This window comes from Nocardia sp. NPDC050630 (genome assembly GCF_044457245.1).
GTDB lineage: Bacteria > Actinomycetota > Actinomycetes > Mycobacteriales > Mycobacteriaceae > Nocardia.
On sequence record NZ_JBITGN010000003.1, the window covers coordinates 436,757 to 552,099 of the forward strand.

The following is a 115,343-nucleotide window of genomic DNA, read 5'->3' on the forward strand; positions in this document are numbered from 1 at the left end:
ACGCCTTGTGCGGCAGACGAAGGAGTCGTGGCGCGTCATCGGCGGGTTACCGACTGCTGGCACGCCTTGTGCGGCAGACGAAGGAGCTGTGGCGCGTCACCGGCGGGTTACCGACTGCTGGCACGCCTTGTGCGGCAGACGAAGGAGTCGTGGCGCGCCACCAGCGGGCTACCGACTGCCGACACCCTTGTATGGCAGACGAAGGAGCCGTGGCGTGCCACCAGCGGGCTACCGACTGCCGGGATCCCTTGTACGGCTGAAAGCTCGGGTGCGGTACTTACTCCGAAAGCCCGGGTGCGGTACTTACAGAGTCGGCGCCGCGGTGGCAGGAGGTCGGATAGTCACGCTCCATCTGTCCGGCAGACCACCCCTACTGAATTCGGATTGCGCCCCTTCAGCGTTGGCGGGTGCTAGCGAGGGGCTGTCCCAGGTATTTCAGTGGGGCGGTGGGTGGGAAGATGACCGGCAATTCGGTCAGTGCTCGATGGAAGGGCCCCGGTCGCCAGTTGGGTGTCTGATTCGGCAGGTCGAGTTCGATCTCCGGCAGTGCGTCGAGAAGTTGGTCGATGGCCTCCTGCGCGATCAGGTAGGCCAGCGGACGTGCCGGGCAGGCGTGTGGACCAAGGCCCCAGGCAAGGTGGGAGCGGTTGCCGGTCAGGTCACCGGTGCGGATCGCGGGGTCGTTGTTGCAGGCGGCCATGCTGATGACGACGGGCTGGTGTGCGGGCAGCCACACGTCGTCGATGAGGATCGGGTGGCGGGGGTAGGTGATCAGCAGGTTCGCCAGTGGCGGGTCGTTGAACAAGACCTCGTCGAGGGCATCGCGGGAGGACAGGTTGCCGCCGAGGAAGCTTTCGCCGAAGCGCTCGTCGGTGAGGATCAGCAGCAAGGTGTTCGCGATCAGGTTCAGCTCGAATTCGATCCCGGTGCCGTAGACCTGTGATACGTGGTGCGAGGCCTCGACGTCGTCCAGCTGGGCGGGGTGCTGGAGCAGCACCGAGGTGATGTCGCGTTGGGGCTCGGCGCGTTTGAGTGCCACGAGGCTCATCAGCGCCTCCCCGAGCATTTGATTGCCCTTCTCGGCGTCGACACCTTCGAGCAGTGCGGCCGTACCGGCGGCGACCTGTCCACCGATCTCGGACGGGCAGCCCAGCAGGTAGTTCACCACTTCGAACACCAGCGGGAACACGTACTGGCGGATCAGGTCGGCGGACCCGTCCTCGCAGAAGGAGTTGATCAGCGGGATTGCGAGCCGCTCCACGACAGCGTGCAGGGCGTACAGGTCGATCTCGTCGATGCTGGCGGTGATCGCCCCTCGGTAGCGGGTGAAGTCGGCCCCGGTGCTGCGACTGGCCATGGGTCGCCACTCCAGGAGCGGAAGAATCGGGCAGTCCGCGGGAATGTTCTGCTGCCAGGCCCGTGGGTCGGCAGGGAAGTGTTCGGGATCATTGAGGATCCGCACCGCGGTGCCGTAGCCGATCACCAAGGTGGCCGGTACGCCGGGTGCCAGCTCGACCGGCACCAAAGATCCGTAACGCCTGCGCATTTCGTGATAGGCGCGATGTGGATCCGCCGCGAACTCGGGGGAGTACATGGGCACCCCCGAGCCGTCGGAATCGGTCGGCGAGCCATGGACGACTGGGCACGACTGTGCCGGAGCCTGGGATTGCGGCGAACTCAAGGGCAAACTCCAAACGGATTCGTATGCACTACTTGACTACTGAACTACTGCTCCCGCGCCCAGACGCCGCACTGCGGCGAGTTACCGGGTCTGCGCTGGAGCCGGTCGATGGTATAGCGCCAGTGGACGGCAATCATCAACGCGCACGAAAATGGCCTCCGCAGCGAGCGTTTCGGTACGGTACGCGGCCGGTCCTGCGCCCGGCCGCGACGCCACGTGATCGGGTAGAGGCAACTCGGTGTCAGACGCCGAGAACGTGCAGCGAATCGTGATCGTCGATCGCGGTGGTGATGCGCTTCAAAAGCGTCGAACAGGTCTCCACAGGCTGCATCTGGGGTTGATAGGCCGCCCTGCCGATGGTGAATGCCCAGGCCGCGTAAGCGAACATGGACTGCTGCCGGTAGGCCAGCCATGCGTCATCGAAGGATGGTGCCTGGCCGCCGAGGGTTCCGAGTTCGTCCAGGTAGGCTGCCAACAGTTCCCGGTCCCAGGCACGCCGGTCCTCGGGCTCGCATCCCGAGTTGACGGTATAGGCGAAGTCGTGCGCCCAGCCTCCCCGCATCACGACCTGCCAGTCGACGAATCCCATTCGCCCGGTGTCGGTTCGGTATGTCTGTCCGATGTGCGGGTCGCCGTGCAACAGGGTCTGGGGCAGCTCGTTCGTCGCCTTGTCGATCGCCCGCTCGACACCGGCCCACAGTCGTTCGCTCTGGCCGTGCAGAACCTCGGGTACCGCCTCCGCGGCCCGGCGCAGACCGACCTCGCAACGCTTTTTCATGTCGATGGCGGCAAGGTATGCCCGGAGTGCCTCGGTAGTGGTCTTGAGGTCCGTGATCGACGGGTGGTTCCAGAAGGTGCGGTGGAGCCTGGCGAGATTGCGCACCAGGTCTTCGATCTGGTCACGGGCGATCGGGGTGGTCGGCTCGATGAACTGCGCACCACGGGTGGAGACGATGTCTTCCATCAGGGCGATCGATCGCCAGGACGCCGAATCGGCTGCGCCCCAGTAGCCGAACGGAGCCTCGATGTCGGCCCGGGGGCGAAAATCCCTGAAGAACCGGGTTTCGCCGTCGATCATCTGCCCGCCACCGAGCAGGATGCGTTGCGAGAAGGCCGTCGTGGTCTTCGCGAAGAGATCTGTCGGCAAGCTCGCCTGCTTGCCCGCCTCGTTGTACTCGATGCGAATCGCGACACGAGTGGATGTTCCGCGGCTGCCGTTCAAGGTTTCGAACGACAGCACCTCGGCATCGGGGACATCGCGGCACAGGACGGCGGTCAGCCACTGCGGGGTCAGCGTCTCACCGGACACCGGGACGTCCTCGAGGTCACGGGCTTTCGGCCGAAATAGCTTCTCACCGAGAATGTGAGCGCCGACCGTGACAGACCGTCCGAGCAACCAGAGCTTGTGGTTCATTCGCTTGCCTCGATTCCGGAGTACGACATGACCGCCCGAGCAGCTGGATCGCCAGCGCACGGGTCCGCAGGACAGTAACCCACATCCTCGAAATGGCTGTAGTGCAATGTTATTGCCGCATGGCGCTGAAGCCGGTACGAGCTGACAAGGGGGCGAACCGATGTCCCAGGTGTTCGGGCCGCACTCCCCGAAACCCGCTACCCGAACGGGCTCAACCGAATTGGATTCCCTGGGCCAGTGGCAGCTGATCGGAGTAGTTGACGGTGTTGGTCGCCCGCCGCATGTATGCCTTCCACGAGTCCGACCCGGATTCCCGTCCGCCGCCGGTGTGCTTCTCGCCGCCGAACGCGCCGCCGATTTCCGCACCGGAGGTGCCGATATTGACATTGGCGATACCGCAGTCGGAGCCGTCGGCGGCGAGGAAGCGTTCGGCTTCGCGCTGGTCAGCGGTGAAGACGGCAGAGGAAAGGCCTTGCGGCACACCGTTGTGCAGTTCGATGGCGGTGTCGAAGTTATGGTAGGTCAGCACGTAGAGAATCGGTGCGAAGGTTTCCTCGCGAACCACGGCGGTCTGGGCGGGCATGCGCACGATCGCCGGACGAACATAGAAGGCGTTGTCGCCGAACCCGTCGACTCGCTCACCGCCGCAGACCAATTCGCCGCCATCGCCGAGCGCGCGATCGATCGCCGCACGCATTCCTTCGTAGGCGCTGGCGTTGATCAGCGGGCCGACGAGCACACCCTCGTCGAGTGGATTACCGACGCGCAGTTGGCGATAGGCGCTGGCAACGCGATCCAGCAGCGGCCCGACGACGTCGGCGTGCACAATCAACCGACGCAAGGTGGTACAGCGCTGTCCGGCCGTACCCGCCGCCGCGAAGACGATTCCGCGCGCCGCCAGCTCCAAATCCGCTGTTGGCGTGACGATGGCGCCGTTATTTCCACCCAACTCCAGCAAGCAACGCCCGAACCGGGCGGCCACCCGCGGCGCCACCATCCTGCCCATCCGCACCGACCCGGTCGCGCTCACCAGCGCCACGCGCTCGTCGTCGACCAGCCGGGACCCGACCTCCGCACCACCTTGAATCAACTGGTGCACTTCGGGATCCGCGCCGACATCGGCCGCCGCGCGGCGCAGCAGCGTATGGCAAGCCAGCGCCGTCAGGGGTGTCGTCTCCGACGGCTTCCACACCACTGTGTCACCGCAGACCAGCGCGACCGCGGTATTCCACGCCCACACCGCGACCGGGAAGTTGAACGCCGAGATCACCCCGATCACGCCGAGCGGATGCCAGGTCTCCATCAGCCGATGTCCTGGCCGCTCCGAGGGCATGGTCTTGCCGTAGAGCTGGCGCGACAGCCCGATCGCGAACTCGCAGATATCGATCATTTCCTGTACCTCGCCGAGGGCCTCGGCGCCGATCTTTCCTGCCTCGAGGGTGACCAGTTCGCCGAGTTCGACCTTGTGCACGGTGAGCAGTTCGGCCAGTCGCCGCACCACCCCGGCCCGCACCGGCGCGGGAACGGTGCGCCAGCCGCGGAAGGCCGCCGCCGCCCTCCCGATTGCCGCATCCGCGTCGTCGAGGGAATCGGCGGGCAGCGTCATCAGCATGCCACCGGTGATCGGCGTCCGCGCCGACAGTTCGCCAGCGACCGGTGTCTGCGCACCGAGTGTGTGGAGTAGTCCCGCCGCCCGGGCAGCCAGGTCCTTGGTCAGATGATCTTCGAGCATGTCTGTCATCGGTTGCTCCGCTTTAGCTTTGGGTCGGGGAACAATATCGGATGGGTACGGTGAGTTAACGAGCAAAAGTTTTCGCCACGAGTCGCGTCCGCTGGGTTAGCCTTCGCTGATGGCGGATACACCGGCAAGACCCGTACTCGATGACATCGATCGCCTGCTGATTCGTGAACTGATGGCCGATGGTCGCGCCACCTTGTCGAATCTGGCCGAAAAGGCGAGCTTATCGGTCTCGGCTGTGCAATCGCGGGTCCGCAGACTAGAGGCGCGCGGGGTGATCCGTGGCTACACCGCACATGTCGATCCCGAGGCGCTCGGGCAACTGTTGTCGGCATTCGTCGCCATCACTCCTCTCGACCCTTCGCAACCCGATGACGCGCCTGCCGTGCTGCAACATATCCCGGGTATCGAGGCATGCCACTCGGTGGCCGGTGACGAGAGTTACGTGTTGCTGGTGCGGGTGGCCTCTCCTCGGCACCTCGAGCAGTTGCTGCAGGAGATCAGGGCGACCGCCAACGTGCGAACCCGAAGCACCATCATCTTGCAGACATTCTACGACAGGTAGCCTACGGCCGTAATTCGTCCGTTATTTCGTAGAATTTTCGTAAAGATTTTCGTACCCTACTGATGTGACCATCGAACTGGAGCGCACCCGCGCGGGGAGTGGCACTGCACCGGTCACCCCCGCCTCCCGGGTACACGAGATCCTGTCGGCGCACATCCTCGCCGACGGATTCGACCTGGTGCTGGATCTACGGAAATCCCGTGGCTGCCTGATCGTCGATGAACGCGACGGCAGCACCTACCTCGATATGTTCGGCTTCTTCGCCTCCAATGCCCTCGGCATGAACCATCCCGCCCTGGCCGAGGACGAGGAATTCCGGGCGGAACTGAGCGTCGCGGCGCTCAACAAGCCGAGCAACTCCGATATCTACACCGTCGAAATGGCCCGCTTCGTCGACACTTTCGTGCGGGTGCTGGGCGATCCCCGCCTGCCGCACCTGTTTTTCATCGACGGCGGCGGACTAGCGGTGGAGAACGCACTCAAGGTCGCGTTCGACTGGAAGAGCAGACATAACGAATCCCACGGGCGCGCAGCCGAACTCGGTACCAAGGTGCTACACCTGACCGGAGCCTTCCACGGCCGCACCGGCTATACCATGTCGCTGACCAACACCGATCCGGTGAAGACGGCACGCTTCCCCAAATTCGATTGGCCGCGCATCGACGCGCCGTTCCTGGCCAACGGCGTCGACATCGCCGCCGCCGAGGCACGCGCACTCGACCAGGCCCAGCGCGCCTTCGCCGAAAATCCGCACGACATAGCATGTTTCATTGCCGAACCGATCCAGGGCGAGGGCGGCGACCGGCATATGCGCCCGGAATTCCTGCAGGCCGTGCGGCGGCTCTGTCACGACAACGATGCACTGTTCATCCTCGACGAGGTACAGACCGGCGTCGGCATGACCGGAACCACTTGGGCCTACCAACAACTCGGGCTCGAACCCGATATCGTCGTGTTCGGCAAGAAGACCCAGGTCTGCGGCATCATGGCGGGCGGGCGCGTGGACGAGGTGCCCGATAACGTTTTCGTGGTCAGCTCTCGGCTCAATTCCACCTGGGGCGGCAATCTCACCGATATGGTGCGGACCCGGCGCATCCTCGAGGTGTTCGAGCGCGATGACCTGATCGAGCGGTCACGGCCGCTCGGCGCGCATCTGCTGCGGCGTCTCGAGCAGCTCGCGGCAGACCATCCGCGGGTCACCGAACCCCGCGGCCGCGGGCTGATGTGCGCCATCACGCTGGCCTCGGCCGAACTGCGGGACGAGGTGCTGACCGCGCTGCGCGAACGCGAGCATGTGCTGATCCTCGGCACCGGTGAGCGCGGCATTCGGTTCCGGCCGCCGCTCACCGTTACCGAGGCGGAACTCGATGCCGCGGTCGACGCACTCGAACGGGTACTCAGCGACGCCGGATAGTTATCCGCCCGCAATCGGAAATTCGGCTGTCCGAGTAGGTATCTCCGGATGGTTCGGGCAATCGGTGACGTCCGGGCGGGGATTGCGGTGGAATCTCGGCGCCAGCGCCTAGGCTTCGCATACATGTCATCTCGTCTTCACCACCTCCTGGCACGGTGCAGCGCGTGAACCGACAGCGCAATCGACGAAGCTGCGCACCCTTGCTCGCCTCCTTGACCGTTCTCGTAACGGTCGCGGGGTGCGCCCCGAGCGAGGCCGGATCGGTGGGGGTGACGACGGCGCCACCCACCACCGTCGCCGCCCCGACCAGCGCGGCACCGCCGCATCCGGAGAATCTGCTACCCGGTATGCCGCCGCCGTTGTCGCCGACCGACGTCTACGCCGCGAACCGGGAGTTGAGTCCGGCGGTGTCCGATCAGCGGCCCCTGGTCTACGTGCCGAACAGCGAATCGCATTCGGTTTCGGTGATAGACCCGGCAACCTTTCGGGTGATCGACAGTTTCCCGGCGGGTGGTCGGGAACCCCAGCATGTGGTCCCGTCCTATGACATGCAGACGCTCTATGTCACCAATGATCTGCCGATCGGTGGGGGCACATTGCTGCCGATCGATCCGCGCACCGGCAAACCCGGCGAGCCCTTCCCGGTGCGCGACCCCTACAACATGTACTTCACACCGGATGGTCGATACGCGCTCGTCGTCGCCGAGGCGGATAAGTCGCTGGACTTCTACGATCCGCGCACCTGGCAGAAGGTGCACGCGCTCCCGGTGCCCGATTGCGCGGGCGTCGACCATATGGACTTCACCGCCGACGGTCGCTTTGCCCTGGCCAGCTGCGAATTCATCGGCCGCATGCTGGTTTTCGATGTGGCCGAGCGCAAGGTGGTCAAGATGATCGACCTGCCGGGTGGGCGTGCCGGCAAGCCGCAGGACGTCAAACTCTCCCCGGACGGGCATACGTTCTTCATCGCCGATATGGTCGCCGACGGTATCTACTCTATCGACGCATCGACGTGGGAGAACACGGGTTTCGTGCCGACTGGTAAAGGTGCGCATGGTCTGTACGTCACCCGCGACTCCAAACAGATGCTCATCACCAACCGGCACGAGGGCAGCATCTCCGTCTGGGATTTCGCCGCGAACAAGTTGGTGCACAAGTGGTTCATCCCGGGCGGCGGCAGTCCGGACATGGGCAATCTGTCCGCGGACGGGCGGGTGTTCTGGGTATCGGGGCGACACCACGGTGAGGTGTACGCGATCGATATCGAGAACTGGAACCTGTTGGCGCGGATACCGGTTGGGCGTGGGGCGCACGGACTCACCATCTGGCCGCAGCCGGGCCGTTACTCCACGGGACACACGGGTGTGATGCGCTGAGTTGGCTTCCGGCTCAGGGGAGTCGGAGGCCGAGACCGCCTTCTACGAAGCGACGGACCGCGGTGGTGCCGGTTTCGAGGGCGGGCTCGTAACCGGGGCGAGCCCAGCCGGTGAGTTCGGCGGTGTTGTCAGGGCCGGGCGTCACGACGATCTCGGCGACCAGTTCAGCGGTGGTGGGTTCGCAGACGGCCCAGGAGAAGTGGGATTCGTCATCCCACTGCTCGGTGCGGCGGGTGATGTAGTTCGGATCCGTGATACCGCCGGCGGCGAGGGCGGGGCGGTCATCGATGCGGTCGTCGGCGCGCAGCGCGCGCAGATACCAGGTGCCCGCATTGATTTCGACGGGTTCCATCAGTCCTCGAGCTCCCTGCGGCGGCGACGACGGTCGCGTGGATGCCGACGTTGGTGCTCGTGCCGACCGCCGAACAGCAGTGCACCCGAGAGCGGAATGGCCAGGAACCAGAGCCAGCTGCCGGTGACGAAGAAGAGGATGACGGCAAGGATCGGGATCACCGCCATCACCCGCTCCGGCCATTCGTCGAGAAACCCGGAGTCGCGCTTGGCGGGCGCCGCGACGACGGGAGCGGATTCGGGCAGGTCGACGAAGACTTTGTCCAGGTCGGCGCGGGTCAGCGCCGCCGCGACCACGGCACTGCGCTCATCGAACTCCGCCACACTGAGCCGCCCGGCGGCGAAATGATCGGACAGGCGCTGCATCGCTTGCTCACGCTCCGCGGTGCCGATGCGAATCTCGGGCAGGTCACTCATAACAGCAAGGCTAGCGGCTTTCCCCGAATGTTCTCGTGCTGCCGCATCGACCCCGAGCTGATCGAATTCCGCGACGCTGAGCGGCCTGGTTGCGTCATGATCGCCCTGCCGCCGGATCTGATTCACGGATTCTGTGATGGCGGTGTGGATTTGGGGTAGCTAAAAGACGAACGGAAGGTAGTAGGAGGTTCGACATGGGTAAAACGTGGTTCGGCCACTACCGCCTCGATCGGTTGCTCGGCAGTGGTGGGACCGGGCAGGTCTGGCTGGCGCGGGACACCGTCGCCGACCGTACCGTCGCCCTGAAGGTGCTGGCCTGCTCGCACGCCGCCGATCCGACCTGCCGACTGCGGTTCACCAGGGAGGCCCGCCTGGCGGCCCAGGCCCCCGGACCGCACCGCGTTCCGATCCACGACTTCGGCGAACTCGACGGCCGCCTCTATATCGATATGGAGTTCATCGAAGGCACCGATGTCAGCGCTTTGCTGCGGGAATCCGGGCCGCTGGATCCAGCACGTGCCGTGGCGATCATCGCGCAGACCGCGATGGCGCTCGATGCCATGCACCGGGTCGGCCTGGTGCACCGTGACGTCAAACCGTCCAACATCATGGTGGGCCCGACCGGGTTCGTCCATCTGATCGACTTCGGCATCGCACATCGCATCGACCAACCCGCGATCACGGCCCACGGCAATGTGGTCGGCACCCTTGCGTATATGGCGCCGGAACGCTTCGACGGCATCGCCGACGCGCGCGCGGACCAATACTCGCTGGGCTGCGTCCTGTACGAATGCCTCACCGGCCAAAGACCTTTCGGCAATGTCGACTCCCCGCAGCAACTGCGCGCCCACCTACTGACCGCCCCACCGAGCGCCGCCACCCTGAACCCCGCCGTCCCCGCATCCCTCGACACCGTCATCACCCGCGCCATGGCCAAGGACCCCAACCAACGCTATTCCAGCGCAGGCGAATTCGCCGCCACCGCCTATACCGCAGTCACCGGCCGCGAGGCTTCGACCGTCGAGATCGCCGCGGCAACCGAGCCGACGAACTATGGCGCACTCGAGCCATCGCGCCCGGCAGAGTCGCTCGGTGTAGGTGCCGCGGGATTCGCCACCGAGTCTGCGGGCGGGCCGATGCGACCCAGCCCAGCGGAGCCGATGCAGGTGTCGGCGCGGGTCGGTGGGGCACTGGGTGCAGGGAAACAAGGCGCTGGGTTCGTGCCCGAGGTGACGTGGGTCGCCGGGGGTGTGGGCGGGGCGATGCAGGGCGGGGAGGCTGCTGGTGGGGGAATGCGTGACGGCGGTGCTGTGCGTGATTCGATGTGGGGCGGCGGGAACGGGGGCCGGTCGATGCAGGGTGATGCGGCTGAGCGGACGCGGGATGTCGGGACTTCGGGTGCGGCGACCTGGGTTGGCGGGGATCTGGGGGAGCCGGGGCGAGATGATGAGTTGTGGGGGGAGCGCGGAGTGGGGGCGGGGTATGCGGCTGTTGCTATTGCGGCGTTGGTGGGTGTGATCGGCTTGGGGTTGTGGTTGGGGCGGCCGGGGGGTGAAACGAGTTCTGCGGCACCGTCATCGGCCCGGAGTACGCCGACTCTTCCTGGATCGCTTGCGCCGACCGAATCGGCGCAGCAGGCGTCGCCGAATGTGGTGATTCCGAGGGTTGGGCAGCTGTGCAATCCGAATGTCGACGGTATTGCCACTGCTGTGGACGGCACACCGCTCGCATGTCGAACGGTGGATGCCGGTATCGCGAATTGGGTTCCCACAGAGCGCTTCGGCGGGATACCCGACGGGCAGCAGTCGGAACCTACGGTCGTCGGCAATGGAAACCCGCATGTGAACAACTCCGCCAACGGCGACTCGGGCAACGATAAGCCGAACAAGGACAAGCCCGGACATGGTGGCGGTCGCGCCAAGCCCGGCAAGTAAGCGTCGCCTCAGCATATGGGGCAGTCGGATGTCACTGGTTGAGTAGGAATACGTAGGGGAGCTCACACTGTTCGAGAGCGGGTGGCCGGGCTAGGGTCGGGATAGGTTCGGGCGATGCGGTTTCGATCGGGTTGCCGCCCCACACCGCAATGGCGCGGCCACCTGCCTCGTCCCAGCGATGGAGGTCAGTCATGGGGGAACAGTTCGGCAAGTACCGGCTCGACCGTTTGCTCGGGCGGGGCGGTATGGGGGCGGTATGGCTGGCGCATGACAGTGAAACCGCGCGCACGGTCGCGCTCAAGGTGTTGGCGGAGCATGTGGCCGCCGACGCGGATTATCGAAAGCGGTTCCAGCGGGAGGCTCGGCTCGGCTCGGCTCTGCGCCATCCGCACATCGTGCCGATTCACGGGTTCGGGGAGCTCGACGGCCGGCTGTACATCGATATGGACTACATCGATGGCATCGACCTGGCCGAAATGCTGACCAGGGTCGGTACTTTGACCCCCACCGCGGCCGTCGACTTCGTGACGCAGGCAGCATCGGGTCTGGACGCGGCGCATCGAGCCGGGCTGATCCACCGTGACGTCAAACCGTCGAACATCCTGGTCGGCACCGGTGGGCACGCGTATCTCATCGATTTCGGTATCGCACAGAGCCTGGGCCAGACGGCCGTCACCGCCACCGGCATGGCCATCGGCAGCTGGGCCTATATGGCGCCGGAACGCTTCAACGGCACCGTCGACGCCCGCTCCGACGTCTACTCCCTGGCCTGCGTCCTCTACGAATGCCTCACCGGTCGCCGCCCCTACGGCGACACCGACCCGGCCCGCCAGATGCACGGCCACCTGATGACCGACCCGCCACGCGTATCAACCATGAACCCCGCGGTCCCACAGGAACTGGACGCAGTAATCGCACGCGGCATGGCCAAAGACCAGACCCAGCGCTACCCCACCGCCCGCGAATTCGCCGCCGCCGCATACGCGGCCACCGCATTCGCGCGCCTCCCACACGCCGCACCGCAATCATCGCCGCCCTCGCCCACACCCTCTACCCCGAAGTCGCCCACTTCATCGGCTCAGCCGCCGCTCCAGGATGTATCGCACTCCCACACGTCGCAGTCGGCTTCGTCGAGGCCGCTGCTCCCGGATGCGCGGGAGCCGCACGCGCCGTTACCCCCGCCGCGACGGCCGGTAGCGGATGTGCCGCCGAAACCGACGCGAGTGGAGACGCTCCCGCCGCTGGCGCGGACGACTCCACCGCAGTCTTCGGTCTCGGACGTGCGGCAGTCGCACGCGGCTGCATCGCAGCCTTCGCTTCAGGATGCGCCGCAGTCGCACGCGCCGTTACCCCCGCCGCGACGGCCGGTAGCGGATGTGCCGCCGACACGAGTGGAACCACGCACCCCGATGCAGTCAGAGCCCCCCTCGGGAGAATCGCCAGCGCCACTGGTCAAGTCGTCGAAGCCGCTCGATCCCACCAAGGTTCTACCCGAGCCCGGCCCCACACCCACACTCGTGGCAACGCGATTAGCGCCTCCACCAGCGGGATATGCCGCACCGCAACAGCATTCACCCTGGTCGCCGAATCGACCTGCGGTCCAGCAGGCATCGCTCGTCCGCCCCGTGAAACGAGTTGCGCCACAACGCAAGCGGGCACCATGGCGCGCTCCGGTCGCCCCCCGCTGGACGGTCTCACAACGCCGCCCATGGATCGCATCGCCCCCGCGCGGAGTCCGACGTCGGCACCGTAAGTCCTTCCTGTCCAGGCTTATCGGCGCACTCGTCGTCATATTCCTGACCCCGTTCATGCTGGCGGCGGGCTGTGCAGCGCTGATCGCATTCGGCAATACCGGCAGTGGCGGCGGCACGCGCACGGCCGATCCGTCGGTCGCGGTGCGCGATGGCGATACCGCGCAATCGGCCGAGCCGCCGGCGCCGGTATCCGCTGGGCTGAACAGCCCGGTGCGCGATGGCAAATTCGAATTCGTGGTCACCTCGGTGGATTCCGGTGTCCCGCGGATCGGCTTGCAGAATGCGAGCGGTTCCTATTCCGTGGTCACAGTCGAGGTCCGCAATATTTCCGACGAGGCGAAGTGGTTCCTGCCCGTCGGCCAACGTCTTGTGGACACCCAGGGCCGCCAAGTCGACCACAATGCGATCGCGACCATGTGGCAGACCACCCAGCGACGCTACGGCTATTCGTTCGAACTCCAGCCCGGCCAATCGGCCACCACCCAACTGGTCTTCGATGTCGCGCGGGAGGCCAGCCCGAGTCGACTCGAACTACACGACTTCATGCTCTCCAACGGCGCCACCGTCGAGCTGAACTGAAGCCGCCAAGGACGCGTGCACGGCTTGCCGCCCGATCGTCAATGCCTCGGCGAGTAGGGCGGTATCGCGCGCGGCGCTGTCCACATCCGGCGCGCCGATGGGCGGGTGGATCTGTAGAGCCGCGTCTGCGAGGCCCGCGAGGAAGCGGTCCTCGATGGTCTGCTGATGCGGCCGCTGCAGCCAGGCGCGGTACGCCCCTGGTGCCCGGACGCGCAGATAGCTGCCCCCGACGAACTGGTGCAATCGTGGCGCGGGCGGGCGTTTTTCATCGGTGCGTCGTGTTCGCAGCACCAAGGCGTGGGTCGCACCGTCGCGCACCGCGGTGCGGATCGGCACCGTTTCGGACAACCCGCCGTCGAGATATTCGGCACCGCCCAGCGGCACCGGCGGACCCGCGAGAATAGGCAGCCCCGCTGAGGCCCGCAGCGCGGTCATCAGTGTGGGTTTGTCGACGATGTGGCGGCGCAGATCGACCGCGCGCCCGGTTCGGGTATCGGTACCGATCGGATGAAAGGTGGTGGTATTGGCCAGAATCGCCGGAAAATCCATCGGCTCGATGCCGTCGTACACCTGGTTCACCAGGTAGTCCAGATCGAAGGCTGGCCGTCCTCGCAGCAGCCGGGCCGGATCGACCGCGCGTCGCATGATCACCGGATCGGTCCAGGACCGCATGCCCGACAGCGCCCGCCCGCACAGGAACCACGCACCGTTGATCGCGCCTGCCGACGTGCCATACACGGCATCGAAGATCGAGGCGAGCCCGAGTTCCTCCAGCGCCTGCACCATCCCGCTGGAGTAGACACCGCGACTGCCGCCACCCTCGATGACCAGGGCGAGGCGATATCCGTCGGCGCGGCTGGCTGATTCACGGCGGCCGCGGATGACCTCCGCGACGGTGGGCACGACGGCAGAGCTGGTCATCGGACCACGATACGACAGAGCGGGCGCGGACGTCGGTGTCCAGCGCCCGCTCCGAAATGGTCTTCGCCAGCTGTTTACTTACTTGATTTCTGCCAGCACGGTGCCCTGGGTGATGGCCGCGCCCGCCTCCACGGACAGTCCGGTGACCACACCGGCCTTGTGCGCGTTGACCGGGTTCTCCATCTTCATGGCCTCGAGCACCACGATCAGATCGCCCGCCTCGACCGACTGGCCCTCTTCGACCGCGACCTTGACGACGGTGCCCTGCATCGGTGCGGTGACCGCGTCACCGGAGGCCGCACCGCCACCGGCGCCGCCACGCGTGCGCGGCTTGGGCTTCTTGCGGATCACCCCGGCGCCATTGCTGCCAGCACCGGCGGCACCGGCGCCGACGGTGAAGTTGCCCGGCAGCGACACCTCGACCCGACGCCCCCCGACCTCGACGACGACCTTCTGCCGTGGCTGATCCTCGTCCTCGTCAGCGGCGGCACCGGCCGGGTTGTACGGCTCGATGTTGTTGACCCAATCGGTCTCGATCCACTTTGTGTAGACGTCGAACTTCTCGCCGTCGCCGATGAACGCCGGATCCTCGACGATCGCGCGGTGGAACGGAATGACGGTCGCCAGCCCCTCGACATGGAATTCGGCCAGCGCGCGTCGGGCCCGCTCCAGGGCCTGGGTCCGGTTCTCGCCGGTGACGATCAGTTTGGCCAGCATCGAATCGAACTGACCGCCGATCACGCTGCCCTGCACCACACCGGAATCGACGCGCACACCGGGGCCGCTCGGCTCCTCGTACACCGAAACCGGACCCGGCGCTGGCAGGAAGCCGCGGCCGGCGTCCTCACCGTTGATCCGGAACTCGAAGGCGTGTCCGCGCGGCGTCGGATCCTCTTTGATCGCCAGCTCGTGGCCCTCGGCGATGCGGAACTGCTGGCGTACCAGGTCGATTCCGGCGGTCTCCTCGGTGACCGGGTGCTCAACCTGCAGGCGGGTGTTCACCTCGAGGAAGGACACGGTGTCGCCCTGCACCAGGTACTCCACGGTGCCCGCACCGTAGTAACCGGCCTCCTTGCAGATGGCCTTGGCCGAAGCGTGGATACGCGCGCGCTGATCATCGGTCAGGAACGGCGCGGGCGCCTCCTCGACCAGCTTCTGGAAGCGGCGCTGCAGCGAGCAGTCGCGGGTGCCCGCGACCACGACATTGCCGTGCTTGTCGGCGATGACCTGCGCCTCGACGTGGCGGGCCTTGTCCAGGTACTGCTCGACGAAGCATTCCCCGCGACCGAATGCGGCGGTGGCCTCGCGCACGGCGGAGTCGAACAGCTCCGGGATCTCCTCGATGGAGTGCGCGACCTTCATACCGCGACCGCCACCACCGAAGGCGGCCTTGATCGCGACGGGCACGCCGTACTCCTTGGCGAACTCGACCACCTCAGCCGCGTTCTTGACCGGATCCTTGGTGCCCGCCGCCATCGGCGCCTTCGCGCGCTCGGCGATGTGGCGCGCGGTGACCTTGTCACCGAGGTCTCGGATGGATTGCGGGGAGGGGCCGATCCAGATCAGCCCGGCGTCGATGACAGCCTGGGCGAAATCGGCATTCTCGGAGAGGAATCCGTAGCCGGGGTGGATGGCGTCGGCGCCGGACTTGGCCGCAGCGTCGAGGATCTTGTCGAAGACGAGGTACGACTCGGCCGAGGTCTGCCCGCCGAGGGCGAACGCCTCGTCGGCGAGTTTCACGAAGGGGGCGTCGGCATCCGGCTCCGCGTACACCGCGACACTGCCGATACCGGCATCCTTGGCCGCCCGGATCACGCGAACGGCGATCTCGCCTCGGTTAGCTACGAGTACCTTCGATATCCGCGCGCTGGCATGGCTGGGCACTGAGCCTCCTGTTAGCAATCTTCTTGGTCGCCCCGTGGTCGACATACTTCCGTCTCGGGGGAGTGTAGGCAGTCTGCCAACAACCGCCGCACTCGGATAGCCCTACTCCGCAGTAGGTCGCACATCACAATGGGTGTCGGCTGTGATGCGCCCCAGATCACGGCTATCGTGTCCGCGCCTTGCGGGTACCGGCCATCGGTGCGTCACCCGGTTCATACCCCTTGGCAATCGGCATGCGAACCGAATTGCCCCATTCGGTCCAGGACCCGTCGTAATTGCGCACGCTTTCGAAGCCGAGCAGATAGGTCAGCACGAACCAGGTGTGGCTGGACCGCTCGCCGACGCGGCTGTAGACGACCAGATCGTCCGCGACCGACAGCCCACCATAGATATCGTCCAATTCGGCGCGGGAACGGAAGCGGCCGTCGCTGTGGAAGGCGGCGGTCCACGGAATGTTCACCGCGGTCGGGATATGTCCGCCGCGCAACGCCGCATCCTCGCGATTGCCCGGCGATCCGATCAGCTCACCCGAGTACTCCTCGGGCGAGCGCACATCGATCAGCGGTTTGCCGAGATGGGCGAGCACATCCTCGCGGAAGGCCCGCACCGAACCGTCGTCGCGCCGGACCGTCGGATATTCGCTGCGCACCAGGTAGGGCAGGTCGAAGGTGGTGTCGCGCACCTCGGAGATCCACGCATCCCGTCCGCCGTCGAGTAGTCGCACATCCGGATGTCCGAACAGTGTGAAGACCCAGAATGTGTGCGCGGCCTGCGCGTTGCCGCGATCCCCGTAGATCACCACGGTATCGTCGCGCTCGATTCCCTTGGCCCGCATCAACTCCGTGAATCGGTCACCGCCGATATAGTCACGCGTAACCGGATCATCGAGGTCGCCCCGCCAATCGACCTTGGTGGCGCCGGGAACGTGACCGATGTCATAGAGCAGGATGTCCTCGTTGGACTCGATGATCTTCAGCCCGGGCGTGCCGATGTTTGCCGATAGCCACTCTGTGGTTACTAGTCGGTGAGGATGTGCGTACGAGCCGAAAGCAGGATGAGGATCCGGGGCAACGGGCACGGTTTGGGTCCTTCATGCGAGGTAGACGGGTGGTTATAGCGGTTCGGGTCTCACCCCGATGTCAGGTGTGAGGCGTTAGTGAAACTCGTTTCAGATCACAAATCGGCTGAATGGGCGAATAAATCGCACCCTCATCCGATAAAGTCTCCCGGGAGGAGGGGTGAGCTATGTCCGATTCTTGGCCGAGGCGTCGACTGCTCGCGATCCTACGTGGCGCCAGCGAACCTCTCGACGCCCAAGAACTTGCCAGAATCACCGGACAGCACGTCACCACTGTTCGGTTCCATCTGGATGTGCTTACCAGGGAATCGCTGGTGCGCCAGTTCCAACAACCGCCGCGCGGCCGTGGGCGCCCGCGCATCGGTTACAGCGCGGTTCAGCGATCGGTTGGCTATCAGGAACTGGCCCAGGTCCTAGCCGACCAACTCGGCCCCGATCCGCGTCGTCGCTCCGAGGCGGCCATCGCCGCCGGACGCGCCTGGGGTGCGAAACTCGACGCGGGCGACCATGCCGTCGAATCGCTGGAGGACGCCAAGGACGTCACGATGACGCTGATGTCCGAACTCGGTTTCGCACCCGAGCGCGATGCGGCCGCGGAAACCGATGAGCAGGTCCTGATCCGGCTCACCGCCTGCCCACTGCGCGAACTCGCGCGCACTCACTCCGAGGTGGTGTGCGGCGTGCACCTGGGCCTGATCAAAGAGGTGCTCGATCGCAACGGCGTGCGCGGTGAGGTGAATGTCCGGCTGCAACCGTTCGTCGAGCCGGAACTCTGCGTGGTCCGGTTGGAGATGATGGCGGCCCGGCGGGAGCCGGAGCGTGCGGCGACACCGGTGCCGATCGGCGCGGAGGCCGGGGTGGAGCCGCGGATCGCGCCGCCCTCAGCTGGGCGAGTGGCGCCACAGCTGCGCAATGCCGATCCCAACGTCGCCAAGCAGTCGGCGCAGCAGTGGTAGACCGATCCCGATAACGCTGGACGGATCGCCATCGATGCGATCGACGAACCAACCGCCCATGCCATCGAGGGTGAACGCGCCCGCGACCTGCAACGGCTCGCCGGTCGCGATATAGGCGTCCAGTTCCTCGCGCTCGGGCTTGGCGAAATGCACCGTGGTGCGACTGCAGTCGACGGCTTCGGCGACGATTTCGCCGTCTCGCATGCGCAAGACGCAATGGCCGGTAATGAGATCCGCACTGCGCCCAGCCATTTCGGCCCAGCGGGCGCGCGCCACCTCGGGCGTATGTGGCTTGCCCTGTAGTTCGCCGTCCACGAGCAGCATCGAATCGCAGCCGACCACAACGCAATCCGCGCCGAGATCCGGAATCGTGGCGGCCACCGACCGTGCCTTGGCCCGCGCGAGCTCGACCACGACAACCTCGGGCGCCGTGCCGGGCGGCAGTGCCGCGGCGACGGCGTCCTCGTCGACATCGGAGATCTGGACGACGGGTTCGATGCCCGCCGAGCGCAATACCGCGCGGCGGGCGGGCGAGGCGGAGGCGAGAACCAGTCTCGTCATCCGATCAGTCGCGCAGGTGTGACAGGTGCGGGAAAGCGTATGGAGAGAACGGCGAGGCGCCGCGGTGCATCAGGGTCGGGCGACCCCACGCGTCGGCCGGACCGACCGGTCCGCTACTCGGGGCGCTGTTCGCGGCCGCCGACAGCACGCATACCAGCGCCGCCAGTTCCTCGTCGGACGGCGAACCCTTGATGACTCGGATGAACGGCTGTTCGGCCGACGCGGGCGCCGGGGCTGCCGTCGGTGCGTCCGCCTCGACCGCATCCGCGATCGGGTCGACTGTGAGATCCAGTTCGACGGCGGTCAACACATCATCATCTGCCACGGTCGTCACAGTGCCAGATCCTCTCTCTTTTGCGATCGAGCCTATGCCCGACTCGAAGACATATGGACCAAGCGACCCTCATCCTCGAATCGACTCATTGCGTCTCTGCAACCAGTGTGCGCGGCCCATGGAGGTTATCGCTTGATCACAGCGGAATGTTGCCGTGTTTCTTGGGCGGCAGGGAGACCATCTTGCGCTCGAGCAGCCGCAGCGCCGACACGATCTGACCGCGGGTGTGCGAGGGCGGAATGACCGCGTCGACGTACCCGCGCTCGGCGGCCACGTAGGGGTTCACGAGGGTGTCCTCGTACTCGTTCTGCAGCTCCAAGCGCAGCGCGTCGACATCATTTCCGCTCTTCGCGGCCTCTTGCAGCTGTTTGCGGTAGACGAAGCCGACGGCGCCGGAAGCGCCCATCACCGCGATCTGGGCACTCGGCCACGCGAGGTTCACATCGGCGCCCATGTGCTTGGAACCCATGACGTCGTAGGCGCCGCCGTAGGCCTTGCGGGTGATGATCGTGATTTTGCCCACAGTGGCCTCACCGTAGGCGTAGAGCAGCTTCGCGCCGCGCCGGATGATGCCGTTGTATTCCTGGCCGGTGCCGGGCAGGAAGCCGGGAACATCGACCAAGGTGATGATCGGGATATTGAAGGCGTCGCAGGTGCGCACGAAGCGCGCGGCCTTCTCCGAGGCGTCGATATCCAGGCAGCCCGCGAACTGGGTCGGCTGGTTGGCGACGATGCCGACGCTGCGGCCGTCGATTCGACCGAAGCCGACGATGATGTTCATCGCGCGCTCGGCCTGCACCTCGAGGAATTCGTCGTCATCGAGCAGCCGACGGATGACCTCGTGCATGTCATAGGGCTGATTCGGCGAATCCGGGATGATCGTGTCCAGTTCGAGGTCCTCGTCGGTGAGTGAATCCTCGATGGCGCCGTTGATCGGGTCGGTGGCCGGGAAGCGCGGGGCCTCGGCGCGGTTGTTGCTCGGCAGGTAACTCAGCAGATCCTTGACGTAGTCCAGCGCGTCCTGCTCGCCGGAGGCGACGTAGTGCGCGACACCTGATTTCGTCATGTGGGTGTGCGCGCCGCCGAGGTCCTCCATGGTGACGTCCTCACCGGTGACCGTCTTGATGACATCCGGTCCGGTGACGAACATCTGGCTGCTGCCGTCGACCATGACGACGAAGTCGGTCAGCGCGGGCGAGTAGACGTGCCCACCGGCGGCCGGACCCATGATCAGCGAGATCTGCGGGATCACACCGGAGGCCTGGATATTGCGGTGGAAGATCTCGCCGTAGAGGCCGAGCGAGACGACGCCCTCCTGGATGCGCGCGCCCGCGCCCTCGTTGATGCCGATCAGTGGCCGACCGGTCTTGAGCGCCAGATCCATCACCTTGACGATCTTCTCGCCGTAGACCTCGCCGAGGCTGCCGCCGAAGACGGTGACGTCCTGGCTGAAGATGCAGACGTCGCGGCCGTCGATGGTGCCGTAGCCGGTCACCACGCCGTCGCCGAGCGGCCGATTGTTCTCCAGGCCGAAGTTCACGCTGCGGTGGCGGGCCAGCGCGTCGAGTTCCACGAAGGAGCCCTCGTCGAGCAGTGCGAGGATGCGCTCGCGGGCGGTCATCTTGCCCTTGGCGTGCACCTTGTCGACCGCGGCCTCACCCATCGGATGCTTGGCCTCTTCCAGCCGATTCCGCAGATCAGCCAGCTTCCCAGCGGTGGTGTGGATATCGGGGGTGCCCGCCGATTCCGATGCGGGCTGGTGCTGGACACTCGTCATGGCTTCGGAGTGTAACCAGTGCCAGTACCTCTCGGTAACCGAGTGTCGCTTACCGGTCAGTAGAAAACCCCAGCTAGATCATGTTCCAACATGCGAATGGCGACAAACTTCCTGGTTGATTGCCGAACCGAATGCGGTGCTTGGGACCGGAAAATCGGTGGAGTGGCGCGGCGGTGCCCAGATACCCTGAGGACGTTCGCATTTCAGCTCGAGATAAGGGGGCAGTGAGGTGCATGGGAGGACAACGCACACCTAGTTGAGGAGCAAATCATGTGGGAATGGAGCAGCAGAGTCGCCGAGCACGCCACGGCGACCTCGTGGACCAGTTGGCAGACGGTGGAAACCGAGCCGACCGTGCTGGACCCGCAGGAGTGGGGCGAGGTCGAAGCGGCATCCGATGACGGCATGTCCGTCGCGGTACCGATTCGCGAGTACGACCTCGTCGGATAGCCTGCCGGTGTGCACAGGCCACCGTTGGATGCAGAGCAGTTGCGGCGCAGTCTCACCGAGTCGCCCGAACTGTCGTTCTTCTCCCACATCGCTGTGGTGGAGTCGACCGGGTCCACCAATGCGGACCTGATCGCTCGAGCCGGGGAGCCCGATGCCGATCGCGCGGTACTGCTCGCCGAAACCCAAGAGCAGGGCCGCGGTCGGCACGCTCGGAGCTGGGTCAGCCAGCCGCGCGCACAGATAGCGATGTCGGTATTGGTGCGGCTGCCCGGCATCGAGCCTGCCGCCATGGGTTGGCTGCCGCTGCTCACCGGTGTCGCCGTGGTGGACGCACTGCGGGGGACCGCCGGTGTGGACGCGAATCTGAAGTGGCCCAACGATGTGCTGATCGATGGCCGCAAAGTGGCGGGCATCCTGGCCGAAGTCGCCTCCGGTGGTGGGGCGCCCGCCGTCGTCGTCGGGGTCGGCCTGAACGTCGGTCTCACCGATGCGGAATTACCGGTGCCGCATGCCACTTCGCTCGCGCTGGCGGGTGCGAAGGTCACCGACCGCACCGAGCTCGTGCGGTCGCTGCTGACCGAATTCGCGCGCCGCTTCACCGCGTGGCGCGACGCCGGTTGGGACACTGCCGACCTGATCGACGTCTACCGCGACCGCTGCGCCACCCTGGGCGCGCCTGTGCGCGCCGAGCTACCCGGCGGACAGACCCTCGAGGGCATCGCCACCGATGTCGATACCGCGGGCCGGCTGCGCATCGGTGGACATGTCGTGTCCGCCGCTGATGTAACCCACCTGCGCGCCGACTACTGAGGACTCAGCGCAACCTTTTGTGCGGCATCGACATTCGGATCCTCAGACCGGTTGCATGATGCCGCGCGCCGCCTCGCGGGCGAGCAGGCGGTCGCGCTGTTCCTCGAATTTGAGCACGTCCTTCTCCAGCTTCTCCAGGTATTCGCCGAGTTGCTGGCGCGCCTGTTCGCCGCGTGGTCCGAAGTCGTTGCGGTCGAAGATATTCCACTGCTTCAGTACGGGCTGCACCACCTCTTCGAAATGCTGGCGCAGATCGTAGATGCCGTGCTTGGCCATCAGTGCGCCGTTGCGTCGAAAATTGGGCATGCCGTAGCCGGGCATGACGAAGTTGGTGAGGATCTTGGTGATCGCCGCTATGGCCTGGTCGGGTACCAGATCCAGGCCCGCGCCGCAGAGGTTGCGGTAGAAAATCATGTGCAGGTTCTCGTCGGCGGCGACGCGCTGCAGCATGCGATCGGCGATGGGGTCGTTGCAGACCTTGCCGGTATTGCGGTGGCTGACCCGGGTGGCCAGCTCCTGGAAGGTCACATACGCGACATTCGGTAGGAACCCGCCCCAGTCCTCGGGCGAGGGCACGCCGCGGGTCATATGGATCATCCGGTCCTGTTCGAGCGCGACCGGATCGACGCCACGGGTCACCACGAGATAGTCACGCAGGACGATGCCGTGTCGGTTCTCCTCGGCCGTCCAACGCCCGACCCAGGTACCCCACGCGCCGTCCTGGGAGAAGTTCTCGGAGATCAGTCGATGGTAGGAGGGCAGATTGTCCTCGGTGAGCAGGTTGGTGATCATCGCCGCCTTGGCGACCTCGTTCAGCTTGGACTGTTCCGGCTCCCAGTCCTGACCACCCAGCGCGGCGAAGTTGCGACCCTCATCCCACGGGACGTAGTCGTGCGGGTGCCAGTCCTTGGTCATCGATAGGTGGCGCTCGAGATTCTGTTCGGCCACCGGTTCGAGTTCGGTCAGGATTTGCAGCTGGGTCAGATACTTGGTCATACACGCCTCCACAATTCGTTTTGGACGTCTTGTCAAGTCGGACTTGTCTTTTCACAGGCAGAGCGTTGAGCAGAACAAAACGAGAGCTGGTCGAACGAGAGCCGGGTCGTGCGGCTGTCGTCGGATCGAGGCTATGCAGCGATGCTGTGCGGAATCTCGAGGGTGCTCGAGAGGATCTCGAGGTCACGACGGTGCAAGGTGCCGATTGTGCAGCACGGCACGCGTCGCTGTCCACGCTTTCCGGCGTGTTCTCGCGGTAGGGTTCCGGCATGGGTTATCCGGAGGAGGTGCTCGCCCCGGACGAGCAGTTGATACTCCATCGTCATCCGCATTGGAAAATGCTGTTCTGGCCGATCGTGACGCTGATCATCGCGACCGCGCTGGCCGGATTCGCCGGGGGGCTGATCTGGCGCAGGACCGAGGGCACGACCCGTTCGGTATTGCTGATCGTGGTGCTGGCCGTCTGGCTCGGCATTATCGGATGGCGTTGTGTCGCACGGATTATCAGCTGGAAGTCGACGCATTTCATCGTGACCGACCGCAGGGTGCTCATCCGGCAGGGCGTGATCACCCACACCGGCATCGATATCCCGATGAGCCGGATTTCCAGTGTGCAGTTCCGGCACGGCCTGTTCGATCGGTTGCTCGGTACCGGCACCCTGATCATCGGATCCTCCTCGGAGGAACCGCTCGAATACGACGACATCCCGCAGGTACAGCAGGTGCACGCCCTGCTGTACCGGCAGGTGTTCGAGGAATCCAGAGCCGACGATCCGCGCTGGGACCACCGCATATGACCGCCGTACTGCTTGCCGAAGATGATGAGGCCATCGCCGCACCGCTCTCGCGCGCGCTCGGGCGGGAGGGCTATTCGGTCACCGTGGAACGCTTCGGGCCCGCGGTGCTCCAACGCGCTCTGGAGGGTGATCACGATCTGCTCATCCTCGATCTCGGCCTGCCCGGTATGGACGGGCTAGAGGTGTGCCGCCAGGTGCGCGCCCGCGGCGCCGATCTGGCCGTGCTGATGCTCACCGCGCGCACCGATGAGGTGGATTTCGTCGTCGGGTTGGACGCGGGCGCGGATGACTATGTCGGCAAACCGTTCCGGTTGGCCGAGTTGCTCGCCCGGGTGCGAGCGTTGTTGCGGCGCAGCGGAATCGGGGACGAGGCGGTCGAGGTCGGCGGCATCCGGCTGGAGCCCGCGGCGCGGCGGGTGCTGGTCAACGGCGTCGAAGTGGGTTTGGCCAATAAGGAATACGAGCTGCTCAAGGTGCTGATCGATCGCGCGGGCCAAGTGGTGCCGCGCGAGACGATCCTGCGCGAGGTGTGGGGCGATGCCGAGCTGCGCGGTTCGAAGACCCTGGATATGCACATGTCCTGGCTGCGCCGCAAGATCGGGGACGAAGGCCCGATGGCCGAGCGCCGCATTGTCACCGTGCGCGGTGTCGGCTTCCGGCTGAACACCGATTGACGGTGCGGCACAACTGATATGAGACGCAGAATCCTGCGATCGATCCTCACCGTGCTGACCATCACCACGGTGGTACTCGGCGTCCCGCTGATCTACACCGCATGGCTGTGGGTCGAGGACATCACCCGCAACGATCTGGGGAATCGGCTCGAGCACATCGCCACGGAGATCATCGCCCAGGAACACGGCGACGGGATGGTGCTCGGCGAACTCGACACCCGTCCGGTGCGGCCGCTGATCCCCAAGGACGGCAAGCTGACCATCATCTATCCGGCCCCGCAGGACAATGCGTCCCGGCTCGATATCGGCGCGGATCGGGTGCACGACCCGGTGGTGCAATCGCTGGCGATGGGCACTGAGGGGTCCTTGCGCCTGGAGGTGCCGTCGCGGCCGATGCATACTCGCCAGATCCAGGCCGTCGCGGTGGTGGCCTTCGCGGTGCTCGCCTCACTGGGCGCGGCGGTGTCGGTGGCGATGATCACCGCACGCCGGGTCGCCGATCCGCTGCGTGATGTGGCGGCCCGCGCCGCCCGACTGGCCATGGGCGATTTTCGCCCGGACCCGCGGCGGCATGGAATTTCCGAATTGGACCGGGTTTCCGATGTGCTCGATTCGGCGACCGTCGAGATCGCCGGGCGGCTGCAGCGCGAACACGCGCTGGTCGCGGACGTTTCCCATCAACTGCGCAGTCGCCTGACCGCGGTGCGATTGCGGTTGGACGAGTTGTCGGCGCACTCCGATCCGGCCGTGGTGCACGAGGCCGAGGAGGCGATGGCGCAGGTCGACCGACTCACCGACGCGATCGATGATCTGGTCCGGGCCTCCCGCGACGAGGATGCCGCCGATCGCGATCCGGTGCCGGTAATGGATGAGCTGCGCGGGGTCGTCGAGGAATGGTCGCATCCGTTCACCGAGGCAGGTCGGATCCTGCGGCTGATCGGCGACGAATCGCTGCGCGCCCCGATCACCGGTTCCCGGCTGCGCGAAGCCCTCGCGGTGCTGGTCGACAATGCGCTGATGCACGGCGGCGGCACCTGCACGGTATCGGTGCGCACGGTGCGCACCGTCAGCGATCGCGAACCCCTGGTGGTGGTCGAGGTCGCCGACGAGGGCGACGGCGTCCGTGACGAACTCGCACCGCACATCTTCGACCGCGGCTTTTCCGCCGGTGGTTCCACCGGCGTCGGACTCGCCTTGGCCCGTGCGCTCATCGAGGCCGACGGTGGACGGCTGGAATTGCAGCGCCGCCGTCCCGCGCTGTTCGCGATGTTCCTCGGATCGAGTGCGTCGCAACGCACGCCCAACGGCGCGCAGGTGCCCGAACCGCGCTAACTGTGGCCGAGCTGCTCTTCCTCGAGCATCTCCTCGATTTCCTCGACGAGCTCGCTGATTTCGTCCGGGAAAACCCAGCGGCGCATCGACCAGAAGCGGAACGCCATCTGCAGCAGGTTGCCGATGATGAAGGCGCTGATGAAGTCCGCGATGTTCTCGACGGTGAAGCTCACGTTGGGCTGGCGTAGGTCGAAGACGTAGCTGGAGATCCACAGCGGGATGAAGCTCAGCACGACGCCGACGCCGCTGACGCCGAAGAACAGCAGCGCCTCGTGGTGCCTCTCGCGCCCGCCGCGGTTCTTGAACGACCACTCACGGTTGAGGATGTAGGAGCAGATGACCGCGATCACGCCGGAAATGATCTTCGCGGTGACCGGTTTGGTCTCCAGCACGGTCCACTTGAGCACATAGAAGATGCCCGAGTCGATGATGAAGGTGGTCGCGCCGACGATGGCGAATTTGATCAGTTCGTGGTGGCGGTAGGCGATCTCCCGCAGGGGCTTGGGGAGGACGTTGACCACGTCGTCGACGAAAGGCACAAGGCCCGAGTGTACCGGTAGGGATCATGGCGCCCGGACATGACAAGATTGCACGACGTGAGCACCCGCCGTTCATTCGATCCTGCCGCCATGCCCACCGTCACCATGATCGGTGGTGGCCAGCTCGCACGCATGACGCACCAAGCCGCGATCGCGCTCGGCCAGCGGCTGCGGGTGTTGGCCGAGAATCCGGATGACCCCGCCGCACAGGTGAGTCCCGAGGTCGTACTCGGCAGCCACACCGATCTGACCGCACTGCGCAAGGCCGCCGTCGGCTCGCACGCGCTCACCTTCGACCATGAGCATGTGCCGACCGAACATCTGGAGGCGCTGGTCGCCGAGGGCGTGAATGTACAGCCGCCGCCGCACGCGCTGGTCTTCGCACAGGACAAGTTGGCCATGCGGACCAAGCTGTCCGAACTCGGGTTGCCGGTGCCCGCCTTCGTGCCCGTCGCCTCGGTGGCCGATGCGGTGCGATTCGGTGACGAACACGACTGGCGGATCGTGCTGAAGGCGGTGCGCGGCGGTTATGACGGGCGCGGTGTCTGGATGCCGGGGTCGGCGGCCGAGGCCGAGGTCATCGTGGCCGACCAACTCGCGCACGGTGTGCAGTTGCTCGCCGAGGCCAAGGTGGATCTGAAGCGTGAACTGTCGGCGATGGTGGCGCGTTCGCCGTTCGGCCAGGCCGCGACCTGGCCGGTGGTGGAGACGGTGCAGCGCAACGGCCAGTGCGCCGTGGTGATCGCGCCCGCACCTGACCTGAGCGACGAATTGGGCGCCCAGGCCGAGACGCTGGCGCTGAACCTCGCCAAGGAACTCGGTGTGGTCGGTGCGATGGCCGTCGAACTCTTCGAGACCAACGACGGCGCCATCCTGATCAACGAACTGGCCATGCGCCCGCACAACTCCGGTCACTGGGGCATGGACGGCGCGCGCACCGGTCAGTTCGAACAGCATCTGCGCGCGGTGCTCGACTATCCGCTCGGCGACACCAGTCCGCTGGCGCCGGTCACGGTGATGGCGAATATTCTCGGCGCGGCCGAGGCGCCGACCATGTCGATGGACGAGCGGCTGCACCATCTTTTCGCCAGATTGCCGCAGGCGAAGGTGCACCTGTACGGCAAGGGCGAACGCCCCGATCGCAAGATCGGGCATGTCAACGTGCTCGGCGACGATGTCGCCGTGGTGCGCGAGCAGGCCGAGCGCGCGGCGTACTGGATGTCGCACGCGATTTGGACCGACGGATGGGATCCCCACGGTGAGTAATGCGCAAGTTGGCCTGATCATGGGCAGTGACTCCGACTGGCCGACCATGGAGGCCGCCGCGATCGCCTTGGCGGAGTTCGATATCCGCTTCGAGGTCGGCGTGGTTTCGGCGCATCGCACGCCCCAGCGCATGCTCGACTACGCCCGCGAGGCGGCGGATCGCGGTCTGAAGGTCATCATCGCGGGCGCGGGCGGTGCCGCCCACCTGCCCGGCATGGTCGCCTCCGCCACGCCGCTCCCGGTCATCGGCGTTCCCGTCCCGCTCAAATATCTCGACGGCATGGACTCCCTGCTGTCCATCGTCCAGATGCCCGCTGGCGTCCCGGTGGCCACCGTCTCCATCGGCGGGGCCCGCAATGCCGGCCTGCTCGCGGCACGCATTCTCGGCACCGCCGACCCTGACCTGCGCGCCAGGATGGAGCGGTTCCAGGCCAGCCTGGAAGCCATGGTCTTGGAAAAAGACGACGCGCTCCGCAGCAAACTCCTCGGCTGATCAGCGCACCTCGGCCACGGCCGTTCCTTTGGTCGACCGATCTGCCTGTCTCGGAGCAAATGCCATGGTCGGATGCCGAGTTCAGGTCGTCGAACCCCAGCCATGCGGATCCCGTATCGGCCGGGCTCAGTACGGTGATGCGGTGGCGATTGAGGAAACCGTTCGGGGGCGTAGTGGAGATGATGCGGCGAGGTTTCGGCTGACCGTTGTGGATCAGGCGCTGCGATTGTTCGCCGAGCAGGGGTATGAGGCGACGACCGTGGATGAGATCGCGGAGGCGGCGGGGATTTCGCGGCGGACGTTCTTTCGGCAGTTCCGGTCGAAGGAGGATGTGATCTTCGCCGATCACGAGTCGCAGTTGGCGCAAGCCGCGCAGTTCTTGGCGGCGTCGCAGGCGGATCCGTGGGAGGCGGTATGTGCCGCGGTGGTGCAGGTATTCGAGCGGTTCACCCAGTGGCGCGAGATCGCCGAGCGGCGGTATCGGGTGGTTCGGAAGGTGCCCGCACTGCGCGAGCGCGAGATCGTGACCGTTTTCCGGTACGAGCGGTTGTTCACCGACTATCTGCGTGAGCGGCTGCCGGAGGAGCCGGATCTGGCGCGGGTGCAGTTCACGGCCGCGGTGACGGCCACCCACAACTACCTGCTGCGCCGCATGGTGCGCGGTGAATCGGACGCGGGCGCGGCGGATCTGCGCGAGGAGTTGGCGGCGATTCCGCGCGGGCGCGGTCCGGGTTCGGCGGAGATGGTGGTCGCGGTATTCCCGAGGGATATGCCGCCACGGCAGGTTGCGGATCTGGTGACCAGGCAGCTCGGTAGCCTGTGACGGGAGTCATAGTATGCAGTATCTGACACTCAGTGCCATGATGTAACCGCACTTAATCCGCATTCTTGGGCGTATACTCGATCGTAGTGTGGCACTGAGTGCCGACCGTTGGACCTCGATCCAGCATAATCACGACCGACGAACCCAGGAGTGTGTCCCATGGCGGGGAACCCGGACTTCAATCTGTTCCAGCTCGAGGACTTCCACGACGAACTGCGTGCGGCCATCCGCGGGCTGGCGGAGAAGGAAATCGCTCCGTTCGCCAAGGACGTCGACGGCAACTCTCGCTTCCCGGAGGAGGCGCTCACCGCGCTGAACGCCGCGGGCTTCAACGCGGTGCACGTGCCAGAGGCCTACGGCGGCCAGGGCGCGGATTCGGTCGCCACCTGCATCGTGATCGAAGAGGTCGCTCGCGTCTGCGGTTCGTCCTCGCTGATTCCGGCGGTCAACAAGCTCGGCACCATGGGCCTGATCCTCAATGGTTCCGAGGAGCTCAAGCAGAAGGTGCTGCCGGATATCGTCAATGGCGAGATGGCCTCCTACGCGCTGTCCGAGCGTGAGGCGGGCTCCGATGCCGCCAGCATGCGCACCCGCGCCAAGCGGGACGGCGACGACTGGGTCATCAACGGCTCCAAGTGCTGGATCACCAACGGCGGCAAGTCTTCCTGGTACACCGTCATGGCGGTAACCGATGCCGAGAAGGGCGCCAACGGCATCTCCGCCTTCCTGGTGCACAAGGATGACGAGGGCTTCGTGGTCGGCCCGCTCGAGCACAAGCTCGGCATCAAGGGATCGCCCACCGCCGAACTGTATTTCGAGAACTGCCGGGTGCCGGGTGATCGCATCGTCGGCGAGCCGGGCACCGGTTTCAAGACCGCGCTGCAGACCCTCGACCACACCCGCCCGACCATCGGCGCCCAGGCCGTCGGCATCGCGCAGGGTGCGCTGGACGCCGCGATCGCCTACACGAAGGACCGCAAGCAGTTCCGCACCGCGATCGCCGACTTCCAGAACACCCAGTTCATGCTCGCCGATATGGCGATGAAGATCGAGGCCGCCCGCCTCATGGTCTATACCTCCGCGGCCCGTGCCGAGCGCGGCGAGAAGAACCTCGGCTTCATTTCCGCCGCCGCCAAGTGCTTCGCCTCCGATGTGGCCATGGAGGTCACCACCAACGCCGTGCAGCTCTTCGGCGGCGCGGGCTACACCACCGACTTCCCGGTGGAGCGAATGATGCGTGATGCCAAGATCACCCAGATCTACGAGGGCACCAACCAGATCCAGCGCGTCGTCATGTCGCGCGCCCTGCTGCGGGGCTGATAACCCGTACCGGCCGGGGGTTTATGCCGCTGCGCCGAGCGGTGTGAACGCCCGGTCTTTTTTGTGCCCCGGATACCCCCATTATTTTGTGGCACTAATATCCGTCGAAATAACTTCGAGCCCGATCAGTTGTGGGTTCGTGTCCTCGATCGGAGCAATTCGAGACTGTGCTCAGCAAATTAATTACTCTGCAAAAAATTCGCTACTGATACGTCTGTTGGATGGCGCGAGCGTGCAGTGCGGCCAACCGTGGGACGAGCCATGCGTCGTCAGCATGTCGAAGTCGGAGGGCCGCGCGTGGCATGTTTCTACACCTAATTTTGCGCAGAAGTTGAACTAATGAATTAGGCGGCTCGTTACCTATTAATGACACCCGCAACGGGTGGATACTCGACTTCGTAGCGTGACGAGGTGGGGATATGAGCAAGATCGTAATTGGACCGCGGTCGGGGATGAATGGGGTCCCGCTGTCCATGACCGAGACGCCGTGTTCATTCACGAGATCGGTGATGGGCGTGGTCCGAACGTGGGCCGAGGAGCATTTGTCGGCGCAGGATCCTGACATGAGCCGCGACGGTCCCGTCTGTCCGTACGTCGCACCGTCGATGAGCCGCGATCTGATGTGGGTCGCGCGGACCAACGGTAAACCGGTGTCCGTTGGGCGGCATCGAGGTAACTGATTCGGGTGGTTGTTCATGTCGCACGGCCTGTCATCGGTACGGCCATCGGCTACCGCTGACACTCAGGTTTTCCCGCTCTCACCCGCGCAGCTGGGCATGTGGTACGCCCAGCAGCTGGATCCCGATGTGCCGCTCTACGAGGCGCAGTACATCGAGATGTCCGGACCGCTCGATATCGAGCTGCTGATCCGGGTGGGTCGCCAGGCCGCGCACGAATTCGAGTCGGGCGTACTGCGGCTGATCGTTAAGGAGGGTCTGCCATATCAAGTGGTCGACCATCGGATCGACACGGCAGCGCCGTATCTGGACTTCCGTGCCGCCGCGGATCCGGATGCCGCTGCGCTGGCTTGGATGCGCGCCGATCTGGCGGCGCCGATTGATCTGCTTCGGGATCGGCTCGCGATTTCGGCGCTGCTGCGGGTCGGCGCCGACCGGGTGCTGTTGTACTCGCGGGCGCATCACATCGTGCTCGACGGCTTCGGGTCGGTGAATCTGCTGTATCGGGTCGCCGAGCTGTACAACGCGGCACTGGCGGGTGACGAACCACCGCCCGCGACGGCGGCGAGCCTGCGGGATGTGCACGAATCCGAGATGAACTATCGCGCGTCGACGCGATTCGAGGCCGATGCGACGTATTGGTCCGAGCGGATGGCGGACATGCCGCAGCGGTGCAGTCTGGTGGATGCGGTGGCACCCGCACACGCGCTGGGACGTCAGCATCGGATCGAGCTCTCCGAGCAGACGATCGCGTGCATCGATACCGCGACCGAACGCTACGGGGTCGGTTCGGCCGCATTGGCGATGGCCGCGCTCGCGCTGTACTACGCACGGATGACCGGTGAGCGGGAGGTAGTGCTGAGCCTGCCCGTCTCCGGGCGGACCAATGCGATGCTGCGGCGTTCGGGCGGCATGCTGGCCAATGTGGTGCCGTTGCGGATCGCGGTCACCGATGACAGCACGGTCGCCGATATCGTCGGGGCGGTGCGGCTCGAGGTGTCGGGTGCGCTGCGGCATCAGCGGTACCGGCACGAGGAAATCCGGCACAGTACCGACGATTCCGATGATGTAGCGCCGGGACGAGGGTTTGTCGGGCCGGTATTCAACATCATGTTGTTCCCGACGGAAGTTGTCTTCAGTGGTGTCCGAACCGCATTGCACGTATTGACATCGGGGCCGATCGAGGACCTGTTCGTCAACCTGTATCAGCACGGTGCGAATAGTCCGATCCACCTCGACTTCACCGCCAACCCCGAGTTGTACGACGCGGATTCCCTTGCCCGGCACCATTATCGGTTCATCGGATTGTTCGAGTCGATGCTCGCCGCAGCGCCGGATACACCGGTGCGGGAGCTCGAGTACTTTCTCGGCGATGAGCGGCATCTGCTTCGTGGGGTGCATGGGCCGCGGGTTTCCGGGCTGCGGTTATTGCCCGAGGTGCTGGAGGCGGGGTTGCGCGCTGCGGAGGCAGACGCACCCGCCGTCGTATGTGGCGACCGGACGTTGTCCTATGCGGAACTGGATCGTTTATCGAATTTGCTGGCGCGCAAGCTGGTCGGGCTGGGGGCAGGACCGGATATTCCGGTGTTGAGCGCGCTGCCCAGATCGATCGAATCGGTGCTGGCGTTCTGGGGTGTGGCTCGATCCGGTGCGGCATTCGTGCCGATCGGGGCCGGGAATCCGAGCGAGCGGGTGGCGCGGATGGCTGCGGAATGTGATGCGCGGCTGGGGATGACCATGTCTGCTCTGGTCTCGGGTCTGCCCAGCGATGTGACCTGGATTGTGCTCGATGCCGATGCCGATGCCGATGCCGATGCCGATGCCGATGCCGATGCCGATGCCGATGCCGATGCCGATGCCGATGGGGCGGCGGTCTCGGCTCTGCGCGGGGGCGTGCGGGCGGAGCATGCGGCCTATGTCGTATTCACTTCTGGGTCGACCGGTGTGCCGAAAGGGGTTGTGGTTTCGCATGTCGGATTGGCTGGACTGGTCGCGGCGGCGCGTTATTCGTTCTATTCGGGCCCGTGGGCGCGGGTATTGCACTGTTTGAATCCGAGTTTCGATGCCTCGCTGCTGGAGTTGCTGCTGGCCTTTTCGGCGGGTGCGACCTTGGTGGTCGCGGACGGGGACCAGGCGGCCGGGACCGAGTTGGCGCGGGTGATCCAGGACTTCGGGGTGACGCAGTTGTTTTCGACGCCCGCGGTGTTGGCGACACTGCCCAGCGATGCGTTGGACGGGGTGCATACGGTGTCCACCGGTGGCGAGAGTTGTCCGCCGGAGTTGATCGCGCGGTTCGGGTTCGGGCGGACATTGCTGAATTCCTATGGGCCGACCGAGACTACGGTCGCGGCGACCTTCACTGACCAGTTGACGCCTGGTCGGCCAGCGGGGCTGGGGCGTCCGGTGCCAGGGTGCGGGATGCTGGTGCTCGACCGCTGGTTGCGGCCGGTGCCGATCGGGGTAGCCGGGGAGCTGTACATCGTCGGGTCCGGATTGGCCAGGGGCTATGCCGGGCGGATGGGCACAACCGCCGAACGTTTCGTGGCGAATCCATTCGGGCCGAGCGGAACTCGGATGTACCGCACCGGTGATCTGGTTCGCTGGGAGATGGCGCATCCGATCGATGCGCCCCATGATGGGGCATCGGACCCGGTGCTGGAATATCTGGGCCGTACGGACTTTCAGGTCAAGTTGCGTGGCATCCGGGTCGAGCCAGGTGAAGTCGACGCCGTGCTGGATATGCATCCCGATGTCGAGATCGCCGTAACGGTAGTGCAGCGCACTGTTGCGGGCGGATCGATGTTGGCGTCGTACGTAGTTCCGATAGGGCACCGGGAACCCTCTGCGCGCCTGGATGTTTCGGACATCCGCGATTTCTGTGCGCAGCGGCTGCCCGCACATCTGGTACCTGGATCGATCACCGTCCTCGAAGCGCTGCCGTTGACCGGTAACGGCAAGATCGATCGCCGCGCCCTGCCGGAACCCGAGCCCACGGCAACCGAACCGGTGCATGCGGTCGGTACCGAAACCGAACGTGCGCTGTGTGCGATTTTCGCCGACATCCTCGGCACGCGGACCGTCGACGCGGAGTCGTCCTTCTTCGCACTCGGCGGCGATTCGATCATGGCCATCCAGCTGGTATCGCGCGCGCGTGCCGAAGGGCTGATCTTCGCAGCCCGCGATGTATTCGAACATCCGACCCCCGCCGACCTGGCCCGATTCGTCGCTGCCCCCACCGCAGGCCCGATATTGCAGGAACTGCCGGGTGCGGGGATCGGCCGGATACCTCGCACTCCCATCGTTTCCTGGCTGCTCGAACAGCCGACCGATACGCGCCGCTTCGCGCAGTCGATGGTGCTCACGCTGCCCGTCGGTATCGAGCGAATCCCCTTGGTGCGCACCGTACAAGCCGTTCTCGATCGGCACGATATCTTGCGCGCGATCCTGGTGGATGGGGAACTCGAGGCGCGCCCGGTCGGGGCGGTCGAGGCGGACACACTGCTGGTCGTCGATTCACCTACTTCGGCGTCCGTGCGGGCGATCGCAGACGCTACGGACCGTCTCGATCCCGAACGGGGCCGAATGCTGGCCATGGTGTGGCTGGATGCCGGGCCGACGCGGCCCGGACGTCTCGTCATCGTGGCGCATCACCTGGTCATCGACGCGGTGTCCTGGCGGATCCTGCTCGGCGACCTGATCACCGCATGGACCCGGATCACGGCTGGTGATGAGCCGCTACTGCCGCCGGTCGGCACCTCAATGCGAACCTGGGCGCACGCCGTGGCCGTGGCCGCTGCCGATGAATCCGTGCTCGACGAGCTGGACTACTGGTCCGCGGTCCTCGCCACGCCGGATCCGCCATTGCGAGACCGGCGCGTGTCTGCCCTCTCGCCCGGGGATGGTGCCGGTCATCCTGATCGCAGCGCTCCGGGCGATGAGATCGAAGCGCCGACTGGGCGCGGTGATTCGGACCTTGCCATTGATGTGGCGCGGGCATGCGATGTCCTCCAGCAGCCGGAGACCCCGACGGATCGAACGCGGCGGACCCGTGAGCGGATCGAGGTGCGGTTGCCGGTCGAGGTGACGAAGACGCTGCTCGAGCGGTTGCCTGGGACATTGCGGTGTGGGGTCGAGGACGCGCTGTTGAGCGCCCTGGCGTGTGCGGTGCGGGGGCGTGGAGACCGAACGCCGGTGCTAGTGTGTGTCGAGCGGCATGGGCGGGACGAGGCCTCGGTGCCGGGGGCGGATCTTTCGCGGACAGTGGGGTGGTTCACCAGTCAGTTCCCGGTTCGGTTGGACGTCGGCGCGGCTGACCCGGTGACGGCGTTGAAGGCCGTGAAGGAGCAAATGCGCGCGGTGCCCAGGGGCGGCTTCGGGTTCGGGCTGTTGCGGTATCTGAATCCGGTTGGGCGTGAGCGGTTAGCGGCGGTCCGGCCACGGATCGGGTTCAACTACCTCGGCCAGGTTCCTGCCGTTGATGAGGGTGCGCCGTGGCTGCCGGATTCGATTGTGACGTCGTTGGGAGGCGGTCCGGACCTGCCTGCGGCCGGGGAGATCACGATCGACGCCATGACACTGGAAACCGCTGAAGGTCCCGCCCTGCAGGCGGTCTGGCAGTTCAAGCCCTCGGCGGCGGATCTGGAAGATATCGCACAGCAATGGATATCGGAACTCACCTCGCTGGCCGAACTGCTGCGTGCGCCGGGTGCGGGTGGGTTCACTCCGTCGGATCTGCCGCTGGTATCCGCCACGCAACAGCAGATCGACGAATGGGAGTCGCGGTACCCGGCATTCGAGGATGTCTGGCCACTCGCCCCGCTGCAGCAAGGACTGTTGTTCCACACCCAGTTGGCCGCCGGACGCACCGACGGCTACTCGGTGCAGGCGGTGATCCAATTCGACGGCCGAATGGACGTCGCGCGGCTGGAGCGGGCCGCTGGCGCGCTCGTCGAACGACACCAGGCGCTGCGCACGGCCTTCCTCGATGCGACCGTACAGCTGGTACTGGAGCACGTAACCCTTCCGTGGTCCTACGTCGAATCGGATGCGACGGAATGCGACCGCCTCGCCGACGCGGAACTCCTAACCCCCTTTGTCCCGGATCGACCGCCGCTGCTGCGTTTCCTCTGCGTGCGCTGCGGCGAGGACGATATCCGGTTGGTGATCACGAACCACCACCTGATTCTCGACGGCTGGTCCATGCCACTGCTCTTCGGTGAACTCCTCGCTTTGTACGAAACACGCGGTGACAGTGCTGGATTCGATCCGCCCATCTCGTATCGTCGCTACTTGGAGTGGCTGGCCGACCGCGACCACACTGCCGCGCGAGCCGCATGGGCGTCTGCATTGGCTGATCTATCGGGCCCGACGTTGGTGACCGCTGGACGGCCTCCGGTTATGCCCGACGGCGTGAGTCGGTCGGAGGACTCGGGGGCGAAACTACTCCGGACCATCGACATTGCTTTGGCGCGTTCGAATATCTCCGCGCTCCAGCGGATTTCCGCCGAACGAGGTACCACCCTCAATACAGCTGTGCAGGTCGGATGGGCAGTGCTGCTGGCGGAGCTGACCGGTGAGCACGACATCGTATTCGGCTCTACCGTGTCCGGACGTCCGCCCGAATTACCCGGAGCCGAGCGCATTGTCGGCATGATGGTCAACACCATTCCGGTGCGGATCACGCTCGAACCGACCGAGTCCGTGGCGGATCTGCTCGGGCGCGTACAACGTGCGCAGGCGGTCTTGCTCGAGCATCACACTCTGGGGCTCAACGATATTCAAGGCGTGACCGGTATGGGTCCGCTGTTCGACACCACGCTCGTATTCGAGTCGTACCCGGTGGATGCCGTGGCGCTCATGGCGGCGGCCGAACGGGCCGCACTGCGGGTCAACGGCTTCCGTGCCTACGATGGCACGCACTATCCACTCGCACTGGCCGCATACAGCCGCGGCGGTTTACGTCTGGTCATGAGCTACTCGGCCGAGTACTTCGATGAAACCGAGGCGTATGCGCTAGCGGATCGGCTCGCCCGCATTCTCACGCGGCTTGGCGCGGATCCGAACCAACTAGTCATGGCAGTTACCGGAGCCGACCCTGGCGAGGTACTGCGCGCGCGTCCGCAGCCATTGCGGTTGCTCCCCGAGATCCTCGCGGGCGGCATCCGACCCGACCGGATCGCGATCCGCTACGGCTCAACGGAATTGACTTATCGCCAACTCGACGAGCAGTCGAATCGACTGGCCAGGGTGTGGATCGAGGCCGGTGCGGAACCGGAAACGGCTGTGCTGATCGCAGTGCCGCGATCGCCGGAGTGGATGGTCGCGGTGTGGGCGATCGCGAAGACCGGGGCCGCATTCGTGCCGGTCGATCCGTCCCAGCCCGCGCAGCGGATCGTGGATATCGCCACGGATTGCGGTGCGGTATTCGGGGTGACCATCGCGACGGTGCGGGATCGACTGCCCGACGAGGTGCGGTGGCAGATGCTGGGCGATCCGAAGGCGAGCGCGGCACCGCTGACGCCCGCGGATCGACGCAGGCCATTGCGTGCCGCACACCCGGCCTACATCGTCTACACCTCCGGCTCGACCGGAACACCGAAGGGCGTAGTCGTCACTCATACCGGGCTGAGTGGGCTCGTCGGCGGTACCGCCGCGGCCATCGGAGCCGGAGCCGGCGATCGCGTATTGCACTGTCTGAATCCGAGTTTCGATGGCGCCATCCTGGTGTGGTTGTCCACCTTCGAAACCGGTGCGACCCTGGTGATCGCGCCGCCGGAGGCGAATGCCGGTGCCGAGCTGTGCGCGGTCATCGCCGAATCCCGTTCGACCCACGTAATCTCGACGCCCGCCGTATTGGCCATGGTGCCCGCGACCACACTTGCGGGCGTGCGAGTGTTGGTCTCCGGCGGCGAGGCGTGCCCGCCGGTGCTGATCGCGCGTTTCGCTGACGGCCGGACCGTGCTGAATTCATACGGCCCCGCCGAAGCCACCGTGGCGGCGACCTTCAGCGCCCCACTGCGTCCGGGAGAACCCGCGGATCTCGGCGCACCACTACCGGGAACAGGTCTGGTCGTGCTGGATTCGTGGTTGCGATCGGTGCCGCTCGGCGCGACCGGTGAGTTGTATGTCATGGGGACAGGACTTGCCCGCGGCTATGTCGGGCAGCCGGGACTGTCTGCGGCACGCTTCGTGGCGAACCCGTTCGGGGCGCCGGGCGAGCGGATGTATCGCACCGGCGATTTGGTCCGCCGTATGTCGCGGCGTCGACTGGAGTTCGTGGGGCGCAATGACTGCCAGGTGAAGTTACACGGCATCCGAGTCGAACCGGGTGAGGTCGATGCGGTGCTGCGCGAATGCGACGGTGTCGAGACGGCGATCACCGTGCCGCGCGAGGGTTCGGCCGGAACTCATGTACTGGCCAGCTACGTGGTGCCGAGCGAGGATGCGGTCCTGACAGCGAACGAGTTGCGGGACTATCTTTCCCAGCGCTTGCCGAGGCATCTTGTACCCGCGACGATCACCGTCTTGACCGAGTTGCCGCTGACCGGTAACGGCAAGGTCGATCCGCGCGCGCTGCCCGAACCCGAACTGGCGGTGGCCGAATACGTCGAACCGGTCGGGCGGGAGCGCCTGGTCGCCGATGTCTTCGGCACCGTGCTCGACCGTGAAAAGGTAGGTGCCGCCGACGACTTCTTCGCACTCGGCGGTGATTCACTCTCGGCGATCCGGGTCGCCGCTCGGCTCGGTTCAGTCCTCGCGATATCGGTGCCCGTTCGCCTCATCTTCGAAGCGCCGACCGTGCGCGCGCTCGCGGCGCGACTGAGCACCTCGGCCACTTCGGATATGACCGGTCCCGTGCAAGGTCCACGACCGGAACGGATTCCACTTTCGCCCGCGCAGCAGCGGATGTGGTTCGTCAACCAATACGATCCCGATTCCGGCGCTTACAACGTGCCGATCGTGCTGCGGCTCATCGGAAGGCTGGATCCAGCGGCACTCGAATCGGCCGTTCGCGACGTGCTCGAGCGGCACGAATCGCTGCGCACGGTATACCCCGCCCGCGATGGTGTCGGATATCAAGTCATTCTGCCAACGGATTCCGTTGTGCCGGAACTGGATCCGATCGCTATCGCGGATGCTGACCTGCCCGGCGCGATCATGGACTGTGTCGGTGCGGGCTTCGACGTGACCTCTGCGGTGCCGATGCGGCTACGCCTGTTCCGGCTCGCCGCGAACACTCACGTACTCGTGCTGGTAATCCACCACATCAGCGCCGATGGCTTCTCGATGGGTCCACTCGCGCGCGACGTGATGACGGCCTACGCGGCCCGGCTGGACGGCGCGGCACCTACCTGGACCCCGCTTCCGGTTCAGTACGCCGACTACACCGTGTGGCAGTACCAGCGCTCAGGGTCCGAACACGACCCGGAATCACCATTGGCACAGCAGATCCGGTACTGGACCGAAACACTCGCCGGACTTCCCGACCAACTTCCATTGCCCGCCGACCGGCCCCGCCCGCCGACGGCATCGCTGCGAGCGGGCACGGTCTACCGAGAATTCGATGCCGCGCTCACCGCCCGTCTCGACGCACTCGCAACCGCGAACCAATGCACACGATTCCAGGTGCTGCACAGCGCGCTCGCGGTGCTGTTCGCCCGACTGAGCGGCACCAGTGATATCGCCATCGGCACCCCCGTGGCGGGCCGTGGCGTCGCCGAACTCGACGACGTGGTCGGCATGTTCGTCAACACCCTGGTGCTGCGCACCGAAATTCGTGCCGGGGAACCATTCACCGAGCTGCTCGGCCGCGTTCGGCGCACCGACCTCGACGCACTCGCTCACGCCGATGTGCCTTTCGAGCGGCTCGTCGATCTGCTCGAACCCACCCGGTCAGGCTCTCGGCACCCCCTGATTCAGACAATGTTGGTGATGCAGAACCTGGCCCCGGTCGAACTCGCGCTGCCGGATCTGCGCGCCGAAGCGCTGGAACTCGACCAGCAGAGCATTCGGTTCGATCTGAGCGTCACGGTGGCAGAGACCGACTCCTGCGGCCTATCGGTCCGAATCGCATACGCCACCGACCTATTCGATCGCGCAACTGTCGCACACATGGCCGAACGGTGGCTGCGGGTGCTGCGCGCGGTAGCGGCAGAACCCGAGATATCCGTTGGTGATATCGAGTTGCTCGCGTCCGCCGATCGCCGAGATCTGCTGTCGCGGCGGGCACGGACCGAGCGGTCACCGCGCGTGCTGGCGGACCTGCTCGCCGACGCGGTCAGCGCGAACCCGGAGGGCATAGCCGTGGTCGACGGCACGGCGATGCTGACCTATGCCGAACTCGACGAGCGCGCGAATCGCCTGGCTCGCAGACTCATTGGCGCGGGCGCGCGCCCTGAAGCGCTGGTGGCGGTGGCCCTGCCCCGCTCGCTGGAGTCGGTGCTCGCGGTTTGGTCGGTGGCCAAGACCGGCGCGGCCTTCGTACCCGTCGATCCCGGCTACCCCGCCGAGCGGATCGAACAGATCATTGCGGACTCGGGGGCCGAGCTCGGCATCACGCGGAGTTCGGTCGAGGCGAGTATGCCGGATTCGGTGCGATGGTTCGCACTCGATGACCCGGACTTCATCGAAACACTTGATGCCACATCTGGTTCGCCGCTCGAGCCGCCGAACGTACGCCCTGAAAACCCGGCCTATGTCCTGTTCACCTCGGGATCGACCGGAAGACCCAAGGGCGTCGTCGTCACCCACACCGGACTCGCCAACCTCGCCGCGGTACAACAGAAACGCGACGGGACCACCGGCACCTCTCGCGTCCTGCACGTCGCCTCGCCGAGTTTCGATGCCGCGGTACTCGAACTCCTGCTAGCAGTCGGTCCAGCAGCGACTCTGGTCATCGCGGGTCCGACCGCATTCGGTGGCCCGGAGCTTGCGGAACTGTTGATACGCGAACAGGTTTCGCACATCGCCATGACGCCATCGGCTCTCGCTTCGGTCGACCCGACCGGATGCGATGCGGTGCGGGTAATCATCACCGGCGGCGAACCCTGCCCGGCCGAACTGGTCGCCCGCTGGGCCGCACCGGATCGCGTGCACTTCAACGATTACGGCCCCACCGAAACCACGATCTGGGCAACGGGCAGCAGCCCGCTGCGGGCGGGTGACGAGGTGACCATCGGCGGTCCCATCGCGGGTATGACCGCACTGGTGCTCGACGACCGCCTGCATCCGGTGCCCGAAGGCGTCGCCGGTGAGCTGTATCTGGCGGGCCTAGCCCTGGCCCGCGGCTATCACGGCCGCGGCGGCCGGACCGCATCCCGGTTCATCGCCGACCCGTACGGCCGACCGGGCGAACGTATGTACCGCACCGGCGACCTGGTGCGCTGGCGCGGCCGCGACCTCGAATACCTGGGTCGCTCGGACCTGCAGATCAAGCTGCGCGGCCTGCGCATCGAACTTGGGGAAATCGAATCGGCGCTGCTCGCAGATCCGGCGGTGGACCAGGCGGCGGTGAGCGTGCACACCGATGCCGCCGTCGGGGAAGTCCTCGTCGCTTATGTGGTACCCGGCGCCGATTTCGGGCACGATCTGGTCAAAGCTGCGGTGGCACAGCGACTTCCGTCCTACATGGTCCCGTCGGTCATTATCGCGCTGACCGAACTGCCGCGAACCGCGAGCGGAAAGTTGGACCGCAAGGCGCTGCCCGCGCCCGATCTGCGTGGCGGCCGGTATCGGGCCCCCGAGACGCCGACCGAACGAGTAATCGCCGAAACCTTCAGCGAACTGCTCGGTGTCGCGCGCGTCGGACTCGACGACAACTTCTTCGCCCTCGGTGGCAATTCGCTGATCGCCACCCGCATCGTCGCCCGGCTCGGCGCCGCACTCAACACCCGAATCCCGGTGCGCACCGTCTTCGATGCACCCACCGTTGCCGACCTCGCCGAAGTGATCCGGACCGCGGCCGCCCCACCGGGACCCAGACCAGGACCGCGCGAGCGACCGCGTTACATCCCGCTCTCCGCGGCCCAGCGGCGCATGTGGTTCCTCAACCGCTACGACCCGAGCTCGCCTGCGCACAATGTGCCCATTGCCGTCGAGGTCCGCGGCGAGCTCGATCCGGAGCTGCTGCGCACCGCCGTCCCCGACCTGGTCGCTCGGCACGAATCACTGCGCACCGTGTATCCGGTGGATGCCGCGGGCGACCCGTACCAGAAAATCCTTCCCGCTACGGAAGCTGTTGTGCCGGTGGTGGTCTCCGATATCGGCGAGGAATCCGCGGCCGAGTTCACCATGCGCGCCAGTGGGCATGGCTTCGATCTGACCCGAGAACTTCCGCTGCGCGTATGGCTGCTGCGCCTCGAACCCCAGCGCTGGGTGCTCATCGTCGTCATGCACCACATCGCCTCGGACGGTTGGTCATTGGCGCCGCTCACCCGTGACGTGCTGCTGGCCTACGCCGCGCGCCGGGCGGGTAGCGCACCCCAGTTCGCGCCGCTGCCGTTGCAGTACGCCGATTACGCACTGTGGCAGCACGAACTGCTCGGCGCTGACGACGATCCGGACAGCGCGGCGCACAGTCAACTGGAGTACTGGCGCGGCGCACTGGACGGACTGCCGGAGGTATCGGCGCTGCCCACCGACCACCCGCGGCCTACCGTGGCCACGCACCGCGCGGGCATGGTCGAGTTCGATATCGGTATCGCGGTGCAGCGACGGATGCGGGAGATCGCGCGCTGGCACGGCGTGAGTGTCTTCATGGTGGCGCATGCCGCTCTCGCGGTGCTGCTCGCCAGGCTCTCCGGTGCGACGGATGTGGCGATCGGTTCGGTCACCGCTGGCCGCGGCGACGGCGAACTCGACGACCTGGTCGGGATGTTCGTCAATACCTTGGTCCTGCGCACCCGGATCGAGCCCGACGCGACCTTCGAAAAGATCCTCGCCACCACCAAAGACGCCGATCTGGATGCCTTCGGCAATGCCGATCTGCCGTTCGAACGGCTGGTCGAGGTGCTCGCACCGGCCAGGTCGACCGCGCATTCACCGCTATTCCAAGTGATTCTGGTGTTCCAGAACTTCGATCGAGAACCGGTCAGGTTGCCCGGTCTCGAGATCACGCCGGTATCGCTCGCGGCGGTCGGGGCCAAATACGATCTGGAATGGATGCTGGCCGAGGAATTCGATGCCGACGGCGCACCGGCTGGCATCACCGCAACCCTGACCTTCGCCCGCGATCTCTTCGAACAGACGACCGCGGAAACCTTGACGCGCAGGTTCGTTCAGGTGCTCGATGAGGTCACCGCGGATCCGGCCGTCGTCATCGGCGAACTCGACGTCACCGCTCCGGCGGGCACAGTCGTGCATCAGCCTTCACCGATGACCATGCGGCGCAAGGATTTACCGTACCGCCCACCGGTCACCAGCACTGAACGCCTAGTGGCGGAAGCCTTCGAAGCTGTGCTCGGCGCGGACCGCATCGGTGTGGACGATAACTTCTTCGAACTCGGCGGCACCTCCATGGTCGCCATTCGACTCGTCACCGAAATCCGCGAGCGCAGCGGCTTCAATATGCCGGTCCAGTGGATGTTCGGTGAACCGACGCCCGCCGTCCTGGCGCAACGTATCGTCGAGGGCGACCAGCCAGGCGTCGATCCGGCCTTGCGTACTGTCCTGCCTCTTCGTCCGACTGGCACCGGCCCTGGACTGTTCTGCATCCACCCCGCGATCGGATTGGCCTGGTGCTACGCCGGTTTGGTGCAATACCTCGACGGCGATCATCCGGTCTACGGCCTGCAGTCACCAGCCGTGGCCGATGGCATCCAACCGGAGGGCACCCTCACCGAACGCGCCGCCCGCTACGTCGACCACATCCTGCTGACCCAGCCCGCGGGCCCCTATCGCCTGCTCGGCTACTCCGCGGGCGGCCCGCTCGCCCATGCCGTCGCCGTTGAGCTCCAGCGCCGCGGCGCCCAGGTTTCGGCCCTGGTCCTCATGGACGGCCGCGCCGATGTCGAACCGGAAAGCGCCGTCGAGATGCCTCCCCCGCAGGCTCTGCTCGCCGAATTCGGCGGCATCGATCCGGCCCTGCTCGGCGACCTCGACGGGGATGCCGCCCTCGCCGACCGCGCCGCCGAACTCCTGCGCGCGGCGGGCGGCACCTTCGCGGCCCTCACCCCCGCCGACCTCGAACACCTCTACCTCGACTACCAGCAGCTGATCCGCGAAAGCGCCGACTACCAACCGGCCGTCTTCGACGGCGACGTGCTCTTCTTCAGCAGCACCAACGGCCGACCCGGGTACGTTCCCAACGCCGAAACCTGGCGACCGTATGTCACCGGAACCATTGCCGACCACCAGGTCGGCCATGAACACAACAAACTCACCGGCCCGGACGCCTTGGCGGTGATCGGTCCGGTCCTGGCGGACTACCTGCGTTGAGCGACCAGATCCGCGTATTCGCGGTGCTCCGCGATGTACTGCTCGACGTACCAGCAGGTCGGGATGATGGCGAAGCCATGGGCGCGGGAATCCTGCAGCGCGTATTCGACCACCTGGGCGGCCACCCCGCGGCCGCGGAACTCCGGGAAGGTCATGGTGTGGTGGAAGTCGCGAACTTTCGGATCGTCTTGTTCGGCGTAGTCGGCGTATCCGGCGAGGGTGTCATCGAGATAGATCTCGAATCGAGTATCGGCGCTATTGTGTTCGAGCCTGGTGGTCATGATCGGGTGAAACTCCTCAGCGGCTGGGAATGTTCCGTTTACAGAATCGCGCCTGGGTTGAGAATGCCATGTGGGTCGAGCGCATCCTTGATCCGGCGAGTGAGTGCCATCACATCGGGACCGAGTTGATCGGGTAGCCACGCCTTCTTCAACCGGCCCACTCCGTGTTCCCCGGTAATGGTTCCGCCGAGCTGGATGGCCAGGTCCATGATCTCGCCGAAGGCGCGGTGCGCGCGTTCGGTCATCGCCGCATCGGTGGGATCGTGCACGATGAGCGGATGGGTATTGCCGTCTCCGGCGTGCGCGATCACCGAAACCAGCACCTCGTTGCGCGCCCCGATGGCGGCGATACCGTTGACCAGATCGGCCAGGCGGGGCAGCGGAACTCCGACATCCTCGAGCAGCAGCGGTCCGATCTTCTCCACCGCCGGAATGGCGAAACGCCGTGCGGCGGTGAACGCTTCGCCTTCCTCCGGATCCTCGGTATGGAAAACCTCGGTGGCACCGGCCTTTTCGCAGAGGCCGACCATGACTTCGGCTTCATGCCTGGCGAATTCGCCCGGAGCGTCCGAGCGAGCGACCAGCAGTGCGGCGGCCTCGCGATCCAGACCCATCCGCATCTCGTCCTCGACCGCATTGATCGCGACGGCATCCATGAACTCGAGCATGGCGGGCCGAAGAGTGCCGGTGATACCGAGGATGGCCTCGGTCGCGGCGGTCAGCGTCGGGAAGGTCGCGACCACGGTGGATTGCGGCGGTTGGGCGGGCAGCAGCCGCAGGGTGAGTTCGGTGATCACCCCGAGCGTGCCCTCGCTGCCGACGAACATCTTGGTCAGCGACAGGCCCGCCGAATCCTTCAACCGTGGGCCGCCGAGCCGCACCACCGTGCCGTCGGCGAGCACCACTTCCATGCCGAGCACGTAATCGGTGGTCACGCCGTATTTCACACAGCACAGGCCGCCCGCATTGGTGGCCGCATTGCCGCCGATCGAGCATATTTCGAAGGAGGACGGGTCCGGCGGGTACCACAGGCCGTGCTCGGCGACCGCGCGTTTGACCTCCGCATTGAGCAGGCCGGGCTGGACAACCGCGGTGCGGGTGACCGGGTCGACGGTGATCGTGCGCATGCGTTCGGTGCTGAGCACGATGCCGCCGTCGACGGCCGTCGACCCGCCGGACAGTCCGGATCCGGCCCCACGCGGCACCACCGCGACCCGGTGTTCGTGCGCCCACCGCAACGTCGCCGCGACATCATCGGTACCGGTGGCGCGGACCACGGCCAGCGGTGTGCCGGCGTTCGGATCGCGCGCCCAGTCCTGCCGATAGCCCGCCAAAAGGTCGGGATCGGTGAGTACCGCGCCGTCGGGCAGGCGGGAGATCAGGTCATGCAGGTCCACACAGCTCACGCTATACGGCGGGTGCGGGCCAGGGTGAGTGCCCGACTGTAACAGCCGCGCGCCCGGTTATCCCTGGGGGTTTGCTACAACACCGAGCCCGGCGGGATGTGGGTCGGTCCAGTGGTGCCGGGCCCGTCGGCCGATAAGAATTCCGGACAAGGCGCCCATTCGGGGCGCCGTCCGATTCCAAGAGGCGCGCAGGCGCGCCGAGGAGGTCTCATGCAGGTCGAGTCGTCGGATTACCGTGATTTGGTCGCTGCCGTGTTCTCCTACGAATTCGTCGACGGGGGTATCGATCCGGATTCCTTGCGCCGTATCCACGCAGGTGAAATCGCCGAATGGGTGACGGCACTGGATCGCTCCGGCATGTTCGGCAAGACCGCCATCGCCACCCTGTCCGACAAGTGGCAGCGTGATCCCCGACTCCTACTCGAAGCCCTCCTCGACGACGTCGACGACGTCACCCGCCGTCGCTGCCTCGTCGCCTGGTCGGTCCTGGACAGCCGTTCAGAGTTCACCCGGATCGGCTGATCGGGATCGGTTTCCATCCGATCGTGTTTCCTGGACGATCACCTGGTGGACACCTGCTGCTGGCATGCTGGTGACGTGACGAGCACCGAGGCCATGGTGGCGGGCTTCTCCCGCTGGTGCGAGGCCGTCGTCGCGCGGTTGCCCCTCGGGCTGAATCGCCTTGTCGCCCCGACGTTTCTCGGCTTCGCGCTGATCAACGGTTTCACCTTCGGCGTCGATCTGGGGCTGCTCACGGTGCTGCACGGCTGGCTGCGAGTGCCGGTATGGCTGTCGGTGACGGTGGCCTATATCTGCGCGTTCGGGCTCAGTTTCGTGCTCAATCGCACCTTCAACTTCCACTCGCACGCGCCGGTCGGCAGGCAGGCGGTGGTGTATGTGGTGGTTGTCGTGATCAACTACCTCGGCTTCATACTCGGCGTCGGCAGCGGACTGACCGCACTGGGTTTGGAATACCATCTGTCGCGACTGCTGGCGGGGGCGTGCGAGGCGGTCTACATGTACAGCGCGATGCGCTGGGTGGTGTTCCGCGGCCTATCGCAGGATCTCGATATCATCGCCGTCGACCACGACGACATCATCGTCGGTGAGCGCCCAGTGCGCGACGCCCTCGGACCTGTAGCGAGCGGCGAGTAGCGCGGATTCACCATCCGGATCTGTCGCGGAATCCAGATGCGGCACGATGCGATGGTCCACCAAACGCAGTCCGTCCCACCGTGGTTCGATACCGCACGCGGGTCCGACCTCGGCAGGGTCATCCATGGATTCCAGGCCGTGCAGATCCGGGGTCAGCAGACATGCTCCCGCGCTGTACCCGGCGTACACGAGTGCGTCGGCGGCAAGCAGCTTCGGCAGTACGAAATCGGCTCCGCTGCGAGCGAATTGGGCGCGCAGGACAAAGGTATTGCCGCCGCGCACCCACACAAGCGGGTATTCGGTCAGTGCGGCTTCCAATTCGGCTGCGCGACCGACGAATTCGCGTAGATCGAGCACCTCGGGGGAGTAGCCGAGCTTGCGCAGCGGCGTCACGTCGCTGGTGACCGCGCCCGCCCATGCCGCGGGCCAGGCATCACATGCGTTGGGAATCACCGCGACTCGGCCCGGCTCGCCGACGAGCGCGGCGAGCCGGTCGTAGTGTGCGCCGAATCGGTAGCTGGACAGGAAAAGTCGCATCGCGGCTCAGATGGTGAAGGCCAGGCTGCGCACCAGTCGGTTGCCGAGTTCGGCATCGCCGGAGATGCTGTATTCGCCTTCGTGCGCATCCGCGCTTGTGCGTCCGCCGCGCAGCCGGGCGAACAGGCCGGACCCCATTCGAACGACCACGGTGGCGGGTGCGTCCAATTCCTCGACGATATTGGCGCGACCGTCCACCGCGACGTGCAGTGTCTTCAGCAACGGACCGGTCAGCTCGAAGGTGATGCGCGATCCGTCCGGTGCCTGCGCCCCCTTCGCCACCGCCCGCCCGATGGTGGCGGTGAGTTCGCCGAAGGCTCGCTCGGCGCGCGGTCCGCCCTCGTCGACGGAAATGCCGAGCCCATCGGCGATATCGAGTTCGTGCATCCAGCAGTCGAACAGCCGCACTCGCATGAACCGGCCGTAGCTGACCTTGCCGATCGGTGAAACGGTCTCGGCCTGCCATTCCGTATCACCGAAAGACGCGAGCGCCTCGCGCCTGCGGTCGGTGACGTCGCGGTACAGCTCGAGCAGTCGCTTACCCGACAGCGGCCGCAGCCGGTCGACCCAGATCTCGTTGAGCACACCGGATTCATTGCGCACATGCGGCAGCGTGGTCACATCGGTTTTGGGCCGGATCGGATCGTGCGCGGGCGGGCGTTCGCCGAGCAGCCAGGATTCGGTGCCGACGATGTGTGCGACCACATCGAACAGCGACCAGCCCGGCAGTGGAGACGGTGTGCGCCAACGCTCTTCATCGAGATCGGCGACCAGGGTCGCGATCGTCTCCCATTGCTCGGACAGCAGGCCGGTCAGCTCCGTCCGGTCCTGGGTCGAGTCGGTCATTCCTGCTCCTCGGCGCTGGTCTTGTCGTCGTTGGCCAATGCCGATATTCCGGCGCGGATGGCGGCCGCGGTCGATTCGGGATCGTGCGGGCGCCGCAGCAACAGTCCGGCGGCGAAACTCAGTTTGTCGCCGTGCCGACGCGGCACCACGTGCAGGTGGACGTGCGGGACGGTCTGGAAGGCCGCGGTGCCGTCATTGAGGACGAGATTCGCACCGTCCGCGGCCAGTTCGCTGCGCCTGATCGCCAGCGCCAGCCGGTGTCCGGCGCGGAAGAGGTGCGCGCCCAAGTCGGCGTCTAGATCCGTCAACTCGGATGCGTGTCGCTTCGGGATGACCAAGGTGTGGCCGCGCGCGATCGGGCGAATGTCCAGGAACGCGCACAGCGTGTCGTCCTCGTAGACCTTGGTCGCCGGGGCCTGTCCCGCCGCGATGCGGCAGAAGACACAGTCGTTCACACCGCCGACCCTACGGCTTACCACTCACCGGGAACATAGTCGGCATGACGCACGTCACTATGGGAAGGTATTGCGCCGCACCGACCAGGATTCGAACCTTGGTGGTGGTCGCGAATCCGACATAACGGCGGAATCCGGCCGCAACTTGTGACTGCCATCTCAGCTACGCTCGCCGCTAGCGATTGCGTGCCGGGTCGCTCGAAAAGATCAGCGAGCCGGGTACAGTTGCGAGGATTTGGACGAACTTACTCCCAAGTAACATCGTCCGGCCGTGACCGGTTGCTTGAAGCTGAGCCAGAGAAGGAAGTCTGACAAGTGGAGACAACGCAGAGCGTAGGCGACCAGTCGCCGCGCGGAGCGCGTGTCGGAGTCGTTCGCGAATCGAACGCGGGCGAGCGACGCGTCGCACTCGTGCCCAAGATCATCCCGAGCCTGCTGAAGCAGGGCGTCGAGGTGGTGGTCGAAGCGGGCGCCGGGCTCGGCGCGCTCATTCCGGACGCGGCATACGTGGACGCGGGCGCGACCATCGGTGATCCGTGGTCGGCCGATGTGGTCGTGAAGGTCGCGCCGCCCAGTGACGCCGAGGTGGCCAAGCTGACCAGCGGGCAGACCCTGATCGGCTTTCTCGCCCCGCGCAATGCCGAGAACCAGATTCCGGCGCTGAAGGCGGCCGGGGTACAGGCCTTCGCCGTGGAGGCGATTCCGCGTATTTCGCGAGCTCAGGTGATGGACGCCTTGTCGTCGCAGGCCAATGTTTCCGGGTACAAGGCCGTACTGCTGGCCGCGTCGGAGTCGACGCGGTTCTTCCCGATGCTGACCACCGCCGCGGGCACAGTGAAGCCCGCGACCGTGCTGGTGCTCGGTGTGGGTGTCGCGGGTCTGCAGGCTTTGGCGACGGCGAAGCGTCTGGGTGGACGGACCACCGGCTACGACGTGCGTCCCGAAGTCGCCGATCAGGTGCGTTCGGTGGGTGCGCAGTGGCTCGATCTCGGTATCGATGCCGCTGGTGAGGGTGGTTACGCCCGCGAACTCACCGACGAGGAGAAAGCCAAGCAGCAGCAGGCGTTGGAGGATGCGATCAAGGGCTTCGACGTGGTGATCACCACCGCGTTGGTGCCGGGTCGTCCCGCGCCGCGCCTGGTGACCGCCGCGGCGGTCGAGGGTATGAAGCCCGGCAGTGTGATCGTGGATCTGGCCGGTGAGACCGGCGGCAACTGCGAGCTGACCGAACCGGGGCAGACTGTGGTCAAGCATCAGGTGACGATCGCCTCGCCGTTGAACCTGCCCGCGACCATGCCCGAGCATGCCTCGGAGCTGTACTCGAAGAATATTGCGGCACTGCTGGAGTTGATGTTGGTCGACGGGAAACTCGCGCCCGACTTCTCCGATCAGGTGCTCGCGGACTCCTGCGTCACTCGTGAGCCGGACGCGCCCGCCGAGGCGACCGAGGCCGAGGCGGCGGAAACGACCGAGGCGAAGGTGGAGAACTGATGTACACCGAACTGCTAGCCAATATCGCGATCCTGGTGTTGTCCGGGTTCGTCGGGTTCGCCGTCATCTCCAAGGTTCCCAATACTCTGCACACGCCGTTGATGTCGGGTACCAACGCGATTCACGGCATCGTCGTGTTGGGTGCGCTGGTCACCCTCGGGAACGTGCAGGATCCCTCGATCCTGACTCAGATCATTCTGTTCGTCGCGGTCGTGTTCGGAACCCTGAACGTCATCGGCGGTTTCGTTGTCACCGACCGGATGCTGGGGATGTTCAAGGGTAAGAAGGCCGCACCGGTGAAGGCTGCCTCCGCGGAGCGGTCAGAGGGAGCTGCGTGATGCATACCTTCGACAATGTGACCTATCTGGTCAACGGGCTCTACATCATCGCCTTCGGCATGTTCATCTACGGTCTGATGGGGTTGACCGGCCCGAAGACCGCGGTGCGCGGCAACCTGATCGCCGCGGCGGGCATGGTGATCGCGGTTGTGGCGACCATGATTTCGATCCGCCACACCTCGAACTGGATCCTGATCGTCGCCGGTTTGGTCGTCGGTGTGGTGTTGGGCGTGCCGCCTGCCAAGTTCACGAAGATGACCGCGATGCCGCAGCTGGTGGCCGCGTTCAATGGTGTCGGTGGTGGCACGGTCGCGTTGATCGCGTGGTCGGAATTCCTCAATTCCCAGGGTTTTTCGCATTTCGATGAAGAACCCACCGTGCACATCGTGATCGGCTCGCTGTTCGCGGCGATCATCGGTTCGGTGTCGTTCTGGGGATCGCTGATCGCCTTCGGCAAGCTGCAGGAAATCCTGCCCGGGCGTCCGATCGGTCTGGGGAAGTTGCAGCAGCCGTTGAATCTGTTGCTGCTGTTGGGTGCGATCGCCGCCGCCGTGGTGATCGGTATCGGCGCCACGAATGATGGTGTGCCGCAGTACTGGATGATCGCGGTACTCGTGCTCGCCGGTGTCCTCGGGCTGGCGGTGGTGCTGCCCATCGGCGGCGCGGATATGCCGGTCGTCATCTCGTTGTTGAACGCGCTTACCGGTCTCTCGGCCGCCGCGGCGGGTTTGGCGCTGAACAACACCGCGATGATCGTGGCGGGCATGATCGTCGGCGCGTCCGGCACCATCCTGACCAACCTGATGGCCAAGGCCATGAACCGCTCCATCCCCGCCATCGTCGCCGGTGGCTTCGGTGGTGGCGGGACCGCTCCCGGCGCCTCGGGTGGTGAGCAGAAGCAGGCGAAGGCTACCTCGGCCGCGGATGCCGCGATCCAGATGGCGTACGCCAATCAGGTGATCGTGGTCCCCGGCTACGGTATGGCCGTGGCCCAGGCTCAGCACGCGGTCAAGGAAATGGCGTCGTTGTTGGAGGCCAAGGGTGTCGAGGTCAAATACGCCATCCACCCCGTCGCCGGTCGTATGCCCGGTCACATGAACGTGCTGCTCGCCGAGGCGGAAGTGTCCTATGACGCGCTCAAGGAAATGGACGACATCAACGGCGAATTCTCCCGCACCGATGTGGCTCTGGTGATCGGCGCCAACGACGTCACCAACCCCGCCGCCCGCGAGGACTCCTCGTCCCCGATCTACGGCATGCCCGTCTTGAACGTCGACCAGGCCAAGAGCGTGATCGTGCTCAAGCGTTCCATGAACAGTGGTTTCGCCGGAATCGATAACCCGCTGTTCTACGCCGACCACACCAGCATGCTCTTCGGCGACGCCAAGAAGTCGGTCGGTGCGGTCACCGAAGAACTCAAGGCACTGTAAGTACGTAAGCACGAAAGCCCTCGGCACCTGCCGAGGGCTTTTGTGTTTCCTGGCGCGAGTGTCGGCCTTGTAGTTCGCATTCTGAGCGTTCGTGCTCGCGCCCTTGGTGTTTCGACGGTTCCCGTTCCGGGTGAGTTCTTGCGTGGGCAGCTATCGGCAATCACGGGCCAAGGTACAGGCGCTCGCATGGTAGGCGAGGGTGTGCTCGAGTTGCTACGCCCCACCAGAAAGCCCATCTAGCTGCGAAGCGTAGGCGGGCTTCCGTGTTCAAACTGATTTGCAGTGGAAACACTTGTCCCACAACATCTTCTGTGTTGAGAACATCCGCCACGTTCAGTCAGTGACCAAAGCACTGGCAGCGGTGCGGATTACTTCCGGGATCTCTACTGGTTTGCGGGTTTCGTTGTCCACGTAGACGTGGACGAAGGTGCCGGTGGCGGCCAGTTCAAGGGCGTCGCCGGATTCGCGGAAGATGGCCAGGTCGTAGGTGATGCTGGAGCGGCCGAGGCGGGAGATGCGCAGGCCTACCTGGAGTTGGTCGGGGAAGCTCAGGGAGCCGTGGTACTGGCAGGAGGTTTGGGCGACCACGCCGAGGGCGGGCAGGTCGCGGATATCCGTACCGGTGGCGTGCATGAGCCAGGCATTGACCGCGGTGTCGAAGTACGAGTAGTACGTCACGTTGTTCACGTGACCGTAGTGGTCGTTATCGGCCCAGCGGGTCGGCATCGGCCAGAGGACCGGATACTGCTGCGTCACCCGGCCGACGATAGCTCAGTCGGGACGCTGCCCTGCCGGTGGTCGCGCGGACTCACGCCGAAGTGGCGTTTGAATGCCGCGCTCAGTGCGAACGCGCTGCCGTAGCCGACTTGGCGGGCAATGGATTCGATGGTGGCATCGGATTCCTGCAGCAGATCGGCGGCCAGGGCCAGGCGCCATTCGGTGAGGAACGCCATCGGCGGCTCACCGACCAGATCGGTGAACCGGCGGGCCAGCGCGGCCCGCGAAACTCCGACCGCCTCCGCCAGGCTGGCGACCGTCCAGCCGTGCGCCGGATTGTGCTGCAGCAGCCGCAGCGCCTTGCCGACCAGCGGATCGCTGTAGGCGTGGTACCAGGCGGGCGCATCATTGCGGGCGAACCAGGCACGCAGGGCCGCGATCAGCACCATATCGAGCAGCCGGTCCAGGACCACGCCCTGGGCGGGCTCGTCCTTGGTGGCCTCGTCGACCAGGATGTCGAGCAGTCGGGTGTCGAAATCGCCACGCCGCAAGATGATCACGGGCGGCAGGGCCCGCAACAACCGCTGACTCGCCGCACCCGCGGACTCATAGGTTCCGGTCACCATCAGGGTGGCGCCGTTCGCATCGGTGCCCCATTGGCGCACACCGAGACTCAATGTCTCACAGAGGATTTCACCATCAGCGGTCTTGGTGACATTGCCCGGATCGATGAAGATCTGCGGTGCGGTGGCCGGATCGTCGGCGACCGTATAGGGGTCGGGTCCGCGGAAGATCGCGACATCGCCCGCGTCCACTTGCCGCGGCTTGCTGCCCGCCGCATCGGTCATGATCCAGGCCGTGCCGCGGATCATCGATACCACCGTCAGCGGCGCCCGGTCCTGAATGCGCAGCGACCACGGCGGATCGAGCAGGGAACACATGACGAACGCACCTCGGGCGCGTGGACCTTCGAGCAGGCTGGCGAGCGCATCCACCCCTCCAACAGTAGACGCTGACGCATGATCACGAGTCGCTGAACTATGTTTCGTCGCAGGCCGCGCCGATGTACTGGAAACATGACAAACAGCACTTCCCACCAGCGCCTTATCCTCGTCACCGGCGGTATGGGCAAGACCGGCAGCCGCGTTGCGACCCGGCTCCGACAGGCCGGTCATCCGGTTCGAATCGGTTCCCGCGCGGCCGAGCTCCCCTTCGACTGGGCCGACCGCAGCACCTGGACACCGGCGCTGTTCGGCGTGGACGCGGTGTACATCGCCTTCCAGCCGGATCTGGCGGCGCCGGGTGCGCCCGAGATCATCCGGGCGTTCACCAATGCGGCCAAGGTCAACGGTGTGCGCAAACTCGTGCTGCTGTCCGGTCGCGGTGAACCGGAGGCCGTGGCGTGTGAGCAACTCGTGCAGGGCTCGGGCCTGGATTGGACCATCGTGCGCTGCAGCTTCTTTGCGCAGAACTTCAGTGAAGGCGCATTCCTGGAGTATGTGCTCGCCGGGCAGGTGGCGCTGCCCAATGGCGATGTGCCGGAACCGTTCGTGCACGCCGACGATATCGCCGATGTCGCGGTGGCCGCGTTGACCGAGGACGGGCACAGCGGCGAGCTCTACGAACTGACCGGGCCGAGGTCGTTGACCTTCGCCGAGGCCGTCGCGGAGATCGCCTCGGCGACCGGACGCGACGTCGCCTTCATTCCGATCTCCCGCACGGATTTCGTTGCGACACTGACCGAGTACCAGCTTCCCGCCGATGTGGTCAGCCTGCTCGACTACCTGTTCGGCACGGTACTGGACGGCAGGAACTCCAAGACCGCGGACGGCGTGCGGCGGGCTCTGGGCCGAGACCCCAAAGACTTCCGGGATTACGCCGACGAGACGGCGACCACCGGGATTTGGAACATCCCGAGCGAATAGGTGGTTGTAAGAGTTAGGACCACCGCGCGGAAGCCGATCTCAATGGCGAGATCCGCGGAGCCGGACCCTCGGCCGACGATGTCCCGGACCGGCTCCCCGTGCGGCCACGCGATCGCCCTGGACGCGGTACCGTCGAATTGGTGGCGACCACGACGATCGATCCGCAGACCCGGGTAGCACGCGCCGCGGTATTCGTGGTGTTCGCGTTGAACGGTTTCCTACTGGCCATGTGGGTGGTGCACATCCCGGCCATTACCGACCGCACCGGTATCGCGCATTCCACGCTCGGCATGTTCATCCTCATGCTGGCCGGTGCGGGCATTGTCGGCATGCGCATCGCGGGCCCGCTCGCCGACCGATTCGGCAGCCGGGCCGTGGTTGCGGCAGCAGCCGCGATCACCTCGATATCCGTGCTCGGTCCCGGACTCGCGACCGGCCCGGTCAGCCTGGCGATCGCCTTGGCCTGCTTCGGTTTCGGCAATGGCGCGCTGGACGTTTCGATGAATACCCAAGCGGTGCATGTCGAGCGGGCTTATCAGCGACCGATCATGTCGGCGTTCCACGCATTGTTCTCCGGTGGTGGATTCCTCGGCTCGTTACTGGGTGCGGTGGCTCAGGGCGCTGGATGGGATGTGCGTCTCAGCTTGTCGCTTGCCGCTGTGGCGGGTTTGGCGATTACCGCCGTGCTGGTGCCTCGTCTGCTGCGGGACACCGGAGTTTCGGCGCGAGAAGCGAATTCGGACGCACTCCGCGAGAATGGCCCGCACGACCACATTCCGGAAAGCGCGGACAACGTTTCACAGAACCCGCGCGTTGACGCCACGTACGATGCCGCGACAGCGCGGTCGGCGACCACACCGAATCGCTCCCGAAAGGTCTTGGCGCTGGCCGCAATCGCGTTCGCCCTACTGCTTACCGAGGGTGTCGCCGCCGATTGGAGCGCGCTGCAGGTCCGCGACCACCTCGATGTCGACGATGCCACCGCCGCACTGGCATTCGGCGCATTCTCCTGCACCATGACCGTGGGGCGATTCGCCGCCGACCGTGTTGCGGGCGCCTTCGGCCGCGTCGCCGTCGTCCGCTACGGCACATTGATCGCCGCATTCGGATTGGTCCTGATCATGGCTTCGGGTTGGGTGCCACTGACGTTGCTCGGCTGGGCGATGTGCGGCCTCGGCCTCTCCGGCGGCATACCGCAAATCTTCACCGCCGCAGGCAATCTCGGATCGACCACCGCGGCTACCGATATGTCGCGGGTATTCAGCCTCGGTTACCTCGGGCTGCTCGCCGGACCCTCCATCATCGGCTGGCTGACCGCGCTGGTCCCACTGACCGCCGCACTGTTCGTCCCCCTCATCGCCGTCCTGATCTGTTGTCGATACGCGGGTGCGGTTGCCCCACAGCAAGTCACCGGATAGCGGTTGGCGCGAAGGACGAATCCTGGGCAAGCGCGGCAAGCTCACGCCATTGTGGCAGCGGCAGCGCAGTCGGATCAGCGGTGAGTACCTGTAGACACACATGATCGGCCCCGGCATCCATGTGCTGCCGAACGCGCTCGCCGATCATCTCGATATCCCCGTATGCCACAACCGAATCCACCAGCCGCGAACTCGGGCCGCCCGCGATATCTTCGTCACCGAATCCGAAGCGACGCATATTGGCCACCTGATGTGGTGCGGAATCGAGATAGCCCCCGATATGCGCCGTGGCCACCTCGCGGGCGCGGGCCCGATCGGCATCGAGGACGACGACCTGCTCGACACCGAGAAATGCTTCCGGCCCCATAATCCGCCGCGCCTCGGCGGTGTGCTCGACCGGCGCGTGATAGGGATGCGCACCCCAGGTCCGCTCGGCGGCCAATGCCAACATCTTGGGTCCGAGTGCGGCGAGTACCCGACGTGGCGCCGGGTCCGGCCGCGGGCCGTACAGCGGAACAGCATCCATCGCATCGAGATAGCCGCGCATCAGCGCCAGCGGCTTGCCGCCGGAAGGAATCGTGTAGCCCCCGGCTTCGACGGATCGACCACCGACCCGCTGACCGCCGAGTCCGAGCAGATAGCGACCCGGGAACGCCTCGCCGAGCGCGCGCTCGGCGGTGGCCATGGCCATCGGATCACGCAGTGCCGCATTGGCAATGCCCGCGGCGACCACCAGCCGCTCGGTCGCCCCGAGCAATAGCCACGCCTGCCCGACCGTATCGCGTCCGAACGCTTCGCCGAACCATAGTGCCCGGTAACCCAATTCCTCGATCTCGGCGGCCGCCTCGCGCACCCGATCGACCGGTTGTCCGTCGAATGCGAAGGTCCAGATGCCGACGCCGCCGAGTTCGTGTTCCACCATCATCGCGCTCCTAACGCTAAACCGGAGAGGTTCTCCGATTACCTGGCGGTACGATAGCGGAGAACTTCTCCGGTTAACAAGGGATGTATATGCGGGTCGATGCTCAACGGAACTATGAACGTGTACTCGAGGCGGCGACAGCGGCATTCGCCGAAGAGGGTCCGGAGGCCTCACTCAATGAGATCGCCCGCCGCGCGGGCGTCGGCGCGGGCACCCTCTACCGGCACTTCCCCAACCGGCAAGCACTGCAAGCCGCCGTACTGAGCGAGCGGATCGAAACGCTCTGCGCCCGAGCCGAAGAGCTGCGGGCGGGGGAGCCGAGCACGGCACTCATCGAGTGGCTGCACGCCCTACTCGTGCATGCCCGTACCGACCATGGCTTGGGCGGCGCCGTCCTGGCTGGACCGATCGACCTGGGCTTCGATTGTCAGCTGGCCATTCGCCGGGCGGGTGCCACTCTGCTCACCAGGGCGCAACAGGATGGCGGCATCCGCGCGGAGGTAGGCATCGACGATGTGATCCAACTGGTCGCCGGCATAGCCCTTGCGGCGCGGCACGGCACCGATCCGGAGCAACCGGACCGCCTGCTGCGGCTTGTCACGGATGCCCTGCGCAGTCCAACCGGACGATGTCGGTAAGTTCGAAAGATGTTCGACAACAACAGGCTCGAGCGCCGGATCGATCAGCTCGAACGAAAGCTCGACATGATCATCAAGCACCTCGGTCTCCCCAGCCAGGACCCTGCGATGCCCTATGACGAAATCGACGAACTCATTCGGCAGGGCAAGAAAATCCACGCCATCAAGCTCTATCGCACGCTCACGGGCCGCGGCCTGCGGGAGGCCAAAGACGCGATCGAGGAACGCGAGCGACACTTGCGCTGACGAAAGCATATTTACGATGTGGTCGGGGAATTCGCCGACCACTCCGCCGGTTCACGGCCGTAACGTGCGGTCGACGGATCCGGCCAGTCGATTCAGCAGCGGTGCCGTGCGCGGCCCGACGAATTGCTGCATCACCAATGCCATATTGGTGCGTTCGACGCCGGGAATCTTCAATATCTGTCCGGCGATCCGGTACAGATCGTCCGCATCTTTCGCCACCACCCGTACGGTGAGATCGGTCAGTCCGGTCATGCCGCACACTTCGGTCACCTCCGGTACCCGGGCGAGTTCGGCGACCACCGAATCCAATCGATGTTGATCGACGACGACGGCGACGAAAGCCGCCAGCGGGTAGCCCAGTGCCTGCGGTTGCACTCGCCGTTCGAAGCTGGCGAGCACACCGTTCGCCTCCCAGCGCGCCAAACGCGCCTGGACGGTATTGCGGGACAACCCGAGCCGGGTCGCCAGCTCGACACCGGTCGCGCGTGGGTTGGCGACCAGCTCGAGCAATAGCCGCGCGTCGGTGGCGTCCAAGGTCACGTCGGCGGGTTCTCTACTGGTCATACAACGCAGTATGACATCGCCTCTCGGGTCATATTTGGGCATTCTGCTTACCCGTGCGTCGGTCACTTGCGCACTTCGCCTAGTCGTGGATGCTATGTGATATGGGGCACACCCGCCCTGTGCTCGTGGTCAGGAGGCGATCCCGAATGACGAACAAAACCGACTATCCGGTTCAATTGGTGCAACCCGACGGCCGCCGCGTATTCGACCGGGAACACGCCGCCCTGGTCGCCGACATCGGAGCTGCGCAGCTGCGGGCGATGTACACGGACCTGGTCGTGACCCGCCGGATCGACACCGAGGCAACCGCCCTGCAACGGCAGGGCCAGCTCGGGCTGTGGGCGCCGATGATCGGGCAAGAGGCCGCGCAAGTCGGCTCGGCCTACGCACTGCGCCCCGACGACTACGTCTTCTGCAGCTATCGCGAGCACGCCGTCGCCTACTGTCGCGGCGTCCATCCCACCGAACTCACCCGGATGTGGCGCGGTGTGGCGCACTCCTGCTGGGATCCCGACGCAGTCAATATGACCAACCCGAATATCATCGTCGGCTCGCAAGGCCTGCACGCGACCGGTTACGCCTACGCCGCCCACCTCGACGGTGCGGAGATCGCGACCATCGCCTACTTCGGTGACGGCGCCTCGAGTCAGGGCGATCTCGCCGAGGCATTGGGCTTCGCCGCGACCTGGGGTGCACCGGTCGTATTCTTCTGCCAGAACAACCACTGGGCGATCAGTTCCCCCGTCCGGATCCAGAGTGCGACCCCGATCGCGCGGCGCGCCTACGGATACGGAATTCCCGGACTTCAGGTCGACGGCAATGATGTGCTCGCCGTCCTCGCGGTCACCAGGCAGGCCGCCACGCGCGCCCGCACCGGCGGCGGGCCGTCGTTCATCGAGGCGCTCACCTATCGGATGGGTCCGCACACCACCGCCGACGATCCGACGCGCTACCGCTCCGCAGCCGAAACCGAGGAGTGGGCGCGCCGCGATCCGATCGCCAGGCTGCGCAAGCTGCTGGAACGAGAGTCGTTGTGGGACACGGCATTCGAACGTCATGTCGATGCACGCGCCGATGAAGTCGCGCAACAGATCCGTAGCGCGACCATCGATATGCCGGATCCGGCGCCGACACAGCTGTTCGATCACGTCTATGCCACCCCGCATCCACTGATCACCCAGGAGCGGAGCGAATACGCGGAGTATCTGGCCGGTGATCCCGGCGAGACCACCGCGCGACCGGAAGGAGTCCCCAGATGATCACGACCTTCGCCGCAGCGCTCAATGCCGGGCTGCGGCGGGCCATGGACGACGATCCGAAAGTCGTACTGATGGGCGAGGATATCGGTCGCCTTGGCGGCGTATTCCGGGTAACCGATACCCTGCAAAAGGATTTCGGGAACAACCGCGTCATCGATACTCCGCTGGCCGAATCCGGCATTGTCGGAACGGCATTCGGCATGGCGCTGCGCGGCTACCGGCCGGTCTGCGAAATTCAATTCGACGGCTTCGTCTATCCGGCCTTCGATCAGATCGTCTCGCACGTCGCCAAGATCCACTATCGGACGCAGGGAAAGGTGGTCGCGCCCATCACGATTCGCATTCCGTTCGGCGGCGGAATCGGTTCGGTGGAACACCACTCGGAATCGCCGGAAGCGTATTTCGCCCATACCGCGGGACTGCGCGTCGTGACGCCGAGCAACCCCGTTGACGGATATTTCATGATCCGTCAGGCCATCGCGCTCGATGATCCGGTGATCTTCTTCGAACCCAAGCGACGCTACTGGGATAAGGCCGAGGTGGATTTCGACGCCGAGGCCATGCCGCTGGATCAGGCCCGCATCTGCGTCAGCGGTACCGATGCCACCGTCGTCGCCTACGGCGGCACCGTGGCCTCCGCCATGACCGCCGCGAAAATCGCTGCCGAGGAAGGACATTCGCTCGAGGTGGTCGATCTGCGCAGTTTGTCGCCGATCGATTTCGACACCATCGAGGCCTCGGTGTCCAAGACCGGCAGGCTGATCGTGGCGCACGAAGCGCCGGTTTTCGGCGGCCTCGGCGCCGAGATCGCCGCGCGGATCACCGAACGCTGTTTCTACTACCTGGAGGCGCCGGTGCTGCGCGTCGGTGGCTTCGACATCCCCTACCCTCCGGCTAAGCTCGAAAAGCACCACCTGCCCGATCCGGACCGCATTCTCGCGGCGGTCGATCGCTCACTCGCCGCCTGACTCATGAGAGGTGCCCAAGTGGTAGATCGTGCCCCCGAGGAAGATCAGGGCAATATCCTGGAATTCCGGCTACCCGATCTCGGCGAGGGACTGGCCGATGCGGAATTGGTGTCGTGGTCGGTGAGCGTCGGCGACACCGTGCAGCTGAATCAGACGATCGCCGATGTGGAGACGGCCAAGGCGGTGGTATCGCTGCCGTCGCCGTTCTCGGGCACGGTGATCGAATTGCTCGCTCAGCCCGGCGAAACGGTCGCAGTGGGGACGCCGCTGATCCGGGTGCGCAATGATCTGGCGGTCGCACCGGAGGGGGCGAACGGGCGGACCGCGGTGCTGGTCGGCTACGGGCCCGAAGGTGAGACGGTGTCCCGGCGGCGCAGAAACGCTGCCGAATCCAGTGCGCCGAGTTCGACAGCCGCTCCGGTCGAGTCGGGAATGAGTCGGGCCGCGGCGACACCTGGGGCGCGCAAACTGGCCAAGGAACTCGGCATCGACCTCTGGTACGTCGCGGGTTCGGGCCCCGACGGTGCGGTGACGGTCGACGATGTCCGCAGCGCGGTCCCGGTATCGCAGCCGCGCTCCGTGCCGACCAACACCGATGGCCCGACCACACCGGTGACGCCATCGGTCACCGATCCGAACGCGGGCGTCCCCCGCCCCGTCTCCCGCGAGGAACGCACGCCGATCAGCGGCATCCGTAAACGCACCGCGGCCGCCATGGTCGCGAGCGCGCGCACCATCCCGCAGGCCAGCACCTTCGTCACCATCGACTTCACCGCATCGATGGAACTGCTCGACCACCTGCGCACCACCAAATCCTTCGAGGGGCTGACGCTGACACCCCTGGCCCTGGTCGCCAAATCCGCACTAGCCGCGCTCGCGGAGTATCCCGGCATCAACGCATTCTGGGACGAGGCGAATCAGGAGATCGTCACCAGGCACTATGTGAATCTCGGCATCGCGGTCGCCACCGAACGCGGCCTGCTCGTACCCAATCTCAAGGAAGCTCAGGCCTCGAGCCTGCGCGAGCTGTGCCGGGAGATCAGCTGGCTCGCCGAAACGGCGCGTTCGGGCCGCGCCACCCCGACCGACCTGCGCGGCGGCACCCTCACCATCACCAATGTCGGTGTCTTCGGTGTCGATGCCGGTGTTCCGCTGGTCAATCCAGGTGAGGCGGCGATCCTGTGTCTCGGCTCGATTCGCAAGCGTCCGTGGGTATTTCGGGACGAACTGGCCATCCGCTGGGTCACCACCATCGGCATCAGCTTCGACCATCGGATGATCGACGGTGAATTGGCATCGCGCTTCCTCGCGACCGTCGCGGGATTGCTCGAGGACCCGCTCACCCTATTGAGCCGGATGTAATCACGCTCCCGGGTCGCCGTAGTGGGCCGCGATGTCTTCGGAACCGCTCCATCGGCTGTAGGTCGGCGACTGCGGCCAACCCTCGGGCGAGTCCTGCCACTGCTCCTGCCGACCGTAGGGCAACACGTCGATCAGCGCGAAAGTGTGACTGAGCTGCTCGGTGCCACGGCCGTTGGTGTGCCAGGTGCGATAGACCTTGTCGGCGTCGCGCAGGAAGACATTCACCGCGAATCCGCCGCCGGGCGGCGCGCCGACATCGCTGCCGAACGAACTATTCGCCGTGGAATACCAGGCCATTTTGTTCCCGACTCGGCGCTTGTATTCGAGGGCCTCGTCGATGGGCCCCTGGGTGACGATGACGAACCGGGCATCGTAATTGTCCAGGAACTCCAACCGGGTGAACTGCGAGGTGAACCCGGTGCAACCACCGCACTGCCACTTCTCACCGGGGAACCACATGTGGTTGTAAACGATCAGCTGTGGCTTACCGTCGAAGACATCGGCCAGCCGGACCGGCCCCTGCTCGCCCTCCAGGGTGTATTCGGGCATTTCGACCATCGGCAGGCGGCGGCGCTGCGCGGCGATGGCATCGAGTTCTCGGGTCGCTGCCTTCTCCCGGACGCGCAGCTCATCGAGTTGGCGCTGCCAGGTGTCGGCATCGACGACGGGCGGCAGAGCATTCATGAGGTTCCTCCCTGATCGGGTTGCGTGTGCAGATATAGACGCGACGCGGTCACCGAAATCATCGCCGCGCGGGAAAGTCCCTGAACTCGCCGAGATGGAGCCGTTACTACCCCTTGGCACCACTTTCGGAACATACTGGTATATCCGCTGGTCATCGCATGAGAACCGCAGTTGGGCGTCAACGGAAAGCGGAGGGCAAAGCATGACGATTCTGCTCCAAGTGCTAGAGCAGAGCTTCACGCCGACTACGCCGTGGGAACGGCGCAAATTCACCTTTGTCAATGCCGACAAGATCGTCGGCATGCGGCTGGACGGACAGTCCGGCGTCTGGCTGGACCTGTCGCGCCCCGGTGAATCACAGCGCCTGGCCCGAACCCTGGACCCGCGTGACGCCGTCACGTTCCTGCTCACCACCTTCGCGAAAATCGCGGAATGTGAGGAGCGCGGTGGTTCGTGGCTGATCGGACACGACGGCGCGCACACCGAGTCCATCGTGGCCACCAGATTCCCACCCCGGGCCAGTGAAGTCGCCAATGATGATCTGCTGGCTCGCGCTTGGCTTTGAGCCCGGACCGGCTCCGAGGCGCTCCGGCTGAGTTCTACGAATGTCGGTGCATACGGGTACATCTGGTTCCGTGCGTGCCGACATACGACGATGGCTGCCTGCTCTGATCGCGGCGGCCCTGATCGCGCTGCCCGGGTGCGCCGAGGTGGGTAGTGGACAGGCCGCACCCCGCAGGGCGGGTGCACTCAGTCCTACCCGGGTCCAGCTCGAACAGTTGCTCGCCGCCGTGCGGGTCGTTGCGGCGCGGGGACATCCCGGCGGTTACGAGCGCGGATGTAAGGAAGGGCAGCGGTGCGTATTCGGACAGTCGTGGACCGATGACCACGACGGTCCCGGTGGGCACGACGGCTGCGATACCCGCAACAACGTGCTGAGCGCGCAGCTGACCGCAGTGAGCTTCCGGCCGGGCACCTACGATTGCGTGGTTACCGCGGGCACACTCGACGATCCGTACACCGGCAAGCGGATTACATTCAGCAAGGCCGATGCGGGCGATATCCAGATCGACCACGTCTATCCGCTGGCCGCGGCCTGGGATATGGGTGCGGCGTCTTGGCCGCTCGAGCGGCGGATGCGTTTCGCCAACGATATCGATCTGAATCTGCTGGCCACCGAAGCAAGCGCTAACCAGGCAAAGCGGGACGGCACACCATCGGAATGGTTGCCGCCCGCTCGCGCGAACCATTGCTTCTATGCGGGCAAATACCTCACGGTCGCGGTCCAGTACGACTTACCGGTCACCGCCGCGGACAAGGCCGTGCTCAACGACATCGCCCATTCCTGCCCGTAACGTCTACGCCCCGGTGGCGACCGGACGTTTCGGATCGTTGGACCATTGCGACCACGAGCCCGGGTACAGGGCCGCTTCGATGCCCGCGGCGGCGAGTGCGGCGACCTGGTGGGCTGCGGTCACACCGGATCCGCAATAGACCGCCACCGGCCCGGACCCGAATGCGGCGAAGCGGTCTCGCAGGGTGTCCACGCTGTGGAAACGTCCGTCCGCGTCGAGGTTCTCCGCGGTGGGTGCGCTGATCGCGCCCGGAATGTGGCCCGCCTGCGGATCGACGGGCTCCACCTCGCCGCGGTAGCGGTCGCCAGCGCGTGCGTCGAGCAGGACGCCGGTCCATTTGGCGACCGCGTCCGCATCGACGACGGGCAGCTGCCCCGGATTCACCTCGACGTCGCCGAGTTCGGGATCGGCCTCCGCCCCGGAGGCGATCGCACCACCCGAACTCGTCCACGCGGGCAGGCCGCCGTCGAGAATCCGCACGTCAGCGATCCCGGCCCAGCGCAGCAGCCACCAGGCCCTCGCCGCCGCCATGCCGCCCGTCGCGTCATAGACGACCACCGGATCGCCGGTCCGCAGACCCCAGCTGCGCGCGCACTTCTCGAGCTGCGCGGGATCGGGCAGCGGGTGCCGCCCGCGCTCGGGGGACGGTGGTGCGGCCAGTTCGGTCTCCAGATCGACGAAGACCGCGCCCGGAATATGTCCGTCCAGATAGTGCTGCGGGCCCTCCGGATCACCGAGCGCCCACCGCACATCGAGTAGATGAACCCGCTTGTCCGCCAATACTTCCCGAAGTTCGTCCGCCGAGATCAGTACCGCGCTCAACAAAGCTCTGTTCCGCCTCTCCGAATATTCAGGCCATACTGGTAAGAGCCACTATGCCTGGGTGCGGGTGCTACGTCATGTGCCGCACCAGTATTGGGCGTACCCGGTGCGGTAGCCATGTACTCATGGCACCTCCGCGTTCGAATTCGGACGCGGGTTCAGCGCCTCACCCTAGCCGGATGCCGCGCAATTCAGTCCAGTTTCCAGCGACTGGCTGTGACAACTGGACTGCTGACCGGGGAGGATTCCAGAAATGTCCAGGCTTTCCCTGTCGCTCGCCGATACCCCGACATCGGTCCACCCCGAGGCGCGGCTCGCGCAGCCGGTCGGGGCGGGGGTAGTCACCGCGCTGGTCGGCTTCACCAGCTCATTCGCGGTGGTGCTGAGCGGTCTGACGGCGGTCGGGGCCACCTCGGCACAGGCGGCGTCGGGGCTGCTCGCGCTCTGCCTCACCCAGTCCGTCGGGATGATGCTGCTCAGCTATCGGTACCGATTGCCGATCACACTGGCCTGGTCGACGCCGGGTGCGGCATTACTCGCCAGCACCGGCGCGGTCGCCGGTGGCTGGGCCGCGGCTGTCGGGGCGTTCGCGATCACCGGTGTGCTGATCGTGATCACCGGACTGTGGCAGCGGCTCGGCAATCTCGTTGCCGCGATCCCGGTGGAGATCGCACAGGCCATGCTCGCCGGTGTGCTGCTGCCGTTGTGTCTCGCGCCGGTGAAGGCCGTGCAGGCCAGTCCGGCGGTGGTGGTGCCGGTGATCGTGGTCTGGCTGGTGCTGCAGCGATTCGCCAAGCGCTGGGCGGTGATCGCGTCCTTCGTGACCGCGGCGATCGGGGCGGGGATCAGTATCGCGCTACAGCACAAGCATCTCGACTTCGCGGCGATGCGACCATCGCTCGAACTGACTGTGCCGCAGTGGACTTGGCAGGCAATGATCGGTATCGCCGTTCCGCTCTATATCGTCACCATGGCATCCCAGAACATTCCGGGCACCGCCGTGATGAAGTCCTTTGATTACCAAATCCCTTGGCGCGCCGCGATGTCCGTCACCGGCATCGGCACCGTCCTCGGTGCACCGGCAGGTGGGCACGCCATCAATCTGGCCGCGATCAGTGCCGCGCTCTCGGCCGCGCCCGCCGCGCACCCGGATCCGAAGCGCCGCTGGATGGCGGCCTTCACCACGGGTGTCTGCTATCTGATGCTGGCCCTTGGATCGGCGGCGCTGGTCACGTTGATCGCCACCGCGCCGAAGGGCACGCTGGAAACCGTTGCGGGCCTGGCCCTGCTGGCGACTCTCGCGGCCGCCCTCGCCGGTGCCCTGAAATCCGAACAGCACCGCGAGGCGGGCGTTGTCACCTTCCTGATCGCCGCGTCCGGTGTCGGGTTCCTCGGCATCGGTGCGGCCTTCTGGGCACTGGTCGTCGGTCTTATCGTGCGCAAGGTCCTCGCCTACCGCCAAGACTCATGAGAGGTTGTCGGTACCCGTCATTACGCTGCGCCGCATGAAAGCAATCGGCACGTTCTCCGTCACTTCCTTTACCCCGACCGATGTCGTGCCGGATCCGGCGATCACCACCGCGCTGCCGGTCGGCATCGCGCAGATCGAGAAGGAGTTCGCGGGCGAGATCACCGGACGGTCCGCCACCCTGTTCACCGCCGCGTTCGACCAGGCGACGGGTGCGGGGACGTATGTCGCGATGGAGTCCTTCGAGGGCGCACTGCACGATCGCGCGGGCAGCTTCAACTTCGCGCATTCGGCGACCACACTCGGCACCGACCGCACCGCCGAGTTCTTCACCATCGTGGCGACCAGCGGCACCGGTGCGCTGGCTGGTATCACCGGCACCGGTGGCCTCACCGTTGACACCGACGGTGTGCACCACATCTGGTTCGATTACGAACTCGACTGAGCAGCGGGCGAGGATGGCCGCGGCGTCTGTCGGACCCGCCTGATTGGATGGGGTGATGCTGCACGGTCTGTGGTCGCCGGGATCGGGCTTGCTGCTCTGGCAGGAGGCCCCGGTCGCGCTACCCGAACCGTTGGGTGCGGTGCTGGCGGCGTCGAAGTTCCGGCATCGGGCAGAGGTGCTGGCCAGCGGGGCGCAGGGGGCGACCGAGCAGGTCAGGGCGCATGCCATGGTGCCCGCGGCGGCCGCGGTCGCGCTGCGCCAGCGGCTGCCGGTCGATGCGGTTTCGGGGGATCTGCGGTTTCTCGCGCATGTGGCGCACGGTGTCGAGCGATGGGTGCGGGCTGGGCGGGTGGTGCCCGAACTGCGCCGCGACGACGGGCAGTGGTGGGTGCGCTGGCGATTGGTCGGTGGTGAGCGGCAGCGCGCCTGGCTGGCGGAGTTGGCGGTGGCGATGCCGCCCGCACTGCGCGTCGCGGGGAAGCCGGGGATACTGCTCGAGGATATGGTCGCCGAACTCACCGACCCGATCGTCCGGGAGCTGCTGGATCGGTCGCCTTCGACGCATCCGCTGGTGGCCGCGCTCGTCGATGACGTTGCCTTGGATGGCGGCAGCCATCAGCTGGCGCAGGTGCTGGAACGCTGGCGGGCGAGTCTGACCGGGGACGAGCCCGAGTTGGTACTGCGGCTGCTGGAGCCGGAGGGCGATATCGCGCTCGGTGCGGCCGATGCCGATGCCGATGCCGATGACGCGGTGGCGCTGTGGCGACTGCAGGTCTGTCTGCGCGCCGCTGGTGAAGCGCCGAATCCGGTTCCGCTGCTTGGTGATCCGGTGCTGGTGCGGACCGCGATCGAGAAGCTGGGCGAGGCGGCGCGAGCCTATCCGCGCCTGCGCGATCTGCCGAGCGATCCGCAGTCGATGGACCTACTGTTGCCCACCGAGGTGGTCGCGGATCTGGTCGAACACGGCGCCCATGCGCTCCAGGCGGCAGGTGTGCGGCTGTTGCTGCCGCGGGCGTGGAATATCAGCGCCCCGACCATGCGGCTACGTGTGGAGAGCGCCGTCCCCGCTGCCGAGAGCACCGTCGGTATGCGCGGACTCGTCTCCTACCGATGGGAACTCGCGCTCGGCGATACCGTGCTGACCAAGGCCGAGATGGAACGGCTGGTCCGCTCGAAATCGGATCTGGTACAGCTGCGCGGCGAATGGGTGCAGGCCGATCACAAGATGTTGGCTGCCGCCGCGCGCTATGTCGCCGCCCATCTCGACGACACCGAGATCACCTTCGCCGATCTGGTCGGTGAACTCGTCACCGGCCATGTCGAGAAGGTCCCGATCACCGAGGTCAGCGCAACTGGTTGGGCCGCAGACCTTTTGGACCAGACCCGCGAACCCGTACCGGTGAGTGTGCCGGTCGGCCTGAAGGCGCAGTTGCGGCCGTATCAGGAGCGCGGGTTGGCGTGGCTGGCCACCATGAGCCGCTACGGCATCGGTGGAATCCTGGCCGATGACATGGGTCTGGGAAAGACCGTGCAGGTCTTGGCCCTGCTCGTGCACGAGCGGGAGGGGACCGATGGGACCGCACCGACACTACTTGTGAGCCCGATGTCGGTCGTCGGCAACTGGCAGCGTGAGGCGCAGCGATTCGCCCCTGATCTGCGGGTAATGGTGCATCACGGTGTCGGGCGCAAGTCCGGCGCGCAACTGGACGAAGCCGTCGCGGATGCGGATCTGGTGATCACCACCTATTCGCTCTTGGCCAGGGACGCTGCCGAATTGGCGCGACAGCAGTGGGACCGGGTGGTGCTCGACGAAGCGCAGCACATCAAGAACGCGGGAACCCGACAGGCGAAGGCGGCTCGGGCATTACCTGCCCGACACCGGTTGGCGCTCACTGGAACTCCGGTGGAGAACCGGCTCGAAGAATTGCGCTCGCTTCTGGACTTCACGATGCCGAAGGTGCTCGGTAGCGCGCAGACTTTCCGTGCTCGGTTCGCGGTGCCGATCGAACGCGATCGAGACGAGAACGCCATCAGTCGACTGCGCACCGTCACCCAGCCGTTCGTGCTGCGCCGGGTGAAATCCGATCCCGCCGTCATCAGTGATCTGCCGGAGAAACTGGAGATGACGGTGCGCGCCAACCTGACCGTGGAACAGGCGGCGCTGTACCAGGCGGTCGTCGACGACATGATGGCCAAGCTGAAGGATGCGAAGGGGATGGCGCGCAAGGGCGCGGTACTAGGCGCGCTGACCCGGCTCAAACAGGTCTGCAACCATCCCGCGCATTTTCTCGGTGACGCCTCGGGTGTGCTGCACCGCGGCAGCCACCGCTCCGGCAAGCTCGCCCTGGTGGAGGACGTGCTCGATGCGGTGCTCGCGGATGGGGAGAAGGCTTTGCTGTTCACCCAGTTCCGCGAGTTCGGCGAGCTCATCGCGCCCTATCTGATCGAGCGCTTCGGTACGGCGATCCCGTTCCTGCACGGTGGAGTGCCGAAGAAGCAGCGCGACAGCATGGTCGAGCGATTCCAGGAACCTGCTGGTCCGCCGCTGATGTTGTTATCGCTCAAGGCCGGTGGCACCGGCTTGAACCTCACCGCCGCCAACCATGTTGTGCACCTGGATCGTTGGTGGAATCCGGCCGTCGAGAACCAGGCCACCGACCGCGCCTTCCGGATCGGTCAGCAGCGCAATGTGCAGGTGCGCAAACTGATCTGTGTCGACACCATCGAGGAGAAGATCGACGAAATGATCAGTGGCAAACGCCAACTCGCCGATCTGGCCATCGGTGCGGGGGAGAACTGGATCACCGAATTGAGTACGGACGAACTGCATCGGCTCTTCGCCCTCGGCGCGGAGGCGGTGGGCGATTGAGTCCCTTCGAGGACTACAGCAAGTACGGCAAGCGTCGCCCGGTGCGTGGCGGGGTCGAAGCACGCAGCCGACGCGGCGGATTCGGACGTACCTGGTGGGGCAAGGCCCTGATCGAGGCGGTCGAGCAGATGGCCGAACCCGGTCGACTCGCGCGCGGGCGCACCTATGCCAGGGCCGGACAGGTCGTGAACTATCGGATCGAACCCGGTGCGGTCACCGCGGAAGTGCAAGGGAGTCAGCCGCGCCCGTTCACCTCGGTATTCGCCATCCGACAGCTGCGCGACGAGGAACTGGAACTGCTCATCGAGACCATACGGACAACGCCGGGCGTACTGGCCGAAATCGCCTCCGGCGCCCTGCCGACGAGCCTCGGCGAGCACCTGCTCCCGACAACGGCCGCCGATCTCGACTTCTCCTGCACCTGCCCGGATCCCGGTTGGCCGTGCAAACATGTGGCCGCGGTCTGCTACCTGCTCGCCGAACGTCTGGACGAGCGTCCGCGCGAAATCCTCACCCTGCGCGGCCTCGATCTGGACACCCTCATCGTCGGTATCGAACGGGACACCGCGCCAACGGTTTCCGACGATCCCTATGGCGACCGCACCCAACTGCCGGACCTCCCCAAGCTCGAATTCCGCCCCGCCATCGATGATCTGGATCCGACCCTGCTACGCCGGGCACTGCGCATGATCGCCGAGGACGAACCGACGGCCGCGGCCGGGCTACGCGATCTCCGCGCACTCTACGAAGCCTTGGATCGCTGACATGTCCGGCTACAAATCCGCGTTGCTCGCCTACGTCGAGGAGATGCGTACCACGCGGTACCCGCGCGAGATCGAGGCCGAGCTGGCCGTGCGGGCCTGGGCGCTGGACGATCTGTCATGATCGACGATCTGGGTGCGGTCGTCCGCATTGACCGCCCGGTGCGTCGGGTGGTGTCGCTGGTTCCGTCGCTGACCGAGGCCGTCGCGGTCAGTCGCCCCGAAGTCCTTGTCGCGGCGACGGATTGGTGCACGCATCCCGCTGACCTGGACGTCGAGCGGGTTCGGGGCACCAAGAATCCGAATGTGCGCCGTATCATCGAGCTCGCGCCGGATCTGGTGCTGTGCAATCAGGAAGAGAATCGCCGCATCGATGTGGAGCGCCTGCGGGATGCGGGCATCCCGGTGTGGGTCACCAGAATCGAAACGCTGGACGCGAGTTTCGCCTCGCTGCGCCGACTTTTCACCGAAGCACTGGACGGGTCGGTGCCGGACTGGCTCATCGAGGCCGAAACTTCCTGGGCCACGCCGCCGCCCGGGCCGCCGCGCAATACGGTCATCCCCATCTGGCGCAATCCCTGGATGGTGGTCGGCCACAACACCTTCACCGGCGACCTGGCAGCGCACCTCGGCCTGCGACTCGTGCACGCCGAGCGCGCGGAGCGCTATCCGCGCGTCTCCGCAGACGAGCTGACCCGCGATGTCGAACTGGTCCTGCTTCCCGACGAGCCATACGTATTCACCAGATCCGATGGACCCGAAGCCTTTCCGGGCCTGGCTGTGGCCTTGGTCGAAGGCCGCAGCCTCACCTGGTACGGTCCATCGCTGGCCACCGCCCGCGCTGTCCTGACCCGCCAAATCGCGGATTCATTCGTCGCCTGATCTCGCCATGCAGCGAATCCGGTCGTCGGCGGGGTCGAAATGCCCGGCCTCGACGCCGTCGAGCGCCCCGACGTACTTTGTGATGGCTATCCGATCGTTTGCCGTCCGCTCGAGCCGCATAGCATCAGGATTCGATTCGGTAGGTCCGCTGGGCGTTGGTTCGGAAGATCTTTTCGAGCTCGTCGCGGCCGCCGCCGTGGTCGGTGATCGCGGCGGCGATTACCTCGGCGCTGTCGGCGATAGTCGTAATCGGTTTATCCACTGGGAAATTGGAGCCCCACAGCAGCCGGTCCGCGCCGAAGACATCGTAGGCGTGGGTGATGAGCGGGCTGATCCGGTCCAACAGCACCGGAACCGGTGTCGGCGTGCCACGCGGTGGTACCTGGTGGCCGAGGATCGGCATCATCAAGCCGCTGACCTTCGCAACCACATTGGGCTTTTCGGCGAGGGCGGTGAGATCGTCGCGCCATCGGATGAATAGTTCCCGGCGCAGGCTCGGATTCCTTCCGGTGCGTTTGCCGACCGGACCGAAAATCCCTGCGGGTGTGGCGAGATGGTCGAGCACTATCGGGACTTCGGGATAGCGTTCGGCAAGCGCCGTCACATCGGGTAGCGCGTGTGAATACACCCAGGCCTCGAAAGACAGCCCACGCTCGGCCAGTGCCGCGAAGCCGTCGAGGAATTCTTTGGTGGCGAGCGCGCCCTCATGCGAGGCATAGGGCCGGACATCCGAATCCGGATGGTGTGCCACGTGCGCGCGAATGCCGCGCAGCAATGTCGATGCGGCCCTATGGGCATCGAGCAGCAGCGCGAAATCCGGTGCCGCCGGGTCGGCGCTACCGATGATTGCGCCGAGGGCAGGATTGTCGCCGCCGAATGGCAGCCCGGCTACCCACTTCGTCTCATCAGCCCTGGCCAGCGTCCCTTTTCCGGTCCACCCGACCTCGATATGCACGATCGATTCGACGGGCACGCCGTCGGCATCCGCGCGGTAATTCGCGGGCAGATACGGATTCGCATAGGCGGTCGGATCTCCGACGAACTCCCGATCCCGGCGCGGCGCCACCCGCTTGGCCCAATCGATCGGAATGGGCAGCATCCGGAGCAACTTCGCCGTCCGGCTGAATTCGCGTGGCGTGCGGAATGGGTCCCATTGATGAATATGGCTATCGATAACGCGGATATCCGAGAGATCCATGTCCGCCATCCCAATAAGCTGAAGACCCTGACCTCGCGATTGTCACACGCGCGTAGTCGGGCGCGTTCGGGATCAGCGGGAACCGTAAGCGGACAGGAACGTCCGCACCGCCGCATCGGCGATATCGCGCTGCTCGGCCTCGCTTACCTCGCGGGTGCCGAGCCGGGACCGCGCCTCCAGTGGCGCGGTGAGCAGCGCGAGTAGTTGTTCGGCCGCCTGCGCCGGGTCTTTGGTCTGCAGCCGACCCGAAAGAGCGAGTCGCGCGAGTCGATCGGCCAGCGCCTCGGCGATACGCCGCGAGGTGCGCTCCAGCACGGTGTCGGCCAGGTCCGGAAAGGCGGCGAGCTGCGCATAGGTCAGCGCGCGGAGCGAGCGGGCGCGCTCGCTGGAGCATTCGGCGAGCAATGCGCGTGCCGTCGCGGTGAGGGCGGCCGACAGATCCTCGCCCGGCTCGCGCAGGCTGTCGACGATCGCGAGAGTTTCGGTGGCCACGGCGTCGGCGGCGGCCAGCACGGCGTGTCGGAACAGGCTCTGCTTGTCATTGAGATGGTTGTAGACCGTCGGCTTGGCGACACCCGCCTCATCCGCGATCTCCTGCACGCACGCCTTGTCGTAGCCGCGTCGCGCGAAGACGGTGAATGCGACGTCCAGGATCGCCTGCCGCTTATCGATGCGGCCGCGCGCCGTCGTAGTACCCGTCACCCCTGCATATTAGCGCCAAATGAACTCGAGGGTTCACTCTTGTGCATCTACCAGTCAGTTAGCTAGATTGAACTAGCTGGTTCAAAACGAGGAGGTATCCCATGATCGTTCATATGTTGCGCTTCGGCTTCCGCGAAGAGACCACCGATGCGCAGAAGGCCGAGGTGCTCGCGCTGATGAAGCGCACCGCGTCGGTCGAATCGGTGTCCTTCGCAACCGTCGGCCAGAATCTCGGCGACGTGCGCGACGGGTTCACCCACGCTTATTGCGTCGGCATCGAGGATCTGGACGCGATGGAGCGCTATATGCACGATCCGGTCCACCTGGCCGGTGATCCGCAGATCGTCCCGCACTTCCAGAAAATCGCGATCGGACCGGACGTATCCGACGAACCGGATCCGGAGTTGCGCGACAAAATCATGGCACTGCACAACGCCAAGCTGGCGAAGTACCCGGAGTGGGCACGTCAGATGGAGATGATTCCGGAGGTGCGAATCTTCTGACAGCCCAACCTATTTCACACGTTGCGGCGGTACTGTCCGCCGACCGTGAAGAAGGTGTCGGTGATCTGTTGCAGGGTGCAGACCCGGGCGGCGTCCATCAGGACCTCGAAGATGTTGTCATCGGTGCGGGCAACAGTGTCCAGGCGGGCGAGGGCGGTATGTGCGGCATCGCGATGGTCGTTCTGGAATTGCCGCACGCGCCGCAGCTGTGACTGCTTCTCCGCTTCGGTGCCGCGAGCCAATTCGATGACCCGGTGCGGTTCACCATGTGGATTGCGGAAGGTATTGACACCGATGATCGGCAGCGAACCATCGTGTTTGCGGTGCTCGTACCGCATCGATTCGTCTTGGATCTTTCCCCGCTGGTAGCCGGTCTCCATGGCTCCGAGGACTCCGCCGCGCTCGCTGATGCGATCGAATTCGGCGAGCACGGCCTCCTCGACGAGATCGGTGAGCTCATCGATGAGAAAGCTGCCCTGGAGCGGGTTTTCATTCATCGCGACGCCCCACTCGCGGTTGATGATGAGCTGAATGGCCAGTGCGCGGCGCACCGATTCCTCGGTGGGGGTGGTCACTGCTTCGTCATAGGCATTGGTGTGCAGGCTATTGCAGTTGTCGTAGATGGCGATGAGTGCCTGCAGGGTGGTGCGGATGTCGTTGAAGCTCATCTCCTGTGCGTGCAGTGATCGGCCCGAGGTCTGGACGTGGTACTTCAACTTCTGCGAGCGCTCGTTGGCGCCGTAGCGATCTCGCATGGCAATGGCCCAGATGCGCCGCGCCACCCGGCCGATCACCGAATATTCCGGATCCATTCCATTGGAGAAGAAGAACGACAGATTCGGTGCGAAGTCGTCGATGTGCATGCCGCGCGCGAGATATGCCTCGACATAGGTGAATCCGTTGGCCAGGGTGAAGGCCAGTTGACTGATCGGGTTCGCCCCGGCCTCGGCGATGTGATAGCCGGAGATCGAGACCGAGTAGAAGTTGCGAACACCATTGCGCACGAACCATTCCTGGATATCGGCCATCATGCGCAGACTGAATTCGGTGGAGAAGATGCAGGTGTTCTGGCCCTGGTCCTCCTTGAGGATGTCGGCCTGTACGGTGCCGCGCACCGTCGCCAGGGTGCGCGCCTTGATTTCCGCGGTCTCCTCGGCGGTGGGTTCGCGGCCCTCGGCGGCCGAGAAGCGTTCCAGCGCTTGGTCGATGGCGGTATTCAGGAAGTAGGCCAGGATGGTGGGGGCCGGGCCGTTGATGGTCATCGATACCGAGGTGGTCGGCGCGGTCAGGTCGAAGCCGTCGTAGAGCGCCTTCATATCGTCGAGCGAGGCGATCGAGACGCCGGAGGTGCCGACCTTGCCGTAGATGTCCGGGCGTTCGGCGGGATCGTGTCCATAGAGCGTCACCGAATCGAAGGCCGTGGAAAGCCGTGTCGCCTCGGCATGTTCGCTGAGCACCTTGAAGCGCCGGTTGGTCCGGAACGGATCGCCCTCACCGGCGAACATCCGCGCCGGATCCTCGTTATCGCGCTTGAACGCGAAGACACCCGCGGTGAACGGGAACCGTCCGGGCAGATTCTCCGAACGCAGGAACCGAAGCAGCTCACCGTGATCGGTGAAGCGTGGCAGCGCGACGCGCGGAATGGAGTTGCCGGACAGCGTCTCCCGGCGCAGCGGCGTACGGATCTCGCGATCACGAACCCGAACCACCTGCTCGTCTCCCCGATAGGATTCGGCCAGTTCGGGCCAACCCGCGAGCAGTTCGGCATTGTCGGTATGCAGTGCTTCGCGGGCCTTCTCGGCGAGCTCGGCCACCGCGGTGTCATCGGGCAGCTCGGCCGCCACCTGCTCGAGCCGCTGCACACGTTGCGCGGCAAGGATTTGCGCGGCCGTATCGGCGTGGTAATCACGGACCGTATCGGCGATCTCAGCGAGATAGCGCACCCGGGCGGGCGGGATGATCTGGGCGAACCTGGTGGAGGATCGGGTATCCACCTTCGGAAGTACGCCGGGCTCCAAGTGCAGACCGCGCTCGGCGAGTAGTCCGGTGAGGTGCTGGTAGAGGGCGGTCACCCCATCATCGTTGAAAGTGGCTGCGCTGGTACCGAATACCGGCATGTCCTCGGGCGTCTTGCTGAATTCCTCGCGATTGCGAATCAACTGGCGCGAGACATCACGCAGCGCATCCTCGGCGCCGCGACGCTCGAACTTATTGATTGCCACCACATCCGCGAAATCCAGCATGTCGATCTTCTCCAACTGGGAGGCCGCGCCGAATTCCGGTGTCATCACATACATCGACACGTCGACGTGGTCGGTGATCGCGGCATCGCCCTGGCCGATGCCGGGGGTTTCCAGAATCACCAGGTCGTATCCCGCCGCCTTGCAGGCGGTCACGATGGCGTCGATATTCTGCGGCAGTTCGTGGCCACCGCGGGTGGCAAGGGAGCGGAAGAAGATGTGATCGCCGTCGAGGGCGTTCATCCGGATGCGGTCGCCGAGCAGTGCACCACCGCCGCGTCGCCGGGTCGGATCCACCGCGAGAATCGCCACGCGCAACTTGTCCTGTTGATCGGAGCGCAGCCGCCGCACCAATTCATCGGTGAGCGAGGACTTTCCGGAACCACCGGTGCCGGTGATGCCGAGCACCGGCACCGTGCGCGCGGCAGCGGCCGAAACCAGGGTCTGCCGATCGGACTCCGACAGTGTGTCCTGCTGCAGGCAGGTGATCGCGCGGGCGAGTGCGGCCCGCTCACCGGCCAGTACCGCGTCCAGTAGCGGCGGCTCGGCGGCGAGATCGACATCGCAGGTGCGGATCAGTTGGTTGATCATGCCCGGCAGGCCGAGTCGCTGACCGTCCTCGGGGGAGAAGATGGTCACCCCGGATTCGGCCAGGCGCGCGATCTCCTCGGGAACGATCACCCCGCCGCCACCGCCGAAGATCCGGACATGGTCGGCACCGGCCTTCTTCAGCGCGTCTGCGAGATATTCGAAGTACTCGACATGTCCGCCCTGATACGAACTCACCGCGACGCCCTGGGCGTCCTCGGTGAGCACCGCGTCCACGACCTCGCTGACGGCGCGATTGTGCCCGAGGTGAATGACCTCGGCGCCCTGCGCCTGCAGGATCCGCCGCATGATGTTGATCGCGGCGTCGTGCCCGTCGAATAGCGCGGCCGAGGTCACGAATCGGACGGGATGAATGGGCGTGTGGAGCGCGGTGCTGTCGGCCACGGGGTCCTCCGGGGAGATCCTGTTTGGCGCCCAATACTAGGACGTCAAACTAATCTTACGGTGGCGGCAGTCACAGCGCCAGGTGAAACCGGTTTCGGTGATGGCCAGCTGATTCCACTCACCGTGACCACAACCCGCGACATCCACCCCCGACTCGAGTTCCGATGGAGGCAACTGCCGAGTGGCGAACCTTTCCGCTGGCAGAACCTGATCTTCGCGGGGATCGGCATCCCGCGGCCGGGTAGGGATCCCGCAAACCGCACGAATGCGATGGGTGGTGAGTCGAGATGAACTCGCAGACTGTCCGACAGTGGTGCACCGCAGGTGTCGATCGGATCTCGCGGTGGTGCGAACTCAGTGCCGGGTTCTGGACGGCGGTCGAAGCGCCGACGGTCGCGACCGGGATGCGCGATGCGGTGATGGTCGCGGCTGTCACCGAATTCGGTTCGCCGAGTAGTCCGAATTTGGCAGGCGGTCGCTGGCCGTGAAGGCGCGCGACAATCATCGCGGCCGTATTCGCGATGTTTGACCGTACTATCGGGCTGCTGCGACGGTGATACCGCGAACTCATCCGGACCGGTGCGGCTTTTCGGATTGCTCCGGGTGGTGCGATTCAGGTCGCCTCACTCGCACACCCTGGCTCGGTGGTGGATCTCGGCTCGCAACGCTGAGTCGCCGTGGAGCATGCTCGCGCTCGGCGCGATCTGGTTCGCACTCACCAGGCTGGGCGCGTTCGTCGAGACCTGGGCGGGCTATCTCGTCGCGCTCCTCGTCTCGGCGGCGGGCATAGTGACCGTCGATGTCGACAGGCGAGAAGGCTTCGTACTGGCTGTGGCGGTGGCTCTGGCCTGCTTCGTACTGCACGCCACGCAGCGCTCGGCGGTGCTCATGATCGGCGGTGCCGCGATGATCGCGCTGGCTGTGGGCTTGGCGGTCGCGCATTGGTTCGATGGCGCGGTCGGTGCCATGGTCGCGATCCTGCTCATCGGCACAGTGGTCCTCGCCCTCGGCGCTTGGCTGCTCGCCCGCTCGTCGAAACCCTCCGCCTAACCGACTGATCGAGTCCGCTCGTTCCGGGCGAGGTCCCCGAGGCCTCCGATCGCTCGATAGTTGCCGGTGGGATGAATCACAGTCTGCCCGCGCGTCTGTATTTACTTGGACATCCAACTATAGGATGACCGTAAATCGCGCAGTGCGCGGCGTCCACTACGAGAACAGGACTGGCATGGTTCGCGAACTCACTCATTACATCGGCGGGCAGCGCGTCGCCGGGGCCTCGGGCAACTTCGCCGATGTCTTCGACCCGAATACCGGCCAGGTGCAGGCGCGGGTGCCGCTGGCGAGTAAGGCCGAGGTCGATGCGGTCATCGCGAACGCGGCCGAGGCCCAGCAGGTGTGGGCCGGGTTCAACCCGCAGAAGCGGGCCAGGGTGCTGATGAAGTTCCTGACGCTCGTGCAGGACGAGATGGATTCCCTCGCGGCGCTGCTCTCCGCCGAACACGGCAAGACCATCCCCGACGCCAAGGGGGATATCCAGCGCGGCATCGAGGTCATCGAATTCGCCGCGGGGATTCCGCATCTGCTCAAGGGTGAGTACACCGAGAGTGCGGGCACCGGCATCGACGTCTACTCCATGCGTCAGCCGCTCGGAGTGGTCGCGGGCATTACCCCGTTCAACTTCCCGGCCATGATCCCGCTGTGGAAGGCGGGCCCGGCTTTGGCTTGCGGAAATGCCTTCGTGCTCAAGCCATCCGAGCGCGATCCTTCGGTGCCGCTGCGCCTGGCCGAGTTGTTCCTGGAAGCAGGTCTGCCAGCCGGTGTCTTCAACGTGGTCAACGGCGATAAGGAAGCCGTTGATGCGATCCTGCACTCGCCGACCGTAAAGGCCGTCGGCTTTGTCGGTTCCACTCCGATCGCGCAGTACATCTACGAGACCGCGACCGCGAATGGTAAACGCGCACAGTGCTTCGGCGGCGCCAAGAACCACGCGATCGTCATGCCGGACGCCGACCTCGACGATGTCGCCGACCAGCTCATCGGCGCGGGCTACGGCTCGGCGGGTGAGCGCTGTATGGCCATCTCGGTCGCTGTTCCGGTGGGGCAGGAGACCGCGGATCGCCTGCGCGAGAAGTTGATCGAGCGGATCGCCAAGTTGAATGTCGGACGCTCCGATGATGCCGGTGCCGATTTCGGCCCGCTGGTCACCAAGGATGCCCTCAGCCGGGTCGAGAACTACGTCCAGCTCGGCGTCGATGAGGGGGCCGAGCTGGTGATCGACGGCCGCGGGCTCGCGGTCGACGGCGGTGCAGGCGGGTATTTCACCGGTGCAACGCTTTTCGACCATGTCACGCGGGAAATGCGGATCTACACCGAAGAGATCTTCGGCCCGGTGCTGTCGATCGTGCGGGCCGAGGATTACGACGAAGCGCTCGCGCTGCCCAATGAGCACGAATACGGCAACGGCGTCGCGATCTTCACCCGCGACGGCGATACCGCTCGGGATTTCGCCGCCCGCGTGCAGGTCGGCATGGTCGGCATCAATGTGCCGATTCCGGTGCCGATCGCGTACCACACCTTCGGCGGTTGGAAGCGTTCCGGATTCGGCGACCTGAACCAGCACGGTCCGGATTCCATTCGTTTCTACACCAAGACCAAGACCGTCACCCAGCGCTGGCCTTCCGGGCTCAAGGACAGCAACCACTTCGTCATTCCGACGATGGACTGAACGGCCCACGGACGGAGGTCGACGATCGTGTTCGCACTGAATGACGACGAGCGCGCCATTTCCGAAATGGCGCGTGACTTCGCCGACGAATACCTCGCCCCGAACGCCCTGGAATGGGATGAGCAGAAGCACTTTCCCGTGGATGTCCTGCGCAAGGCGGGTTCGCTCGGCATGGGTGGTATCTACATCGGCGAGGATGTCGGCGGCTCGGGACTGCGCAGGCTCGATGCCGTGCGCATCTTCGAACAACTGGCCACCGGCTGTCCGGCCATCGCGGCGTATATCTCCATCCACAACATGGTTTCGTGGATGATCGACAACTACGGCAATGCCGAGCAGCGCAACCGCTGGCTGCCCCGGCTGACCTCGATGGAATGGCTCGGCAGCTATGCGCTCACCGAGCCCGGCGTCGGATCGGATGCGGCGGCATTGAGCACCAAGGCCGTTCGTGATGGTGACGATTACCTGCTCAGCGGGGTGAAGCAATTCATCTCCGGTGCGGGCAGCACGGATGTGTACGTCATCATGGCGCGCACCGGCGATACGGGCGCGCGCGGCATTTCCGCATTCATCGTTGCGGCCGATACCCCGGGAATTTCCTTCGGCGCCAACGAGAAGAAGATGGGTTGGAATGCCCAGCCCACTCGTCAGGTGATCCTGGACGATGTCCGGGTGCCCGCCGCCGATATGCTCGGCATCGAGGGCAATGGTTTCCGCATCGCCATGAACGGGCTCAATGGCGGTCGACTCAATATCGCGGCCTGCTCACTGGGCGGCGGTCAGGCAGCGCTCGAAAAATCCGTCACGTACCTGGCCCAGCGCAAAGCGTTCAACAGCCGACTGCTGGACAACCCGGCATTGCAATTCCAGCTCGCGGATATGCGCACGTCGCTGGAGGCGGCGCGGACCCTGCTGTGGCGGGCCGCGGCCGCGCTGGATGCGGATGCCGATGACAAGGTCGAATTATGCGCCATGGCAAAACGATTCACGACCGACGCCGGATTCGAAGTCGCGAATAAGGCGCTGCAGATGCACGGCGGTTACGGCTACCTGGCCGAATACGGCGTGGAGAAGATCGTCCGCGATCTGCGGGTGCACCAGATTCTGGAGGGCACCAATGAAATCATGCGGGTGGTCGTCGCCCGCTCGGTGGTAGGAGCAGCATGACCGAATCCGAAGTTCTCATCGATAAGCGCGACGGGCTCGGTCTGATCACGCTTAATCGGCCGAAGGCCATCAATGCGCTGAACCATCCGATGGCTCTGGCCATCTCCGCCGCACTGCAGGTATGGGCGGATGATGACGAGGTGCGCACCGTCGTCGTCACCGGCGCGGGAGAGCGCGGGCTGTGCGCGGGCGGCGATATCGTCGCCATCCACCGCGACGCAGCCGCCTTGAATGATCACCGCGCCGGTGCCGCCAACGCGGATTCGGCCACCGGCCTTTTCTGGCGCGACGAGTACATCCTCAATGCCATGATCGGCCGCTATCCGAAGCCGTATGTGGTGGTTATGGACGGCATCGTGATGGGCGGCGGCGTAGGGCTCTCCGGACACGGCAGCCACCGCATCGCCACCGAGCGCTCCAAGATCGGTATGCCGGAGGTCGGCATCGGCTTCGTTCCGGACGTCGGCGGCACCTATCTGCTCGCCCGCACGCCGGGCGAAATCGGTACGCACGTCGCACTGACCACCGCGCGGATGAGCGCCGGTGACGCCATCGCCGCGGGTTTCGCCGATTACTACGTGCCCTCGGAACATATTCCGGCACTGCTGGAAACGCTGCGGACCGAGACCGTCGATATCGCCATCGCCAAATTCGCGACGGACGCACCGGAATCCGATCTGGTGGCCAAGCAGGACTGGATCGATGCCTGCTACAGCGCCGATACCGTCGAGGAGATCGTCGATCGGCTGCGGACGCACGGTTCGCCGGAGGCCGCCAAGGCCGCGACCGAACTGCTCGCGAAATCACCTGTGGCATTGAAGGTGACGTTGCGTTCGTTGCGTGCCGCCCGTGCCGCGGCGAGTCTCGAGGCGGTGCTGAACGAGGAGTACCGGGTGTCCATCGCCGCGTTGTCCTCGCACGATCTGGTCGAAGGCATCCGCGCGCAGGTAATCGATAAGGACCGCAACCCGCAGTGGTCACCCGCGACGCTCGCCGATGTCACCGCGGAACAGGTCGACGCGTACTTCGCCGGATTGGGCGATAGGGAACTGGGTTTGGAGGCAGGCAAGTGACGAAGAAGATCGGTTTCCTCGGCCTCGGCCATATGGGCGGTCCGATGGCTGCCAACTTGGTCGAGGCCGGATATGACGTGCTCGCCTTCGATCCGGTTCCCGCCGCACAGGAGCAGGCACGCAAAGACGGTGCCACCGTCGCTGATTCGGCCGCCGCGGCCGCCGCGGGCCGCGATGTCGTGATCACCATGCTGCCCAATGGCAAGCTCGTCCTCGACGTCTACGCCGATCTACTCCCCGCCGCGAATCCGGACACGCTGTTCATCGACTGCTCCACCATCGATGTCGCCGACGCCAAGGCGGCAGCCGCCCGCGCGGTCGATGCGGGCCACCGCGCACTGGACGCGCCGGTCTCCGGTGGAGTCGCCGGTGCCGCCGCGGGCACGCTGACCTTCATGGTCGGCGGCACCGCGGCCGACTTCGCCGATGCACTCGACGTGCTCGAGGTAATGGGCGGCAAGGTTGTGCACTGCGGCGGCTCCGGTGTCGGCCAAGCCGCGAAGATCTGCAACAACATGCTGCTCGGCATTTCGATGATCGGCCTGTCCGAGGCCTTGGTGCTCGGCGAGAAGCTGGGCCTGAGCCACCAGTCGTTCTTCGATGTGGTTTCGACCGCATCCGGCCAGAGTTGGGCACTGACCAGCTACTGCCCGGTCCCCGGACCCGTGCCGACCAGCCCGGCCAACAATAACTATCAGCCCGGTTTCGCCACCGCATTGATGACGAAGGATCTGGGTCTGGCCGCGAATGCCCTGCGCGATAACGACGTCGACGGCCGACTCGGCTTGCTCGCCGCCGAGATCTATACCCGGTTCAACCAGTCGCAGGGCAATAAAGACTTCTCGGCTATCGTCACCGATATCCGTGACCGTTCCGATCAAGAGGGTGCCTGAAGATGGATGCATCGCGAAGCGATTCCGTGGGGGATGGTGGTCGGGCGACGGGAGGGCCTGACTTCGAGACGATTCTGCTGGAGCGCAAGGGCCGGGTCGGCTGGATCACGCTGAACCGCCCGAAGGCGCTGAACGCGCTGAACGCGCAGGTTCTCGACGATGTCATTGCCGCGCTCGACGAACTCGAGCACGATGAGGCGATCGGCGCCATTGTCATCACCGGTTCGGAGCGGGCCTTCGCGGCCGGCGCCGATATCAAGGAGATGCAGCCCAAGTCGTACATGGACATGTTCATGAACGATTACTTCGCCCGCTGGGATCGGCTGGCGCAGTTCCGCAAGCCCACCATTGCCGCCGTCGCCGGTTACGCCCTCGGCGGTGGCTGTGAGCTGGCCATGATCTGCGACATCCTGCTCGCCGCCGACAATGCGAAATTCGGTCAGCCCGAGATCAAGCTCGGCGTCATTCCGGGCATCGGCGGTTCGCAGCGCCTGACCCGGGCCATCGGCAAGGCCAAGGCCATGGATCTGGTGCTCACCGGCCGCAATATGGATGCCGAGGAGGCCGAGCGCGCCGGTCTCGTGTCCCGGATCGTGCCCGCCGCCGAACTGCTCGACACCGCACTCGAGGTCGCCGAAACCATCGCCTCGATGTCGCTGCCGGTCACCATGATCGCCAAGGAGGCCGTGGACCGCTCCTTCGAAACCACCCTCGCCGAGGGCCTGCGTTTCGAACGCCGAGTCTTCCACTCGCTCTTCGCGATCGACGATCAGAAGGAAGGTATGAGCGCCTTCGTCGAGAAGCGCCCGGCCAAGTTCACCAACCGCTGAGACGCGAATTACCCACCCGCCGACTCCGTCGGCTGCCGTCCCCTGTGCCCGGCCGATTCGGCCGGGCACAGTCGTTTCGGCTTATATCAACGCCGCCGATGAACCCTTGACCGCCGCAACAACATATGCGTGACTGTCAGCGGCCGTCGAGCAGCGAGCAGGGCGTGGTTGCGGCCGACAGGGCCTGCGCAACCGGGTTCAGTTGAAGGACGTCGCTGGGATACCCGCGATCTCGACGGGAGTCGGAGCGTTGACGCCATCCGGCGGCGCAGCGGCGGTGTGGTCCATGGCGAGCAGTCCGGCGATGGTCGCACCCAATCCGACCGTGACCGCAATGGCGGCAATGAGTTTGCGGCGACCGGGGGTGGTCGGCACCAGTGAACCGGTCAGTGCTCCGCCGCGTAAGCGCGCCATACGCACATCGCCGGTGGGGCGTTCCGCGGCGAGCAATACCGCGCCGCGGGCCGAAACATATTCGGGCTCGGAATCGTAGATGACCGGCAGTTCGATCATTTGGGAAAGCTCTTCGCGGATATCGGGGTTGCGCGTGCAGCCGCCGAGCAGGACCAGTGCCTCCGGTTGGACGCCGGTTTCCACGATGAGTTGCCGGATGAACGAGGCGGAGTGGTGGATGCCCGCCGCGCACAGTTCGGCGAGGTCGCTGCGGGTGACCACGGCGCGCCCGCCGGAGTCGGTGTCCGTCGCGGTGATCACCCGGACGTTGCTGAGTTCTTCGCGGTGCCTACGGCTGGTCTGTTTGTCGGTGAATACGCCGCCGCGGGCCAATTGCCAGCGCAGCAGTGCGTCGTAGCCGTCGCCGCCGAGGACGGTGCTGCGTTTGCTGGACAGGATGGTGTCGGTGCGGCAGTCGGCGTGGGTGATGGTCAGGCCCGAGCTGCCGAGGTCGTAGAGGATGACCGAGCCGGCGGTAGGCAGGCGGCCGGTGAAGCGCAGGTAGCGCAGCTGGGCCAGCGGTTCGTCGACGATGGTTAGCCGGGTGCGGCCAGCGCTGGTGCGGATGGCGTCGGCGTGCAGCGGACAGCGACAGGTCACGGCGGTTCCGGTGATCAGCTCGTCACGCCGGTCGGCGGCGGCGCGCATCTGGCGGATCGCCTCGAAGACCGGTTCCTCGACCCCACCGCCCGCCCGACGCGGCACTTGGCATCGATCGATCGGGGGAAGATGTGGCTGATCGGAATGCGTCAGCATCGCGCGGGCACCGCCAGCGCCCGCCGAAACCCCCAAGACCAGCACCATGGAATCCATGGTGGACCCTTTCGCCTCCGGTGCCAAGACAACGGGGCGGGGAATTCGCTAGTTGGATGCCAGACCGTTACCGCGCGGTGGTCCGGGCGGTGTAAAGACCGACCGGTCTGGGTGTTTGGTCACTGCTCATGTGCCGACCATCGGGCCGGTTCCTCGCCGGTGGCGAAGTCGCCTGCGGCATGGCGAAATTCCGCGAGCAACTGCAAAAGAGTATGCAGCCGGTCCGGCGGAAGACCGGGAATCGCGAAGACTTTCGCGTTGAGTTCCTCGGTCGCCTGAGCAACCAATTCCCTTCCAGCAGAGGTGATTTCGATCAAGGTGGCGCGCCTATCGCTGGGATGGGGCACCCGTTCGACGAGCTTGGCGGCCTCGAGTCGATCGACGGTATTCGTCACGCTGGTCGGGTGCACCTGTAGGCGCGCACTGGCCTTCGCCATGGGCAGCGCACCCGTCTTGCTGAAAGCAAGCAGCATGAGAAGTTCATATCGAGAGAACGTTAGACCGGTCGGTTTCAGAGCCTCGTCCACGCGCGCCATCACGATTTGCTGGGCGCGAACCAGTGAGGTCACCGCCGCCATTCCGTCGGCGAAATCACCCCAGCCGTGGCCGACCCATTGACGATGGGCCTCCTCGATCGGATCAACCGGAAGTGGACGTGGCCGCGACATGGTCTTGATCATTCCACGTTCGGTCGCCGCTCCGGATCTTCTCCCGATCGGTGAGCGCGGCACTAGTCGCATGACGGACCGGTGGCCGAGATCCTGGCGTCCCGGGTTCGGATCACACTGAGTGCAACGGTGGGCATTTCGATGCGGCGACGGCACTATTCATGGCGAGGCGGGCGTGGCTGAGTGGTTGAGGCAACGGTCTGCAAAGCCGTTTACGCGGGTTCAATTCCCGCCGCTCGCTCCAAAAGGAGTGCCCTCGCTGGCGACTGCTTGCGGGTCGCTCGAAATGATCAGCCATGGGTGCCCGGCCCGGTGACACGCCACTGCCGGGCCGGGTGTCCGTGGTTCAGGCCGCTTCGAACGCCACGGCGTTGCCGAGCACCTCGAGACGGACGCGCTCACCCGCGCTCGGCGCCGCAACGCTGGCACGGCGCACCCGCACCGGATCGACATCGCCGTCCAGTGCGATGGTCAGCATCACATCGGCCCCACGGAACTCCACATCGCGTACGGTTCCACTACTCGGTTCACTACCCGAAACCACCTGCGCCACAAGCTGTTCCGGACGAAACATAATGGTCGCCGACCCGGTCGGCGCGGACTTCTGCACAGGTACCCGGCCGAGCGCACATTTGGCCACATCGCCGTCGACCACCGCATCGAGCAGCACACAATCACCGAGGAATTTGGCGGTGAACAGATCGGTGGGCGCGGCGTAGACCTCTTCCGGCGCGCCGACCTGGGTGAATACCCCCTCGCGCATGACCGCGACCTGTTCGGCGAAGCAGAGCGCCTCCTCCTGGTCGTGGGTAACCAAGATGCTTGTCATGCCCGCCGCCCGCAGCGTCTCGGCAACGGCCTGTCTGGTGGTGGCCCGCAACCCGGCATCGAGCGCGCTGAACGGCTCGTCGAGCAGCATCACATCGGGTTTGCGGGCGAGCGCACGTGCGAGCGCGACGCGCTGCTGCTGGCCACCGGAGAGCTGGTGCGGGCGACGGTCGGCATAGGACGGATCGAGTGAGACCATCTCCAGCAGCTCGTTCACCCGATTCCGACCGCGTCGCAGCCGGCAGAATCCGCTGCGCAGGCCGTAGGCGATGTTCTCGCCGACGGTCAGATGCGGGAACAGCGCGCCATCCTGTGCGACGTAACCGACATTGCGTCGCTGGGGTGGCACCGAAAACCGGTCGCGGGTTACGGTTTCGGTGCCGATGGCGACCGAACCCGTGTCCGGAGCCTCGAATCCGGCGATGACCCGCAATAGCGTGGTCTTTCCACATCCGGACGAGCCGACCACCGCGGTCGAACTACCGTTCGGCACTTCGAGATTGATCCCGCCGAGTACCCGGTGGTGGCCGAACGTCTTCGAAACATCCGCCACGACAAGCCGACTCATAACCCGGCCGCCTTCCTGGATTGGGTGAACAGCAGATACGTCACGGGCACCGCCGCGACGATCATGATGAGTGCATAGGGTGCGGCCGCGGCATAGTCCAATTCGCCCGACAACGACCAGAATCGCATTGCCAGTGTGCGGGTTCCGCTGGGCGCCAAGAGCAATGTCGCGGTCAATTCGGTCGCCACCGCGACGAATACCAGCGCACCGGCGGATGCCGCGGCGGGCGCGGTCAACCGCAGCGTGACACGCAGAAAGGTGACCGGCCCCGACTGGCCGAGCGAGCGCGATACTTCCTCCAGCCCGACCGGCACCTGCGCCAATCCGGCCCGCACGCTCACCAGCGCTCGCGGCAGAAACATCAACACATAGGCGACCACGACCATGGTCACCGTCTGATAGAGCGGCGGCGCCCACCGAATCGTGACCGTCACCATGGCCAGCGCGATCACGATGCCGGGCAGCGAACTCGTAATGTAGTTGGCGCCCTCAACCATTCGGGCGAACGCCGAGGTGGAGCGCACCGCGATCCAGGCCACCGGGAACGCGCACAGCGTGGTGAGCAGTGCGGCCATCCCCGCAAGCGCGATGGTCTGCCCGAGCGCCGTACCGATTTCGGAGAGGTCCCAGACCTGGGCACCGCCAATGCGCAGCCAGCGCACGATTGTCCACAGCGGCACGCCGATCGAGCCGACAACTACCGCCGCCAAAGCGAGCAGAACCGGCATCGTGCTGGCCCCCAACCCGACCCGGGCAGCGGCCCGCGGTGCGCCACTGCCGATCCTCGCGTACCGCGCCTTACCGCGTGCCCCCGCCTCGGCCGCGAGCAACACCAGACAGCACAGCACGAGCACACCGGCCAACATGCTGCCCGCCGGACCGGCGAAACTGGATTGGTACTGCTCGAAGATCGCGGTCGTGAACGTATCGAACCGGATCATCACGAACGCGCCGTATTCGGCGAGCAGATGCAGCGAAATGAGCAGTCCACCGCCGAGAATCGCCAATCGCAACTGTGGCAAGACGATTCTAGTGAATACCGCGACCGGACCGGAACCGAGCGCACGCGCCGATTCCTCCACCGCCGGATCCAGCCGACGCAGGGTGGCTGCCGCGGGCAGATACACCAGCGGGAAATACGACATGGTGGAGATCGCCACACCCGCCCACAGCCCGTGCATGGTCGGGAATACGCTGACCCAGCCGTAGCTGTTCACGAACGCTGGCACGGCCAGTGGTGCCGCGAATACCGGCCCCCACCATGTCGCGCCCGGCACATTGGTCCGCTCGACCACCCATGCGAGGCCCACCCCGAGCATCACACAGATCGGGACGGTGACGATCACCAGCCCGACCGTATTGCGCAGGAGGTCACCGACTCTCGGGCGGAACACCAGCTCCGCCGCTTCGGGTAGACCGGTGGAGAAAACCGTGGACACGATGTAGCCGAGCGGCACGAACGTCGCGGCCACCAAGAGCAGCGCGACGGTCGTGACGAGTGGCCCGGGTCTTCCGACCCGGGGCGCGGCGACAGCGGTCCGTACGGCCATGACTAGAGCAGACCCGCCTCGGTCATCAGCGCCGTCACTTTCTTGGCATCGAGCTTGCTCGGGTCGACGGCCGGCGCTTGCAGCGAGGCCAGCGACGGCAGCGCCGGATTGGCCGCGACATCACTGGCGACCGGATACTCCAACGAGGTGCCGTCGCGCAGGATCTCCTGCCCGGCCTTGGAGGTGATGAACGCCAAGAACTTCTGTGCCGACTCCTGCTTCTTGCTCGACCTCAGCACGCCGCCACCGGAAACCGAGACGAACGCTCCCGGATCCTGGTTCTTGAAGTAGTGCAGCCCGGTGTGGCTGCTGCTCTCCCTGGTATTGGCCTGATCGCGGTACCAGTAGTAGTGGTAGATCACGCCGCCGTCGGGCTGGCCGGAGTCGACCGCCTTCATGGTGGCCACATTGTTCGGGAATGCGGTGGCGTTGTCCTTCATGCCCTTCAGCCACGCCTTGGTGGCGTCCTCACCTTTGAGTGCGAGCAGGGCCGCCACGATGGCCTGGAAGTCGGCACCGGAAACGCCCGCGCCCCAGCGGCCCTTCCACTGCGGCTGCGCCAGATCGAGCAGTGAGGCGGGCAGCTGATCTGCCGCGATCTTGTCCTTGTTGTAGACGAAAACGGTTGAGCGAGCGGCGATTCCGGTCCACTTGCCGGTGGACGGACGGAACTGCGCTGGCACCTGGTCCAGTGTCTTCTTATCGACATCGGCGAAGAGTCCGGCGTGCTCCACCAGCGCCATGGCGGGGGAGTTCTCGGTGAGGAAGACATCGGCGGGGGAGGCCGCGCCCTCGGCGACCAGCTGGTTGCCCAGGGCCGTATCACCGCCCTGGCGCAGGGTGACCTTGATGCCGGTCTCCTTGGTGAACGCGTCCACCCATTCCTTGGTCAGCGATTCGTGCTGGGCGTTGTAGACGGTGATCTCGTTCTTGTCGTCCGAGGAATTCGAACAGGCCGTCACGCCGAGCGCCGCGACAGCGACGGCCAGCGCTGCGGAAATCGCTTTCCATCTGATCGACATGTTCGAGTCCTTCCGACCTGCAAGGTTCCACTTCATATGATGAGGCTTACCTAAGCAAGATACCGCGTCCGAACTGCGGCGATGGTATCGGTACGGCGGCGATGGCGGGCCGGTCAGGACAGGCCCGAGAAGTCCCGCAGCACAACATGATTGCGGTCTGCGAAGGTGCCGAGCGTGTAATCCGGCAGCACGCCGAAGTATTCGCCTCGGGTGGTCGCACTCCAGCGGCGCGCGGCCGCGGCGCGGGTCTTGTAGAAGTTGATCATGTACCCGCCCTCGTACAGGCGCAGCAGGCTGTAGCCGCCCGGATACTCCTTGACCGCCGCCACTTCCAGGAATTCCACCGCGGCACCGGTGTCGGGACGGGTGCGGCGGTTGCGGTGGGTATGGCCGCTGTGCTGCAGGAATACCCCGGGTGCGCGTTCGTAGAGTGTCTGGAGTTCGATGCTGTCGGGGCGATTGAGGACGAAACCTGGTCCAGCGGTATTGGTCAGCCCGGATTCGACCGTCACCGGATGATGTCCGAAGACCAGCGTCGGACGATCCGGATCTTCGCGCAGCAGTTCGCCGAGTCGGCCGAACTGCGGGCGTTCGATGCTGCCGCCCGAACCGTCGAGTTCGCTGGTATCCAGGCCGAGCAGCCGCAGGCCACCCGACTCGTGCTCGATCAGCTGCTGGCGCGGATCGAATTCCTCGGCCCAGCAGTCGAAATGGTCCGCGGCTGCCGGAATGCAGCCCTGGTATTCCGGGCCCATATGCGGACGGTCGTGGTTGCCGCGCACAGCGAGGTAGTCGCGGCCCTGTGCGCCCCAGGAGTCCAGGTGTCCGCGCACCGAGCGCGTCTGCTCCGGCTTCGCCTCGGCGGTGAGATCGCCCGCGATGAGAAGGAGGTCGGCGCCGCGATCGGGGCGACTCAGATCATCGAGCAGGGCAGCCAGCATTACCTGGGGATAGGGTGGCAGGCCCGGCTCCTGCCGGAAACCCGGCGGCAGGTTATCGACGACGAGACCGCTGACCTGCTCGCCATAGTGCACGTCATTGGCGAGTGCGAGGGTGCGCAGCGGGCGGCCGGGCGGCGGTGTCAGGGTGGTGAATTCGCCGGTGGATTCCGGACTTCCGGGGGATCGGGTGGTGAGTGAAAGCGCGGGCACGGCTCGGACGCCGTTCGACCACGCCTCGAATCGGTAGGGACGGCCCGGTTCGAGACCGTCGATTTCCGCATAGTGGAACGGGGTGTGCTCGTCATCGGCATAGGCGGTGGCCAGCGCCGCATCTACCGGACCGAGGCGCACTTCGGCATCCGTATCGACCGGCAGCAGTCGACCGCTCGGATCCGGAGTCACCGTCGTCCAGGTCAGAATCACCGATCGATCGGTGACCGTGACGACCTCCAGGTCAGTCGCGAAGAGCGGATACGGTTGGGCGCGAACCGAACCCGGATCCGCGAGACTGGCCAGGGCGGTCATCCCGATGGCGCTGAGGAAGGTCCGACGCGACGGTCCGCAGCAGCTCATCCGACGAGGTTACGTCAGTTCTTACCCGACTCCGCCGAGCAGACCTTCCACTTCCCGTCTTCCTTACGCAGGTGTTCGGTGGTGCCCGTATCGGTATCCGGGGTCTCGCCAGGGACGGTCAGCGTGAGCTTGCCGGTGATCCGGGCGGTCGCGCGGTCACCGGTGACGACGATGTCATCGATCTTGTCGATGCTGACCTCGATCTTGGCGGTATCGAATTCCTTCTTCTGCTCGTCGCTCAGCGTGTCGAACTCGGCACGGTCGGCCGCGCATGCCTTGCCCGCCGCGGCAGCGAAACCGTGCGACTCGAGCGTGTCGTAGAAGTCGTGGATGGCCACCTGGACCTTTTTCTCGTCCGAGGCCAGCGGCGTCTTGCCCTGCACGGTCAGCACCACGCCCGCGGCGACCGCACCCGCGATGACGAGTACCAGCACCAACAGGCCGATGATCAGCCCGGTCCTGCGCTTCTTCGGCGGCGGATACCCCGGCTGTTGATAACCACTAGGCGGCGGATACCCCTGCTGCGGTCCATACCCCTGACCACCCGGCGGCGGATACCCCCCTTGCTGCGGGTACCCCGACCCACCCTGCTGCGGAGAGCCATACGGCTGCTGCGGCTGCCATTGCGGCTCCCCGAACGGCGGTTGCCCACCCGGCGGATATGTCATGTCTCGTCCTCCCGCTCACCCCATCTGTGTGTGAGATTACGGCAACTCGCGCCACCCGACCGGACGCCGATCGCGACACCCCAACACCGAACCCCAACACCGATCGACGGAGGTTGCCGCCGCACCTCGCAGATAATCCTGTTCCAACCCGGCCACAACAGTGGGGGTCTGAGGCTGCGCCGATCGGACGACGGTTGGGGGTCCGGGGGCGAAGCCCGCCGGGCGGGGTCTGGGGGTTGCATGCCCAGAAAACACGACGAAACGAGCAACGGCTCCACGCCCTTCGTGAGTATGAGCCGCTTGTGAATGGATCGCACCCCCGCAGATGAGGTGCCATTCTCACCCAACTCAGCCACGACGGTTGGGGGTCCGGGGGCGAAGCCCGCCGGGCGGGGCCTGGGGGTTGCACCCCCAGAAAACACTACGAAACGAGCAACGGCTCACGCCCTCTGTGAGCATGAGCCGCCTGCGAGTGTAGTGCCCTCGGCAGGATTCGAACCTGCGGCCTTCTGCTCCGGAGGCAGACGCTCTATCCCCTGAGCTACGAGGGCGGGATAGGTTTCGAACGGTGCCGGTGGGCGGCCGTTCGGGCGGGGCCAAGCGTATCGCATTGCGGGGCGTCCGCCAAAAAGTGTGTCGGGCCGGGGAGTTTCGGTTCCCAGGCCCGACAGATGGATCAGTTCTGCGGAAGTGGTGTCGCGTTGCGGGCGCTCAGCATGGTGGTGATGAGTTGTGCTTCGCCCTGCTGGGTGGTCGCCATAGCGGCCGCGAGTGTGCGCACCGCGGTGGTTTCGGCGTGCTGGGCGGCGAATTCGGTCATCGAGAGTCCGCCCTGATGGTGGCGCAGCATCAGCTGCAGGAACATCGTGTCGAGCGTAGGACCGGTGGCCTGGCGCAGCGCGGTTACCTCCGCGGTGGTCGCCATACCCGGCATGGCAGCCGATGGTCCCGACATCGCGTGATCGGTGGTAGCACCGGAATGCGAATGGCCCGGCTGTTCGGCCATCCAGCCCATATAGCCGCCCACATTCTGATTCGGCTTACCCCACATCTGTAGCCAGCCTTGCATCCGGCCAATCTGCCCCTGCTGGGTGGTCAGAATGTCGTAGGCCAGCCTGCGCACATCGTTATCGGTGGAACCGATGAGCGCGATCCCGGCCATTTCGACGGCCTGCGCGTGGTGTGCCGACATGTCCTGGCTGAATCCGATATCGACAGCGCCGGGATCGGGTTCGCTATTGCCGTCCAGCGGCAGTCGGGCCAGCACGCCGACCGCGAACCCGATCAGCAGGATGCCGATCGCACCGAGCACCAGCAGCGGAGTGCGCTGCCGCCGAGCCTGCGCGGCCAAACCCGAATCGCTCGCCACGTCCGGCTCGCTTTCGGTATCCACGGGCATCTACTGACCTTCCGTCGGCTGGGTCGGAATTCCCGTGGGCAAGCCGGGGATATTCGGTACACCCGGGATGCTCGGCATACCGGGCAGACCACCCGCGGCGCCGCCGAGTTCGGTCTGGTCCTGCGACAGGCCCTTGCCGTCCATCGGCACCGCATCGGGTCCGGGTGGTGTCGGGTCGTACGGTGTCGGGTTGTTCGCGTCGAACGCGGGGTTCGAGCAGCTCGCGCCCACCTCGGGGTAGGCGTATTGGTTCTCACGCAGGGCGGTGATGAACTGGTTGACCCGCTTGTCGTCGGCACTGTCCAGCTTCAGCTGATGTCCCCAGGATTGCAGCGATATCGCCGAGGCCAGACCGGGGAACGGCGACATCAACGTGAACGGCTTACCTTCCACCTTCTGCTTCAGCGTGTCGATGCCCGCCGCGTCGACCTTGTCGGGGTTGTAGGCGATCCACACCGCGCCGTGCTCGAGCGAATGCACCGCGTTCTCCACCCGGATCGGCTTGTTGTAGACCACACCCATGCAGTTCGCCCAGACCTGATCGTGCGGACCACCGAATGGTGGGGCCTGGTCGTAGGCGACGCGCTGCGTACCCGAGACGTGCAGTCCCGCCGGATAGTCCTTCTTGGTGACCCCGGCGATCTGATCCGACGGATCCTTCTTCTGCGCGCTCGGTGTGTACTTCTCGAGTTCGGCCTTGTCCCGATACTTCGGCACCAGGCTGAACGCGAGCGCACCGATCAATGCGACGATCGCCAGGGCGGCTCCGATGACCAACCATGGGATCTGGCGCTTCTTCAATGGGCCTTTGCCCATCGGAACCTTGCCGCCGCCCTTTTTCCGCGACGGTGCGACCTTCCCCGCGGCCCGGACGGCCTTGGCCGATTTGGCGCTCGTGCTGCTCGGCATAGCTCGCTGTGCTCTTTCCACGTATTGATCCACGGTGCTGGTTGATTGCGGAGGGCTCCGCCGAGGTGCCCACTCGAGGCGTACACCTGCCAAGACCATAGGATAGAGACTCGTGACTCCAGCTGACCTTGCAGATCTCCTTCGCGCGACCGCGGCGAAGGTGCTTGTCGAACGCGGACTGGACCCGACGGTCCTGCCCGACGAGGTCAACGTGGAGCGCCCCCGTAATCCGGAACATGGCGACTATGCCACGAATGTGGCCATGCAGGTAGGTAAGAAGGCCGGAACGAATCCGCGCGCATTGGCGACCTGGCTGGCCGAGGCGCTGGCCACCGCGGATGCCATCGACACCGCCGAGGTCGCCGGTCCAGGCTTCCTCAATATCCGCCTCGCCGCCTCGGCACAGGGCGCGATCCTGCAACAGGTCTTGACCGCGGGCGCGGCCTACGGCACCTCGGACACCCTGAAGGGCACCCGGATCAATCTGGAATTCGTGTCGGCCAATCCGACCGGTCCGGTACATCTCGGCGGCACCCGCTGGGCCTCCGTCGGTGATGCGCTCGGCCGCATTCTGGCCGCGCAGGGCGCCGACGTGACCCGCGAGTACTACTTCAACGACCACGGCGCGCAGATCGACCGCTTCGCCACATCGTTGGCCGCGGCCGCCAACGGCGCGCCGACCCCGGAGAACGGCTACGCGGGCGAATACATCGGCGAGATCGCGGCCAAGATCGTGGCCGCACACCCCGAGGCGCTGACCATGCCGGAAAGCGAGCAGCTCGAACTGTTCCGTGCCGAGGGCGTCGAGTTGATGTTCGCCCATATCAAGGAATCGCTGCACCAATTCGGCACCGATTTCGACGTGTATTTCAACGAGAGTTCACTCTTCGAATCCGGTGCGGTCGAAGCGGCTGTCACCAAACTCAAGGATTCCGGGGACCTCTACGAAAAGGACGGGGCCTGGTGGATCGCCAGCTCCGAATACGGTGACGATCAGGACCGCGTCGTTCTCAAGAGCGACGGCAATGCCGCCTATATCGCCGGTGATATCGCCTATTTCCAGAACAAGCGCTCGCGTGGCTTCGATCTGTGCATCTACATGCTCGGTGCGGACCATCACGGCTACATCGGCCGGTTGAAGGCCGCCGCGGCCGCCTTCGGCGACGATCCGGCCACCGTCGAGGTGCTCATCGGGCAGATGGTGAATCTCGTCAAAGACGGTGTGGCCGTGCGGATGTCCAAGCGCGCGGGCACCGTGGTGACGCTCGACGACCTGGTCGAGGCGATCGGCGTGGATGCCTCCCGGTACTCGCTGGTGCGCAGTTCGGCGAACTCGAGCATCGATATCGATCTGAACCTGTGGACCAGCCAAAGCAATGAAAACCCGGTCTACTACGTGCAATACGCACACGCCAGGACCGCATCCATCGCGCGCAATGCCGCCGAGTTCGAATATGACACGGTGACACCGGATTTCAGTCTGCTCACCGCCGATGAAGAGGGTGAACTCATCCGCACCATCGGCGAATACCCGCGCGCCGTTGCCAGTGCCGCGAGCCTGCGCGAACCGCACCGCGTCGCACGCTATCTGGAGGAACTGGCCGGTGCCTACCACCGGTTCCAGACCAATAAGAACCTGCGTGTACTGCCCCTCGGCGACGAACCCGTCACGCCGACCAATGCCGCCAGGCTTGCCCTGGCCAATGCCACCCGTCAGGTGCTGAGCAACGGCCTCGAGCTGCTCGGCGTTAGTGCACCGGAGCGAATGTAGTGAGCGAGCGCAGTGAGCGAACCATGGATACAGCGCCTCGAGCGGTCACGGCGGAGTCGAGCGTCAGCGAGGTGGAGTCATGAGTGCTCACCCGGCCGGTCCTCGGCACGCGGAAATTCCGCACGCACCCAGCCTCGCGGAGCGCCCGAGCGACCCCAAACAGATGATCGATCTGCCCGAGAATGTCTGGCCGCGCAACGCATCTCGCGATGCGGCAGGCGTCGTGCACCTCGCCGGTGTGCCGGTGCACGAACTTGCCGAGCAGTTCGGCACCCCGCTGTTCGTGATCGACGAGGACGATTTCCGTTCGCGCTGTCGCGATATGGTCGCCGCCTTCGGCCCGGACGCCCGAGTTCACTACGCCTCCAAAGCATTCCTGTGCGGTGAGATCGCCCGCTGGATCCGCGATGAGGGTCTTTCCCTCGATGTCTGCTCCGGCGGCGAACTCGCCGTCGCACTGCACGCCGGGTTCCCGGCGAATCGAATCGCATTGCACGGCAACAACAAATCCACCGCTGAGCTGGGGGCAGCCGTTGAGGCGGGCGTGGCTCATGTGGTGGTCGATTCGCTGATCGAGATCGAGCGCTTGGAGGCCATCGCGGGCCGCGCCGGAGTCGTTCAGGACGTGCTGGTCCGCGTCACCGTTGGCGTGGAAGCCCATACCCACGAATACATTTCGACCGCACACGAGGATCAGAAGTTCGGCTTCTCGATCGCTGGCGGCGATGCGATGGAGGCGCTGGCTCGGGTCTTCGAGACCGATAACCTCCGCCTCGTCGGTCTGCACAGTCACATCGGCTCGCAGATCTTCGAAATCGATGGCTTCGAGATCGCCGCGCGTCGCATGCTCGGCTTGCTGCGCGAGGCCATCGACAAGTTCGGCATCGAGCGCACCGCGCAGATCGCCACATTGGATCTCGGTGGTGGACTTGGTATTTCGTATCTGCCCAATGACGATCCGCCGCCACTGGACGACTTCGCGGCAAGCCTGCGCAAGCTGGTCGCCACGGAGGCGAGCCGCGCCGGACTGCCTGAGCCGAAGATCGCCGTCGAACCGGGCCGCGCCATCGCGGGACCGGGCACCGTCACCCTCTACGAGGTCGGCACCGTTAAGGACGTATCGCTCGACGGCGGACTGCGCAGGCGCTATGTCAGCGTCGACGGCGGTATGAGCGACAACATCCGTCCCGCGCTGTATCAGGCCGACTACGACTGCCGCTTGGTGTCGCGCTCCTCCGACGCCGCCCCCGTGGTCGCTCGGGTCGTCGGAAAGCATTGCGAGAGTGGGGATATTGTCATCCGCGATACCTGGATGCCCGCCGATGTCGGTCCGGGCGATCTGGTCGCCGTCGCCGCGACCGGCGCCTACTGCTATTCGATGTCCAGCCGGTACAACCAGCTGACTCGTCCGGCGGTCGTCGCGGTGCGCGACGGTGTGCCGCGACTCATTCTGCGCCGGGAAACGGTGGCGGATCTGCTCAGCCTGGAGGTGCAATGAACTCAGTGTCGCGTAGCGATTCCATCGGGGGTGGTGATCAAGTGACGGGTGGGCGCGATGCTGCGAAGCTCGGCGTATGGGGAACCGATCGTCCGATCGGAGTCGCGGTCCTCGGAATGGGCAATGTCGGCACCGAGGTGGTGCGCATTCTGCGTGACCACGCCGATGACCTGCGTGCGCGCGTCGGCGCGCCGTTGCTGCTACGCGGTGTCGCGGTGCGCAACCTGGACACCGACCGCGGTATCCCGGCCGAACTGCTCACCACCGACGCGGATGCGCTGGTCGCTCGCGACGATGTCGATCTGGTGGTCGAGGTCATCGGCGGCATCGATCCGGCTCGCCGCCTCATCCTTGCCGCGCTGAACGCTGGCAAATCCGTGGTGACCGCCAATAAGGCACTGCTGGCCGACTACACCGGCGAGCTCGCCGCCGCCGCCGAGCACCACCGCGCCGACCTGTATTTCGAGGCCGCCGTCGCCGGCGCGATCCCGGTTGTGCGCCCGCTGATCCAGTCGCTCTCGGGTGACCGAGTGAACAAGGTCGTCGGCATCGTCAACGGCACTACCAACTTCATCCTCTCCGCGATGGACGAGACCGGTGCCGACTACGGGATCACCCTCAAAGAAGCCACCCGCCTCGGTTACGCGGAGGCCGATCCGACCGCCGACGTCGAGGGCTACGACGCCGCCGCCAAGGCCGCGATCCTGGCCTCGCTGGCCTTCCACACCCGGGTGACCGCGGCCGATGTGTACCGCGAGGGCATTTCCAAGATCACCGCCGAGGATCTCGAGACCGCATCCGCACTGGACTGCACGGTCAAACTGCTCGCCATCTGCGAGCGGGCCGCCGCCGGTCCGGGCGAACCGGGCCCGGCGGAGGGTGGCAAGGAGCGCGTTTCGGTGCGCGTCTATCCGGCCCTCATTCCACGCAAGCACCCTTTGGCCGCGGTCACCGGCGCGTTCAACGCGGTGGTGGTCGAGGCGGAGAACGCCGGTCGGCTGATGTTCTACGGGCAGGGCGCGGGCGGTGCGCCGACCGCCTCCGCGGTGCTCGGTGATCTGGTCATGGCGGCGCGCAATAAGTTCTTCGGTGGCCGCGCTCCGGGCGAGTCGGTTTATGCTGAGCTACCGATCGCGCCGATCGGTGATACGCCCACGCGCTACCACGTGAACCTGCAGGTCGCCGACCGTCCCGGGGTGCTGGCCAAGGTGGCGGGCGAATTCGCCAACCACGAGGTGAGCATTTCCACGGTCCGGCAGGAAGGGCACGGCGAGGGTGCACGCCTGGTCGTGGTCACCCACCACGCTGCCGAGTCGGCACTCGCGGACACCGTCGCCGCCCTGGCGGAAATGGAATCCGTCACATCCGTGACCAGCGTTCTGAGATTGGAAGGCACCAACGAATGACAACTGCATCGCGTAGCGATTCCATGGGGGGTGGTACAGCCGTCGCGCCGCAGGCGGGAGTGCACTCGCGGTGGCCTGGACTGATCGCCGCATACCGCGATCGCCTCGCGGGCGCCGCGGACTGGGATCCGGTCACCCTGTACGAGGGCGGCACCCCACTGGTGCCCGCACCGCACCTGTCCGAGCTGACCGGATGTGATGTCTATCTCAAGGTCGAGGGCCTGAATCCGACCGGCTCCTTCAAGGACCGCGGTATGACGATGGCTATCACCGACGCGAAGTACCGCGGGCAAAAAGCGGTGCTGTGCGCGTCCACCGGCAACACCTCGGCATCGGCCGCCGCCTACGCCACTCGGGCCGGGATGAGCTGTGCGGTGCTGATTCCGCAGGGCAAGATCGCCATGGGCAAGCTGGCCCAGGCCGTCATGCTCGGTGCGAAGATCATCCAGGTCGACGGCAATTTCGACGACTGTCTCGAGCTGGCGCGCAAGGTCACCGCGGAATTCCCGACCGTCGGTTTGGTGAATTCGGTGAATCCGGCTCGCATCGAGGGCCAGAAGACCGCTTCGTTCGAGATCTGCGACGTGCTCGGCAAGGCACCCGACGTGCACGCTCTTCCGGTGGGCAACGCCGGCAACATCACCGCCTACTGGCGTGGTTATCGCGAGTACTACGCCGACGGCATCACCACCGCCCTCCCACGCATGCTCGGTGTGCAGGCAGCGGGCGCCGCGCCGCTGGTCAACGGCGCCCCGGTCAAGCAACCCGAAACAATTGCCACCGCCATCCGCATCGGCGCGCCCGCGTCCTGGAACGGCGCGGTGGAGGCCAAGGAACAGTCCGGTGGCGCCTTTCGCGCAGCCACCGACGAGGAGATCCTGCAGGCGTACCGGCTGGTCGCCGCGACCGAGGGCGTTTTCGTCGAGCCCGCGTCGGCGGCCAGCATCGCGGGCCTGCTCGCCGCGCGCAAGGAGGGTTGGCTGGATTCGGGGCTCACCGTGGTGTGCACGGTGACCGGCAACGGCCTGAAGGATCCGGATAACGCGCTCGCGGGAATGCCACAGGTACAGGCGATTCCGGTCGACCCGATCGCGGTCGCCCACGAACTAGAACTGGCCTGAGTTGAATTCGCGCGAAAGCCAACTGATGACAAGGACGCTGCCCGCCGGTCTTTCGGTGACCGCGCGGGTGCCCGCGTCCAGTGCCAATCTCGGCCCCGGATTCGATTCGCTCGGTATGGCTTTGGGCATCTACGACGAGATCGAGGTGTGCACTACCGATTCCGGTCTTACCATCCGAGTCGAGGGTGAGGGCGCCGACGATGTGCCATGGGGCCCTTCGCATCTAGTGGTGCGCGCGATCGAGCGCGGCCTGGAGGCGGCGGGGGTGTGGGCCGATGGTCTCGATGTGGTGTGCCGCAACGTGATTCCGCATTCTCGCGGTCTCGGCTCGTCGGCCTCGGCGGTGGTCGGCGGTCTGGCCGCGGGCTGCGGTCTCGCCGCGAAATTGGATCCGGCACTGGCCATCGGCAGTGAGCAATTGGTCCAGCTCGCATCGGAATTCGAAGGTCATCCGGACAATGCCGCGGCCAGTGTGCTCGGTGGAATCGTGGTGTCCTGGACCGAAACGGCCACCGACGGTGCTACGGCACCCGATCACGGCCGCGTCTACCGTGCGGTGCGCCTCGAGCCGCATCCGACGTTGCGCCCGGTGGTGCTGATTCCGGAAGAGCGCTCATCGACCGCGCATACGCGTGGCCTGTTGCCCGAGGTCGTGGCGCATGGCGATGCCGCGTTCAATGTCAGCCGCGCCGCGCTCGCGGTGGTCGCCCTGACGCAACGTACCGACTTACTGCTGCCCGCGACGGCCGATCGTCTGCATCAGACCCAGCGCGCCCCCGCGCTGCCGCTGACCACCGAATGGATCGCCCGGCTGCGCGCGGCCGGGATCGCGGCCACGGTATCCGGTGCGGGACCGACCGTACTGGCCTTGGGTACCAGCGAATTCCCCGCCGAACTCCGTGCGCTCGCGGCCATCGACGGGCTCCGCGTGGTCGAGCCGGGACTCGCGGAAGGCGTCCAGATCGACGGTGTCTGATCGGCGGCGGCCTGCCGCTCGCACCGCGGCGGCGAGTCTGCCTTGCCGATGTTCCAGGTTGCCAGCTATCCTGAGCACGTCCGTACATCGTGCGCATCAGACGCCGGTGCTTCATCAGGGCAATCGCTCCAGCAGGCTCCAGGCTCGAGCCTCCAGGCCATGGGGGTGCTGCGTAGCTGCGCAACTGGAATGATCTCTCCCACCTTTCGGGAACTGGTGGCGAAGCCGCCGGTCCGGCGGGGCAGGTGATACGGCAAAAGCGCCGGTCCGAGCTGTGTGTTCGGCCCTCGCATCCGAGTCCGGCAGAACGCCCGGACTGCGGGACGAAACCCTCGAAACAGCACACGGCAATCGAGGGAAGGAAAGGATTTCCGTGACAGATACGGACCTGCTCGCGACACCCGGGGTGGATTCCAGCCCGGCAGGGGACCGCGAAAGTGACTCCGGACAGATTTCGAAGATGAGCGAACAAACCGACGTCGCACGATCGGGGCTGACTGGAATGCTGTTGCCGCAATTGCGCGCGCTCGCGGGGGAGCTCGGTATCCGAGGCACCTCTGGAATGCGCAAAGGCGATTTGATCGCCGCCATCAAGGAAAATCAGGCCGGAAAGTCGGCGAAGGCGGAAAAGTCCGCGCGTGGCGAGGTGAAGTCCGATGTGGACGCCGCCAAGACAGCACGGGCCAAGGCCGAGCAGGGCACCCTCGACGTGACGCCCGCCACTTCCGCCCCGGCGAAGGAAGCTCAGACCAAGGACGCGCAGACCAAGAACGCGCAGACCAAGGACGCTCCGGCGAAACAGGCTGTCGCGAAGGAGGCCGTCGCCGATTCCGCAGCGCCGAAGGCCGCCGAGAAGTCAGCCGATTCGAAGTCCGATCCGGCGCAGGCCGAGGCTGCCGCGCCGACCGAGAGCACCGAGGATTCCGGTCGCGAGGGTGGTCAGCGCGGTCGCGGCAGGCAGCGTCGCGGTCGCGACCAGGCGCGCGCAGGTGGTGAGACCGGCGGTGGCGAGGCGCGTGGTCGCGGTGGTGAGACTGCCGGTGGCGAGGCGCGTGGTGAGGAGCCCAAGCAGGAGCAGGAGCAGGGCGAACGTCGCCGCGACCGCAACCAGGGTGAGCGCAACGGCAATGCCAACGCTGGCCGCGGTGGCGAGGGCGGCGGCCGTGGTGATGCCAGCCGCGGCGGTGACGAGGACGAGGGCGGTCGCGGACGGCGTGGACGCCGGTTCCGGGAACGTCGTCGTGGTCGCGACCGCGAAGGTAGCGCCGGTGGCGGCGAGGCCCGCGAGCTCGAGATCCGCGAGGACGATGTCCTGCAGCCGGTGGCGGGCATCCTCGATGTGCTGGACAACTACGCCTTCGTGCGCACGTCCGGCTACCTGGCCGGACCGAACGACGTCTACGTCTCGATGAACCTCGTCCGCAAGAACGGCCTGCGCCGCGGTGATGCGATCACCGGTGCGGTGCGCGCCCCGCGCGACGGCGAGCAGAGCAACCAGCGCCAGAAGTTCGATCCGCTGGTGCGCTTGGACACGGTCAACGGCGGTGAGGTCGACGCGGCCAAGCGGCGTCCCGAATTCGCCAAGCTCACTCCGCTGTACCCGAACCAGCGCCTGCGCCTGGAGACCCAGCCGAACAAGCTGACCACCCGCGTCATCGACCTGATCATGCCGATCGGTAAGGGCCAGCGCGCCCTGATCGTTTCTCCGCCCAAGGCCGGTAAGACGACGATCATGCAGGACATCGCGAACGCCATCGCCATCAACAACCCCGAGGTCTACCTCATGGTTGTGCTGGTCGACGAGCGTCCGGAAGAGGTCACCGATATGCAGCGTTCGGTGAAGGGCGAGGTCATCGCCTCGACCTTCGACCGTCCGCCGTCAGATCACACCTCGGTCGCCGAACTCGCCATCGAGCGCGCCAAGCGCCTGGTGGAAATGGGCAAGGACGTTGTGGTGCTGCTCGACTCGATCACCCGATTGGGCCGCGCGTACAACAACTCCTCGCCGGCCTCGGGCCGCATCCTCTCCGGTGGTGTCGACTCGACCGCGCTGTACCCGCCCAAGCGGTTCCTCGGCGCGGCGCGCAATATCGAGAACGGCGGCTCGCTCACCATCATCGCGACCGCCATGGTCGAGACCGGTTCCACCGGTGACACGGTGATCTTCGAGGAGTTCAAGGGCACCGGTAACGCCGAGCTCAAGCTGGACCGCAAGATCGCGGAACGGCGCGTATTCCCGGCCGTCGACGTCAACCCGTCCGGCACTCGTAAGGATGAGCTACTGCTCAGCCCCGACGAGGCGGCCGTGTTGCACAAGCTGCGCCGCGTACTGTCCGGCCTGGACTCGCACCAGGCGATCGACCTGCTGATCGACCGCCTGAAGAAGTCCAAGAACAACCTCGAGTTCCTGATGCAGGTCAGCAAGACCGCGCCGGGTGCGCTCGACGAGTGAGTGAACGGGGGCTCCGCTCAGGCGGAGTCCCCGTACTTTTTGCGCATACGCCACGAATGATTTCGTGCGCACATGGGTAACTCGTCGGGTACGCCCAGAACTGGAGTCCGCTGCCTGCCGCCGGTCCGCAGGGGTGGTCTCCGCGCACCCGACGTCCGGCAAAAGGCGCGGGGAGGCGGGGGAGCGCCCTTTCGGCGTACGTGGGCTGAAGAATGCGAGTCCGATGCCTGCCGCGCCGACGATCATGAACGCAAGAATGGTCGCCGCTGTCGCCGGGGTTGCGGTGCTTATCGCGTTTTTGGCCGAATCGTACTGTGCGGCAGTGGGTTTCGCGTACGCGTAGGTGTCCGGGCGATCCGGAGTGGTTAACCAGCCGACCGCGACAGTGAGAATCAGCGAAACGAAGACCGCCAGTGCAATGCGGCTGTTCACAGTGTTCTCCCTTCTGTCTCGGCACGCCGATGTGCATCAGGCCTAAAACTCTATGAACATTGATGTTCGTATCCACGAGTAGTTGACTACCTGTATTAAGGGTTCCGTAAGAACACGATCAACGCGTGCCAGTAGTTCAATTGGCAACAAAGCCTTGGGTACCTACTTGCGGCGGGAACAAACCGGGGGATCCGGGCCGACTCAGGGCGGGAACAAAGCGGGGATCGGAGGCGTTTTGGGAGGGTAACCACCGTTCTGGCATACTGAGCGGTCGTTGCGTCTGCTCCGCTGAGCAGGCCTCCCGCCTAAAGTCGGCTCCGGTTCACGTCCTCGCGATCTGCGCGGGCGACCCGGCGGCCAATATCGAGAGGACACCCATGAAGGCAGGAATTCACCCGGCGTATGTCGAGACCACGGTCGTCTGTGGTTGCGGCAACACCTTCCAGACTCGCAGCACCAAGGAGTCGGGACACATCACCGTCGAGGTCTGCTCGCAGTGCCACCCCTTCTACACCGGCAAGCAGAAGATCCTCGACACCGGTGGTCGCGTGGCCCGCTTCGAGGCTCGCTACGGCAAGCGTGCCGGCAAGAAGGCCGACGCAAAGTAGCTTCCCCGCCGACGCCCGGTCCTGCACTGCAGGCCGGGCGTCGGCGCTTTTGTGTGGCCAGTACGGAAAAAGAGAGGAAGCACCGTGACGCAACCGTCCGCGATCGATGACATTCTGGCCGAGCACGCGGGCCTGGAGACGCAACTCGCCGATCCGGCGCTGCACAACGATCCGGGTGCCGCCCGCCGAGTCGGCAAGCGGTTCGCCGAGCTGGCCCCGATCATGGCCACCTACAACAAGCTCAAGTCCGCCACCGAGGATCTGGCCGCCGCGCAGGAACTCGCGGCCGATGACGCGTCCTTCGCCGCCGAGGTGCCCGGCCTGGAACAACAGGTCGTCGAGCTGGAGCAGACCCTCGCGGATCTGCTCGCTCCGCGTGACCCGCACGACGGCGACGACGTGGTGCTCGAGGTGAAATCCGGTGAGGGCGGTGAGGAATCGGCGCTGTTCGCCTCGGATCTGGCCCGCATGTACATCCGCTACGCCGAGCGGCACGGCTGGAAGGTCGAGATTCTCGATGTGAACATCTCCGACCTTGGCGGTTATAAGGACGCGACCATCTCCATCAAGAGCCGCGACGCCGCGCGCGACGGTGTCTGGTCCCGTTTCAAATTCGAGGGCGGCGTGCACCGCGTTCAGCGGGTTCCGGTGACCGAATCGCAGGGCCGCATCCACACCTCGGCCGCGGGTGTGCTGATCTACCCGGAGCCGGACGAGGTCGAACAGGTACAGATCGACGAATCGGATCTGCGCATCGATGTCTACCGTTCCTCAGGGAAGGGTGGGCAAGGCGTCAACACCACCGACTCTGCGGTCCGCATCACCCATCTGCCCTCGGGCATCGTGGTGACCTGCCAGAACGAGCGCTCCCAGCTGCAGAACAAGGCCCGCGCCATGCAGGTGCTCGCGGCCCGACTGCAGGCGCTCGCCGAGGAGCAGGCCGATCAGGAAGCAGCTGCGGGCCGCGCCTCCCAGATTCGCACGGTGGACCGCTCCGAGCGCATCCGCACCTACAACTTCCCGGAGAACCGCATCACCGATCACCGTATCGGCTTCAAGGCACACAACCTCGACGCCGTACTCGACGGTGATATGGACGCACTCCTGGATGCTCTGGGCAAGGCGGATCGCGAAGCCCGAATGGCCGCGGAGTAAATCCGGTCCTGACCCCTGGATCCTGCGAATTCGGGTCAAGTGATTTGGTAAGAACATGGCCAGCTCGCCGGGTACGCCCATCCCGGTCATCCGATCTGCGGCCCGCGATGCGAACACTGACGACCGGCAAAGGAAGAGGCGGACGAGCCCATGACGCGTGTGGCGTTGCGCCCGGCAATCAACCAGGCGGTGGAGACCCTGCGGGCGGCGGGTGTGCACAGTCCGCAGTCCGACGCCGAGCAGTTGGCCGCGCATCTGCTCGGTGTCGAGCGGACCAGACTGTCGCTGACCCCGCTAGTCGCGCCGGAGTTGCTCGACGAGTATCGAGCGCTGGTGGCACGGCGTGCGCAGCGAATTCCCCTGCAGCATTTGACCGGTACCGCGGCGATCGGCGAGATCGAACTCGCGGTCGGGCCCGGCGTCTTCGTGCCGCGTCCCGAGACCGAATTGCTGTTCGCCTGGGCATTGGCGCAGCTGGAAGCGCTGCCGCACGATCACACGCCGGTCGTCGTCGATCTGTGTACCGGCTCCGGTGCCTTGGCGCTTGCGATTGCCCGGGCCCGACCGGATGCGGACGTGCACGCGATCGAAATCGATCCCGAGGCCCTGCAATGGGCACGCCGCAATGCTGATCTGCGCATTGCCGAGGGCGACACCCCGATCACCCTCTACGCCGACGATGTCACCGACCCGAATCTGCTCACCGAACTGAACGGCGAGGTCGATCTCGTTGTCGCCAATCCGCCGTACATTCCCGAAGGCGCCGAACTCGATCCCGAGGTCGCCGATCACGATCCGCATCTGGCCCTCTTCGGCGGCCCGGACGGACTCGACGTGATCCGTCGGATGATCCCCACCATCGCCCGCCTGCTGCGTTCGGGTGGCTCCTGCGCCGTCGAGCACGACGACACCAACGGCTCCGATCTCGCCGCTCTGCTGGCCGAACAAGGTGACTTCACCGATATCGTCGAACATCCCGACCTTGCGGGAAAGCCCCGCTTCGTCGCCGCGGCCCGGAGCTGATCCGGCTCGCGTTCCGACGCCAGCCCCGGTGCGCCGACCAACTCGTCGAGGCGGGCCGGAATGGTGGTTCTCGGGTGCTGCCGAGCGTCCATTCGACTCGCCGCAGCGATCACCGGAGGCAACCAACCCCGCCGATGGTGGCATCGAGTGGCACGCGTGACAGGATGGTGGCCGTGAGTACCGTCTACGACTGCGCGGATCCCGACTCGCGCGCCGCCGGACTGACCGCGGCCACCAGTGCCCTGAAATCCGGCCGGCTGGTTGTACTGCCGACCGATACCCTGTACGGCTTGGCCGCCGACGCGTTCGATTCCACCGCGGTGAGCGATCTGCTCGCCGCCAAGCGGCGTGGTCGCGATATGCCGGTACCGGTGCTGGTCGGCTCCTGGCACACCATCGACGGTCTGGTGTTCTCGGTGCGTCCGCAGGCCCGCGAGCTGATTCGGGCCTTCTGGCCCGGTGGGCTGAGTCTTGTTGTGCAGCAGGCACCTTCGCTCGCGTGGGACCTCGGTGACACCCGAGGCACGGTCATGCTGCGGATGCCGCTGCACCCGGTCGCGCTGGAACTTCTGCGCGAGGTGGGCCCACTCGCGGTCTCGAGCGCCAATGTCTCCGGACAGCCGCCCGCCACGACCGCCGCCGAGGCGCGCGATCAGCTCGGCGATCTGGTCGGCGTCTATCTCGACGGCGGCCCGGCCGAACACGCGATCGCGTCTACCATCGTCGACCTCACCGCGGATCAGCCGCGGATCCTGCGCGCCGGCGCGGTACCGGTCGGCGATATCGCCGATGTGCTCGGGATGTCGCCGGAGGCGCTGACCAGCGTCGCGACGCGGTGATCTCGGGACGCAGTGATCGTATGGCGGATCAGATAAACGGATGATCGGTTCGGGTGCGGTAGTTCCTTTGCGCGAGCTGCTGCTCGTGCTTCTCATCTCGGGCACGGTGACCTTCCTGGCCACCGGTGGAATTCGGGTGCTCGCCATTGCCTTCGGCGCGGTGGCAGTGCCGCGCGAGCGCGATGTGCACGTCAAGCCGATTCCGCGGATGGGTGGCGTCGGCATGTATGTCGGAGTGGTGGCGGCCGTGCTGTTCGCGCACCAATTGCCCGCGCTGCGACGGGGTTTCGATTACGCGCCGGATATTCCAGCGGTGCTGGTCGCGGCCACGCTCATCGTGCTCGTCGGCATCGTCGACGATCGCTGGGGCCTGGACGCGTTGACCAAATTCGCGGGTCAGGTCACCGCCGCCGGTGTGATGGCGGTGATGGGCCTGAGTTGGTACGTGATCTACAACCCATTCAACGACACGACGGTGGTGCTGGACGCGCTGCAGGGCGGCCTGGTCACCGTCGGCATCACAGTGACACTCGTCAACGCGATGAATTTCGTCGACGGACTCGATGGTCTCGCGGCCGGATTGGGTCTGATCTGCGCGGGCGCGGTCTTCGTATTCACCGTCGGCCTGCTCTACAGCCAGGGCGGTTCGGTCGACACCTACCCGCCCGCCCTGCTCGCCGCCGCGCTCGCCGGCGCCTGTATGGGATTTCTGCCACACAACTTTTCCCCGGCCCGGATATTCATGGGCGATTCCGGTTCGATGCTGATCGGGCTCATGTTGGCCGCAGTGTCGACGGGTGCCTCGGGCCGCATCAATTTGGCGGGTTACGGACCTCGCGACATCGTCGGTCTGCTTTCGCCGCTACTGCTCGTCGGTGCGGTGATGTTCATTCCGGTGTTGGATCTGCTGTTGGCGATCGTGCGCCGGGTGCGCGCGGGTGTGAGTTTCTCGACGCCGGACAAAATGCACTTGCATCACCGGCTGTTGCAGATCGGACATTCGCACCGGCGCGTTGTGCTGGTGATCTATTTATGGGTCGGCGTGCTCGCCTTCGGTGCTGTCGGCACTTCGCTGATCCATGATCGCCGGATTGTGGTGTTGATGATGGCGGGCGGCCTGGTTTTCGCACTTGTGGTGACCGCCATACCGGGCCTGCGGCGCAAGGAGCCAGCGGATTCGTAAAGCAAGGCCCAGGTAAAGTTTGGATTGTGAGTCTCACTAACCCCGTCCCCGGTCCCGACGCCCCGCTGAAGGCGGCGCTGCGCTACGGCGTGATCGGTTTGGCCGTGTTGGTGGTGGTTTCGGTGGCCATCGCCTCGGCCGTGGCGGGCCTGTCCGGACTCTGGGGCGCGCTGATCGGCGCGGCCATCGGCGGCGGTTTCATTCTCACCACGGCGGCCGTAGTGCTGTTCGGCACGAAGCTGCCGCCGAGTACCGCGGGCCTGGTCATGCTGGTGAGTTGGGTGGGCAAGCTGCTCGTCGCGATGATCGTGATCGCGGTGCTGCAGCGGTTCGACTTCTACGATCGGATGGCACTGTTCCTGACCGTGGTCGGTTCCTTGCTCATCGTGCTCGGCGCGGAGACGTATGGCGTTCTGCGGCAGAAGGTTCCGTATGTAAACGTACCGACCGGTGAGTCCGATTTGCCCTCTGCGCAGCAATAATCGCCCCCACCTACACGCTGTCGTAGATAACTTGGTAAAGTGTTGGTAAGCAAGCGACCAAGCAGTAGGGGGGATCACCGAGATCCTGCCAGCTGCCGCTATGCTAACTGCCGTGCCGGGCTCCGAGGGGTTCCGGTTCTGCATGTCGACGAATGTCGCCGACACTACGTACAGACGCCCATGCGGATTGCCGCACAGCTGCTGACGAATTTTCGAGCCGACCTAGTCGACCCAATTGATCGTCAATGTCCGATCGAACCGCGGGAATGACCGTACCCGCGGCCCGAACACGGGAGAGAACGCTGAGCGTCACCACTTTGGCGGGCGAGTTCCACGCGCCATCGCTGTCCGACTTCTTCCCTCCAGCAGTGCTGTTCGAGGGTACGCCGTTCGAACTCGACCGTTTGATGCTGATCCGGCTGTTGATGACCGCCGTGCTGGTGCTCGTCATGGTGCTGGCATTCCGCAATCCTCGCATCGTCCCGCGCGGTCTGCAGAACATCACCGAAACCGGTTTGGTGTTCGTCAAGGATCAGATCTGTGACGAGGTGCTCGGCAAGGAATCCGGTCGCAAGTACTTCCCATTGATCGCGACGATCTTCTTCGCGGTTCTCTTTCTCAACTTCTCCGGCATCATTCCGGGGCTGAACATCTCGTCGAACGCCCGAATCGGCATGCCGCTGGTGCTGGCCCTCATCGCGTACCTCGCGTTCAACTTCGTGGGTATCAAGAAGTACGGGTTCGTCACCTACATGCGCAGCAGCATCGTCGTTCCGAATGTTCCGCCCGCATTGCACGTGTTGCTGATTCCGATCGAGTTCGTCTCGACATTCATCCTGCGTCCGTTCACGCTGACCGTCCGACTCATGGCGAATATGCTGGCCGGCCACATCATGCTGGTGCTGTTCTTCAGCGCCACCTGGTTCTTCCTCTTCGACGCCGCAGCCTGGATGAAGGTGTTCTCGCCGTTCTCGCTGCTGGCCGGACTCGGGTTCACGCTGTTCGAAATGCTGGTCATCTTCCTGCAGGCCTACGTTTTCGCCCTGTTGACCGCCGTTTACATCGGACTCGCACAGCACGCCGATTCGCACTGACCGAACAAATACCGGATAGCTGCTACACCACGCCGACCGGCGGGTGAGCAAAAGAAAGGGAATGGAAGACTCATGAGCCTCGCGTACCTGGCCCAGGAAGCCGCGACCACGTCGGAGAAGTTCAAGGGCTTCGGCGCCATCGGCTACGGCCTGGCCGCCATCGGCCCGGGCATCGGCGTAGGCATCGTCGTCGGTAAGGCCATCGAGGGTATTGCCCGTCAGCCTGAGCTGCAGGGCACCATCCGCACCAACATGTTCCTCGGTATCGCGTTCACCGAGGCCCTCGCCCTGATCGGCCTTGTGGCCGGCTTCATCTTCTGAGATTGCTATGAGCACGCTTTCTTTGCTTGCGGCGGAGACAGGGGAGGACATCAATCCCCTCATCCCCGAGACCTACGACATCGTCTGGTCGGTGGTCTGCATTGCGATCGTCGGCGTCGTTTTCTACAAGTACGTCATCCCGCGCCTCATAAAGGTGTTGGATGAACGTGCGGACAAGATCGAGGGTGGAATCCAGCGGGCCGAGGCCGCGCAGGAAGAAGCCCAGCTGACGCTGCAGCGGTACCAGCAGCAGTTGGCCGACGCCCGGCTCGAGGCCGCGCGCATCCGTGAGGATGCACGCACCCAGGGCCAGCAGATCCTCGCGCAGATGCGCGCGGAAGCACAGGCCGAAAGCGACCGCATCGTCGCTGCCGGTCACAGCCAGCTGGAAGCTCAGCGCCAGCAGATCCTGACCGAGCTGCGCGCCGAAGTCGGCAAAACTGCCGTCGATTTGGCCGAAAAGATTATCGGGCAGTCGGTTTCGGACGAAGCTAAGCAAGCGGCCTCGATCGACCGGTTCCTGTCCGAACTCGATCAGTCGGAAGCCGGCATCGGGGTCGGAAGGTAGCGACGCGAAAGTGAGAAGCATGTACGCAGCGAGCCGCGAGGCAAGCTCCCGGGCACGGGAGGCACTTCGGGCCGCTCTGACCGGAAGCGACAGTGTTGCGGCCACGACGGGGTCGGAACTGTTCGCCGTTGTCGCCGTGCTGGACGACCAGCGTTCGCTGCGTGTTGCGCTCGCGGACGTGTCGGTGCCCGGCTCGGTGCGCGCCGAACTCAGCGAGCGGGTCTTCAGCGGCAAGGTCAGCCCCGCCACCCTGGCGGTGCTGACCACCGCGGTGGCCCAGAACTGGTCGCGCACCGCGGATTTGGTCGACACCCTGGTGTTGCTCGGCCAGGAGGCGTTGCTGGAGTCCGCCGCCGACAGCGGACGACTCGGGGCGGTCGAGGACGAATTGTTCCGGCTCGGTCGGATCATCGGCGACAATCCCGAGCTGGAGCAGGCACTTTCGGATCGTGCGAAGCCCGCCGCGGCCAAGCGCGAACTGATCGACCGGCTGCTCGCGGGCAAGACCGAGACCATCACCCAGACCCTGGCGGATCAGGTGGTCACCCGGGCGACGAATATCGGCGGCGCGTTCGGCGAGCTGTCCGATCTCGCGGCCGCGCGGCGCGATCAGATCGTCGCGCATGTGCGTGCCGCGGTCGCGTTGACCGACCAGCAACGTGACCATCTCGGGGCGTCGTTGCAGCGCATCTACGGCAAGCCGGTCACGGTGCACGTGCAGGTCGATTCGAGTCTGCTGACCGGCGTCGTGGTGCGGGTCGGCGACGACCTGATCGACGGCAGCGCCACCGGCCGCTTGGAACGGCTGCGTCGGGCTCTGGCCTGACGACCCACCACCCCCCGACATTCAGACCAGACAGCGAGAGCAGGAAGACTATGGCGGAGCTGACGATCTCCACCGATGAGATCCGTAGCGCGATCGAGAGCTACACCCAGAGCTACACCCCGGAAACCTCCATCGAAGAAGTCGGTGTCGTCACCGACACCAGCGACGGCATCGCGCACGTCAGCGGCCTGCCCTCGGCGATGGCCAATGAATTGCTCGAGTTCCCCGGCGGTGTGCTCGGCGTCGCGCTGAACCTCGAGGACCGCGAGATCGGTGCGGTCATCCTCGGCGAGTTCGCGGAAATCGAAGAGGGCCAGCAGGTTCGCCGCACCGGCGACGTGCTCTCGGTCCCCGTCGGTGACAAGTTCCTCGGCCGCGTGGTCAACCCGCTCGGCCAGCCGATCGACGGCCTCGGCGAGATCGAGTCCGAAGAGCAGCGTGTGCTGGAGCTGCAGGCCGCGTCCGTGCTGCAGCGTCAGCCGGTCGAGGAGCCGCTGGCCACCGGTATCACCGCCATCGACGCACTGACCGCCATCGGTCGTGGTCAGCGTCAGCTGATCATCGGCGACCGCAAGACCGGTAAGACCGCGGTCTGCATCGACGCGATCCTGGCGCAGAAGGCGAACTGGGAGACCGGCGACCCGAAGAAGCAGGTTCGCTGCATCTATGTCGCGATCGGCCAGAAGGGTTCCACCATCGCGGGCGTGAAGACCGCGCTGGAATCGCACGGTGCGATGGAGTACACCACCATCGTCGCGGCCCCCGCTTCCGACTCGGCCGGCTTCAAATGGCTTGCGCCCTACACCGGTTCGGCGATCGGGCAGCACTGGATGTACCAGGGCAAGCACGTCCTGATCGTGTTCGACGACCTGACCAAGCAGGCCGAGGCCTACCGCGCCATCTCGCTGCTGCTGCGTCGCCCGCCGGGCCGCGAGGCGTACCCGGGTGACGTCTTCTACCTGCACTCGCGTCTGCTGGAGCGTTGCGCGAAGCTGTCCGACGAGATGGGCGCTGGCTCGATGACGGGTCTGCCGATCATCGAGACCAAGGCCAACGACATCTCGGCGTTCATCCCGACCAATGTCATCTCCATCACCGACGGCCAGGTCTTCCTCGAGTCCGACCTGTTCAACAAGGGTGTCCGTCCGGCGATCAACGTCGGTACCTCGGTCTCCCGTGTCGGTGGTGCCGCCCAGACCAAGGGCATGAAGAAGGTCGCCGGTTCGCTGCGTCTGGAAATGGCGCAGTACCGCGAGCTGGAGGCGTTCTCCGCCTTCGCCTCCGACCTCGACGCCGCCTCGCTGGCACAGCTGGAACGCGGTGCCCGCTGGGTCGAGCTGCTCAAGCAGGACCAGTACTCGCCGGTTCCGGTGGAGGACCAGATCGTCTCCATCTTCCTGGTCGATGCCGGCTACTTCGACTCGGTCCCGGTTGCCGACATCCGTCGCTTCAACGCCGAACTGCTCGAGGATCTGCACCGCAGCGCGGCCGACGCCTTCAAGTCGATCGAGGGCGGCAAGGTCCTCGACAACGAGAACGGCGATGCCATCAAGGCAGCCACCGACAAGTTCAAGCAGGGCTTCCTCGCTTCCGACGGCTCGCGCGTCGTGAACGAGGCCGCCGCTGGTGAGCTCGATCACGAAGAGGTCGAATCGCTGTCGGTGACCCGCAAGCACGTCGAGAAGTAATCGAGCACGCTGATGCGCTATTCGATCCGCAGCATGAGCGACGGGCACGGAGGCGGTAGCTTGCGTGACCGCGCAGTGCCCCGGGAATGCTGCAATCCGGTACAGGCGAATGAAGGGAGTGTGAACCGCTGATGGCAAGTTTGCGTGAATTGCGCTCCCGCATTCGTGGTGTGAGTTCGATCAAGAAGATCACCAAGGCCCAGGAGCTGATCGCGACTTCGCGAATCTCCAAGGCTCAGGCCAGGGTTGCGGCCGCGAAGCCGTTCGCCGAGGAGATCACCAAGGTCCTCGGTGAACTGGCGAGTGCGTCGACGAGTCTGTCGCACCCGCTGCTGACCGAGCGCGCCAATCCGCGCCGGGCCGCCGTCCTGGTGATCACCAGTGACAGCGGCATGTGCGGTGGCTATAACTCCAATGTGCTCAAGCGGGCCGAGGAGCTCATGGTCACCCTGCGTGGCGAGGGCAAGGAGCCGGTGCTGTACGTGATGGGCAATAAAGGCCTTACGTACTACACCTTCCGCAACCGGCCCGTAGTCAGCGCGTGGACCGGATTCTCCCAGCAGCCGAAGTACAGCGATGCCACAGCCGCATGCCACCACCTGGTGGACGCGTTCATGGCAGGCTCCGAGGCTGAGATTCCGGCTCCGAACGGGGTGGGCAATATCGAGGGCGTCGACGAGTTGCACATCGTGTACACCCGTTTCGTCTCGATGCTGACCCAGACCCCCGAGGTTCGTCGCCTGGCGCCGATACAGGTCAGCTATGTCGACGAAGACTACGACATGGGTGAGGACAGCTTCACCGACTCGCCGACCGCGGAACTCACCGCGCAGTACGAGTTCGAGCCCGATGCAGATGTGCTGTTGGCGGCGCTGCTGCCCAAGTACATCAACACCCGCATCTACTCATCGTTGCTCGAGGCAGCGGCATCCGAGTCCGCGGCTCGGCGCACCGCAATGAAGGCAGCCACCGACAACGCCAACGATCTGGCCAATGTGCTCACCCGGCAGGCGAATTCGGTGCGGCAGGCCCAGATCACGCAGGAAATCAGCGAAATCGTCGGCGGCGTGAACGCGCTGGCTTCGAGCTCGGACCGCGACTAAAGGCTGCCCGCGGCCTGAGGTCAGGGCCTGGAGGCGGAAGCGCAGCGTAACCACGGAGGGCCCCCGAAGGCCGCGAATAGGACACGGAAGAGAAAAATGACCGCAGCAGTCACACAAGAGAGCCGGACCGGCGCGAAAACAGGTCGCGTCGTCCGCGTCATCGGCCCCGTCGTGGACGTCGAGTTCCCGCGGGGTTCCATCCCCGAGCTGTTCAATGCTCTGCACGCCGAGATCACTCTGACCTCGGTGGCCAAGACCCTGACCCTCGAGGTCGCCCAGCACCTCGGTGACAACATCGTTCGCACCATCTCGATGCAGCCGACCGACGGTCTGGTCCGTGGCGCAACCGTCACCGACACCGGCAAGCCGATTTCGGTGCCCGTCGGTGACGTCGTCAAGGGCCACGTTTTCAATGCCCTCGGCGACTGCCTCGACGCGCCGGGTACCGGTCGCGACGGCGAGCAGTGGGGCATCCACCGCAAGCCTCCGTCA

At 65.5% G+C, this 115,343-nt stretch carries 100 protein-coding genes and 2 tRNA genes (1 of these 102 cut by a window edge); 64 read left to right on the forward strand and 38 right to left on the reverse strand.

The window, feature by feature from the left end; translation table 11 throughout:
• Nucleotides 1-394 precede the first annotated feature (394 nt).
• The 3 genes from ACIBG0_RS12215 to ACIBG0_RS12225 form a co-directional block, all read right to left on the reverse strand.
• A complete protein-coding gene (locus ACIBG0_RS12215; protein WP_397031810.1) occupies nt 395-1,681 on the reverse strand; it encodes a cytochrome P450 in 1,287 nt (428 codons plus the stop codon).
• A gap of 241 nt (nt 1,682-1,922) precedes the next feature.
• Nucleotides 1,923-3,095: an aminoglycoside phosphotransferase family protein gene (locus ACIBG0_RS12220; protein ID WP_397031812.1), complete on the reverse strand. Its 1,173-nt coding sequence runs from the start codon at nt 3,093-3,095 to the stop codon at nt 1,923-1,925.
• A 211-nt stretch (nt 3,096-3,306) separates the two neighbouring features.
• Complete coding sequence (locus tag ACIBG0_RS12225; protein WP_397031813.1) at nt 3,307-4,836, reverse strand: aldehyde dehydrogenase family protein; 1,530 nt, start codon at nt 4,834-4,836, stop codon at nt 3,307-3,309.
• Nucleotides 4,837-4,945: 109 nt separating this feature from the next.
• Here ACIBG0_RS12225 and ACIBG0_RS12230 point away from each other — a divergent pair, with 109 nt between their 5' ends.
• From ACIBG0_RS12230 to ACIBG0_RS12240, 3 genes are all read left to right on the forward strand, one after another.
• Nucleotides 4,946-5,398, forward strand: coding sequence for an Lrp/AsnC family transcriptional regulator (locus ACIBG0_RS12230; RefSeq protein WP_040686931.1), 453 nt, complete (start codon nt 4,946-4,948; stop codon nt 5,396-5,398).
• Nucleotides 5,399-5,462: 64 nt separating this feature from the next.
• The gene (gene lat, locus ACIBG0_RS12235; RefSeq protein ID WP_397031815.1) at nt 5,463-6,812 is read left to right on the forward strand and encodes an L-lysine 6-transaminase; all 1,350 of its coding nucleotides are present in this window, start codon (nt 5,463-5,465) and stop codon (nt 6,810-6,812) included.
• Between the two features lie 212 nt (nt 6,813-7,024).
• Complete coding sequence (locus ACIBG0_RS12240; RefSeq protein WP_397031817.1) at nt 7,025-8,188, forward strand: hypothetical protein; 1,164 nt, start codon at nt 7,025-7,027, stop codon at nt 8,186-8,188.
• Between the two features lie 13 nt (nt 8,189-8,201).
• Here the strand turns inward: ACIBG0_RS12240 and ACIBG0_RS12245 are convergent, their stop codons facing one another.
• Both ACIBG0_RS12245 and ACIBG0_RS12250 read right to left on the reverse strand, forming a co-directional pair.
• Nucleotides 8,202-8,540: a hypothetical protein gene (locus ACIBG0_RS12245; protein ID WP_397031819.1), complete on the reverse strand. Its 339-nt coding sequence runs from the start codon at nt 8,538-8,540 to the stop codon at nt 8,202-8,204.
• On the reverse strand, nt 8,540-8,956 hold the full coding sequence (locus ACIBG0_RS12250) for a DUF1707 domain-containing protein (RefSeq protein WP_397031821.1): 417 nt from the start codon (nt 8,954-8,956) through the stop codon (nt 8,540-8,542). The genes ACIBG0_RS12245 and ACIBG0_RS12250 overlap by 1 nt, the downstream gene beginning before the upstream one ends.
• Before the next feature lie 194 nt (nt 8,957-9,150).
• On the opposite strand from ACIBG0_RS12250, the gene ACIBG0_RS12255 reads away from it, so the two are divergent.
• Nucleotides 9,151-10,890, forward strand: a complete 1,740-nt coding sequence (locus ACIBG0_RS12255) for a serine/threonine-protein kinase (protein WP_397031822.1) — start codon at nt 9,151-9,153, stop codon at nt 10,888-10,890.
• Between the two features lie 31 nt (nt 10,891-10,921).
• Here ACIBG0_RS12255 and ACIBG0_RS12260 read toward each other — a convergent pair whose 3' ends face one another.
• Nucleotides 10,922-11,083 carry a hypothetical protein gene (locus ACIBG0_RS12260; protein ID WP_397031824.1) on the reverse strand — a complete coding sequence of 54 codons (162 nt, stop codon included), beginning with the start codon at nt 11,081-11,083 and terminating at the stop codon, nt 10,922-10,924.
• On the opposite strand from ACIBG0_RS12260, the gene ACIBG0_RS12265 reads away from it, so the two are divergent.
• Nucleotides 11,082-13,223, forward strand: coding sequence for a protein kinase (locus tag ACIBG0_RS12265; RefSeq protein WP_397031826.1), 2,142 nt, complete (start codon nt 11,082-11,084; stop codon nt 13,221-13,223). The genes ACIBG0_RS12260 and ACIBG0_RS12265 overlap by 2 nt on opposite strands.
• On the opposite strand, the gene ACIBG0_RS12270 is transcribed toward ACIBG0_RS12265, so the two are convergent.
• The 3 genes from ACIBG0_RS12270 to ACIBG0_RS12280 form a co-directional block, all read right to left on the reverse strand.
• The gene (locus ACIBG0_RS12270) at nt 13,176-14,144 is read right to left on the reverse strand and encodes a patatin family protein (RefSeq protein ID WP_397031828.1); all 969 of its coding nucleotides are present in this window, start codon (nt 14,142-14,144) and stop codon (nt 13,176-13,178) included. The two genes, ACIBG0_RS12265 and ACIBG0_RS12270, sit on opposite strands and share 48 nt — an antisense overlap.
• Before the next feature lie 78 nt (nt 14,145-14,222).
• Nucleotides 14,223-16,028 carry an acetyl/propionyl/methylcrotonyl-CoA carboxylase subunit alpha gene (locus ACIBG0_RS12275; RefSeq protein WP_397031830.1) on the reverse strand — a complete coding sequence of 602 codons (1,806 nt, stop codon included), beginning with the start codon at nt 16,026-16,028 and terminating at the stop codon, nt 14,223-14,225.
• 163 nt (nt 16,029-16,191) lie between these two features.
• Complete coding sequence (locus ACIBG0_RS12280; protein WP_397031832.1) at nt 16,192-17,106, reverse strand: sulfurtransferase; 915 nt, start codon at nt 17,104-17,106, stop codon at nt 16,192-16,194.
• A gap of 167 nt (nt 17,107-17,273) precedes the next feature.
• On the opposite strand from ACIBG0_RS12280, the gene ACIBG0_RS12285 reads away from it, so the two are divergent.
• A complete protein-coding gene (locus tag ACIBG0_RS12285) occupies nt 17,274-18,062 on the forward strand; it encodes a helix-turn-helix transcriptional regulator (RefSeq protein WP_397031834.1) in 789 nt (262 codons plus the stop codon).
• Here ACIBG0_RS12285 and ACIBG0_RS12290 read toward each other — a convergent pair.
• From ACIBG0_RS12290 to ACIBG0_RS12300, 3 genes are all read right to left on the reverse strand, one after another.
• Nucleotides 17,988-18,623, reverse strand: a complete 636-nt coding sequence (locus tag ACIBG0_RS12290; protein ID WP_397031836.1) for a Maf family protein — start codon at nt 18,621-18,623, stop codon at nt 17,988-17,990. The two genes, ACIBG0_RS12285 and ACIBG0_RS12290, sit on opposite strands and share 75 nt — an antisense overlap.
• 4 nt (nt 18,624-18,627) lie before the next feature.
• A complete protein-coding gene (locus ACIBG0_RS12295; RefSeq protein WP_397031838.1) occupies nt 18,628-18,957 on the reverse strand; it encodes an acyl-CoA carboxylase subunit epsilon in 330 nt (109 codons plus the stop codon).
• 136 nt (nt 18,958-19,093) lie between these two features.
• Complete coding sequence (locus ACIBG0_RS12300) at nt 19,094-20,734, reverse strand: acyl-CoA carboxylase subunit beta (RefSeq protein ID WP_397031840.1); 1,641 nt, start codon at nt 20,732-20,734, stop codon at nt 19,094-19,096.
• 270 nt (nt 20,735-21,004) lie between these two features.
• Between ACIBG0_RS12300 and ACIBG0_RS12305 the strand changes: the two genes are divergently transcribed.
• A complete protein-coding gene (locus tag ACIBG0_RS12305) occupies nt 21,005-21,184 on the forward strand; it encodes a hypothetical protein (RefSeq protein WP_397031842.1) in 180 nt (59 codons plus the stop codon).
• A gap of 9 nt (nt 21,185-21,193) precedes the next feature.
• The gene (locus ACIBG0_RS12310; protein ID WP_397031844.1) at nt 21,194-21,994 is read left to right on the forward strand and encodes a biotin--[acetyl-CoA-carboxylase] ligase; all 801 of its coding nucleotides are present in this window, start codon (nt 21,194-21,196) and stop codon (nt 21,992-21,994) included.
• 42 nt (nt 21,995-22,036) lie between these two features.
• Here ACIBG0_RS12310 and ACIBG0_RS12315 read toward each other — a convergent pair whose 3' ends face one another.
• The gene (locus tag ACIBG0_RS12315) at nt 22,037-22,990 is read right to left on the reverse strand and encodes an acyl-ACP desaturase (RefSeq protein WP_397031845.1); all 954 of its coding nucleotides are present in this window, start codon (nt 22,988-22,990) and stop codon (nt 22,037-22,039) included.
• A gap of 269 nt (nt 22,991-23,259) precedes the next feature.
• On the opposite strand from ACIBG0_RS12315, the gene ACIBG0_RS12320 reads away from it, so the two are divergent.
• The 3 genes from ACIBG0_RS12320 to ACIBG0_RS12330 are packed head-to-tail and all read left to right on the forward strand — an operon-like array spanning nt 23,260 to nt 25,793.
• Complete coding sequence (locus ACIBG0_RS12320; RefSeq protein ID WP_397031847.1) at nt 23,260-23,787, forward strand: PH domain-containing protein; 528 nt, start codon at nt 23,260-23,262, stop codon at nt 23,785-23,787.
• Complete coding sequence (locus ACIBG0_RS12325) at nt 23,784-24,461, forward strand: response regulator transcription factor (protein ID WP_397031849.1); 678 nt, start codon at nt 23,784-23,786, stop codon at nt 24,459-24,461. The genes ACIBG0_RS12320 and ACIBG0_RS12325 overlap by 4 nt, the downstream gene beginning before the upstream one ends.
• A gap of 18 nt (nt 24,462-24,479) precedes the next feature.
• Complete coding sequence (locus ACIBG0_RS12330; protein ID WP_397031851.1) at nt 24,480-25,793, forward strand: sensor histidine kinase; 1,314 nt, start codon at nt 24,480-24,482, stop codon at nt 25,791-25,793.
• On the opposite strand, the gene ACIBG0_RS12335 is transcribed toward ACIBG0_RS12330, so the two are convergent.
• On the reverse strand, nt 25,790-26,332 hold the full coding sequence (locus ACIBG0_RS12335; RefSeq protein ID WP_397031853.1) for a GtrA family protein: 543 nt from the start codon (nt 26,330-26,332) through the stop codon (nt 25,790-25,792). The genes ACIBG0_RS12330 and ACIBG0_RS12335 overlap by 4 nt on opposite strands.
• A 90-nt stretch (nt 26,333-26,422) precedes the next feature.
• Here ACIBG0_RS12335 and ACIBG0_RS12340 point away from each other — a divergent pair, with 90 nt between their 5' ends.
• The 6 genes from ACIBG0_RS12340 (at nt 26,423) to ACIBG0_RS12365 (ending at nt 44,345) form a co-directional block, all read left to right on the forward strand.
• Nucleotides 26,423-27,598, forward strand: a complete 1,176-nt coding sequence (locus ACIBG0_RS12340) for a 5-(carboxyamino)imidazole ribonucleotide synthase (RefSeq protein ID WP_397032006.1) — start codon at nt 26,423-26,425, stop codon at nt 27,596-27,598.
• Nucleotides 27,582-28,091 carry a 5-(carboxyamino)imidazole ribonucleotide mutase gene (purE, locus tag ACIBG0_RS12345; protein ID WP_397032008.1) on the forward strand — a complete coding sequence of 170 codons (510 nt, stop codon included), beginning with the start codon at nt 27,582-27,584 and terminating at the stop codon, nt 28,089-28,091. The genes ACIBG0_RS12340 and purE overlap by 17 nt, the downstream gene beginning before the upstream one ends.
• A gap of 142 nt (nt 28,092-28,233) precedes the next feature.
• Nucleotides 28,234-28,914 (forward strand): TetR family transcriptional regulator, encoded by a 681-nt coding sequence (locus tag ACIBG0_RS12350; protein WP_397031855.1) that lies wholly within the window; start codon nt 28,234-28,236, stop codon nt 28,912-28,914.
• A gap of 159 nt (nt 28,915-29,073) precedes the next feature.
• Nucleotides 29,074-30,234 (forward strand): acyl-CoA dehydrogenase, encoded by a 1,161-nt coding sequence (locus tag ACIBG0_RS12355; protein ID WP_397031857.1) that lies wholly within the window; start codon nt 29,074-29,076, stop codon nt 30,232-30,234.
• 509 nt (nt 30,235-30,743) lie between these two features.
• A complete protein-coding gene (locus ACIBG0_RS12360; protein WP_397032010.1) occupies nt 30,744-30,914 on the forward strand; it encodes a DUF6875 domain-containing protein in 171 nt (56 codons plus the stop codon).
• A 15-nt stretch (nt 30,915-30,929) separates the two neighbouring features.
• The gene (locus tag ACIBG0_RS12365) at nt 30,930-44,345 is read left to right on the forward strand and encodes an amino acid adenylation domain-containing protein (RefSeq protein ID WP_397031859.1); all 13,416 of its coding nucleotides are present in this window, start codon (nt 30,930-30,932) and stop codon (nt 44,343-44,345) included.
• Here the strand turns inward: ACIBG0_RS12365 and ACIBG0_RS12370 are convergent.
• Complete coding sequence (locus tag ACIBG0_RS12370; RefSeq protein WP_397031861.1) at nt 44,333-44,626, reverse strand: GNAT family N-acetyltransferase; 294 nt, start codon at nt 44,624-44,626, stop codon at nt 44,333-44,335. The genes ACIBG0_RS12365 and ACIBG0_RS12370 overlap by 13 nt on opposite strands.
• 38 nt (nt 44,627-44,664) lie before the next feature.
• Nucleotides 44,665-46,023, reverse strand: coding sequence for an FAD-binding oxidoreductase (locus ACIBG0_RS12375; RefSeq protein WP_397031863.1), 1,359 nt, complete (start codon nt 46,021-46,023; stop codon nt 44,665-44,667).
• 219 nt (nt 46,024-46,242) lie between these two features.
• Between ACIBG0_RS12375 and ACIBG0_RS12380 the strand changes: the two genes are divergently transcribed.
• The gene (locus tag ACIBG0_RS12380) at nt 46,243-46,554 is read left to right on the forward strand and encodes a hypothetical protein (protein WP_397031864.1); all 312 of its coding nucleotides are present in this window, start codon (nt 46,243-46,245) and stop codon (nt 46,552-46,554) included.
• A 93-nt stretch (nt 46,555-46,647) separates the two neighbouring features.
• Complete coding sequence (locus tag ACIBG0_RS12385; RefSeq protein ID WP_397032012.1) at nt 46,648-47,187, forward strand: GtrA family protein; 540 nt, start codon at nt 46,648-46,650, stop codon at nt 47,185-47,187.
• On the opposite strand, the gene ACIBG0_RS12390 is transcribed toward ACIBG0_RS12385, so the two are convergent.
• Genes ACIBG0_RS12390 through ACIBG0_RS12400 form a run of 3 tightly spaced genes read right to left on the reverse strand, consistent with a single transcriptional unit; the run spans nt 47,086 to nt 49,025 of the window.
• Nucleotides 47,086-47,724 carry a Type 1 glutamine amidotransferase-like domain-containing protein gene (locus ACIBG0_RS12390; RefSeq protein WP_397031866.1) on the reverse strand — a complete coding sequence of 213 codons (639 nt, stop codon included), beginning with the start codon at nt 47,722-47,724 and terminating at the stop codon, nt 47,086-47,088. The two genes, ACIBG0_RS12385 and ACIBG0_RS12390, sit on opposite strands and share 102 nt — an antisense overlap.
• 6 nt (nt 47,725-47,730) lie before the next feature.
• The gene (locus tag ACIBG0_RS12395) at nt 47,731-48,570 is read right to left on the reverse strand and encodes a maleylpyruvate isomerase family mycothiol-dependent enzyme (protein ID WP_397031868.1); all 840 of its coding nucleotides are present in this window, start codon (nt 48,568-48,570) and stop codon (nt 47,731-47,733) included.
• Nucleotides 48,567-49,025: an HIT family protein gene (locus ACIBG0_RS12400; RefSeq protein WP_397031870.1), complete on the reverse strand. Its 459-nt coding sequence runs from the start codon at nt 49,023-49,025 to the stop codon at nt 48,567-48,569. The genes ACIBG0_RS12395 and ACIBG0_RS12400 overlap by 4 nt, the downstream gene beginning before the upstream one ends.
• 315 nt (nt 49,026-49,340) lie before the next feature.
• On the opposite strand from ACIBG0_RS12400, the gene ACIBG0_RS12405 reads away from it, so the two are divergent.
• Genes ACIBG0_RS12405 through ACIBG0_RS12415 form a run of 3 tightly spaced genes read left to right on the forward strand, consistent with a single transcriptional unit; the run spans nt 49,341 to nt 52,284 of the window.
• Nucleotides 49,341-50,516: a Re/Si-specific NAD(P)(+) transhydrogenase subunit alpha gene (locus tag ACIBG0_RS12405; RefSeq protein WP_397031871.1), complete on the forward strand. Its 1,176-nt coding sequence runs from the start codon at nt 49,341-49,343 to the stop codon at nt 50,514-50,516.
• Nucleotides 50,516-50,854, forward strand: coding sequence for an NAD(P) transhydrogenase subunit alpha (locus tag ACIBG0_RS12410; RefSeq protein ID WP_062982712.1), 339 nt, complete (start codon nt 50,516-50,518; stop codon nt 50,852-50,854). The genes ACIBG0_RS12405 and ACIBG0_RS12410 overlap by 1 nt, the downstream gene beginning before the upstream one ends.
• Nucleotides 50,854-52,284 (forward strand): NAD(P)(+) transhydrogenase (Re/Si-specific) subunit beta, encoded by a 1,431-nt coding sequence (locus ACIBG0_RS12415; RefSeq protein ID WP_397031873.1) that lies wholly within the window; start codon nt 50,854-50,856, stop codon nt 52,282-52,284. Before ACIBG0_RS12410 ends, ACIBG0_RS12415 begins: the two co-directional genes overlap by 1 nt.
• Before the next feature lie 333 nt (nt 52,285-52,617).
• On the opposite strand, the gene ACIBG0_RS12420 is transcribed toward ACIBG0_RS12415, so the two are convergent.
• Both ACIBG0_RS12420 and ACIBG0_RS12425 read right to left on the reverse strand, forming a co-directional pair.
• On the reverse strand, nt 52,618-53,010 hold the full coding sequence (locus ACIBG0_RS12420) for a thioesterase family protein (RefSeq protein WP_364355345.1): 393 nt from the start codon (nt 53,008-53,010) through the stop codon (nt 52,618-52,620).
• A 26-nt stretch (nt 53,011-53,036) separates the two neighbouring features.
• Complete coding sequence (locus ACIBG0_RS12425; RefSeq protein WP_397031875.1) at nt 53,037-53,996, reverse strand: AraC family transcriptional regulator; 960 nt, start codon at nt 53,994-53,996, stop codon at nt 53,037-53,039.
• 81 nt (nt 53,997-54,077) lie between these two features.
• On the opposite strand from ACIBG0_RS12425, the gene ACIBG0_RS12430 reads away from it, so the two are divergent.
• Both ACIBG0_RS12430 and ACIBG0_RS12435 read left to right on the forward strand, forming a co-directional pair.
• Complete coding sequence (locus ACIBG0_RS12430) at nt 54,078-54,926, forward strand: NAD(P)H-binding protein (protein WP_397031877.1); 849 nt, start codon at nt 54,078-54,080, stop codon at nt 54,924-54,926.
• Between the two features lie 140 nt (nt 54,927-55,066).
• A complete protein-coding gene (locus ACIBG0_RS12435; RefSeq protein ID WP_397031879.1) occupies nt 55,067-56,344 on the forward strand; it encodes an MFS transporter in 1,278 nt (425 codons plus the stop codon).
• On the opposite strand, the gene ACIBG0_RS12440 is transcribed toward ACIBG0_RS12435, so the two are convergent.
• Nucleotides 56,334-57,269, reverse strand: coding sequence for a TIGR03620 family F420-dependent LLM class oxidoreductase (locus ACIBG0_RS12440; protein ID WP_397031881.1), 936 nt, complete (start codon nt 57,267-57,269; stop codon nt 56,334-56,336). The two genes, ACIBG0_RS12435 and ACIBG0_RS12440, sit on opposite strands and share 11 nt — an antisense overlap.
• Nucleotides 57,270-57,355: 86 nt before the next feature.
• Here ACIBG0_RS12440 and ACIBG0_RS12445 point away from each other — a divergent pair, with 86 nt between their 5' ends.
• Nucleotides 57,356-57,904: a TetR/AcrR family transcriptional regulator gene (locus ACIBG0_RS12445; protein ID WP_397031883.1), complete on the forward strand. Its 549-nt coding sequence runs from the start codon at nt 57,356-57,358 to the stop codon at nt 57,902-57,904.
• A 9-nt stretch (nt 57,905-57,913) separates the two neighbouring features.
• A complete protein-coding gene (locus ACIBG0_RS12450; protein WP_364355160.1) occupies nt 57,914-58,150 on the forward strand; it encodes a ribosomal protein L7/L12 in 237 nt (78 codons plus the stop codon).
• A 51-nt stretch (nt 58,151-58,201) separates the two neighbouring features.
• Here ACIBG0_RS12450 and ACIBG0_RS12455 read toward each other — a convergent pair whose 3' ends face one another.
• Nucleotides 58,202-58,714, reverse strand: coding sequence for an Lrp/AsnC family transcriptional regulator (locus ACIBG0_RS12455; protein ID WP_397031885.1), 513 nt, complete (start codon nt 58,712-58,714; stop codon nt 58,202-58,204).
• Between the two features lie 146 nt (nt 58,715-58,860).
• Between ACIBG0_RS12455 and pdhA the strand changes: the two genes are divergently transcribed.
• From pdhA to ACIBG0_RS12470, 3 genes are read left to right on the forward strand one after another with little or no spacing between them, the layout of a single operon-like run.
• Nucleotides 58,861-59,973 carry a pyruvate dehydrogenase (acetyl-transferring) E1 component subunit alpha gene (gene pdhA / locus ACIBG0_RS12460; protein WP_397031887.1) on the forward strand — a complete coding sequence of 371 codons (1,113 nt, stop codon included), beginning with the start codon at nt 58,861-58,863 and terminating at the stop codon, nt 59,971-59,973.
• Complete coding sequence (locus ACIBG0_RS12465) at nt 59,970-60,941, forward strand: alpha-ketoacid dehydrogenase subunit beta (RefSeq protein ID WP_397031888.1); 972 nt, start codon at nt 59,970-59,972, stop codon at nt 60,939-60,941. Before pdhA ends, ACIBG0_RS12465 begins: the two co-directional genes overlap by 4 nt.
• 18 nt (nt 60,942-60,959) lie before the next feature.
• On the forward strand, nt 60,960-62,303 hold the full coding sequence (locus tag ACIBG0_RS12470) for a dihydrolipoamide acetyltransferase family protein (RefSeq protein WP_397031890.1): 1,344 nt from the start codon (nt 60,960-60,962) through the stop codon (nt 62,301-62,303).
• Here ACIBG0_RS12470 and ACIBG0_RS12475 read toward each other — a convergent pair whose 3' ends face one another.
• Nucleotides 62,304-62,987 carry a DUF899 domain-containing protein gene (locus ACIBG0_RS12475; RefSeq protein WP_397031892.1) on the reverse strand — a complete coding sequence of 228 codons (684 nt, stop codon included), beginning with the start codon at nt 62,985-62,987 and terminating at the stop codon, nt 62,304-62,306. It abuts the gene before it with no gap.
• 202 nt (nt 62,988-63,189) lie between these two features.
• Here ACIBG0_RS12475 and ACIBG0_RS12480 point away from each other — a divergent pair, with 202 nt between their 5' ends.
• A complete protein-coding gene (locus ACIBG0_RS12480; RefSeq protein ID WP_062982690.1) occupies nt 63,190-63,552 on the forward strand; it encodes a hypothetical protein in 363 nt (120 codons plus the stop codon).
• A gap of 40 nt (nt 63,553-63,592) precedes the next feature.
• The gene (locus tag ACIBG0_RS12485) at nt 63,593-64,342 is read left to right on the forward strand and encodes an HNH endonuclease family protein (protein WP_397031894.1); all 750 of its coding nucleotides are present in this window, start codon (nt 63,593-63,595) and stop codon (nt 64,340-64,342) included.
• A gap of 3 nt (nt 64,343-64,345) precedes the next feature.
• Here the strand turns inward: ACIBG0_RS12485 and ACIBG0_RS12490 are convergent, their stop codons facing one another.
• Nucleotides 64,346-65,152, reverse strand: coding sequence for a sulfurtransferase (locus ACIBG0_RS12490; protein WP_397032014.1), 807 nt, complete (start codon nt 65,150-65,152; stop codon nt 64,346-64,348).
• 265 nt (nt 65,153-65,417) lie between these two features.
• On the opposite strand from ACIBG0_RS12490, the gene ACIBG0_RS12495 reads away from it, so the two are divergent.
• The 5 genes from ACIBG0_RS12495 (at nt 65,418) to ACIBG0_RS12515 (ending at nt 71,589) form a co-directional block, all read left to right on the forward strand.
• Complete coding sequence (locus ACIBG0_RS12495) at nt 65,418-66,635, forward strand: benzoate/H(+) symporter BenE family transporter (RefSeq protein WP_397031896.1); 1,218 nt, start codon at nt 65,418-65,420, stop codon at nt 66,633-66,635.
• Nucleotides 66,636-66,669: 34 nt separating this feature from the next.
• A complete protein-coding gene (locus ACIBG0_RS12500) occupies nt 66,670-67,077 on the forward strand; it encodes a DUF3224 domain-containing protein (RefSeq protein WP_397031898.1) in 408 nt (135 codons plus the stop codon).
• A 55-nt stretch (nt 67,078-67,132) separates the two neighbouring features.
• On the forward strand, nt 67,133-69,946 hold the full coding sequence (locus ACIBG0_RS12505; RefSeq protein WP_397031900.1) for a DEAD/DEAH box helicase: 2,814 nt from the start codon (nt 67,133-67,135) through the stop codon (nt 69,944-69,946).
• On the forward strand, nt 69,943-70,710 hold the full coding sequence (locus tag ACIBG0_RS12510; protein WP_397031901.1) for an SWIM zinc finger family protein: 768 nt from the start codon (nt 69,943-69,945) through the stop codon (nt 70,708-70,710). The genes ACIBG0_RS12505 and ACIBG0_RS12510 overlap by 4 nt, the downstream gene beginning before the upstream one ends.
• Before the next feature lie 117 nt (nt 70,711-70,827).
• Nucleotides 70,828-71,589, forward strand: coding sequence for a helical backbone metal receptor (locus ACIBG0_RS12515; RefSeq protein ID WP_397031903.1), 762 nt, complete (start codon nt 70,828-70,830; stop codon nt 71,587-71,589).
• Nucleotides 71,590-71,713: 124 nt separating this feature from the next.
• Here ACIBG0_RS12515 and ACIBG0_RS12520 read toward each other — a convergent pair whose 3' ends face one another.
• Nucleotides 71,714-72,796: an amidohydrolase family protein gene (locus tag ACIBG0_RS12520; RefSeq protein WP_397031905.1), complete on the reverse strand. Its 1,083-nt coding sequence runs from the start codon at nt 72,794-72,796 to the stop codon at nt 71,714-71,716.
• A gap of 63 nt (nt 72,797-72,859) precedes the next feature.
• The gene (locus ACIBG0_RS12525) at nt 72,860-73,489 is read right to left on the reverse strand and encodes a TetR/AcrR family transcriptional regulator (protein ID WP_397031907.1); all 630 of its coding nucleotides are present in this window, start codon (nt 73,487-73,489) and stop codon (nt 72,860-72,862) included.
• Nucleotides 73,490-73,590: 101 nt separating this feature from the next.
• Here ACIBG0_RS12525 and ACIBG0_RS12530 point away from each other — a divergent pair, with 101 nt between their 5' ends.
• Nucleotides 73,591-73,992 carry a Dabb family protein gene (locus ACIBG0_RS12530; RefSeq protein WP_397031909.1) on the forward strand — a complete coding sequence of 134 codons (402 nt, stop codon included), beginning with the start codon at nt 73,591-73,593 and terminating at the stop codon, nt 73,990-73,992.
• Between the two features lie 14 nt (nt 73,993-74,006).
• Here ACIBG0_RS12530 and icmF read toward each other — a convergent pair whose 3' ends face one another.
• Nucleotides 74,007-77,225 carry a fused isobutyryl-CoA mutase/GTPase IcmF gene (icmF, locus tag ACIBG0_RS12535; protein WP_397031911.1) on the reverse strand — a complete coding sequence of 1,073 codons (3,219 nt, stop codon included), beginning with the start codon at nt 77,223-77,225 and terminating at the stop codon, nt 74,007-74,009.
• 287 nt (nt 77,226-77,512) lie between these two features.
• On the opposite strand from icmF, the gene ACIBG0_RS12540 reads away from it, so the two are divergent.
• From ACIBG0_RS12540 to ACIBG0_RS12570, 7 genes are all read left to right on the forward strand, one after another.
• Nucleotides 77,513-77,713 (forward strand): hypothetical protein, encoded by a 201-nt coding sequence (locus ACIBG0_RS12540; protein WP_397031913.1) that lies wholly within the window; start codon nt 77,513-77,515, stop codon nt 77,711-77,713.
• Between the two features lie 196 nt (nt 77,714-77,909).
• The gene (locus ACIBG0_RS12545; protein WP_397031915.1) at nt 77,910-78,275 is read left to right on the forward strand and encodes a hypothetical protein; all 366 of its coding nucleotides are present in this window, start codon (nt 77,910-77,912) and stop codon (nt 78,273-78,275) included.
• Nucleotides 78,276-78,450: 175 nt separating this feature from the next.
• A complete protein-coding gene (locus ACIBG0_RS12550; RefSeq protein ID WP_397032016.1) occupies nt 78,451-79,950 on the forward strand; it encodes a CoA-acylating methylmalonate-semialdehyde dehydrogenase in 1,500 nt (499 codons plus the stop codon).
• 27 nt (nt 79,951-79,977) lie between these two features.
• Nucleotides 79,978-81,117, forward strand: coding sequence for an acyl-CoA dehydrogenase family protein (locus ACIBG0_RS12555; RefSeq protein WP_397031916.1), 1,140 nt, complete (start codon nt 79,978-79,980; stop codon nt 81,115-81,117).
• Nucleotides 81,114-82,190, forward strand: coding sequence for an enoyl-CoA hydratase/isomerase family protein (locus ACIBG0_RS12560; protein ID WP_397031918.1), 1,077 nt, complete (start codon nt 81,114-81,116; stop codon nt 82,188-82,190). The genes ACIBG0_RS12555 and ACIBG0_RS12560 overlap by 4 nt, the downstream gene beginning before the upstream one ends.
• On the forward strand, nt 82,187-83,083 hold the full coding sequence (mmsB, locus tag ACIBG0_RS12565) for a 3-hydroxyisobutyrate dehydrogenase (protein WP_397031920.1): 897 nt from the start codon (nt 82,187-82,189) through the stop codon (nt 83,081-83,083). Before ACIBG0_RS12560 ends, mmsB begins: the two co-directional genes overlap by 4 nt.
• Before the next feature lie 2 nt (nt 83,084-83,085).
• The gene (locus ACIBG0_RS12570; RefSeq protein ID WP_397031922.1) at nt 83,086-83,913 is read left to right on the forward strand and encodes an enoyl-CoA hydratase; all 828 of its coding nucleotides are present in this window, start codon (nt 83,086-83,088) and stop codon (nt 83,911-83,913) included.
• Between the two features lie 198 nt (nt 83,914-84,111).
• On the opposite strand, the gene ACIBG0_RS12575 is transcribed toward ACIBG0_RS12570, so the two are convergent.
• Both ACIBG0_RS12575 and ACIBG0_RS12580 read right to left on the reverse strand, forming a co-directional pair.
• A complete protein-coding gene (locus tag ACIBG0_RS12575) occupies nt 84,112-85,179 on the reverse strand; it encodes an Hsp70 family protein (RefSeq protein ID WP_397031923.1) in 1,068 nt (355 codons plus the stop codon).
• Nucleotides 85,180-85,298: 119 nt separating this feature from the next.
• Entirely contained in the window at nt 85,299-85,847 is a 549-nt protein-coding gene (locus tag ACIBG0_RS12580) for a MarR family winged helix-turn-helix transcriptional regulator (protein ID WP_397031925.1), read from the reverse strand.
• A gap of 169 nt (nt 85,848-86,016) precedes the next feature.
• On the opposite strand from ACIBG0_RS12580, the gene ACIBG0_RS12585 reads away from it, so the two are divergent.
• Nucleotides 86,017-86,091: transfer RNA gene (locus tag ACIBG0_RS12585), tRNA-Cys, on the forward strand.
• A 102-nt stretch (nt 86,092-86,193) separates the two neighbouring features.
• On the opposite strand, the gene ACIBG0_RS12590 is transcribed toward ACIBG0_RS12585, so the two are convergent.
• The 8 genes from ACIBG0_RS12590 to ACIBG0_RS12625 all read right to left on the reverse strand — a co-directional run bounded on the left by ACIBG0_RS12590 (nt 86,194) and on the right by ACIBG0_RS12625 (nt 94,305).
• Entirely contained in the window at nt 86,194-87,243 is a 1,050-nt protein-coding gene (locus ACIBG0_RS12590; RefSeq protein ID WP_397031927.1) for an ABC transporter ATP-binding protein, read from the reverse strand.
• Nucleotides 87,240-88,793, reverse strand: coding sequence for an ABC transporter permease (locus tag ACIBG0_RS12595; RefSeq protein WP_397031929.1), 1,554 nt, complete (start codon nt 88,791-88,793; stop codon nt 87,240-87,242). Before ACIBG0_RS12595 ends, ACIBG0_RS12590 begins: the two co-directional genes overlap by 4 nt.
• 2 nt (nt 88,794-88,795) lie before the next feature.
• The gene (locus ACIBG0_RS12600; protein ID WP_397031931.1) at nt 88,796-89,815 is read right to left on the reverse strand and encodes an iron ABC transporter substrate-binding protein; all 1,020 of its coding nucleotides are present in this window, start codon (nt 89,813-89,815) and stop codon (nt 88,796-88,798) included.
• A gap of 113 nt (nt 89,816-89,928) precedes the next feature.
• Complete coding sequence (locus ACIBG0_RS12605; RefSeq protein ID WP_397031933.1) at nt 89,929-91,329, reverse strand: metallophosphoesterase; 1,401 nt, start codon at nt 91,327-91,329, stop codon at nt 89,929-89,931.
• A 14-nt stretch (nt 91,330-91,343) separates the two neighbouring features.
• On the reverse strand, nt 91,344-91,997 hold the full coding sequence (locus ACIBG0_RS12610) for a hypothetical protein (RefSeq protein WP_397031935.1): 654 nt from the start codon (nt 91,995-91,997) through the stop codon (nt 91,344-91,346).
• Nucleotides 91,998-92,475: 478 nt separating this feature from the next.
• Nucleotides 92,476-92,548: transfer RNA gene (locus tag ACIBG0_RS12615), tRNA-Arg, on the reverse strand.
• 125 nt (nt 92,549-92,673) lie between these two features.
• Complete coding sequence (locus ACIBG0_RS12620) at nt 92,674-93,396, reverse strand: DUF305 domain-containing protein (RefSeq protein WP_397031937.1); 723 nt, start codon at nt 93,394-93,396, stop codon at nt 92,674-92,676.
• Nucleotides 93,397-94,305 carry a DUF3105 domain-containing protein gene (locus ACIBG0_RS12625; RefSeq protein ID WP_397031938.1) on the reverse strand — a complete coding sequence of 303 codons (909 nt, stop codon included), beginning with the start codon at nt 94,303-94,305 and terminating at the stop codon, nt 93,397-93,399.
• A 112-nt stretch (nt 94,306-94,417) separates the two neighbouring features.
• Here ACIBG0_RS12625 and argS point away from each other — a divergent pair, with 112 nt between their 5' ends.
• The 19 genes from argS to atpD form a co-directional block, all read left to right on the forward strand.
• Complete coding sequence (gene argS, locus ACIBG0_RS12630) at nt 94,418-96,076, forward strand: arginine--tRNA ligase (RefSeq protein WP_397031940.1); 1,659 nt, start codon at nt 94,418-94,420, stop codon at nt 96,074-96,076.
• 79 nt (nt 96,077-96,155) lie between these two features.
• Entirely contained in the window at nt 96,156-97,574 is a 1,419-nt protein-coding gene (lysA, locus tag ACIBG0_RS12635; protein ID WP_397031942.1) for a diaminopimelate decarboxylase, read from the forward strand.
• Nucleotides 97,571-98,980: a homoserine dehydrogenase gene (locus tag ACIBG0_RS12640; protein WP_397031944.1), complete on the forward strand. Its 1,410-nt coding sequence runs from the start codon at nt 97,571-97,573 to the stop codon at nt 98,978-98,980. The genes lysA and ACIBG0_RS12640 overlap by 4 nt, the downstream gene beginning before the upstream one ends.
• Nucleotides 98,981-99,003: 23 nt before the next feature.
• Entirely contained in the window at nt 99,004-100,101 is a 1,098-nt protein-coding gene (gene thrC / locus ACIBG0_RS12645; protein ID WP_397032018.1) for a threonine synthase, read from the forward strand.
• 25 nt (nt 100,102-100,126) lie between these two features.
• Nucleotides 100,127-101,077, forward strand: coding sequence for a homoserine kinase (thrB, locus tag ACIBG0_RS12650; protein ID WP_397031946.1), 951 nt, complete (start codon nt 100,127-100,129; stop codon nt 101,075-101,077).
• 502 nt (nt 101,078-101,579) lie between these two features.
• Nucleotides 101,580-103,529: a transcription termination factor Rho gene (gene rho, locus ACIBG0_RS12655; RefSeq protein ID WP_397032020.1), complete on the forward strand. Its 1,950-nt coding sequence runs from the start codon at nt 101,580-101,582 to the stop codon at nt 103,527-103,529.
• 809 nt (nt 103,530-104,338) lie between these two features.
• On the forward strand, nt 104,339-104,569 hold the full coding sequence (rpmE, locus tag ACIBG0_RS12660; protein ID WP_062982643.1) for a 50S ribosomal protein L31: 231 nt from the start codon (nt 104,339-104,341) through the stop codon (nt 104,567-104,569).
• An 84-nt stretch (nt 104,570-104,653) separates the two neighbouring features.
• Nucleotides 104,654-105,724: a peptide chain release factor 1 gene (gene prfA / locus ACIBG0_RS12665; RefSeq protein WP_397031948.1), complete on the forward strand. Its 1,071-nt coding sequence runs from the start codon at nt 104,654-104,656 to the stop codon at nt 105,722-105,724.
• Between the two features lie 150 nt (nt 105,725-105,874).
• Entirely contained in the window at nt 105,875-106,747 is an 873-nt protein-coding gene (prmC, locus tag ACIBG0_RS12670; protein WP_397031950.1) for a peptide chain release factor N(5)-glutamine methyltransferase, read from the forward strand.
• 173 nt (nt 106,748-106,920) lie between these two features.
• Nucleotides 106,921-107,586 carry an L-threonylcarbamoyladenylate synthase gene (locus tag ACIBG0_RS12675; RefSeq protein WP_397031952.1) on the forward strand — a complete coding sequence of 222 codons (666 nt, stop codon included), beginning with the start codon at nt 106,921-106,923 and terminating at the stop codon, nt 107,584-107,586.
• A 40-nt stretch (nt 107,587-107,626) separates the two neighbouring features.
• Nucleotides 107,627-108,769, forward strand: a complete 1,143-nt coding sequence (locus tag ACIBG0_RS12680) for a glycosyltransferase family 4 protein (protein ID WP_040687108.1) — start codon at nt 107,627-107,629, stop codon at nt 108,767-108,769.
• Nucleotides 108,770-108,792: 23 nt separating this feature from the next.
• Nucleotides 108,793-109,251 (forward strand): hypothetical protein, encoded by a 459-nt coding sequence (locus ACIBG0_RS12685; protein ID WP_397032022.1) that lies wholly within the window; start codon nt 108,793-108,795, stop codon nt 109,249-109,251.
• Nucleotides 109,252-109,496: 245 nt separating this feature from the next.
• Nucleotides 109,497-110,345 carry a F0F1 ATP synthase subunit A gene (gene atpB, locus ACIBG0_RS12690; protein WP_397031954.1) on the forward strand — a complete coding sequence of 283 codons (849 nt, stop codon included), beginning with the start codon at nt 109,497-109,499 and terminating at the stop codon, nt 110,343-110,345.
• A 72-nt stretch (nt 110,346-110,417) separates the two neighbouring features.
• On the forward strand, nt 110,418-110,666 hold the full coding sequence (locus tag ACIBG0_RS12695; protein WP_040687112.1) for an ATP synthase F0 subunit C: 249 nt from the start codon (nt 110,418-110,420) through the stop codon (nt 110,664-110,666).
• A 7-nt stretch (nt 110,667-110,673) separates the two neighbouring features.
• A complete protein-coding gene (locus tag ACIBG0_RS12700; protein WP_397031956.1) occupies nt 110,674-111,234 on the forward strand; it encodes a F0F1 ATP synthase subunit B in 561 nt (186 codons plus the stop codon).
• A gap of 19 nt (nt 111,235-111,253) precedes the next feature.
• Nucleotides 111,254-112,060: a F0F1 ATP synthase subunit delta gene (locus ACIBG0_RS12705; RefSeq protein ID WP_397031958.1), complete on the forward strand. Its 807-nt coding sequence runs from the start codon at nt 111,254-111,256 to the stop codon at nt 112,058-112,060.
• A 50-nt stretch (nt 112,061-112,110) separates the two neighbouring features.
• Nucleotides 112,111-113,748: a F0F1 ATP synthase subunit alpha gene (gene atpA, locus ACIBG0_RS12710; protein ID WP_397031960.1), complete on the forward strand. Its 1,638-nt coding sequence runs from the start codon at nt 112,111-112,113 to the stop codon at nt 113,746-113,748.
• Between the two features lie 131 nt (nt 113,749-113,879).
• On the forward strand, nt 113,880-114,851 hold the full coding sequence (locus ACIBG0_RS12715) for a F0F1 ATP synthase subunit gamma (RefSeq protein ID WP_397031962.1): 972 nt from the start codon (nt 113,880-113,882) through the stop codon (nt 114,849-114,851).
• Between the two features lie 96 nt (nt 114,852-114,947).
• Nucleotides 114,948-115,343: the 5' portion of a F0F1 ATP synthase subunit beta gene (gene atpD / locus ACIBG0_RS12720; RefSeq protein ID WP_397031964.1), read on the forward strand. 1,047 nt of this gene lie beyond the right edge of the window; 396 of the gene's 1,443 nt are visible here — the first part of the coding sequence; its start codon is at nt 114,948-114,950; its stop codon lies beyond the right edge, outside the window.

What these genes read in the sequence shown, in the direction of transcription:
- ACIBG0_RS12465 (WP_397031888.1), top strand. Translation starts at nt 59,970, where the DNA reads ATGATCACGACCTTCGCCGCAGCGCTCAATGCCGGGCTGCGGCGGGCC.
- ACIBG0_RS12355 (WP_397031857.1), top strand. Translation starts at nt 29,074, where the DNA reads ATGGCGGGGAACCCGGACTTCAATCTGTTCCAGCTCGAGGACTTCCAC.
- ACIBG0_RS12450 (WP_364355160.1), top strand. Translation starts at nt 57,914, where the DNA reads ATGTTCGACAACAACAGGCTCGAGCGCCGGATCGATCAGCTCGAACGA.
- ACIBG0_RS12430 (WP_397031877.1), top strand. Translation starts at nt 54,078, where the DNA reads ATGACAAACAGCACTTCCCACCAGCGCCTTATCCTCGTCACCGGCGGT.
- ACIBG0_RS12395 (WP_397031868.1), bottom strand. Translation starts at nt 48,570, where the DNA reads ATGACCGACTCGACCCAGGACCGGACGGAGCTGACCGGCCTGCTGTCC.
- ACIBG0_RS12445 (WP_397031883.1), top strand. Translation starts at nt 57,356, where the DNA reads ATGCGGGTCGATGCTCAACGGAACTATGAACGTGTACTCGAGGCGGCG.
- ACIBG0_RS12505 (WP_397031900.1), top strand. Translation starts at nt 67,133, where the DNA reads ATGCTGCACGGTCTGTGGTCGCCGGGATCGGGCTTGCTGCTCTGGCAG.
- ACIBG0_RS12330 (WP_397031851.1), top strand. Translation starts at nt 24,480, where the DNA reads ATGAGACGCAGAATCCTGCGATCGATCCTCACCGTGCTGACCATCACC.
- ACIBG0_RS12515 (WP_397031903.1), top strand. Translation starts at nt 70,828, where the DNA reads ATGATCGACGATCTGGGTGCGGTCGTCCGCATTGACCGCCCGGTGCGT.
- ACIBG0_RS12415 (WP_397031873.1), top strand. Translation starts at nt 50,854, where the DNA reads ATGCATACCTTCGACAATGTGACCTATCTGGTCAACGGGCTCTACATC.
- ACIBG0_RS12600 (WP_397031931.1), bottom strand. Translation starts at nt 89,815, where the DNA reads ATGTCGATCAGATGGAAAGCGATTTCCGCAGCGCTGGCCGTCGCTGTC.
- ACIBG0_RS12250 (WP_397031821.1), bottom strand. Translation starts at nt 8,956, where the DNA reads ATGAGTGACCTGCCCGAGATTCGCATCGGCACCGCGGAGCGTGAGCAA.
- ACIBG0_RS12605 (WP_397031933.1), bottom strand. Translation starts at nt 91,329, where the DNA reads ATGAGCTGCTGCGGACCGTCGCGTCGGACCTTCCTCAGCGCCATCGGG.
- rpmE (WP_062982643.1), top strand. Translation starts at nt 104,339, where the DNA reads ATGAAGGCAGGAATTCACCCGGCGTATGTCGAGACCACGGTCGTCTGT.
- ACIBG0_RS12620 (WP_397031937.1), bottom strand. Translation starts at nt 93,396, where the DNA reads ATGCCCGTGGATACCGAAAGCGAGCCGGACGTGGCGAGCGATTCGGGT.
- ACIBG0_RS12570 (WP_397031922.1), top strand. Translation starts at nt 83,086, where the DNA reads ATGGATGCATCGCGAAGCGATTCCGTGGGGGATGGTGGTCGGGCGACG.
- ACIBG0_RS12680 (WP_040687108.1), top strand. Translation starts at nt 107,627, where the DNA reads ATGATCGGTTCGGGTGCGGTAGTTCCTTTGCGCGAGCTGCTGCTCGTG.
- ACIBG0_RS12520 (WP_397031905.1), bottom strand. Translation starts at nt 72,796, where the DNA reads ATGGCGGACATGGATCTCTCGGATATCCGCGTTATCGATAGCCATATT.
- ACIBG0_RS12410 (WP_062982712.1), top strand. Translation starts at nt 50,516, where the DNA reads ATGTACACCGAACTGCTAGCCAATATCGCGATCCTGGTGTTGTCCGGG.
- ACIBG0_RS12545 (WP_397031915.1), top strand. Translation starts at nt 77,910, where the DNA reads ATGCTCGCGCTCGGCGCGATCTGGTTCGCACTCACCAGGCTGGGCGCG.
- ACIBG0_RS12625 (WP_397031938.1), bottom strand. Translation starts at nt 94,305, where the DNA reads ATGCCGAGCAGCACGAGCGCCAAATCGGCCAAGGCCGTCCGGGCCGCG.
- ACIBG0_RS12320 (WP_397031847.1), top strand. Translation starts at nt 23,260, where the DNA reads ATGGGTTATCCGGAGGAGGTGCTCGCCCCGGACGAGCAGTTGATACTC.
- ACIBG0_RS12455 (WP_397031885.1), bottom strand. Translation starts at nt 58,714, where the DNA reads ATGACCAGTAGAGAACCCGCCGACGTGACCTTGGACGCCACCGACGCG.
- thrC (WP_397032018.1), top strand. Translation starts at nt 99,004, where the DNA reads ATGGGGGGTGGTACAGCCGTCGCGCCGCAGGCGGGAGTGCACTCGCGG.
- ACIBG0_RS12550 (WP_397032016.1), top strand. Translation starts at nt 78,451, where the DNA reads ATGGTTCGCGAACTCACTCATTACATCGGCGGGCAGCGCGTCGCCGGG.
- ACIBG0_RS12500 (WP_397031898.1), top strand. Translation starts at nt 66,670, where the DNA reads ATGAAAGCAATCGGCACGTTCTCCGTCACTTCCTTTACCCCGACCGAT.
- ACIBG0_RS12300 (WP_397031840.1), bottom strand. Translation starts at nt 20,734, where the DNA reads ATGACGAGTGTCCAGCACCAGCCCGCATCGGAATCGGCGGGCACCCCC.
- ACIBG0_RS12560 (WP_397031918.1), top strand. Translation starts at nt 81,114, where the DNA reads ATGACCGAATCCGAAGTTCTCATCGATAAGCGCGACGGGCTCGGTCTG.
- ACIBG0_RS12700 (WP_397031956.1), top strand. Translation starts at nt 110,674, where the DNA reads ATGAGCACGCTTTCTTTGCTTGCGGCGGAGACAGGGGAGGACATCAAT.
- ACIBG0_RS12370 (WP_397031861.1), bottom strand. Translation starts at nt 44,626, where the DNA reads ATGACCACCAGGCTCGAACACAATAGCGCCGATACTCGATTCGAGATC.
- ACIBG0_RS12420 (WP_364355345.1), bottom strand. Translation starts at nt 53,010, where the DNA reads ATGCCGACCCGCTGGGCCGATAACGACCACTACGGTCACGTGAACAAC.
- ACIBG0_RS12695 (WP_040687112.1), top strand. Translation starts at nt 110,418, where the DNA reads ATGAGCCTCGCGTACCTGGCCCAGGAAGCCGCGACCACGTCGGAGAAG.
- ACIBG0_RS12265 (WP_397031826.1), top strand. Translation starts at nt 11,082, where the DNA reads ATGGGGGAACAGTTCGGCAAGTACCGGCTCGACCGTTTGCTCGGGCGG.
- ACIBG0_RS12530 (WP_397031909.1), top strand. Translation starts at nt 73,591, where the DNA reads ATGATCGTTCATATGTTGCGCTTCGGCTTCCGCGAAGAGACCACCGAT.
- ACIBG0_RS12580 (WP_397031925.1), bottom strand. Translation starts at nt 85,847, where the DNA reads ATGTCGCGGCCACGTCCACTTCCGGTTGATCCGATCGAGGAGGCCCAT.
- ACIBG0_RS12640 (WP_397031944.1), top strand. Translation starts at nt 97,571, where the DNA reads ATGAACTCAGTGTCGCGTAGCGATTCCATCGGGGGTGGTGATCAAGTG.
- ACIBG0_RS12705 (WP_397031958.1), top strand. Translation starts at nt 111,254, where the DNA reads ATGTACGCAGCGAGCCGCGAGGCAAGCTCCCGGGCACGGGAGGCACTT.
- ACIBG0_RS12325 (WP_397031849.1), top strand. Translation starts at nt 23,784, where the DNA reads ATGACCGCCGTACTGCTTGCCGAAGATGATGAGGCCATCGCCGCACCG.
- ACIBG0_RS12590 (WP_397031927.1), bottom strand. Translation starts at nt 87,243, where the DNA reads ATGAGTCGGCTTGTCGTGGCGGATGTTTCGAAGACGTTCGGCCACCAC.
- rho (WP_397032020.1), top strand. Translation starts at nt 101,580, where the DNA reads ATGCTGTTGCCGCAATTGCGCGCGCTCGCGGGGGAGCTCGGTATCCGA.
- ACIBG0_RS12365 (WP_397031859.1), top strand. Translation starts at nt 30,930, where the DNA reads ATGTCGCACGGCCTGTCATCGGTACGGCCATCGGCTACCGCTGACACT.
- ACIBG0_RS12290 (WP_397031836.1), bottom strand. Translation starts at nt 18,623, where the DNA reads ATGACGAGACTGGTTCTCGCCTCCGCCTCGCCCGCCCGCCGCGCGGTA.
- ACIBG0_RS12715 (WP_397031962.1), top strand. Translation starts at nt 113,880, where the DNA reads ATGGCAAGTTTGCGTGAATTGCGCTCCCGCATTCGTGGTGTGAGTTCG.
- ACIBG0_RS12305 (WP_397031842.1), top strand. Translation starts at nt 21,005, where the DNA reads ATGTGGGAATGGAGCAGCAGAGTCGCCGAGCACGCCACGGCGACCTCG.
- ACIBG0_RS12255 (WP_397031822.1), top strand. Translation starts at nt 9,151, where the DNA reads ATGGGTAAAACGTGGTTCGGCCACTACCGCCTCGATCGGTTGCTCGGC.
- ACIBG0_RS12285 (WP_397031834.1), top strand. Translation starts at nt 17,274, where the DNA reads ATGTCCGATTCTTGGCCGAGGCGTCGACTGCTCGCGATCCTACGTGGC.
- ACIBG0_RS12540 (WP_397031913.1), top strand. Translation starts at nt 77,513, where the DNA reads ATGAACTCGCAGACTGTCCGACAGTGGTGCACCGCAGGTGTCGATCGG.
- ACIBG0_RS12440 (WP_397031881.1), bottom strand. Translation starts at nt 57,269, where the DNA reads ATGATGGTGGAACACGAACTCGGCGGCGTCGGCATCTGGACCTTCGCA.
- ACIBG0_RS12485 (WP_397031894.1), top strand. Translation starts at nt 63,593, where the DNA reads ATGTCGGTGCATACGGGTACATCTGGTTCCGTGCGTGCCGACATACGA.
- ACIBG0_RS12495 (WP_397031896.1), top strand. Translation starts at nt 65,418, where the DNA reads ATGTCCAGGCTTTCCCTGTCGCTCGCCGATACCCCGACATCGGTCCAC.
- ACIBG0_RS12385 (WP_397032012.1), top strand. Translation starts at nt 46,648, where the DNA reads ATGGTGGCGGGCTTCTCCCGCTGGTGCGAGGCCGTCGTCGCGCGGTTG.
- ACIBG0_RS12390 (WP_397031866.1), bottom strand. Translation starts at nt 47,724, where the DNA reads ATGCGACTTTTCCTGTCCAGCTACCGATTCGGCGCACACTACGACCGG.
- ACIBG0_RS12360 (WP_397032010.1), top strand. Translation starts at nt 30,744, where the DNA reads ATGGGCGTGGTCCGAACGTGGGCCGAGGAGCATTTGTCGGCGCAGGAT.
- ACIBG0_RS12475 (WP_397031892.1), bottom strand. Translation starts at nt 62,987, where the DNA reads ATGAATGCTCTGCCGCCCGTCGTCGATGCCGACACCTGGCAGCGCCAA.
- ACIBG0_RS12315 (WP_397031845.1), bottom strand. Translation starts at nt 22,990, where the DNA reads ATGACCAAGTATCTGACCCAGCTGCAAATCCTGACCGAACTCGAACCG.
- ACIBG0_RS12230 (WP_040686931.1), top strand. Translation starts at nt 4,946, where the DNA reads ATGGCGGATACACCGGCAAGACCCGTACTCGATGACATCGATCGCCTG.
- ACIBG0_RS12595 (WP_397031929.1), bottom strand. Translation starts at nt 88,793, where the DNA reads ATGGCCGTACGGACCGCTGTCGCCGCGCCCCGGGTCGGAAGACCCGGG.
- prmC (WP_397031950.1), top strand. Translation starts at nt 105,875, where the DNA reads ATGACGCGTGTGGCGTTGCGCCCGGCAATCAACCAGGCGGTGGAGACC.
- pdhA (WP_397031887.1), top strand. Translation starts at nt 58,861, where the DNA reads ATGACGAACAAAACCGACTATCCGGTTCAATTGGTGCAACCCGACGGC.
- ACIBG0_RS12480 (WP_062982690.1), top strand. Translation starts at nt 63,190, where the DNA reads ATGACGATTCTGCTCCAAGTGCTAGAGCAGAGCTTCACGCCGACTACG.
- ACIBG0_RS12340 (WP_397032006.1), top strand. Translation starts at nt 26,423, where the DNA reads ATGCCCACCGTCACCATGATCGGTGGTGGCCAGCTCGCACGCATGACG.
- ACIBG0_RS12225 (WP_397031813.1), bottom strand. Translation starts at nt 4,836, where the DNA reads ATGACAGACATGCTCGAAGATCATCTGACCAAGGACCTGGCTGCCCGG.
- ACIBG0_RS12245 (WP_397031819.1), bottom strand. Translation starts at nt 8,540, where the DNA reads ATGGAACCCGTCGAAATCAATGCGGGCACCTGGTATCTGCGCGCGCTG.
- atpA (WP_397031960.1), top strand. Translation starts at nt 112,111, where the DNA reads ATGGCGGAGCTGACGATCTCCACCGATGAGATCCGTAGCGCGATCGAG.
- ACIBG0_RS12610 (WP_397031935.1), bottom strand. Translation starts at nt 91,997, where the DNA reads ATGACATATCCGCCGGGTGGGCAACCGCCGTTCGGGGAGCCGCAATGG.
- ACIBG0_RS12260 (WP_397031824.1), bottom strand. Translation starts at nt 11,083, where the DNA reads ATGACTGACCTCCATCGCTGGGACGAGGCAGGTGGCCGCGCCATTGCG.
- ACIBG0_RS12380 (WP_397031864.1), top strand. Translation starts at nt 46,243, where the DNA reads ATGCAGGTCGAGTCGTCGGATTACCGTGATTTGGTCGCTGCCGTGTTC.
- ACIBG0_RS12220 (WP_397031812.1), bottom strand. Translation starts at nt 3,095, where the DNA reads ATGAACCACAAGCTCTGGTTGCTCGGACGGTCTGTCACGGTCGGCGCT.
- ACIBG0_RS12575 (WP_397031923.1), bottom strand. Translation starts at nt 85,179, where the DNA reads ATGGATTCCATGGTGCTGGTCTTGGGGGTTTCGGCGGGCGCTGGCGGT.
- ACIBG0_RS12270 (WP_397031828.1), bottom strand. Translation starts at nt 14,144, where the DNA reads ATGACCAGCTCTGCCGTCGTGCCCACCGTCGCGGAGGTCATCCGCGGC.
- thrB (WP_397031946.1), top strand. Translation starts at nt 100,127, where the DNA reads ATGACAAGGACGCTGCCCGCCGGTCTTTCGGTGACCGCGCGGGTGCCC.
- atpB (WP_397031954.1), top strand. Translation starts at nt 109,497, where the DNA reads ATGTCCGATCGAACCGCGGGAATGACCGTACCCGCGGCCCGAACACGG.
- lysA (WP_397031942.1), top strand. Translation starts at nt 96,156, where the DNA reads ATGAGTGCTCACCCGGCCGGTCCTCGGCACGCGGAAATTCCGCACGCA.